The sequence below is a fragment of the Caulobacter sp. 05T431 genome (assembly GCF_056665975.1).
Genome location: NZ_JBFTKU010000007.1, coordinates 115,343 through 209,823, shown reverse-complemented (window position 1 = coordinate 209,823; position 94,481 = coordinate 115,343). Strand labels below are relative to the sequence as shown.

At 69.6% G+C, this 94,481-nt stretch carries 79 protein-coding genes, 1 tRNA gene and 3 pseudogenes (1 of these 83 cut by a window edge); 49 read left to right on the top strand and 34 right to left on the bottom strand.

The window, feature by feature from the left end:
• From AC1U89_RS09185 to AC1U89_RS09170, 4 genes and pseudogenes are all read left to right on the top strand, one after another.
• Window positions 1–759, top strand: a pseudogene (locus tag AC1U89_RS09185) (hypothetical protein); the annotation flags it as partial.
• Window positions 760–829: 70 nt separating this feature from the next.
• A complete protein-coding gene (locus AC1U89_RS09180; RefSeq protein ID WP_479899406.1) occupies window positions 830–2,077 on the top strand; it encodes a hypothetical protein in 1,248 nt (415 codons plus the stop codon).
• A gap of 608 nt (window positions 2,078–2,685) precedes the next feature.
• Window positions 2,686–4,290, top strand: coding sequence for a GH35 family beta-galactosidase (locus AC1U89_RS09175; protein WP_479899405.1), 1,605 nt, complete (start codon window positions 2,686–2,688; stop codon window positions 4,288–4,290).
• Between the two features lie 67 nt (window positions 4,291–4,357).
• Window positions 4,358–7,264, top strand: coding sequence for a TonB-dependent receptor (locus AC1U89_RS09170; protein WP_479899404.1), 2,907 nt, complete (start codon window positions 4,358–4,360; stop codon window positions 7,262–7,264).
• Window positions 7,265–7,482: 218 nt separating this feature from the next.
• On the opposite strand, the gene AC1U89_RS09165 is transcribed toward AC1U89_RS09170, so the two are convergent.
• Together AC1U89_RS09165 and AC1U89_RS09160 are read right to left on the bottom strand one after the other, a co-directional pair.
• Window positions 7,483–8,181: a peptidylprolyl isomerase gene (locus AC1U89_RS09165; RefSeq protein WP_479899403.1), complete on the bottom strand. Its 699-nt coding sequence runs from the start codon at window positions 8,179–8,181 to the stop codon at window positions 7,483–7,485.
• Between the two features lie 54 nt (window positions 8,182–8,235).
• Entirely contained in the window at window positions 8,236–8,472 is a 237-nt protein-coding gene (locus AC1U89_RS09160) for a hypothetical protein (RefSeq protein ID WP_479899402.1), read from the bottom strand.
• A 259-nt stretch (window positions 8,473–8,731) separates the two neighbouring features.
• Between AC1U89_RS09160 and AC1U89_RS09155 the strand changes: the two genes are divergently transcribed.
• The gene (locus AC1U89_RS09155) at window positions 8,732–9,730 is read left to right on the top strand and encodes an AraC family transcriptional regulator (RefSeq protein WP_479899401.1); all 999 of its coding nucleotides are present in this window, start codon (window positions 8,732–8,734) and stop codon (window positions 9,728–9,730) included.
• A 121-nt stretch (window positions 9,731–9,851) separates the two neighbouring features.
• Window positions 9,852–11,009 (top strand): VWA domain-containing protein, encoded by a 1,158-nt coding sequence (locus tag AC1U89_RS09150; protein ID WP_479899400.1) that lies wholly within the window; start codon window positions 9,852–9,854, stop codon window positions 11,007–11,009.
• A gap of 13 nt (window positions 11,010–11,022) precedes the next feature.
• On the opposite strand, the gene AC1U89_RS09145 is transcribed toward AC1U89_RS09150, so the two are convergent.
• Both AC1U89_RS09145 and AC1U89_RS09140 read right to left on the bottom strand, forming a co-directional pair.
• Window positions 11,023–11,493, bottom strand: a complete 471-nt coding sequence (locus tag AC1U89_RS09145; RefSeq protein ID WP_479899399.1) for a DUF4345 family protein — start codon at window positions 11,491–11,493, stop codon at window positions 11,023–11,025.
• A gap of 21 nt (window positions 11,494–11,514) precedes the next feature.
• On the bottom strand, window positions 11,515–11,898 hold the full coding sequence (locus AC1U89_RS09140; protein WP_479899398.1) for a VOC family protein: 384 nt from the start codon (window positions 11,896–11,898) through the stop codon (window positions 11,515–11,517).
• Window positions 11,899–12,402: 504 nt separating this feature from the next.
• On the opposite strand from AC1U89_RS09140, the gene AC1U89_RS09135 reads away from it, so the two are divergent.
• On the top strand, window positions 12,403–15,447 hold the full coding sequence (locus tag AC1U89_RS09135; RefSeq protein ID WP_479899397.1) for a TonB-dependent receptor plug domain-containing protein: 3,045 nt from the start codon (window positions 12,403–12,405) through the stop codon (window positions 15,445–15,447).
• Window positions 15,448–15,530: 83 nt separating this feature from the next.
• Here AC1U89_RS09135 and AC1U89_RS09130 read toward each other — a convergent pair whose 3' ends face one another.
• On the bottom strand, window positions 15,531–15,944 hold the full coding sequence (locus AC1U89_RS09130) for a protease inhibitor I42 family protein (protein ID WP_479899396.1): 414 nt from the start codon (window positions 15,942–15,944) through the stop codon (window positions 15,531–15,533).
• Window positions 15,945–16,180: 236 nt separating this feature from the next.
• On the opposite strand from AC1U89_RS09130, the gene groES reads away from it, so the two are divergent.
• Both groES and groL read left to right on the top strand, forming a co-directional pair.
• Window positions 16,181–16,471: a co-chaperone GroES gene (gene groES / locus AC1U89_RS09125; protein WP_028037871.1), complete on the top strand. Its 291-nt coding sequence runs from the start codon at window positions 16,181–16,183 to the stop codon at window positions 16,469–16,471.
• Between the two features lie 59 nt (window positions 16,472–16,530).
• Window positions 16,531–18,174: a chaperonin GroEL gene (gene groL, locus AC1U89_RS09120; RefSeq protein WP_479899395.1), complete on the top strand. Its 1,644-nt coding sequence runs from the start codon at window positions 16,531–16,533 to the stop codon at window positions 18,172–18,174.
• A gap of 221 nt (window positions 18,175–18,395) precedes the next feature.
• Here groL and AC1U89_RS09115 read toward each other — a convergent pair whose 3' ends face one another.
• A complete protein-coding gene (locus AC1U89_RS09115) occupies window positions 18,396–19,421 on the bottom strand; it encodes a LacI family DNA-binding transcriptional regulator (RefSeq protein WP_479899394.1) in 1,026 nt (341 codons plus the stop codon).
• Between the two features lie 119 nt (window positions 19,422–19,540).
• Between AC1U89_RS09115 and AC1U89_RS09110 the strand changes: the two genes are divergently transcribed.
• The 4 genes from AC1U89_RS09110 to AC1U89_RS09095 all read left to right on the top strand — a co-directional run bounded on the left by AC1U89_RS09110 (window position 19,541) and on the right by AC1U89_RS09095 (window position 22,151).
• A complete protein-coding gene (locus AC1U89_RS09110) occupies window positions 19,541–20,746 on the top strand; it encodes an acyltransferase family protein (RefSeq protein WP_479899393.1) in 1,206 nt (401 codons plus the stop codon).
• Between the two features lie 73 nt (window positions 20,747–20,819).
• Complete coding sequence (locus AC1U89_RS09105) at window positions 20,820–20,948, top strand: hypothetical protein (protein WP_231499398.1); 129 nt, start codon at window positions 20,820–20,822, stop codon at window positions 20,946–20,948.
• Between the two features lie 103 nt (window positions 20,949–21,051).
• Window positions 21,052–21,198, top strand: coding sequence for a hypothetical protein (locus AC1U89_RS09100; protein WP_479899392.1), 147 nt, complete (start codon window positions 21,052–21,054; stop codon window positions 21,196–21,198).
• 95 nt (window positions 21,199–21,293) lie between these two features.
• On the top strand, window positions 21,294–22,151 hold the full coding sequence (locus tag AC1U89_RS09095; protein ID WP_479899391.1) for a TonB family protein: 858 nt from the start codon (window positions 21,294–21,296) through the stop codon (window positions 22,149–22,151).
• Here AC1U89_RS09095 and AC1U89_RS09090 read toward each other — a convergent pair.
• Window positions 22,148–22,693 (bottom strand): hypothetical protein, encoded by a 546-nt coding sequence (locus AC1U89_RS09090; protein ID WP_479899390.1) that lies wholly within the window; start codon window positions 22,691–22,693, stop codon window positions 22,148–22,150. The genes AC1U89_RS09095 and AC1U89_RS09090 overlap by 4 nt on opposite strands.
• 121 nt (window positions 22,694–22,814) lie before the next feature.
• Between AC1U89_RS09090 and AC1U89_RS09085 the strand changes: the two genes are divergently transcribed.
• From AC1U89_RS09085 to AC1U89_RS09075, 3 genes are all read left to right on the top strand, one after another.
• Window positions 22,815–23,129 carry a hypothetical protein gene (locus AC1U89_RS09085; protein WP_479899389.1) on the top strand — a complete coding sequence of 105 codons (315 nt, stop codon included), beginning with the start codon at window positions 22,815–22,817 and terminating at the stop codon, window positions 23,127–23,129.
• 153 nt (window positions 23,130–23,282) lie between these two features.
• Complete coding sequence (locus AC1U89_RS09080; protein WP_479899388.1) at window positions 23,283–24,161, top strand: dioxygenase family protein; 879 nt, start codon at window positions 23,283–23,285, stop codon at window positions 24,159–24,161.
• A gap of 217 nt (window positions 24,162–24,378) precedes the next feature.
• Entirely contained in the window at window positions 24,379–25,545 is a 1,167-nt protein-coding gene (locus AC1U89_RS09075) for a DUF3089 domain-containing protein (RefSeq protein WP_479899387.1), read from the top strand.
• Window positions 25,546–25,703: 158 nt separating this feature from the next.
• Here the strand turns inward: AC1U89_RS09075 and AC1U89_RS09070 are convergent, their stop codons facing one another.
• On the bottom strand, window positions 25,704–25,883 hold the full coding sequence (locus tag AC1U89_RS09070; RefSeq protein ID WP_029908246.1) for a DUF1328 domain-containing protein: 180 nt from the start codon (window positions 25,881–25,883) through the stop codon (window positions 25,704–25,706).
• Between the two features lie 148 nt (window positions 25,884–26,031).
• Here AC1U89_RS09070 and cobT point away from each other — a divergent pair, with 148 nt between their 5' ends.
• From cobT to AC1U89_RS09055, 3 genes and pseudogenes are all read left to right on the top strand, one after another.
• Window positions 26,032–27,960, top strand: a complete 1,929-nt coding sequence (gene cobT, locus AC1U89_RS09065; protein ID WP_479899386.1) for a cobaltochelatase subunit CobT — start codon at window positions 26,032–26,034, stop codon at window positions 27,958–27,960.
• Window positions 27,957–29,015, top strand: coding sequence for an esterase-like activity of phytase family protein (locus tag AC1U89_RS09060; protein WP_479899385.1), 1,059 nt, complete (start codon window positions 27,957–27,959; stop codon window positions 29,013–29,015). The genes cobT and AC1U89_RS09060 overlap by 4 nt, the downstream gene beginning before the upstream one ends.
• A 108-nt stretch (window positions 29,016–29,123) precedes the next feature.
• Window positions 29,124–29,246, top strand: a pseudogene (locus AC1U89_RS09055) (hypothetical protein); the annotation flags it as partial.
• An 8-nt stretch (window positions 29,247–29,254) separates the two neighbouring features.
• Here AC1U89_RS09055 and AC1U89_RS09050 read toward each other — a convergent pair.
• Window positions 29,255–30,742, bottom strand: a complete 1,488-nt coding sequence (locus AC1U89_RS09050) for a DUF1254 domain-containing protein (protein ID WP_479899384.1) — start codon at window positions 30,740–30,742, stop codon at window positions 29,255–29,257.
• Between the two features lie 335 nt (window positions 30,743–31,077).
• Between AC1U89_RS09050 and AC1U89_RS09045 the strand changes: the two genes are divergently transcribed.
• Both AC1U89_RS09045 and AC1U89_RS09040 read left to right on the top strand, forming a co-directional pair.
• On the top strand, window positions 31,078–31,377 hold the full coding sequence (locus tag AC1U89_RS09045) for a hypothetical protein (protein ID WP_479899383.1): 300 nt from the start codon (window positions 31,078–31,080) through the stop codon (window positions 31,375–31,377).
• Window positions 31,378–31,621: 244 nt separating this feature from the next.
• Window positions 31,622–31,912: a hypothetical protein gene (locus AC1U89_RS09040; protein ID WP_029908234.1), complete on the top strand. Its 291-nt coding sequence runs from the start codon at window positions 31,622–31,624 to the stop codon at window positions 31,910–31,912.
• Window positions 31,913–32,023: 111 nt separating this feature from the next.
• Here AC1U89_RS09040 and AC1U89_RS09035 read toward each other — a convergent pair whose 3' ends face one another.
• The 3 genes from AC1U89_RS09035 to rpmB all read right to left on the bottom strand — a co-directional run bounded on the left by AC1U89_RS09035 (window position 32,024) and on the right by rpmB (window position 33,914).
• Window positions 32,024–32,773 carry a DUF4328 domain-containing protein gene (locus AC1U89_RS09035; RefSeq protein WP_479899382.1) on the bottom strand — a complete coding sequence of 250 codons (750 nt, stop codon included), beginning with the start codon at window positions 32,771–32,773 and terminating at the stop codon, window positions 32,024–32,026.
• A 108-nt stretch (window positions 32,774–32,881) separates the two neighbouring features.
• Window positions 32,882–33,418 carry a hypothetical protein gene (locus AC1U89_RS09030; RefSeq protein ID WP_479899381.1) on the bottom strand — a complete coding sequence of 179 codons (537 nt, stop codon included), beginning with the start codon at window positions 33,416–33,418 and terminating at the stop codon, window positions 32,882–32,884.
• 196 nt (window positions 33,419–33,614) lie between these two features.
• Window positions 33,615–33,914 (bottom strand): 50S ribosomal protein L28, encoded by a 300-nt coding sequence (gene rpmB, locus AC1U89_RS09025; RefSeq protein WP_029908231.1) that lies wholly within the window; start codon window positions 33,912–33,914, stop codon window positions 33,615–33,617.
• Between the two features lie 242 nt (window positions 33,915–34,156).
• On the opposite strand from rpmB, the gene AC1U89_RS09020 reads away from it, so the two are divergent.
• The 3 genes from AC1U89_RS09020 to AC1U89_RS09010 all read left to right on the top strand — a co-directional run bounded on the left by AC1U89_RS09020 (window position 34,157) and on the right by AC1U89_RS09010 (window position 35,499).
• The gene (locus tag AC1U89_RS09020) at window positions 34,157–34,600 is read left to right on the top strand and encodes a DUF3617 domain-containing protein (protein WP_479899380.1); all 444 of its coding nucleotides are present in this window, start codon (window positions 34,157–34,159) and stop codon (window positions 34,598–34,600) included.
• Between the two features lie 109 nt (window positions 34,601–34,709).
• Window positions 34,710–35,186 carry a RebB family R body protein gene (locus AC1U89_RS09015; RefSeq protein ID WP_479899379.1) on the top strand — a complete coding sequence of 159 codons (477 nt, stop codon included), beginning with the start codon at window positions 34,710–34,712 and terminating at the stop codon, window positions 35,184–35,186.
• A 1-nt stretch (window position 35,187) separates the two neighbouring features.
• Window positions 35,188–35,499 (top strand): hypothetical protein, encoded by a 312-nt coding sequence (locus AC1U89_RS09010; protein WP_479899378.1) that lies wholly within the window; start codon window positions 35,188–35,190, stop codon window positions 35,497–35,499.
• A gap of 212 nt (window positions 35,500–35,711) precedes the next feature.
• Here the strand turns inward: AC1U89_RS09010 and AC1U89_RS09005 are convergent, their stop codons facing one another.
• Window positions 35,712–36,101, bottom strand: coding sequence for a nuclear transport factor 2 family protein (locus tag AC1U89_RS09005; RefSeq protein ID WP_479899377.1), 390 nt, complete (start codon window positions 36,099–36,101; stop codon window positions 35,712–35,714).
• Window positions 36,102–36,234: 133 nt separating this feature from the next.
• Here AC1U89_RS09005 and AC1U89_RS09000 point away from each other — a divergent pair, with 133 nt between their 5' ends.
• A complete protein-coding gene (locus tag AC1U89_RS09000; protein WP_479899376.1) occupies window positions 36,235–37,137 on the top strand; it encodes a LysR family transcriptional regulator in 903 nt (300 codons plus the stop codon).
• A 194-nt stretch (window positions 37,138–37,331) separates the two neighbouring features.
• Here AC1U89_RS09000 and AC1U89_RS08995 read toward each other — a convergent pair whose 3' ends face one another.
• On the bottom strand, window positions 37,332–37,919 hold the full coding sequence (locus tag AC1U89_RS08995) for a methylated-DNA--[protein]-cysteine S-methyltransferase (RefSeq protein WP_479899375.1): 588 nt from the start codon (window positions 37,917–37,919) through the stop codon (window positions 37,332–37,334).
• Between the two features lie 77 nt (window positions 37,920–37,996).
• Entirely contained in the window at window positions 37,997–38,287 is a 291-nt protein-coding gene (locus AC1U89_RS08990) for a DUF1330 domain-containing protein (RefSeq protein WP_479899374.1), read from the bottom strand.
• A gap of 131 nt (window positions 38,288–38,418) precedes the next feature.
• Here AC1U89_RS08990 and AC1U89_RS08985 point away from each other — a divergent pair, with 131 nt between their 5' ends.
• Complete coding sequence (locus AC1U89_RS08985) at window positions 38,419–40,056, top strand: amidohydrolase (protein ID WP_479899373.1); 1,638 nt, start codon at window positions 38,419–38,421, stop codon at window positions 40,054–40,056.
• Window positions 40,057–40,247: 191 nt separating this feature from the next.
• Here the strand turns inward: AC1U89_RS08985 and AC1U89_RS08980 are convergent, their stop codons facing one another.
• Window positions 40,248–40,676, bottom strand: a complete 429-nt coding sequence (locus tag AC1U89_RS08980) for a nuclear transport factor 2 family protein (protein ID WP_479899372.1) — start codon at window positions 40,674–40,676, stop codon at window positions 40,248–40,250.
• A gap of 78 nt (window positions 40,677–40,754) precedes the next feature.
• Window positions 40,755–41,360: a hypothetical protein gene (locus AC1U89_RS08975; protein WP_479899371.1), complete on the bottom strand. Its 606-nt coding sequence runs from the start codon at window positions 41,358–41,360 to the stop codon at window positions 40,755–40,757.
• Between the two features lie 170 nt (window positions 41,361–41,530).
• On the opposite strand from AC1U89_RS08975, the gene AC1U89_RS08970 reads away from it, so the two are divergent.
• Entirely contained in the window at window positions 41,531–44,083 is a 2,553-nt protein-coding gene (locus AC1U89_RS08970; RefSeq protein WP_479899370.1) for a helicase-related protein, read from the top strand.
• Window positions 44,080–44,370: an RNA-binding S4 domain-containing protein gene (locus AC1U89_RS08965; protein ID WP_479899369.1), complete on the top strand. Its 291-nt coding sequence runs from the start codon at window positions 44,080–44,082 to the stop codon at window positions 44,368–44,370. The genes AC1U89_RS08970 and AC1U89_RS08965 overlap by 4 nt, the downstream gene beginning before the upstream one ends.
• On the opposite strand, the pseudogene AC1U89_RS08960 reads toward AC1U89_RS08965, so the two are convergent.
• Window positions 44,362–44,516 (bottom strand): annotated as a pseudogene (locus AC1U89_RS08960) (hypothetical protein). The gene AC1U89_RS08965 and the pseudogene AC1U89_RS08960 sit on opposite strands and share 9 nt — an antisense overlap.
• Before the next feature lie 79 nt (window positions 44,517–44,595).
• On the opposite strand from AC1U89_RS08960, the gene AC1U89_RS08955 reads away from it, so the two are divergent.
• Window positions 44,596–45,387, top strand: a complete 792-nt coding sequence (locus tag AC1U89_RS08955; RefSeq protein ID WP_479899368.1) for a hypothetical protein — start codon at window positions 44,596–44,598, stop codon at window positions 45,385–45,387.
• Between the two features lie 70 nt (window positions 45,388–45,457).
• A complete protein-coding gene (locus AC1U89_RS08950; RefSeq protein ID WP_479899367.1) occupies window positions 45,458–46,069 on the top strand; it encodes a hypothetical protein in 612 nt (203 codons plus the stop codon).
• Window positions 46,070–46,087: 18 nt separating this feature from the next.
• Here AC1U89_RS08950 and AC1U89_RS08945 read toward each other — a convergent pair whose 3' ends face one another.
• Window positions 46,088–48,181, bottom strand: a complete 2,094-nt coding sequence (locus AC1U89_RS08945) for a putative bifunctional diguanylate cyclase/phosphodiesterase (protein ID WP_479899366.1) — start codon at window positions 48,179–48,181, stop codon at window positions 46,088–46,090.
• A gap of 244 nt (window positions 48,182–48,425) precedes the next feature.
• Between AC1U89_RS08945 and fdxA the strand changes: the two genes are divergently transcribed.
• The 3 genes from fdxA to AC1U89_RS08930 all read left to right on the top strand — a co-directional run bounded on the left by fdxA (window position 48,426) and on the right by AC1U89_RS08930 (window position 50,686).
• Window positions 48,426–48,767 (top strand): ferredoxin FdxA, encoded by a 342-nt coding sequence (gene fdxA, locus AC1U89_RS08940; RefSeq protein WP_018062341.1) that lies wholly within the window; start codon window positions 48,426–48,428, stop codon window positions 48,765–48,767.
• A gap of 458 nt (window positions 48,768–49,225) precedes the next feature.
• Window positions 49,226–49,732 (top strand): CarD family transcriptional regulator, encoded by a 507-nt coding sequence (locus AC1U89_RS08935; protein ID WP_029908206.1) that lies wholly within the window; start codon window positions 49,226–49,228, stop codon window positions 49,730–49,732.
• Between the two features lie 147 nt (window positions 49,733–49,879).
• Window positions 49,880–50,686, top strand: coding sequence for a hypothetical protein (locus tag AC1U89_RS08930; protein WP_479899365.1), 807 nt, complete (start codon window positions 49,880–49,882; stop codon window positions 50,684–50,686).
• Window positions 50,687–50,812: 126 nt separating this feature from the next.
• On the opposite strand, the gene AC1U89_RS08925 is transcribed toward AC1U89_RS08930, so the two are convergent.
• The 6 genes from AC1U89_RS08925 to AC1U89_RS08900 form a co-directional block, all read right to left on the bottom strand.
• Window positions 50,813–51,985 (bottom strand): hybrid sensor histidine kinase/response regulator, encoded by a 1,173-nt coding sequence (locus AC1U89_RS08925; RefSeq protein ID WP_479899364.1) that lies wholly within the window; start codon window positions 51,983–51,985, stop codon window positions 50,813–50,815.
• A complete protein-coding gene (locus AC1U89_RS08920) occupies window positions 51,982–52,560 on the bottom strand; it encodes a chemotaxis protein CheB (RefSeq protein ID WP_479899363.1) in 579 nt (192 codons plus the stop codon). The genes AC1U89_RS08925 and AC1U89_RS08920 overlap by 4 nt, the downstream gene beginning before the upstream one ends.
• A complete protein-coding gene (locus AC1U89_RS08915) occupies window positions 52,557–53,381 on the bottom strand; it encodes a CheR family methyltransferase (protein ID WP_479899362.1) in 825 nt (274 codons plus the stop codon). The genes AC1U89_RS08920 and AC1U89_RS08915 overlap by 4 nt, the downstream gene beginning before the upstream one ends.
• 4 nt (window positions 53,382–53,385) lie before the next feature.
• A complete protein-coding gene (locus AC1U89_RS08910; protein ID WP_479899361.1) occupies window positions 53,386–56,706 on the bottom strand; it encodes a response regulator in 3,321 nt (1,106 codons plus the stop codon).
• Window positions 56,707–57,323: 617 nt separating this feature from the next.
• Window positions 57,324–57,716 (bottom strand): response regulator, encoded by a 393-nt coding sequence (locus tag AC1U89_RS08905; RefSeq protein ID WP_479899360.1) that lies wholly within the window; start codon window positions 57,714–57,716, stop codon window positions 57,324–57,326.
• 83 nt (window positions 57,717–57,799) lie between these two features.
• Entirely contained in the window at window positions 57,800–60,265 is a 2,466-nt protein-coding gene (locus AC1U89_RS08900; protein WP_479899359.1) for an ATP-binding protein, read from the bottom strand.
• Between the two features lie 191 nt (window positions 60,266–60,456).
• Here AC1U89_RS08900 and AC1U89_RS08895 point away from each other — a divergent pair, with 191 nt between their 5' ends.
• Together AC1U89_RS08895 and AC1U89_RS08890 are read left to right on the top strand one after the other, a co-directional pair.
• Complete coding sequence (locus AC1U89_RS08895; protein ID WP_479899358.1) at window positions 60,457–60,831, top strand: GFA family protein; 375 nt, start codon at window positions 60,457–60,459, stop codon at window positions 60,829–60,831.
• Between the two features lie 87 nt (window positions 60,832–60,918).
• Complete coding sequence (locus AC1U89_RS08890) at window positions 60,919–63,897, top strand: VIT domain-containing protein (protein WP_479899357.1); 2,979 nt, start codon at window positions 60,919–60,921, stop codon at window positions 63,895–63,897.
• A 152-nt stretch (window positions 63,898–64,049) separates the two neighbouring features.
• Here AC1U89_RS08890 and AC1U89_RS08885 read toward each other — a convergent pair whose 3' ends face one another.
• The 5 genes from AC1U89_RS08885 to AC1U89_RS08865 all read right to left on the bottom strand — a co-directional run bounded on the left by AC1U89_RS08885 (window position 64,050) and on the right by AC1U89_RS08865 (window position 70,946).
• Window positions 64,050–65,489: an esterase-like activity of phytase family protein gene (locus AC1U89_RS08885; RefSeq protein WP_479899356.1), complete on the bottom strand. Its 1,440-nt coding sequence runs from the start codon at window positions 65,487–65,489 to the stop codon at window positions 64,050–64,052.
• A 4-nt stretch (window positions 65,490–65,493) separates the two neighbouring features.
• Window positions 65,494–67,860: a TonB-dependent receptor gene (locus AC1U89_RS08880; protein ID WP_479899355.1), complete on the bottom strand. Its 2,367-nt coding sequence runs from the start codon at window positions 67,858–67,860 to the stop codon at window positions 65,494–65,496.
• Between the two features lie 134 nt (window positions 67,861–67,994).
• On the bottom strand, window positions 67,995–68,369 hold the full coding sequence (locus AC1U89_RS08875; protein WP_479899354.1) for a response regulator: 375 nt from the start codon (window positions 68,367–68,369) through the stop codon (window positions 67,995–67,997).
• Entirely contained in the window at window positions 68,366–69,529 is a 1,164-nt protein-coding gene (locus AC1U89_RS08870; RefSeq protein ID WP_479899353.1) for a sensor histidine kinase, read from the bottom strand. The genes AC1U89_RS08875 and AC1U89_RS08870 overlap by 4 nt, the downstream gene beginning before the upstream one ends.
• 130 nt (window positions 69,530–69,659) lie before the next feature.
• On the bottom strand, window positions 69,660–70,946 hold the full coding sequence (locus AC1U89_RS08865; protein ID WP_479899407.1) for a dicarboxylate/amino acid:cation symporter: 1,287 nt from the start codon (window positions 70,944–70,946) through the stop codon (window positions 69,660–69,662).
• A gap of 125 nt (window positions 70,947–71,071) precedes the next feature.
• On the opposite strand from AC1U89_RS08865, the gene AC1U89_RS08860 reads away from it, so the two are divergent.
• From AC1U89_RS08860 to AC1U89_RS08815, 10 genes are all read left to right on the top strand, one after another.
• Window positions 71,072–71,148: transfer RNA gene (locus AC1U89_RS08860), tRNA-Arg, on the top strand.
• A gap of 324 nt (window positions 71,149–71,472) precedes the next feature.
• Window positions 71,473–71,793, top strand: a complete 321-nt coding sequence (locus tag AC1U89_RS08855) for an STAS domain-containing protein (protein WP_479899352.1) — start codon at window positions 71,473–71,475, stop codon at window positions 71,791–71,793.
• Window positions 71,790–72,155 (top strand): response regulator, encoded by a 366-nt coding sequence (locus AC1U89_RS08850; protein ID WP_029908153.1) that lies wholly within the window; start codon window positions 71,790–71,792, stop codon window positions 72,153–72,155. Before AC1U89_RS08855 ends, AC1U89_RS08850 begins: the two co-directional genes overlap by 4 nt.
• A complete protein-coding gene (locus tag AC1U89_RS08845; RefSeq protein WP_479899351.1) occupies window positions 72,152–74,128 on the top strand; it encodes a chemotaxis protein CheA in 1,977 nt (658 codons plus the stop codon). The genes AC1U89_RS08850 and AC1U89_RS08845 overlap by 4 nt, the downstream gene beginning before the upstream one ends.
• Before the next feature lie 14 nt (window positions 74,129–74,142).
• A complete protein-coding gene (locus tag AC1U89_RS08840) occupies window positions 74,143–74,643 on the top strand; it encodes a chemotaxis protein CheW (RefSeq protein ID WP_479899350.1) in 501 nt (166 codons plus the stop codon).
• 14 nt (window positions 74,644–74,657) lie between these two features.
• Window positions 74,658–76,472 (top strand): methyl-accepting chemotaxis protein, encoded by a 1,815-nt coding sequence (locus tag AC1U89_RS08835; protein WP_479899349.1) that lies wholly within the window; start codon window positions 74,658–74,660, stop codon window positions 76,470–76,472.
• A gap of 47 nt (window positions 76,473–76,519) precedes the next feature.
• On the top strand, window positions 76,520–78,214 hold the full coding sequence (locus AC1U89_RS08830; protein ID WP_479899348.1) for a methyl-accepting chemotaxis protein: 1,695 nt from the start codon (window positions 76,520–76,522) through the stop codon (window positions 78,212–78,214).
• Window positions 78,214–78,696: a chemotaxis protein CheW gene (locus AC1U89_RS08825; RefSeq protein WP_479899347.1), complete on the top strand. Its 483-nt coding sequence runs from the start codon at window positions 78,214–78,216 to the stop codon at window positions 78,694–78,696. Before AC1U89_RS08830 ends, AC1U89_RS08825 begins: the two co-directional genes overlap by 1 nt.
• Before the next feature lie 78 nt (window positions 78,697–78,774).
• The gene (locus tag AC1U89_RS08820; RefSeq protein WP_479899346.1) at window positions 78,775–79,629 is read left to right on the top strand and encodes a CheR family methyltransferase; all 855 of its coding nucleotides are present in this window, start codon (window positions 78,775–78,777) and stop codon (window positions 79,627–79,629) included.
• A 4-nt stretch (window positions 79,630–79,633) separates the two neighbouring features.
• Window positions 79,634–80,737, top strand: coding sequence for a protein-glutamate methylesterase/protein-glutamine glutaminase (locus AC1U89_RS08815; protein WP_479899345.1), 1,104 nt, complete (start codon window positions 79,634–79,636; stop codon window positions 80,735–80,737).
• 34 nt (window positions 80,738–80,771) lie between these two features.
• On the opposite strand, the gene AC1U89_RS08810 is transcribed toward AC1U89_RS08815, so the two are convergent.
• Both AC1U89_RS08810 and AC1U89_RS08805 read right to left on the bottom strand, forming a co-directional pair.
• A complete protein-coding gene (locus AC1U89_RS08810; protein WP_479899344.1) occupies window positions 80,772–82,547 on the bottom strand; it encodes a hypothetical protein in 1,776 nt (591 codons plus the stop codon).
• A gap of 95 nt (window positions 82,548–82,642) precedes the next feature.
• A complete protein-coding gene (locus tag AC1U89_RS08805; RefSeq protein WP_479899343.1) occupies window positions 82,643–84,568 on the bottom strand; it encodes an ATP-binding protein in 1,926 nt (641 codons plus the stop codon).
• Window positions 84,569–84,837: 269 nt separating this feature from the next.
• On the opposite strand from AC1U89_RS08805, the gene AC1U89_RS08800 reads away from it, so the two are divergent.
• From AC1U89_RS08800 to AC1U89_RS08785, 4 genes are all read left to right on the top strand, one after another.
• Entirely contained in the window at window positions 84,838–87,099 is a 2,262-nt protein-coding gene (locus AC1U89_RS08800; protein ID WP_479899342.1) for a TonB-dependent receptor, read from the top strand.
• Window positions 87,100–87,242: 143 nt separating this feature from the next.
• Window positions 87,243–87,959, top strand: coding sequence for a TetR/AcrR family transcriptional regulator (locus AC1U89_RS08795; protein WP_479899341.1), 717 nt, complete (start codon window positions 87,243–87,245; stop codon window positions 87,957–87,959).
• Window positions 87,960–87,987: 28 nt separating this feature from the next.
• Complete coding sequence (locus AC1U89_RS08790; RefSeq protein WP_479899340.1) at window positions 87,988–88,782, top strand: SDR family oxidoreductase; 795 nt, start codon at window positions 87,988–87,990, stop codon at window positions 88,780–88,782.
• A 24-nt stretch (window positions 88,783–88,806) separates the two neighbouring features.
• Window positions 88,807–90,537: an acyl-CoA dehydrogenase family protein gene (locus tag AC1U89_RS08785; protein WP_479899339.1), complete on the top strand. Its 1,731-nt coding sequence runs from the start codon at window positions 88,807–88,809 to the stop codon at window positions 90,535–90,537.
• Here the strand turns inward: AC1U89_RS08785 and AC1U89_RS08780 are convergent.
• Both AC1U89_RS08780 and AC1U89_RS08775 read right to left on the bottom strand, forming a co-directional pair.
• On the bottom strand, window positions 90,534–91,868 hold the full coding sequence (locus AC1U89_RS08780) for a glycoside hydrolase family 1 protein (protein WP_479899338.1): 1,335 nt from the start codon (window positions 91,866–91,868) through the stop codon (window positions 90,534–90,536). The genes AC1U89_RS08785 and AC1U89_RS08780 overlap by 4 nt on opposite strands.
• A gap of 89 nt (window positions 91,869–91,957) precedes the next feature.
• On the bottom strand, window positions 91,958–94,481 hold the 3' portion of the coding sequence (locus AC1U89_RS08775; protein WP_479899337.1) for a TonB-dependent receptor domain-containing protein. Its footprint extends 524 nt past the window's final position; the window shows 2,524 of its 3,048 coding nt (coding positions 525–3,048); its start codon lies beyond the right edge, outside the window; the stop codon is at window positions 91,958–91,960.

Sequence of the window (94,481 nt, the reverse complement as noted above, 5' to 3'; positions counted from 1 at the left end):
CGCCCGGACTGCCCGCCCKACGCGGCCCTGCGCGACGGCGTCTGCTTCGCCGCCGGCATCGGCGTCCTGGCCGCCCAGCCGGCCCTGAAGGAGCTGGACGTGATCGGCGCCAAGCGCCTGACCGCGCCGGGCCAGGTGCTGACCAGCAAGGAGACCGAGCAATATGTGCTCAAGCGCAAGGGCAAGACGGGCTTCAAGGCCGACAAGCGTTGGTTCGACAAGTCGCAGCTGTCCGCTCCGGCCGGCTGCGGCCTGACCACGCCGGTCGACTTCGAGGTCGAGCCCGGCGACCGGGTGCACGAGCGGGCCGTGGCCGGCTGCGGCGCGCCCGCCGCCCCGCCGCCGACCGCGACCTACGAGGCCTACGGCGCGACCCTGCCGGTGGTGTTCGGCAACCGCCAGGGCTGCGCGGAGCGCGGCGAGCAGCTGCTGGGCGACGCCTGCTTCTCCGAGGTGATCCGCTTCATGAAGGCGCGCGGGATTCCCAAGGGCGAGGTGCTGATCCTGGACCGCCCGTACGGCCTGGGCACGCGGATCAACGGCGCCAGCGGCGTCCGCTACTCGTTCGCCGACGTCTGGGCCAATCCGGACGGGACCTACAAGGCCGACCGCAAGCACGACGCCGCGCGCCGCATCGACACCGGCGGCTGCGCCACGGTCAGCGACGCGGGCTCGGACGCCAGCGGCCTGGTGCTGGTCCGCGCCGATGGCGGGGTGATGGCCCGGGCCTATCAGTGGGTGGCCTGCCCGGTGCGGTAGGGCCGGCGCGGACTTGCGATGGCCGCAATCTTGAGCTGAGTTTACCCCGGTCGAGCAAGAGGGGTGGACGATGGACCTGACGCGCAGGAGCATGGCGGCCGGGTTGGCGGCGATGGGCGCGCCGCCTGGCTTGGTCTGGGCGCAGGCGGCGTCGCAGGCCACGGGACTCACGCCTCAGACCCGCCTGTTCATGGAAAGCCGCTACCTGCCGATCCGGAAAGCCATCCGGGAGAGGCCGGACGATCCGGGCCTGCAGCAGATGGCCTCATTCATCGGCGACGAGGCGTTCGCTTTGAAGTCCGCTGCCCAGGGGCCGTCGGACGACCTGCCCCTGGCCGCCGACGCGACCGCCCAGGACGCCATAACCGCCATCGTCGAGGCGGCTCGCGACCGGCGCGTGGTCATGCTGAACGAGGCCCACGTCGCCTCGCGCCACCGCTGGTTCCTGGCCCGCCTGCTGCGCGCCCTGCGGCCGCTGGGTTTCGAGATCCTGGCCGCCGAGGACTTCCTCAACAGCCGCAGCCCCGGCGCGCCCGACGTGCGGACCTTCAAGGCCGGGGCGGCCCTGAACCCGGCCTTCGGCTACTACCTGCACGATCCGGTCTATGGCGAGGCGGTGCGCGAGGCGGCCGACTTGGGCTATCGGCTGGCGGCCTACGAGCAGCGCCAGGACCAGCGTCAGGCGAGCGAAACCAACGCGATCGCCATCATGCGCCGCGAGCTGGCCCAGGCCGAGAACTTCATCGCCGACGTGCTGACGCCGAACCCGGACGCGCGGGTCCTGGTCCATTGCGGCTACGCCCACCTGCGCAAGACGCCCGACCATCGCGGCCTGTCGTGGTTCGCCGCCCTGCTGCGCGAGAAGGCGGGCGTCGATCCGCTGTGCGTCTCCCAGGCCTATACCGGCTCGTTCGGGCCGCACGCGCCTGACGCGCCGATGACGACGGCGGTGCTGGAGCGCTTCAAGCCGGCGGACTCGATCGTGGTGCGCGGGCCGGACGGCTGGATCGGCGCGTTTCGGGCGGGAGCGGACCTGGCGGTGTTCCATCCGCCCGTGGCCGACGTCGCCGGGCGGCCCGGCTGGCTGGCCGCCGATCCCACGCGCCGTCGGCTGGAGGTCGCCGTTCCCGGACCCCGCGGGACGACGGTGATCGTCCAGGCCGTCCACACGGCCGAGCCCGAACTGGCCATCCCGGCCGACCAGCAGGTGGTGGCGCCCCAAGCGATGTCGGCCGTGCTGTTCCTGCGGCCGGGCGATTATCACCTGCGGCTGGAGACCGACGCGGGTTTCTTCGCGCTGAAGACCGTGACGGTCTGAAGCCGCGCGCTGCGGCAAAGGTCTGACCACTCCGCCGCGCAAGCTTCACCGAAGAGCGTTCTCCGGAACAAGGCGCAAATGTGGTCAGACAAATACGCGCCGGAAACGAAGCTGAAACGACCCGAGACTAAGGCGACGCTGCGTGATCCCGCGCGGCGACGGCCGAGCCGCGACCGTGGCCGGGCGGGCGGCCGAACGCGCCCCAGCGGCGATTTCGGACGGTAATCCTTGTGGAATGTTCAATAAGATATTGACGTAACGACGGAATATCAAAGCTTGGAGGGTGTCGCCCAGGCTGTTGGGCGGCTTGATGCAAGCGTCGGTTTCCGCTGCGGAACGCCGTGGGCGGCGGTTTTTCACCTCGGCGTCAGCAAGGGCGCCACAGTCAAGATATTGGCCTGACAATTGCCGATTATCGAGATTGACAGGTCAGACCTTATGTCAGATGTGTTAGCGGTATCATCGGTCACGGCGCGTCAGTACGCCGAACCGGAGCGGGGAAGCGAATGGACCAGGGACCCCTCCAGCATCGAGCTCGCCGGTCACGCCCGAGCCGCGCCCCGCGTCTCGCCGGCGGCCTGGCGTGCGCGCTGGCGGCCTCGCTGCTCGTGTCCCACGCCGCCCTGGCCGACATGCCCCGCCTGGAGACGCAAGGCTCGGCCCAGCGCCTGACGGTCGACGGCAAGCCGCTGCTGGTCCTGGGCGGCGAGCTGGGCAACTCCAGCGCCTCCAGCCAGGCCTACATGGCCAAGTATTGGCCCAAGCTGAAGGCCATGAACCTCAACACCGTGCTCGCGCCCGTCTCGTGGGAGCTGATCGAGCCGAAGGAAGGCGCCTACGACTTCTCCAGCGTCGACGGTCTGATCAAGGACGCCCGCGCCCAGGACATGCATCTGGTGATCCTGTGGTTCGGGGCGTGGAAGAACAGCATGTCCACCTACGTGCCGTCGTGGGTGAAGCGCGACCAGGACCGGTTCCCGCGCGCCAAGGCCGCCAACGGCGTCAGCCAGGAGATCCTGTCGGCCTTCTCGACCAACACCCAGGGCGCCGACGCCAAGGCCTACGCCGCCCTGCTGGCCCACCTGAAGGCGGTGGACGCCAAGGGCACGGTGCTGATGGTCCAGGTCGAGAACGAGATCGGCATGCTGCCCACGGCCCGCGAGTGGGGCCCCGAGGCCGACGCCGCCTGGGCCGGTCCCGTGCCGGCCGAGCTGCTCAAGCGCCTGGCCGACGGCGGCGAAGCCATCGAGCCCGAACTGCGCGCCCTGTGGAAGGCGCACGGCTCCAGGACCAGCGGGACCTGGGCCCAGGTGTTCGGCGACGCCGAGGCCGGCCAGGAGGTGTTCACCGCCTGGTCCTACGCCCGCTACACCGACGCGGTGACCCGCGCGGGCAAGGCGGCCTATCCGCTGCCGATGTACGTGAACGTGGCCCTGAACCGCACGGGCAAGGCGCCGGGCGAATATCCCAGCGGTGGGCCGCTGCCGCACCTGATCGACGTCTGGAAGACCGGCGCGCCCAGCCTCGACCTGATCTCGCCGGACATCTACTTCCCGAACTTCAACGACCTGGCCGGCCGCTACAAGCGCCGCGACAATTCGCTGTTCATCCCGGAAGCCAACAATGTCGGCGCGCCCGAGACGCCGGCCAACGCCTTCTACGCGATCGGCAAGCTGGACGCGTTCGGCTTCTCGCCCTTCCAGGTCGAGACGGCCGAGGGCAAGGACCAGGAGGCCGTCACCCAGGCCTACGACGTCCTGCGCCAGCTGACCCCGGCGATCCTGGCGGCCCAGGGCCAGGGCAGGATGTCGGGCTTCAAGCCGCGCGTGCTGGAGGACGGCACGGTGCTGGACCAGCCCGTCACCCAGACGATCGGCGACTACAAATTCACCGTCGGCTTCGTCGATCCCTGGACCCCCAAGGCCGACCAGAAGACCGCCGCCCACGGCGGGATCATCGTCCAGATCGGACCCGAGGAGTACCTGATGGCCGGACGCGGCCTGGTGGTGACCTTCGCGGGAGCCGGCGACGGAGCCGATAAGACTGGGGCGATCGCCGGCATCGACAGCGCCGTCGAGGGCGTGTTCGACGCCCAGGGCCGCTGGGTCCCGGGCCGCACCCTGAACGGCGACCAGACCCACCAGGGACGGCACATCCGCTTGCCGCCCGACCAGTTCCAGATCCAGCGGGTGAAGCTCTACCGCTACCGCTGATCCAACCCGAACAAGCCCAATCATTAGGAAGGCCCGCCGCTCCCCCCAGGCGGGTCAGGAGTGAAGCATGACCCGATTCAACCCGCGCGCGGCCCTGCTGGCCGCCACCGCCCTGGCGGGCCTGGCCGCGACCGCCGCCCACGCCCAGACCGCTCCGGCCGACGCCCCCGTGGCCGCTCAACCGGCCGCCGCGGCGCCCGCCGACGACGCCAGCACCGCCGTCGACGAAGTCATCGTCACCGGCATCCGCCGCAGCCTGCAGCAGGCCACCATGGCCAAGCGCGACTCGGTGGCCTTCGGCGACTCCATCTTCGCCGAGGACATCGGCAAGCTGCCAGCCACCAACCTGGCCGAGACCCTGAACCGCATCCCGGGCGTCAAGATCAACCGCGACATCAACGGCGAGGGCGTGCAGGTCTCGATCCGCGGCCTGGGCCCCAGCTTCTCCAAGGTGATGCTGAACAACACCCAGATCGCGGTGGCCTCGGACGGCGGCACCAACGGCGGCAGCGCCAACCGCGAAGTCGACCTGGACTTCTTCCCGTCGGAACTGTTCACCCGCCTGGACGTGGCCAAGAGCCCGCAGGCCGACCAGCTGGAAGGCGGCATCGCCGGCACGATCAACCTGCACAGCGCCCGTCCGTTCGACAAGGAAGGCGAGCACCTGACCGTGATCGCCCAGGGCCAGTACACCGACAGCAACAAGGACCTCAGCCCGCGCGGCGCCGTCGTCGCCAGCAAGACCTGGGACAAGTTCGGCGTGCTCTTCGGGGTCTCGGGCGTGAAGACCAAGACCCGCGTCGACGGCTTCGAGTCGGTGGGCTGGACCGACGGCAACTTCTCGTGCGGCACGGGCTGCACCGATCCGGGCGGCAACGGCTTCGTCTACGCCAGCGTCGCGCCCAACAATGTCGGCCACGGCCTGACGCCCGGCCAGACGCTGGACCTGACGGCCACCTCGGGCCTGACCCAGGCCCAGCTGAGCCGCGCCCTGATCCCGCGCCTGGGCCGCAACAGCTACACCGAGGGCACCCGCTCGCGCGTCTCGGCCCTGCTGTCGCTGGAATACCGCCCGACCGACACGCTGCAGTTCGCCATCGACGGCATGTACGCCGAATCCAAGCGCGACTATCAGCGCCTGAACATGAACTGGTACGTTCGCAACTCGGGCCCGGGCACGTCGTCGACCTCGACGGGCGGCATGGTGCCGATCGACCTGACGGTGGACGGCAACAACGTCGTCACCTCGGGCACGTTCGCCAATTCGAGCTTCTTCCTCGAGAACGACATCTTCAAGCAGACGACCAAGTTCTACAACGTCAACCCGACCATGCGCTGGCAGCCGAAGGACAACTTCGTCGTCGACGCCCAGGTCAATTACGGCCACTCGACCTTCTTCCGCGAGCAGCCGCAGTTCGACTTCCAGACCCCGGCCCAGTCGGGCCTGGACGTCTATTATTCGACCGGCTCGGACGGCCAGCCGATCATCACCACCAACAAGGACCTGGGCGACCCGAACCTGGGCTGGCAGTGGTACCGCGTGAACGTCCAGAACGTGAAGCGCGAGACCACCACCAAGGGCGCGCACGTCGACGCGCGCTGGGGCGACGACGCCGTGAACCTGAAGTTCGGCGCGGCCTATGACGAGGCCAGCCGCTCGATCCGCGCCTACGACAACTCGACCGCCTTCCAGAACGCCACCTGCGGCACCGGCTGCGCCGGCACCTCGGGCGTGATCACCAACAGCCAGTTGTCGCAGTACCTGCAGCGCTGGGACGTCGGCGACTTCGGCCACCTGGCCAGCGGCGGCGTCGGCTACACCAGCATGATCATGCCGAACGTCGAAGCGCTGATGAAGGCCAGCAACTACGCCTACTACCGCGACAACGCCCCGCAATCGACGGGCGCGGTGACCGGCGGCGCGGTCGGCGACATCGAGGAGAAGACCTGGGGCGCCTATGCCGAGGCCAACGCCAAGGGCCAGGTGCTGGACCGCGACCTGACCGTCAACTTCGGTCTGCGCTACTTCCACACCGACCAGAGCGTCACCAGCCCGATCACGGTCAGCACCGGCATCGTCGACCAGACGCTGAGCTCGAAGTACGACGACATCCTGCCGTCGACCAACATCGTCTACGACGTCAGCGACAACATCAAACTGCGGGTGGCCGCCTCGCGCAGCATGACCCGGGCCGACGCCGGCAGCCTGCTGCCCGGCACCACCTTCTCGGACATCTCGGCCCAGGTCGCGACGGCCGGCAACCCGAACCTGAAGCCTTACACGTCCAACAACATCGACATCGGCGGCGAGTACTACACCGGCGGCATCGGCTATGTGGGCGTGGCCTTCTTCCGCAAGKACGTCGACGGCTTCACGATCAACACCCAGAGCACCGTGCCGTTCACGTCGCTGGGCATCAACTACGCCGACCTCAGCGTCTCGCAGCAGCAGGCCCTGGACCTGCGCGGCGGGCCGAACGTGGCCACGGTGACCCTGACCAAGCCGGTCAACCTCAACAAGCTGCTGATCCAGGGCGTGGAAGTCACCTGGGTCCAGCCGCTGGACTTCGTGGTCCACGGCCTGGGCTTCTCGGCCAACGCCACGCGCCTGGAGCAGAGCTCGGAGTCGGGCCTCGTCGCCACCGGCGTCGCGCCCTGGAGCTACAACCTGCAGGGCTTCTACGAGGACCACGGCGTGTCGGTCAGCGTGAACTACGTGTGGAACGACGAGTCGATCGCCGCCAACGCCCCGCAGAACAACATCAACGTGCCGCTCAAGGCCGAGGCCCGCGGCCAGCTGGACGTCTCGGCCGGCTACCAGCTGCCGTTCATGGACAAGGCCTTCCGCCTGACCCTGGACGCCCTGAACATCACCAACGAGCCCCTGCGGACCACGTTCGGCTACGACAACGCGCCGTACAGCGTCTACTACCCCGGCCGCCAGGTGCTGCTGGGCCTGCGGGCCACGTTCTAACGAGATCCTCCTCCCCGGAGGCATTGCCTGGGCGGCGCCGGCGACGGCGCCGCCCTTTTTCTTTGATCCTCGATCCGCTCATCCCGGCGAATGCCGGGACCCAGATGGACTGGCTTTGGGGCTTACGCCAAGAGCGCGGCGCTCATCCAATCATCCACACCGCTATGGGATCTGGGTCCCGGCATTCGCCGGACGAGCGGGGAATAGGGTTTGGGCGACTACAGCTTCGGCGGCGGGGTCACGTCCGGTCCCGTCGGGGCGGGGATGCGGCGGGCCGAGGTGATCGGCACGGGCGGGTCGAGGATCTGGCCCTTCATCACCGGGTTGATCGCCTTGCCGGGCGTGGGCAGGGCCAGGATCTTCTTGGCCACGTCCATGCCCTGGACCACGCGGCCGAACGCGGCGAAGCCCAGGTTGTCGCCGGCGCCCGTCGGATTGGCGTCCAGATAGGGCGCGTCGCCGATGCAGATGAAGAAGTCCGACGTGGCCGTGCCGGGCGCGGTGCGGGCGATCGAGACCGTCCCGTCCACGTGCTTGAGGCCCGTCTGGGTGGTGGGCTCGTGGGCGACCGGCGGCAGGGCGCCGATGCCCTGCAGCCCGCCCTGGATCAGGCCGTAGTCCACCGCGCCGGGCGCGCGCGAGGCGCGGAAGAAGGTGGCCTTGTCGTAGAGCTTGCGGTCCACATAGCGCAGGAAGTTGGCCGTGGTGATCGGGGCCTGGGCCACGGCCAGCTCGATGACGATCCGGCCCTGCGGCGTGTCGAGGGCGACATAGACCGGCGGCTTGGGCGCGGGGGGCGGCGCGGGCGTCGACGCGGGGGCGGMCGGCGCGGTCTGGGCCAGGGCGGCGGCGGGCAGGGCGGCCAGCAGGCCGGCGCCGATCAGGACGTTCCGGCGGTCGAGGGGGCGTTGGGTCATGGCGCGAGACTAGCGCCCGGCGGGGCGCGCGCAAGATTCCAGGCGGGCTGTTCGTCAGGCGGCCAGGTCGGGTTCTTCGGTCCGCGCCGCCGCGACCAGCTCGGCCACCAGTCGCGCGACCAGCCGGCCGGTGCTCTCGGCGACCTGCTCGGCTTGGCGGCGCTCGCCGTCCAGCTCGACCTTCAGGGCCCGCTGGGCGGGCGTCCAGTGGGCGAAGGACGCCCAGTCGGCGGTGATCTCGACGTCCGGCGCGCCGAAGTCCGCCACCCCATCCCAAGCCCGCGATCCCATCGTCGCCTCCTTACGCCCACGTCTCGACGGTGACTGTCCGGCCTGCGGCAAGCCTTCGCTATGCATATCTCGCCAAATTAACTTTGATGTCGAATTGTTATTCCGTTCCAATTCGTGAKATATTTTTCCACGCCCTGAGACGTTCGAGGTCCAGTTATACCACTGTCCCTGGTCAATCTTTTCCTAGATTGCCGATGTCGGCGAAAATTAGGGTAAAACCCTGATTTACGGCCGCCCGGGATGACGACAGCATTGTCGTATGAATGGTTCATCCCTTGGGCGCGGCGATGAAGACCCGGGCCGCCCGGTCCGCTTCACGGGGCGCGAGGTCGCCGGCGTCGAGGACCTGCGCGAGACGGTCCCCGGGGCCGACCTGGCGGTCACCCAGCTGAGCGCCGCCCCCTGCCGGGGCGCCCTGGCCCACGCGGCGTTCGGCGACCTGACCCTGACCCTGGGCCGGATCGTCGGCKACCTGCGCCTGCGCGGGGTGATGGCCGCCGGCGCCGTCACCCTGCTGCTGGTCCTGGAGCAGACGCCGGACCCCGACGAAGGGGGCGCGACCGAGTGGGGCCACGACATCCGGGCCGGCGACCTGCTGATCCTGTCGGAAGGCGGCGAACGCGAGGCCCGCCAGCACGGGGTGACGGCCTTCGCCGCCCTGACGGCGCCGCTGGCCTGGCTGCGCGACCGCGCGGCCGCCTTCGACGGCCTGACCGAGGACCCGCCCTGGAGCGCCTGCGCCCGGCTGCGGCCCGAACTGGCGGCGGGCCTCCACTACGAGCTCAAGGCGCGGCTGGAGGTCCTGGCCTGGGAGGGCGGCCTGCTGACGCCCCAGGCCCAGGCCGCCCTGCGCGACGGCGTCGTCGACGGCTTCCTGACGGCGCTGGCGGACGGCGTCCGGCGCGCGCCCCGGCGGACGGGCTGGATCAACAGCGCCCGCATCCTGCGCCAGGTCGAGGACCATCTGGACCAGCGTCCGGGCCGGGCCGTGGCGATCCCCGAACTCTGCCAGGCCCTGTCCGTGTCGCGCCGCACCCTGAACCGGGCGTTCGAGGAGGGGCTGGGCGTGGGGCCGCGGACCTATCTGCGGCTGCGGGCCCTGTCGGCGGCCCGCAAGGCGCTGGTCGCCGGGCGCGAGGCCGGGGCCTCGGTCACCCAGGTGGCCCTGGAGCACGGCTTCTGGGAACTGGGCCGGTTCTCGGTGACCTACCGGGCGATGTTCGGCGAAAGCCCGTCCCAGACGCTGCGGGGGCGGTGAGGGGCGGCGATGCGCCCAGCGGTGGTCCGGAACCCAATGTTTCGCGGCCCGTTCGCATCCTCGACAGACCATCGCGGGCGCGTGATCCGGCGCCTCGGTCCGCCTGAGAGGCGACGCGGAAATGACGGCCGTTCCAGTTCGTAGTCTTGTGGCCTGTGGGCTCGCCCTTGCGCTGATCGGCTGCGGCGGCCCCCGGGACGACCAGAACGCCGCGGCGGATCGCGGCCAGGTCGACGCCGGCGCGAAAGCCCCGGGCGGTTCGGCGGAGGCCCGAGCCTATGTCGCCAGGTTCACGACGAAGGATCCGGAAGCGTGCTTCAAGAAGGAGGTGGCGCTCAAGCAGCCGGCGTTGAAGGCGCCCGCCGGCGACATCGGCCCACGGGTTCCGCCGACGCGCGTGATCGTGATGATCGACGGGTCCGGTTCGATGGCCGGACGCATGGGCGGCCGGACCAAGCTGGAACTGGCGCGGGAGGCGGCGCTGGGCTTTGTCGACGGACTGCCCGCCTCGGTCCAGACGTCMCTGCTGGTCTTCGGCCAACAGGGCGACAACAGCCAGGCCGGCAAGGCGAAATCCTGTTCCGCCGTCGACGTGCTGGCGCCGATGTCGGCGGACCGGGGGCGGCTCCGCTCGGCGCTGGGGGAGGTCCGCGCGGTCGGCTGGACGCCGCTGGCCGCCGGGCTCGATCGCGCCGAGGCGCTGCTGGCCGCCTCGGCCACGCCCGGGGAGCAGGTCATCTATGTCGTGTCGGACGGGGAGGAGACGTGCGGCGGCGATCCCGTGGCCGTCGCCCGTCGGATCAACAGCGGCCGCACGCGGGCGATCGTCAACGTCATCGGCTTCAACCTGCCGTCGGGCGAGGCGGCGAAGCTGACCGCGGTCGCGCGGGCGGGCGGCGGCGGGTTCGTCAACCTGTCCAACGAGGCGGAGCTCGCGAGAGAGACGGCGAAATTGCAGGAATGGATGCGACGGTCGGACAACCACGTCGCGACCAGCATGGCCACAAGCGACAATCACGTCGCGACCAGCATGGCCATCTCCGACGCCCACGTCTGCATCGGCGGCCTCATCTCCGACGAGCATGTGGCCATGTCCAGCGACCTCTCGGATCGCCGAGTGGCCGGCCGCCCCGTATCCTTCGAGGAGGAAGCCAGAACCTTGTTGAAGGCGCGCCACGACGCGCTGCGGGCGAGGGACGAGGCCTATCGGGCCAGGCTCACCGACGCGGAGGCCGGGGCGAAACGAAGCATCGATTCAGCGGCGAACGGGGCCCGCTGAGCGTGCGGGGGCGCTAGACCAGCATCCCGTGCCCGCGCAGCACCACCAGCCGGCCGGCGTTGAAGAACGGCAGCGACAGGGTGACGGCGATCATCACCTCGAAGGCCAGGCTGGCCAGGTTGAGACGCTCCCGGGCCTTGTCGACCAGGGCCGAGACGGCCCGGCCCAGGGCCGCGCCCGCCCAGGCCATGGCCAGGGCGAAGGCCATGGCCGCGCCCACATTGGACTGGTAGCCCAGGAACAGGGCCGCCGTGGCGTGCGACAGGATCAGCAGGCCGCCCAGGGCCCGGCCCTCGGTCGGCGAGGCGGCAGGCGGGGCGTCGGCGTCCCCATCGCCATTCCCGTCGGGGGGCGGGTCGCCGCCCAGGGCGGTCAGTCCCAGCACCGAACCGGGTCGGACCAGGGTCAGGCCGCCCAGGGCGCCGCCGATCACGCAGGCGATGATCGCCAGGATCAGCGAAAGGCCGTAGCTCGAGATGCTCACGCTTGTCGGTTCTCCAGCCGCTCAGACCGCCGCCCGGCAAACGGCTTCCACGTTGAAGCCGTCCGGGTCCAGGACGAAAGCTCCATAGTAGTTGGGGTCATAGTGAGGCCGAACGCCAGGGGCGCCGTTGTCGATTCCGCCGGCGGCCAGGGCGGCGGCGTGGAAGGCGTCGACCTGGTCGCGGGTCCTGGCCGAGAAGGCGACATGGAACTTGCCCTTCAAGGCGTCCTGTTCGGCGATCCAGAACCAGGGGCGGCTGTCGCCGTAGCCCATCACGTCGACCCCGTTGGTGAATTCCTTGGGCACGACATAGAGCGGCTTGACGCCCAGCGGGGCCAGGGCCGCGTCGTAGAAGGCGGTCGAGCGGGCGAAGTTCGAAACGCCGATGGTGATGTGGTCGATCATGGGCGCGCTCCTCCGGTCAGCCTGCGACTTGAAGTCCATGGGACGCGACGCGCCTCGTCGTCTGGTCGGCCGGCCGAACGGTCGTCGCGCGCCCATCAAAACCAGTTTTGCCGCCACGCCAAGACCGAGCCGACCGATCGTCGCGCGCGAGGCGCCGCCGTCGCGGAGGTTTAGGGAAATAATATTTCTCGTTCCGATGTGGCGCGTCCCCGCCGGCCCGCGAAACCGGGCTCGCAACCTTTTCGGGATTTTTCCGTGAAACAACGCAAGGGCCATATTCCCGCCACGGGGGAAGAATCGTTCGCATTACGATGTTCTTCCGAAATGTGATGTCGCATTGGGCAGGAAGGTGTGGCGAATGTGCCATTCTTCCGATCTTCGAGACATGTTTTCGTCACAAAGCTTGAGCCGTGAAACAAAACTGCTACGCATGCCGGTCCGCGACCAGGGAGTGTGTCACGGGTTCATCGAAGTGCGGGACTACCGCGGGGGAACCATCCTTAAATGTTGCTGAATAAGAAAATTCTGTTCGCCACGACCGTCATGGCCGGTGTCGTGGCCCTCGGCTTCGCGGCGTCGCCCGCGCTGGCCCAGACGACCACCACCACGACCGCCGCCGCGTCGAGCGACGAAGTCGAGGCCGTCGTGGTCACCGGCTCGCGCATCAAGCGCTCGGAATACAACAGCGMCTCGCCGGTTTCGGTGATCAGCTCGGAAAGCGCCGAACTGCAAGGCCTGGTGGACACCGCCTCGATCCTGCAGGGCTCGATCCTCGGCGCCACGTCGCAGCAGATCAACAACAACTTCACCGGCTTCGTGACCACGGGCGGCGGCGGCGCCAACACCCTGTCGCTGCGCGGCCTGGGCGCCCAGCGCAGCCTGACCCTGATCAACGGCCGTCGCGCCGGTCCGGCCGGCGTCGGCGGCACCGTCGGTCCGTTCGACCTGAACGTCATCCCCAGCTCGATCGTCGACCGCACCGAAATCCTGACGGGCGGCGCCTCGTCGGTCTACGGCTCGGACGCCATCGCCGGCGTGGTGAATATCATCACCAAGCCCGCCAATGACGAAGGCCAGATCTCGGTCTACGCCAACGTGCCGTTCCAATCGGGCGGCGAGGTCTATCGCTTCAACGCCTCGAAGGGCTGGAAATTCGACCGCGGCTACGTGAACGTCGCCGGCGACTACTACGAGTCCAAGGGCCTGCGCTTCAAGGACCGCGACTACCTGGAATGCCCGCAGGACTACACGTTCGACCCGGTCACCGGCGAACGCCTGGACCTGAAGATGGGCGACGGCAGCTACAAGTGCCTGAACACCCTGACCGGCATCTACATCCGCGGCAGCAACCGCTACATCCCTGACGCCACCGCCGTCTCGAACGGCTGGGACCTGAACGGCTTCCGCCGCGTCAACGGCACGACGGCCACCGTCACCGCCGACGTGCGTCCGGACCTGCCCGGCGTCCAGTCCGCCTACTCGATCTATTGCGGCACCAGCACGACCGGCAACTGCGCCTCGCCGCTGGCCTTCGCCCGCTCGACCCAGGCGGCCCAGACGACCGACTCGCCGCTGCAGGGCTATCGCCACGCCGTGTCGCCGGTCACCCGCAAGTCGATCTTCACCACCGGCGGCTTCGACCTGACCGACCACACCCAGGTCTACGGCGAACTGCTGCTGAACCGCCGGACGTCCGAGCAGCGCTCGATCCGTCAGATCGGCCCGACGATCAACGTCAACAACCCGACCAACCCCTTCAACTTCGCCAACAACCCCAGCTACGTCGGTCCGACCGGCGCGCCGCTGACGGCCGCGGCCTTCCAGCCGATCTTCGTGCTGCCGGTCACCCGCAGCCAGAAGGTCGACTACTCGCGCGTCGTGCTGGGCGCCAAGGGCGACCTGCCGTTCCTGAGCGGCTGGGACTGGGACCTGTACGGCCAGTACTCGAAGTCGTCGGGCACCTACGGCCAGGACTTCTTCTATAACGACCGCGTCCTGGCGGTTTCGGGCGCCGCCCGCTGCAACCAGGCCCTGGTCACCATCTCGRCCAACGCCCCGAACGCGACCTGCCCGGCCAACATCAACCTGGGCAAGGTCTCGACCGTCGGCGCCAGCTATCTGACGCCCGAGGAATACGCCTTCCTCAACGGCTACGAAGAAGGCCACACCAAGTACGTCTACCAGTACGTCGAAGGTTCGGTCAGCGGCGACCTGTTCTCGCTGCCGGCCGGCCCGGTGGGCGCCGCCTTCGGCTTCCAGCTGCGCAAGGAGTCGCTGGACGACACCCCCGGCTACAACAGCCGCAACAGCAACTACAACGGTTCGGCCGCCTCGGCCGAGACCCACGGTTCGGACGAAGTGCACGAGCTCTTCGGCGAACTGGAAATCCCGGTCCTGAAGGACAAGCCGCTGGCCGAAAGCCTGACGCTGAACCTCTCGGGCCGTTATTCGGACTACAAGAGCTACGGCGACAGCAAGACCTACAAGGCCGGCCTGAGCTGGCACCTGACGCCTTCGCTGGCCCTGCGCGCCACCAAGGGCACCTCGTTCCGCGCCCCGGCGCTGTATGAGCTGTACCTGGGCTCGTCGACCAGCTTCCTGGCCCAGTCGACCGACCCCTGCTACCAGTACGGCACGACGGCCGGCACCACCGACCGTCAACGCGCCAACTGCGCCTCGCTCGGCATCGCGCCGAACTCGACCTTCGGCGGCGCCGGTTCGTACACGATCTTCGCCAAGGGCGGCCTGGGCTACCTGAAGGCCGAGACGTCCGACACCAAGTCGATCGGCGTGATCTGGACCCCCAGCTTCGCCGACCTGCACGTGGCCCTGGACTACTCCGAGCTGACGATCAACAACCAGGTCCAACGCTACGGCGCGGCCAACATCCTGGACTCGTGCCTGGACTCGCCGGACTTCCCGACCAGCCCGTACTGCAGCCTGATCACCCGCAACACCGACACCGCCTCGCCGACCTTCGGCGCGGTGCTGACGGTGGCGGACGCCTACCTGAACGTGGCCAAGCAGTGGAACAACGCCCTGGACCTGAGCGCGACCTATCGTCGTGACGCGGGCCCCGGCCAGCTGACCATCACCGGCCAGTTCACCTGGACCCTCGACTGGTACACCCAGCTGAGCGGCGGTTCGGCTCCGGTCAAGAACCAGGGCTTCACCGGCTATCCGGACTTCGCGGGCCGCACCGGCGTCACCTACCAGCAAGGCGACTGGACCGTGACCTGGGCCACCCAGCTGACCGGCAAGACCTCGGACGTGGACGACAGCTACAGCGGCTACGGCACGGACATCATCACGTATCGCGAGCAATCGGCTTACGTGAAGCGTCACATCGAGTTCGTCGCCACCCACGACCTGTCGGTCCGCAAGGTGTTCAACGACATCGCCGTGACCGTCGGCATGAACAACGTGTTCGACGAGCAGCCGCCGTTCTACTCGACCAGCAGCGCCAGCCGTTTCGCCAACATGCGTCTGGCCTCGTCGTACGACATCTACGGTCGTCGTGCGTTCGTGAACGTGACCAAGAAGTGGTAACAGGCCTCACGGCTTGAGACCGGAGGGCGGCGGGAGCGACCCCGCCGCCCTTTTCTTTTTCCGGTCAGCGCACGCGCCGGGCTTCAGCGCACGCGGATATGGAACACCACCCGGCGGTCGCCGGGGGCGTCGGGCTCCCACGGGCGCTTGAGCGTGAAGGATAGGTCGCCCCGGCCCCGCGCCGCGGCGGTGTAGCGATAGACCGTCCGCACCGGCGCGCCCGGCGCCTTGGCCTGGGTCTCGAAGCTGGAGCCGCCCGCCAGCAGGGGCGAGGGGTCCTGGTCCGGCCGCCAGCCATAGCCCGTGCCGGCCGTCAGGGGCAGGGCGATCTCCAGGTCCTGGCCGCTGACCAGCTCGACCGTCCCGGCGTCGGCGTCGACGTCGGTCACGGTGCGCACGGGCAGGGTGACGTCGCTGGCGCAGGCGCCCAGGGCGAGCAGGGCGGCGAGGGCCGGGCCGGCCAGGAGGGAGGCGGTCAGGAGGGGGATGCTCTTCATGCGCCGTCCTCGTGTTGATCGTCCTGACCCAACGCTTCTGAGCCGGCTTTCCGTCCGCCGTCCGGGCTTGGACGGCTTTCGCCCACAGCAAATCGACGTCCGGCGTCCTTGACTCCCCCGGGGGGCGGTCCTAACTCCTGCCCGGCGTTGGCACTCGATGGGAGCGACTGCTAACAGCGACGCTCCCCGCTGGCCTGACGAACCATAATTTAAAACCGTCCCGACGGAGAAGACTCATGAAATTTCGCCCTCTCGGCGACCGCGTCCTGGTGAAGCGCGTCGAAGAAGAAACCAAGACCAAGGGCGGGATCATCATCCCCGACACCGCCAAGGAAAAGCCGCAGGAAGGCGAAGTCGTCGCCGTCGGCCCCGGCGCCCGCAACGACAAGGGCGACATCGTCGCCCTGGACGTGAAGGCCGGCGACCGCATCCTGTTCGGCAAGTGGTCCGGCACCGAAGTGAAGGTGGACGGCCAGGACCTGCTGATCATGAAGGAAAGCGACGTCCTGGGCATCGTCGAGGCCTAAGGCCCGGCTGAACGCTCGACCGCTTCCTCTCCAAGTTTCTCTTTTAGAAGGGCTCTCAAATGGCCGCTAAAGACGTTTATTTCTCCTCGGACGCGCGCGACAAGATGCTGCGCGGCGTCAACATCCTCGCCAACGCGGTGAAGGTGACCCTGGGCCCCAAGGGCCGCAACGTCGTGATCGAAAAGTCCTTCGGCGCCCCGCGCTCGACCAAGGACGGCGTCTCGGTCGCCAAGGAAATCGAACTGGCTGACAAGTTCGAGAACCTCGGCGCGCAGATGATCCGCGAAGTCGCCAGCAAGACCAACGACAAGGCCGGCGACGGCACCACCACCGCCACCGTGCTGGCGCAAGCCATCGTCCAGGAAGGCCTCAAGTCGGTCGCCGCCGGCATGAACCCGATGGACCTGAAGCGCGGCATCGACAAGGCCGTGGCCGTCGTCGTCGACGAGATCAAGAAGTCCTCGAAGAAGGTCACGACCAACGCTGAAATCGCCCAGGTCGGCACCATCTCGGCCAACGGCGACAAGGAAGTGGGCGACATGATCGCTCGCGCCATGGACAAGGTCGGCAACGAAGGCGTCATCACCGTCGAGGAAGCCAAGACCGCCGAGACCGAACTCGACGTCGTCGAAGGCATGCAGTTCGACCGCGGCTACCTGTCGCCGTACTTCATCACCAACGCCGACAAGATGGAAGTTCAGCTCGAAGAGCCGCTCATCCTGCTGTTCGAAAAGAAGCTGTCCTCGCTGCAGCCGCTGCTGCCGGTGCTGGAAGCCGTCGTCCAGTCGGGCCGTCCGCTGSTGATCATCGCCGARGACGTCGAGGGCGAAGCCCTGGCMACSCTGGTGGTCAACAAGCTGCGCGGCGGTCTCCGCGTCGCCGCCGTCAAGGCCCCGGGCTTCGGCGATCGCCGCAAGGCCATGCTGGAAGACATCGCCATCCTGACCGGCGCTCAAGTCGTCAGCGAAGACCTGGGCATCAAGCTCGAGAACGTCTCGCTCGACATGCTGGGCAAGGCCAAGAAGGTCTCGATCACCAAGGACGACACCACCATCGTGGACGGCGTCGGTGAGAAGTCGGCCATCGAGGCCCGCATCTCGCAGATCAAGAAGCAGATCGAGGACACCACCTCGGACTACGACAAGGAAAAGCTGCAAGAGCGTCTGGCCAAGCTGGCCGGCGGCGTCGCGGTCATCCGCGTCGGCGGCTCGACCGAAGTCGAGGTGAAGGAAAAGAAGGACCGCGTCGACGACGCCCTGAACGCGACCCGCGCGGCCGCCGATGAAGGCATCGTTCCCGGCGGCGGCACCGCCCTGCTGAAGGCCTCGAAGGCGCTGGCGACCCTCACGGGCGACAACGACGACCAGACCGCCGGCATCGCCATCGTCCGTCGCGCCCTGCAGGCCCCGATCCGTCAGATCGCCGAGAACGCCGGCGTCGAAGGCTCGATCGTGGTCGGCAAGATCCTCGAGAAGGACGACGCCACCTTCGGCTTCAACGCCCAGACCGAGCAGTATGTCGACCTGGTCGCCGACGGCGTCATCGACCCGGCCAAGGTTGTCCGCACGGCTCTGCAAGACGCCGCTTCGGTCGCCGGCCTGCTGATCACCACCGAAGCCGCCATCGTCGAAGCGCCCAAGAAGAGCGCTCCGGCCGGCGGCCCTCCCGGCGGCATGGGCGGCATGGGCGACATGGACTTCTAAGTCCAAGTCAGCTCAGCTGATGAATGAGGGCGGGACCGAAAGGTCCCGCCCTTTTTCTTTGGGTTCCGTATCCCTCTCCCCTTGTGGGAGAGGGTGGCCCCACGAAGTGGGGTCGGGTGAGGGGTCTCTCAGAATTTTCCGGATAGGGCTTTCGACCCCTCATCCGTCGGCTTCGCCGACACCTTCTCCCGCAAGGGGAGAAGGACTTTGGAAAGCTGGACCTACGTCGACGCCCGCTCCACCAGCACATGCGGCTCCAGCACGTCCACCGGCGGCGCCTCCGGCCCCTGGCGCAGGGCGTCCAGCAGCAGGTCCAGGGCCCGGGCGGTCATGCGGTCGATCGGCTGGCGCACCGTGGTCAGGGACGGCCAGACGCGGGTGGCCAGCAGGGTGTCGTCGAACCCCGTCACGGCCAGGTCGCGGGGCAGGACCAGGCCGCGCCGGTGGGCGATCCACAGCACGGCCGCGGCCATGTCGTCATTGGCCGCGACGATCGCGTCGGGCGGCTCGGCCAGGTCCAGCAGCCGCTCGGCGGCCTCCAGTCCGGACTCGAAGGTGAAGCGGCCCTCGACCACCAACGCGTCCCGCAGGGGCAGGCCGGCCGCCGCCAGGGCCTCGCGACAGCCCAGCAGGCGCTCGGCGCTGTCGGAGTGGTCGTGCGGCCCCGCGATGACCGCGATCCGCCGGCGGCCCTTGGCGATCAGCAGGTCCGTCACCGCGCGCGAGGCGGCGCGGTTGTCGATGCGGACCGTCGACAGGCCGGGCAGGGGCGCGGCCGTGGCGATCGCGGCGGCGGCCAGGCCCAGGGCCTGGAAGCGGACCGAGCCGGCCATCGCGGTGTCGAAGGGCGGCAGCAGCAGCAGGGCGTCGGCGCCGGCCTCCTGCAGGGCGCGGGCGACGGCCAGGGCGTGCTCCGGCGAGTCGGCCTTGCGGGCCATCAGCTGCAGGCCGCGCTCGGCGCTGGCCACGGCCGTGGCCGCCAGCACGCCGTCGATGAACAGGCTGTCGACCCCGGCGTACAGCAGGCCGACCCGGGCGGGCGTCGCCCCCACCAGCCGCCGCGCGGCCGAGTTGGGCACGTAGCCCAGCTCGGCGATGGCGGCCAGCACCCGCTCGCGGGTCTCGCGGCCGAACTTGCCGGTGTCGTTGAAGACGTTCGACACCGTCATGGCCGACACCCCGGCGCGGGCGGCCACCGCCTTGATCGTCACCCGTCCGGCCTGGCCGGTCCGGCGTCCCCGGCTCATCGCTTCGGCCTCCCCGTCAAAGCGCTCAAAAACTGTCTTGCGGTTTAACGATAAACCCAAGAAGCCTTCCGGGCGACCCGCAAACGGGAGCCGCCAACGAAGTCCGGGGGAAACACCAAATGACCGCCTCACCCGCCGTTCCGTCCCCTGGGGCGACCGCGACCGACGCGACCGCGCCGGCCAAGAGCCACTACGTCATCCTGGACGGGCTGCGCGGCGTGGCCTCGCTGATGGTGGTCGTCTTCCACCTGTTCGAGGCCTACAGCGGCGGCGATCCGCAGAAGCAGATCGTCAACCACGGCTACCTGGCGGTGGACTTCTTCTTCCTGCTGTCGGGCTTCGTGATCGCCTATGCCTATGACGACCGCTGGGCGGGCATGGGCCAGTGGGACTTCTACAAGCGCCGACTGGTCCGGCTGCAGCCGATGATCATCGTCGGCGGCCTGATCGGCGCGGCGCTGCTGGGCTTCCAGCACTTCTCGCTGTTCCCCAAGCTGGAGACCGTCACCGCCTGGCAGGTGGTCGGGGTGCTGCTGCTGAGCTTCGTGATGATCCCGCTGCGGCCATCGGCCGAGATCCGCGGCTGGGGCGAGATCTATCCGCTGAACGGCCCGCAGTGGTCGCTGTTCTACGAGTACATCGCCAACATCCTCTACGCCGTGGGCCTGCGGAAGCTGTCCAACCGCGCCCTGGGCGTGCTGGTGGGCCTGGCGGGACTGGCGACGGTACACCTGCTGGTCACCGGCCCTCGGGGCGACCTGATCGGCGGCTGGGCGCTGGACGCCAACGGCGTCCGCATCGGCCTGACCCGCGTGGTCTTCCCGTTCTTCGCGGGCGTCCTGCTGATGCGGCTGGGCAAGCGGATCAAGGTCGGGAACGCCTTCGCGGTCTGCAGCCTGCTGCTGATCGTCGCCCTGGCCCTGCCGCGCTTCGGCGGCAAGGCGCTGTGGGTCAACGGCCTGTACGAGGCCGCCTGCGTGATCCTGCTGTTCCCGCTGATCGTGGCGATCGGGGCCGGCGAGAAGGACGCCGACGGGCCGTCGGTGCGGATCGCCCGCTTCTTCGGCGACCTGTCGTACCCGCTCTACATCACCCACTATCCGCTGATCTACATCTACACCGGCTGGGTCATCGACAAGAAGGTCCCGCCCGCCCAGGGCGCCCTGCTGGGGACCGGGGTGTTCGTCGTCGCCGTCGCGATCGCCTGGGCCTGCCTCAAGCTCTATGACGAGCCCGTGCGCCGCTGGCTGGCGGGCAAGCTCCTGGCCGGCGGGTTCCGTAAGCGGACGGCCGCGCTTGTGGATAACCGATCACGCTCGCGTTAACACATGCAGCGAAATTATGGCCAAGCCCGTTCCTGACTCCGCGAACGCATGCGGCGTTCCTGGAGGGCAGGACATGGCGCGTCACGAGATTCACGGGTTCCGCGACCGGCGCTCGCCGCGTCCGGTCTTCATCGTCCTGGGGCTGGGCTTGTGGCTGATCCTGGGCGTGGTCAGCCAGGCGGCGTTCCAGGTGCTGGGCTGATCGACACTCTCTTTGCGAGAGTATTTATCTGTATGAATTCAAGGGTTGCAGGCGTACAGTTCCCCTGAGGCGCGCGTTCGACGCGTCCGCAGGGAGAAACGCGATGGGTTACCCGCTTCCCCGCCGTGCGCCCAGGACCCGTCGCCCGCCCGAACCCCGCCTGCCGGCGATCAACCTGGTCATGGGCGGCGTGGCCCTGTGGCTGATCCTGGGCATCGCCGCCCAGGTCGCGATCCGCCTGGTCCGCTGAGCGTCGCCTCGCCGTCCGCGTCCAGGCCATTGTTGAAGACGTCCGATCCGCATACCTAAGCTTGAGTTGCAGCGGGCGTGTTCGGGGGCGGAATCTTGACGATCTGGATCGTGGCGGCGATGGCCGTCGCCGTGAGCACGTCGGCGACCAAGGCCGAAGAGGTCAATTGCCCGATCGGCGGCGATCCGAAGGTGGCCGCTACGCGCCCCGACTGGCTGCGGCCGCCGACGGGGGACGAGATGCAGTGGGCCTATCCGCCCAAGGCCGCCGCCCAGAACATCGCCGGCAGGGCGATCATCAGCTGCCAGGTCCAGCTGGACGGCACGCTGGCCGACTGCGTGGTCAAGGACGAGACGCCCAAGGCCATGGGCTTCGGCGAGGCCGCGCTCAGCCTGGCGCCGGTGATGCGGTTCAAGCCGGCCACCCGCTGCGGGGCGCCGGTCGTCGCGCCGGTGACCGTCCCGCTGGTGTTCAGCGTGCCGCAGGACCCGAAGCCGGCGGAGGGGCCGCCCCCGCCGCCCGAGGCGGTCGCCTTGGCGCGCCGGCTGCTGACGGCGATGGGCATGGAGGATGACTACGGCCACGTGGTCGTGAACGGCCTCGAGGCCCAGGTCTACGACGCCACCGACGAGGCCACCACCCTGACCGCCGACCAGCGACGGGCCGTCCATGACGCGGCGACCGACGCCTGGGCCGGCCTGCGCGAGGAGACGTTCAACGCGATAAGCGTCTCGGTCGCGCGGCAGCTGGACCCGGCCGACCTCAAGGCCATCCTGGCCTTCTATGAGAGTCCGGTCGGGCAACGGATGGTCCAGCGCCAGCCGCTGATCAACACCGCGATCCTGGGCGAGCTGAGCGTGATCGCCCCCAAGATCCAGGATCAGTTCGACGCGATCTACTGCCGCAAGGTCGGCAACTGCGATGTGAAGAAGGCGCTGGACGCCCTGCACTAGGGGCGCGCGGGCGGGCCCGGATATCGCCGTCCCGGTCGCGCGCCGTCCGCCCCGATGGGCGGGGCGTTTCCGCCCCAGGCGTCCCAGCAGGCGTCCTTCTCCTCCGGCGTCATGTTCTCGTCCGACTGGCCCAGGCACGCGCGCTTGTAGCGGCGGTCCTCGGCCGCCTCCCAGGCGCGTCGGGCCCGGCGGGCCGTCTTGGGATCCAGATACTCGCCGCCGCCCACCCGCCAGCGCGGCTCGACGCTTGAGGACAGGTCGGCGTCCGGTGGCGCGGCGKGCAGGACCAGCGGGGCGATGTCGGACGGCGGCGCTTCAAGGCGGGAAGGGGCCGGGGCGGGGGCGCCGGCACGGCGGGCCGGTGCTGGCCGTCGGCGCTCCAGCGGGACGGCGCGAGGCTCCAGGGCGACCACCACGGTGGGTGGCTCGGCCATCGGCGGCGTCCGGCGCTCCAGGGTCAGCAGGGCCAGCAGGCCGACATTGATCGCCAGGCCCGCTCCGCCCGCCGCCAGCCGCGTCCGCCAGGGTCTCCGCGCGGCCATCGGTCGCCTCCGCCCGCCTTGCGCCCGAAGGTTGCGTCGCGCGGCCCGGCCGATTTACGGCGACGCTTGGACCAATTGCGGCGGCGCTTGAGCCGCCGCGCGAAATCGCTAAACCGGACGCATGTTCCGCCAGCGCCCCGACGCCGATCTGATCGTTCAAGGCTGGGTCGTCGGCGTGATGGTCGAGATGGCCGGCGAGCGCCTGCCCGTCCGCCACTACTTCGCCGTCGGCAAGCCCGACCGCGCCCAGGCCGAATGGGCCGCCGTCGACCTGGCCATGCAGGCCGGCCCCGTCGCCTCCAGCCCGTCGGGCGGCCGCGAACCGGTCGAGGCCCTGCGCGAGGTGGTCGCCTACCGGATGCGCGAACTGGGCCTGAAACCCGGCGAAGCCCGGGCCCTGGGCGACAAGTTCCCGAGGCGCTGGTTGCCGGCGTGACGGCCGGGGACATGCCCTTGGGCGTGTCCCCAGACCTTGGCTCGGCGCGTTTGTTGGGGACACGCACGAGCGCATGTCCCCGGCCACAGGTGTATCGTCGGTCGAAACATCCGCGACACACGGCCGTAGCGCCTTCGTTCCAGAACGTCCGCCATGACTGAACCCACCAACCCCGCCCGCCGCCGCCTGCTGACCCTGGCCGGCGCCGCGCCCCTGGTGCTGGGCGCGACCTCCGCCTGCAGCGAGCCCGCCTCGGCGCCCGTCGCCGGCAAGGTCTGTCGCCTGACGCCCCAGGTCACCCAAGGACCSTACTGGTTCGATCCCAAGCTCGACCGGTCGGACGTCACCGAGGGCAAGCCCGGGGTCCCCGTGCGGGTGGCGGTCACCGTGGTCGACGGCGGCTGCCGGCCGATCCGGGGCGCGCGGGTGGACCTCTGGCACTGCGACGCGGCGGGGATCTATTCCGGCTACGAGGGCCAGGGCGACGATCACCGGACCGGCGCGAAGGGCAAGACCTTCCTGCGTGGGGCGCAAATCACCGACGCCGAGGGCCGCGCGGCGTTCCGCAGCATCTGGCCCGGTTGGTACGAGGGCCGCACCCCGCACATGCACCTGAAGGTGTTCCTGGACGCCCGCACGGTGCTGACCAGCCAGCTGTTCGTGCCCGACGCGCTGTCGGAGTGGCTGTACGAGAACGTCCCGGCCTATCGCCGGCCCCGCCGGCGCGACACCTTCAACCGCCAGGACGGCATCGCCCTGCAGGGCGGCGAGGCCATGGTCGCGGCGGTCCGCGAGTTGAAGGAGGGCTATGAACTGGCCCTGACCCTGGGCGTCGATCCGGCCGCCGACTGGAAGGACCAGGGCTTTGGGCCCGGTGGGCCCATGGGCGGACCGCCGCCCGGTGGTTTCCCGGACGGTCCTCCGCCCGGACCTCCGCCGGGTGGCGGTCCTCCCGAAGGCGGCTTCGGTCCGCCGCGACGCGAGGCGCTGACGGGCGAGGCTCGGCTGAAGGCGATCGTGCCGGGGAGCTGATCTTCCCTCGGATTCAAAAACGGTTGTCATCCCGGAAGCCCCGCAGGGGCTGTCCGGGACCCAGGGGACTGGGCGAAGGCGGTGCGGTTCACCTGGGTCCCGGACAAGCGCTGCGCGCTTTCCGGGATGACAACATTTATGCGACGCGAAAGGCGCCTTCCCTTATCCCGCTACCCAAGCCATCCTCCGCGCCAAACAAACGTTGGAGGGGTAGGGGATGTCACGCAAGCTGTGGGCCGCGCTGGGCCTGATCACGACCTTGGGCCTGAGCACGGCCGCCTGCGCCCAGCCGGCGCCCGCCGGTCCGGCCACGCCGAACGACTACACCAAGGACGAGGCCTGGCTGTGCCGCCCCGGCCGCGCCGACGCCTGCACCGGCGACCAGAGCGCCACGGTGGTCCAGGCCGACGGGAAGACCAGCGTCGAGACCTTCAAGGCCGATCCCAACGCCCCCATCGACTGCTTCTACGTCTATCCGACGGTGTCCAGCGACCCGGGCGGCAACAGCGACATGACGCCGGACCTGCCGGAAAAGGCCGTGGCCGACCAGCAGTTCGCCCGCTTCGGTTCGGTCTGCAAGCTGTACGCCCCCAGCTACCGCCAGGTGACCATCGCGGCCCTGCGTAAGCTGATGATGGGCCAGGCCTMGACCGGCGACGGCGAGCTGGCCTATGCCGATGTGCGCGACGCCTGGAAGGACTACCTGGCCCGCGACAACCACGGCCGCGGCGTGGTCCTGATCGGCCACAGCCAGGGCTCGCGCATCCTGCTGCGGCTGATCAAGGAGGAGATCGACGGCAAGCCGGTGCAGAAGCAGGTGGTCTCGGCCCTGATCCTGGGCATGAACACGCCGGTCGACCCGGCCAAGGACGCCTATGGCTCGCTGCCCCTGTGCCGCAAGGCCGGCCAGACCGGCTGCGTGATCAGCTACGTCTCGTTCCGCGCCGACGTGCCGCCGCCGGCGACCAGCAAGTTCTTCGGCAAGGTGGCCGAACCGGGCATGAAGGCCGCCTGCGTCAACCCGGCGGCCCTGGCCGGCGGCTCGGCCACGGTCCACAGCTACTTCAGCGACCGCACGATCATGGGCACGGCCATGCGCCCGGCCACGGTCTGGGCCAAGGACGTGACGGTCTCGACGCCGTTCGTGGAACTGCCGGGCCTGGTCTCGGCCGAATGCGTCAGCCAGGGCGGTTTCGACTACCTGGCCGTGACGGTGCATCCCGACAAGGCCGATCCCCGCGCCGACAACATCCCCGGCGACCTGCTGGTGATGGGCCAGCCCCTGAAGGACTGGGGCCTGCACCTGGTGGACGTGAACCTGACGATGGGGGACCTGGTGTCGGTCGTGGGCGAGCAGTCGAAGGCCTATACGGCGGCCAAGTAGGTCAGCAGCTCACCCACTTGCCCCCTACGGATCGCTTCGCGATCGTCTTCCCCCATAGGGGGAAGAGGTCACGCGCTTTCGGCCTCCGCCCCCTATGGGGGCGGACAGACCGCGAAGCGGTCAGGTGGGGGTAAGTACGGGTCAGCTGATGCTGTGGATCACTCCCTGGTCACGCTCTTGAACACCGTCACGCCCAGCACGGCGAAGATGATGAAGCCGATCAGGAACAGGAAGAACAGGATCTTGGCGATGCCCGCGGCCGCGCCGGCGATGCCGGTGAAGCCCAGGGCGCCGGCGATCAGGGCGATGACCGCCAGGATGATGGCCCACTTCAACATGGTCGTTTCCTCAACACGTTCGGCCCGCCCGTCGCGAGCTTCGCCAAGGCAAACGCGGCCTGCACTTTCAATGTTCCTTTGTTGCAGTTCCCCTTGGTCCGCCCCAGCCGGCCTTGTGTTCGCCGCCCCGGGTGGGTAACCCATTTCCATGGCCTCCAAGCCCGAAAGCCCGACGGAACCCTTCAAGCGCGCCCTGGCCCACGCGGCGCGGTCGCTCGCCGAGACGCCCGACCTGGAGGTGGTGTTCTCGGGCGAGGGACCCAGCCTGGTCGGCAACCGGGCGGTGCTGCCGCATCCGCCGCGCGACCTCAATTCCAAGGAAGCCGCCCGCATCCGCGGCCTGGCCGACCAGATGGCCCTGCGGCTGGCCCATCACGACCCGGTCTCGCACGCCCGCGCCCGCCCCGGCTCGCCCGACGGCCAGGCGGCCTTCGAGGCCATCGAGCAGGCGCGGATCGAGGCGATCGGCTCCAACAACCTGGGCGGCGTGCGCGCCAACCTGACGGCCGCGCTGGAGGCCCGCCTCGAGAAACAGGGCCTGACCCGCGCCGTCGCCACCGACCGCCAGTCCGCCCCCATGGCCGAGATCTTGTCGCTGATGGTGCGCGAGCGCCTGACCGGCGACGCCCCGCCCGACGGCGCCAAGGCCCTGGTCGACATCCTGCGCGCCGACATCGAGTCCAAGGCCGGCAAGGACCTGGACCGCCTGGCCGCCGCCATCGACGACCAGGCCGCCTTCGCCAAGGTCACCCGCGAGATCCTGCGCGACCTGGACCTGGGCGAGGACATGTCCGACGCCACCGAACAGTCCGACGAGGACGAAGGCGACGAGGACCAGAACACCGAGGCCTCCGAGGACGACAGCGGCGAAGGCGAGGGCGAGCAGTCCGACGGCGCCCAGCCCGAACAGGCCGAGACCTCGGACCGCGAGTCCGAGGCCGGCGACGAGGAGATGGTCCAGTCCGAGCAGGACGGCGACCCCGAGGACACCGAGGAAGCGCCCGAGATGGGCGACGGCGCCAAGCCCGCCCGTCCCGATCCCGGCCAGGGCGGGGCCGGCGAGCCGCCGTACAAGGTGTTCACCACGGCCTATGACGAGGTGGTGCCGGCCGAGGACCTGTGCGACGCCGACGAGCTGACCCGCCTGCGCGCCTATCTGGACCAGCAGCTGGCGGCCTTCTCCAGCGTGGTCTCGCGCCTGGCCAACAAGCTGCAGCGCCGCCTGCTGGCCCAGCAGAACCGCGCCTGGACCTTCGACCTGGAGGAGGGGATGCTGGACGTCGCCCGCCTGACCCGGGTGATCGTCGACCCCACCGCGCCGCTCTCCTTCAAGCAGGAGGAGGACGTCGAGTTCCGCGACACGGTCGTGACCCTGCTGATCGACAATTCCGGCTCGATGCGCGGCCGGCCGATCATGGTGGCGGCGGTCTGCGCCGACATCCTGGCCCGCACGCTGGAGCGCTGCGCGGTCAAGGTCGAGGTGCTGGGTTTCACCACCCGCGCCTGGAAGGGCGGCAGCGCCCGCGACGAGTGGATCAAGGCCGGCAAGCCGCCCGCGCCGGGCCGCCTGAACGACCTGCGCCATATCATCTACAAGAGCGCCKACGCGCCCTGGCGCCGGGCCCGCAAGAACCTGGGCCTGATGATGCGCGAGGGTCTCCTCAAGGAGAACATCGACGGCGAGGCCCTGATGTGGGCCCACCAGCGCCTGGTCGGCCGGCCCGAAGCCCGCCGCATTCTGATGGTGATCTCGGACGGAGCGCCGGTGGACGACTCCACTCTCAGCGTCAATTCGGGCCACTATCTGGAGCGCCACTTGCGGCAGGTGATCGCCGAGATCGAGACCAAGAGCCCGGTCGAGCTGATCGCCGTCGGCATCGGCCACGACGTGACGCGCTATTACCGCCGGGCGGTGACCATCGTCGATGTCGAGCAGCTGGGCGGCGCCCTGGTCGATCAGCTGGCCGGGCTGTTCGACGAGGAGCCCAAAGCCGTCAAGCGCGCCCGGGGGCTGCTGGCCGCTCCGCCAACCGTTCAGCCTTCGCAGCCCAAGGCGGCGCGCAAGGTCCCCGCGTGATCGGACTGCGCGGCTTCCTCGTCCTGGGCCTGGTGTCGGTGGCGCTGGGCCAGTGCGCCAAGGCCCCGCCGCAGCCGGCCGTGCTGCCGGTCGCCCCGGTCAAGGTCGGGCCCGAGATCAACCTGACGACCACGCCCGTGCCGCTGAGTTCGGCCAATCCGCCGCCCGTCTCCATCGGCCGCTTCGTCTACGCCGGCGGCATCGCCATCAGCAGCCCCGACACCCAGCGGCTGCACGGCCTGTCGGACCTGAAGTTCGGCCCCGACGGCGGGCTGGTGGCGATCAGCGACGACGGCGACCTGTTCGAGGCCAGGCTGAAGCTGGACGAGACCGGCCGCCTGGTCGGCCTGACGGACGGCAAGCTGCAACCGCTCAAGGGCCTGGACGGCCAGCCGCTGCAGGGCAAGGCCCAGTCCGACGCCGAGGGCCTGGCGATCCTGCCCAACGGCGACCGCCTGGTCAGCTTCGAGCGCGAGCACCGCATCTGGCTGTATCCGCGCCTGGCCGACGGGACCTACGGAACGCCCCGCGCGGTCAACAAGCCGGCCACCACCTTCCCCGACAACGAGGGGATGGAGGCCCTGACCGCCTATCCGATCGCCGGCCCCGACGCCTATCTGGTGGGCGGCGAGGAGGGCGAGGTGTGGCTGTGCCGGCTGTCGGTCCCGTGCGCGACCCTGGCCCCGCAGTCGCCGCCGGATTTCACTTGGGGCCTGACCAGCTTCGCGGCCTTCCAGGGCCAGGCGGTCGCCGCCCTCTACCGCGCCTACGACCCGATCCGGGGCTGGCGCGGCCAGGTGCGGTTCGTGGTCGATCCCCGCGCGCCCGCCGCCAAGCAGGTCCTGGCCGCGTCCCTGACCCTGGACGGCGCGACCACCCGCGACAATTTCGAGGGGATCGCCCTGAGCACCGGCCCGTCCGGCGCGACGCGGGTCTACATCCTGTCGGACGACAACGACGCCCCGCAGGAGCGCACCCTGCTGATGGCCTTCGACTGGACCGCCGCGCCGCCGCCTCCGCCGGCGCCGCCCAAGCCGGTGAAGAAGCGGCGGTAGAGGCGCCCACCAGAACCGTCTCTCTTGGAGAGAGGGAGGGGCCCATGGCGAAGCCATGGGAGGGTGAGTGGTTACGCTCTTTCAGGATGAGACTCTGACAGTGACGGCATGTGCGTCGATCGCGGAGGCGGCGGCTCAACAGCCCTGGATTTTCCGGTGAGCGGTGGAACCACTCACCCTCCCACCGCTTCGCGGCGGGCCCCTCCCTCTCTCAAAGAGAGAGGGGTTCCGAGGGCCTCTCACCCCACGCGCGTCACCTCGGGCAGCACATAGGTCCCGTCCAGGATCGCCTCGGTCGGCACATAGGTTCGGACCAGCAGGGCGAACTGTCCGGCCGGCGCGGGCAGCCAGTTGGCGCGCGCCGTCGCGTCGGCGGGCTCGCGGTTCGACAGGGTCAGGGTCAGGGAGCCGTCGGGGTTGAAGACCAGCTCGTCGGCGTCGAGGTTGACCGTGCCCAGGTTGTTGCGGCCGTTGGGGCTGGGCGTCAGGAAGTAGTAGTCCTGGTCGTACATCGACAGCGACCAGAAGCCGCCGCGCGCGCGGTCCACCGGCGGCAGGCCGCCCTTGGGGAAGGTGACGGCGTAGGTGTAGCGGCCCTGGAGCAGGGCGCCCTTCGCGTCGGTGCCGCGCACGAAATAGACCGCCTCGTGGAAGTCGTTCACATAGATGTAGATCACGGCCGCCTGGGCGCGGCCGAACCAGTCGGTCCCCCAGGCGCCGCCGTTCTCCTGCCGTTGCCAGCCGCCGCCCGCCCCGACGCCGACCTGGTGGTACTTGGCGGACTCGAACAGTTCGCTCTCGGCGACCAGGGCGACGCGGTCGATCAGCGCCTTCCAGGCCGGATCGGAGGCGCGCAGGGCCAGTAGGGTGCGGGCCTGGTCGACCATGGGGGCGTCGTTGGGCGCGACCTTGGGATTGGCGTCCAGGGCCTTTTCCAGGTCGTCCCAGAAGCGCGCGGCGTGGACGGGGCGGATGCGCAGGATGTCGGGATCGGCGGCGATGAGCTCGGGCGTGATCGGCGGGGGATAGACCTTGTTGCGGGCGCTGGCCTCGCAGTCGAAGGCGCGCAAGCCCGGCGTGTCCTGGCTGAACGGGTAGACGCCGATCTGGTTGAGCACCGCCCGCGCCTGGGCCTTGGACTCCGCCGAGCGGGCCATGAAGCTGCGCCCCATCGCCAAGGCGATATTTGTGGGCGAGCGCAGCACCTCGACGAAGCCTTCGGGCGTCTCGCCTCGCCAGTCCGGGCCCACCAGCAGGAACTTGCCGCCCGGCGGGCCCGAGGCTGAACCGAGCTGGCGGATCACCGTGGTGAAGAGGTCGGCGATCTGGATCGTCCAGTAGTGCCCGGGGGGAGCGTCGGTCGGCGTCTGGATCACCACGCCGTCGGCCGCCAGATCGAGGACGGAAACGCCATAGATGGTGTCGCTGTTGGGCGTGACGACCTTGCGCTGGGCCGGCGACATGTAGTCGTCCAGATAGCCCATCACGTTMTTGGGCGACCCGGGGAAGAGGCCCATGGTCGCGCCGGGGCCGTCCTTCATGACCTCCCACGCGTCGGTCCGCCCGAAGGTGTCGACCGCCGGATAGCCCCAGTAGAAGACGACCTTGGCCAGGGCCTCGACATAGGCCTGGTTGGCCAGCTGGGCGGCCACGCCGCCGGAATTGGCCAGGTCGGGATGGGCGGCGTTGAACTGGCGCGCGACGTAGGGGGCGGCGGTGTCCGGCATGGCGGCTCTCCTTGACGGCCGGCAGCCTAGGGCGCGGGGGGCGGGTCCAAAATCGAGAGATGCCCGATCCTGGAGGGCGGGTTTGCCCTAGTGGCCAACCGGGTCCGGCGAGGTGAGGCGGCTTCATGTCCAAAGTTCGGGCGCTCGCGCCGCCAAGCTAGGCGGATGAGTGTTCCTGGAGATAGTTTCCTTTGAAACTCAATATTTTACTTCAAACGACAGCGTTGTCATGTTACCGCTACCTTCGATGGTTTGAGCGGGCGAGATCCCAACGGCCGTCAGAGGAACGCACCGGGAGGTGGTTGAACCCCAACCCCCTTTCGGAAGTAAGCATCATGAAGACTCTGTTTGTCCTGGCCGCTTCGGCCCTGGCCCTGTGCACCGCCTCGTCGGCCTTCGCCAACGAGCAGCACGTCAAGGTTCGCGGCCGCACCGACGCCGCCATCCACGCCGACATCGTCGCCGCCGCCTCGTCGATCTGCCGCGAGGACGTGGGCAACCACGCCGACGACCTCTACACCTACTGCGTCCGGGAAGTGACCCGCACCGCCGTCCTGAAGGTGGGCAGCCCCACCCTGAAGGCCTATGACCGCCAGGCCTTCCGCAGCAACGGCATCCTGAAGGTCAGCTACTAAGCCGCCGCGTTCCGGCCCGGTCCCGCGCGGCTTCGGCGGCGCGGGACCGGGTTACGGCCGCGCTTCCCCGCGACAATTCGTGTCAACCGGTTTTGCGTCCGCACTGCAATATAACCGTTGATAAGTGACGAGCGACAAGTTACAGCTTGAGCAAGGGCGGCAGAGCGGGCGAGATCCTGGACCAGCCGCCAGGGGAAACGTGTTTCGGACGGGTTGAAATCAACGCTGTCCTGGAATCCGTCCCATGATCCGCACCATCGTCCTGGCCGCCTCGGCCGTCGCCCTGTTCGCCGCCGCTCCCGCCGGCGCCGCCGAAGTCCGCATCAAGACCGCCGGCAAGGCCCCGGCCGAGCTGCGCGCCGAGATCGTCAAGGCCGCCTCGACCGTCTGCTGGCAGAACGTCCGCGGCGAGAGCCTGGCCACCTACCTGTATCCCTCGTGCGTGCGCGCCTCGGTCAACGACGCCGTGAGCAAGCTGAACAACCCGGAACTGGCCTCGTACAACGACGCCAACCCGGCCATCCGCGCCCGCTAAGGCCAGTTGCCCAACAGTACGGGGGAGACCGCGTAGCGTATCGGTCCTCCGCCTTTGGCGATTGCAAGGAGCCCTCCCCGGTCCCCGGGGAGGGCTTTTTCTTTGGGGCGTTCAGGACGGCTTGCGCGGCGCGTAGATGACGCCCGGCGCCGCTGTCGCGCGCGGCTCCACCACGCGCACCGTGCGCGGCGCCGGCTCCAGGACTTCCGGTTCGGGGAGCGCGTTCGGCGAAAGGGTGTCGCCCAGCGCCCCTTCGTCCTCGTCGGCCGGGCCGAACTCGGCCGCCACCTCCACTACGGTCGCCTGCAACCGCGTGATGCGGCGGGCCAAGGCCAGGGAGGTCAGGCTGGACGCGGCGATGATCGCTTGTCCCAGCAGGTTGGGAGCGCCCCCGAACACCCACATCCAGGACATCATGAGGCCTAGCGCATACGCCCCGAACCAGAACAGGACCATCCGGCTTTTGCCGGCGTCGCCCCCGCTGCCCCTCCATAGGTCGTAGGCGACCGACAGCGGCATGAAGAGGTTGATCAGCGGAATCAGAAACCAGCCGACGCCGTTCCAGGGCGAGTGCTTCATCCTGGCGCCGAGCGCGTGAGCCCTTGTGCTGGCGGCGTGCAGCCAGACCAGCCCCGCGACGCCGCAGACCGCGGACGAGGCGATCACGGCGATCTCCAGGATCAGGCCGACATCGAGCCCGGGCGGAAAAACGCCCGGCAGGCGCGGTATGCGGTCTTCGGCGTACTCGTGCGTGACCCAGGCGAACAGGCCGGCCCGCAGGACGTGCAGGACCAGGCTCAGCGCGGTGACCACGCTCAGCCAGAAGAGCGGCGTGGATGCCTGTCGGTCCTGTCGATTCATGCGCCCCCCGGCGGCAACCCTCTCAAGCGTGAGTTGAGCTGCGGCCGACGGCCAAGTCAACCGACGCGGGCCAGGCGCGAGACGCGAAAGGATCCGCCAAGCCGGCCGCTATTTCGCCGGCGTCTGGGTCTGCAGGATCGGCAGCATCGAGGCCAGCTTCAGGTCGATGGCCATGCTGAGTCGGCGGTCGATCTGGAAGAAGGTGGCCGCCTTCACGCCCGGCAGGGTTTTGCCCACGATCGGCACGTACTTGGACCGCAGGGCGGCCAGGCGGGTGTCCTGGTCCAGCCAGCGGCCGATGAAGTCCATCGCGCCCTTGTCGTCGTACTGGCCGTACTTGTTCACATAGTCGGCGATCAGGGCGTACTGGTCGTCCTTGATCTTGGTCCGCTCGGCGGCGTAGCGGTCGTAGACCGGCCAGAAGCGGGTGGCTTCCGCGTCGCTCAGGGTCAGGGTCGCCGCGATGATCTGCTTGCGGGACGAACGCAGCTCCTCGCGCATGCCTTCCAGGTCGGCGGCGGTCAGGGGCTTGTCCGGCGCGGGCATGGCCTCGGCGGCGGGCGCCGCCTGGGCGTGGGCCAGGACCGGGGCCTGGGCGAGGCTCGCGCCCAGCAGCAGCGAGACGGCGAGGATTCTGAGGGTCATGGCGGTGCTCCTGTCGGCGGGCTCGGATGGAGCGTGGCCGCGGGGCAGCATCCGCAAGGGGCGGGGGCGTCGCAATCGGGGCTAACCCGGCCGCGCTCCCAGGGTTTTGCCGGGTAGGGGGCGTCAGGCTCCAGACGCGAAAAGGCCCGCGAGGCGAACCTCGCGGGCCTTTCGTCCGGCGTAAGCCGAGAAAGTCTTAGGCGGCGACCGCGGCGGCCTTGGCCTTGGCCTTGACCTGGGCCTTGATCTTCAGGGCGCGCGGCGACAGCTGCTCGTCCTTGGCGCCCAGCAGGAACACGTCCAGGCCGCCCTTGAAGTCCAGGGTGCGCAGCGCGGCGTTGCTGATGCGCAGCTTGAAGGTCTGACCCAGCGATTCCGACTGCAGCGAGGCGGGAGCCAGCGCCGGCAGGAAGCGGCGCTTGGTCTTGATGTTCGAGTGGCTCACATTGTGGCCGACCATCGGACCGACCCCAGTGAGTTCGCAACGGCGCGACATGTGGATACCTTGGGCTTAGGCGAAGCCGAAGGCTCCGCAACATGAATTTCGGCGCGCGATGGGCGGACCGCCGCGCGAGAGCGGGCGATATAGGCGAAGGGGCCTTCCCGAGTCAAGCCGCGCCTGACGGTCAATGGGCGTCTTGGGGGCGAGGCGGGCCTGGACGCGGCCCCAACATCGCCTTCAAACGCGGTTCATGTGCCGCTCTATATATAGAGCCGTCCCTGAAGGAGATCGACCGCATGCGCCTGCTCGCCCCAGCCCTGATCGCCGGAACGCTGATTCTGGGCGCCGTGGCGGCCGTCGCGGCCCCCCAGATCGCCGGCGCCGCCGGCGCGCGCACGACGATTCTGCCCGGGCAATGGGAATACAGCTACCGGGTCGGCCCGATCCCGGCCGGCAGCGAGGACCGCTGCCTCAAGCAGGCCGATGTCGAGCAGTTCGCCAAGGGCATCTGCACCCGCAAATACACCTGCGACTACGACACCCGGGTGGTGCAGGACGGCAAGGTGTCGCTGAAGGGCACCTGGACCGACAAGAAGGGCCGCGTGGCGCCCGTGGACGCCAAGGGGACCTACACCCCCGAGAGCTTCCGCCTGAACGTCCATATGAAGACCATCAACGGCATCCCTCTGGCCGGGGTGATGGAGGCCAAGCGCGTCAGCGCCGAGTGCAAGCCGGACTAGAGGCGGGGCGGGCGTTTCGGATAACGCCGATTGCCAAGCTGGGAGTCGCGCGCGAAGAATGCCGCCGCACGACCGGAGGCTGATCTCCGGGCAGTCCGGAGAAGACGCCATGGCGCTCGACACCCCCGTCAATTCCCAGATCACCGACGCCGTCACCCAGACCAACGTCAAGGTGCTGGGCGACGCCCCGGCCATGGCCCTGGGCGCGATCTACCAGAGCCTGGCCCATTCGACGGGCATCCTTTACGAGAACGCCACGGCCGCCCAGCAGAACCAGGCGATCCTGGCCCAGGCCGCGACCACCCAGGGCGTGATGCAGCTCTACAGCGTGGGCGCCGGCGTCGACGCGGCGACCGTGGCGAAGCTGACCCAGTCCGATGTTCCGGACAATCTGCTGTCCCTGCTGACCGCCCTGCGCGCCTTTGGCGGGGGCGACGTCCAGGCCCAGGCCAAGGCGGTCGAGGCCGCCCTGGCCGCCATCAAGGGCCTGACGCCCGCGTCCGCCCAGCCGGCGGCTTCGACCAAGCCTGCGTCCGCCACCAAGCCCGCGACCTCCCGGCGTCCGGCCGCCAAGCCGAAGGCCTGACATGGCTGCTTCGGGAGGGGCCGCCGCCTCGGGGGAGGCTCCGGACCCGGCGGCGGTCGTCCTGCGCGCGGCCGCCGTCCAGTCCGCCGCCCTGGTCCTGGTCAGCGCCGCCCAGCACCTGCAGCGCACAACCGTGCTGGTCGAGGCGGCGACGGCGGCGGGCCTGACCCGCGCCCTCGCGTCCGGAGCGGGCCCCGGCGAAGCCTCGGCCGAGGTTCTGGAGGCCTCGCGCCTGGCGATGGACGAAGCCATGGAGACCTATCGCCAGGCCCTGGACACGGCGATCGCGCTGGGGGCGACGCTCTCGCCCTGACGACCCGCCGCTGTTCCAGCCCCGGCGCGCGCGAAAACGTCGCCATGCCGATTGTGGTTAATCCGAATTAAGCTACAATAGCTTGTAGGGAACAAACACTGAATCGGGCGAAGTCGCTGATTCGGTCATGATTCGTTTCGCTCGTGTTCGACGAACGGTGAACCGGCGTTAACCGCCAAGCTTCCCCGCTTATCCGGTCGGCGCCCCTTCTTTCAGGCGGCTCCCCGTTCGGGCGCCTCCAGGGCCTCGGCGACCAGCTGGGTGTCCATATATTCGGTCAGGGACCGGATCTTTCCGTCCGCCAGCCGGCAGACCCAGCAATAGGTGTTGTCGTACCGCTTGCCGGTCTTGGTCGTGACCTTGCCCCGGCACTCGACCACCACGGTGTCGCCCTCGGCGATGATCGCGTCGGCCGTGTTCAGGTACTGGTCGGCGAACTGGGCGAACAGCGGGCCCAGCAGGTCGCGGCGGATGGCGGCCTTGCCGGTGTAGACGCCCGACCAGGGCGTGGTCCCGATCATCCGCCAGACCGTGGTCCCGTCCAGGCTGTCGAGGAACAGCCGGGCGTCGCCACGCGCCAGGCCGTCGAAGATGGCCCGCATCAGTCGTTTGTTGTCGTCTGTCTTATCGTTCTCAGGCGCGCTCATGGCGGTTCTCCGGTCTCGAGGGAGCCCCATCATCCGGTGGCGAACATCATTCATCCAATCGATGCTGATGATGATCTATATTCACCGAATGAACCTCGCCAAGCTGGACCTGAACCTGCTGGTGGCGCTGGACGCGCTGCTGGCCGAAGCGAGCGTCGGGCGCGCGGCCCTGCGCCTGAACCTGTCGCAGCCGGCGGTCAGCCAMGCCCTGCGCCGCCTGCGCGAGGCGACTGGCGATCCGCTGCTGGTGCGGGTGGGGCCGCGCATGGCGCTGACGCCGCGCGCCGAGGCCCTGCGCGCGCCCCTGGCCCAGACCCTGGATCAGGTGCGCGGTCTGTTCCAGGACCAGGGCTTCGACCCGGCGACCAGCGCGCGCGGCTTCCGGCTGATGATGCCCGACCTGTGCGTCGACCTGCTGATGCCCGCCGTGCTGGACCAGGTGGCCGCCGCCGCGCCCGGCGTGCGGCTGGACGTCGTGCCCTGGCGCGGCCCGGCGGTGCTGACCCCCGACTTCGCCCGCACGGTCGACCTGGTGATCGCCTGGACCGGCGAGGCCTATCCCGGCTTCCACCGCCAGTCGCTCTACACCGACCGCGACGCCCTGGCCGTGCGGCGCGGGCATCCGGACGCGGGGCGGCTGTCGGACCTGTCGGTGTTCAACGCCGCCCGCCACGTGGCGGTGGTGGGGGCGGGCGAGCGTGACGACGCCATCGAGCCCTTCCTGCGCCAGAACGGCATAGAGCGGCGCATCGCCCTGGCCGTGCCCAGCTACCTGCAGGCCCTGCGCATGACCGCCCGCTCGGACCTGGTGGCCTTCGTCCCCGGCCGGCTGATCACCGCCCTGGCCGGGCCGCTGGACCTGCTGCGGGTCGAGCCGCCGATCGATCCGGGCGAGGACCAGCAGTACCTGTTCTATCCGGTGGAGGCGCGGATGGACCCGGGCTCGATCTGGCTGCGCGAGCTGGTGCTGCGGGTGGGGCGGGGGCTGTAGGTCGGAGAGGTTGGCCKCCATCGGTTCGGCCGATAGAAATCGCGCCCCAAAACCGTTGTCATCCCGGAAGCCTCGCAGAGGCTGTCCGGGACCCAGGGGACGGGGCTGGCGCGTTACGGTTCACCTGGGTCCCGGACAAGCGCTCCGCGCTTTCCGGGATGACACCAAAATTTAGGGTGCAGGCGGGTTCGACCCTACCGCCCCCGCTTCGGCGCCACCGAGAACTCCAGGTCGAACAGGGTCGGCACGTCGTTGGTCCGGGCCCGCTCGATGGTCAGCATCCGCGCCTTGGTCTGCAGGCCGCCCGGCGAGGAGAAGCCGCCCGGCTTGCCGTCGGCGCCCAGCACGCGGTGGCAGGGGACGATGATCGGCCAGGGGTTCTCGCCCATGGCCTTGCCGATGACCCGGGCCGCGCCCGGTTCGCCGACGGCCTTGGCGATCTGGCCGTAGGTGATGGTCTCGCCCGGCGGCACGGCGCGGGCGATCTCGTAGACCCGGCGGTTGAAGGGGGCGACCACGTCGTAGTCCAGCTCGACGTCGGTCAGGTCGTCGCGCCCGCCCGACAGCAGGTCGTTGATCCGCTCGATCACCAGCTGGACCTCCGGCGGCGGCGCGGCCTCGACGGCGTCCGGATAGCGGCGGCGCAGGCGGTCCCACGAGGCCCCCGGCGTCGGGTCCGGCAGCTGCGCCCCGGTCAGTCCCCGTTGGCCCCAGGCCAGGCCGCAAAGCCCGATCGGCGTGTCGAAAAGCGCGAAGCCCTGGGTCGGGGACGAGGAAGTCATGGGGGCAATATAACAGCGCGACGCGACGGTTGGAGAGGGGGCGGGATGTCGGAGTCCGATATCCGCTATCGTCCCGCTCAGTCGCAGCCGTCGACCAGCACCAGCCTGCTGTCGGTGGTGGCGTGGCGCACGGCGAACAGCGGCTGGGCGTCGGGATCGTCGAGGAACGCCCGCGCGTCCTGGCGCGAGGGGAACTCCAGGATCACCATCCGCTGCGGCGCCCAGTCGCCCTCCATGACCGTCGGCTCGGTTCCCTGGACGACATACTTGCCGCCGTGCTTGGCGATGAAGGCCGGGATCTGGGCCACATAGGGCATGAAGCCGCGCAGGTCGCGGATGGCGAAGTCGAGCACGAGGTAGGCTTTCATCGTCTTTCCCGGCGCTACTGAGGTCAGGGTGAGTTTCGCGACCGGGCGGCCGACGGCAAGTCCAAAGGTCAAGGTTCCAACCCCGCCGTTCCTGACCTAGATTTCCCGGTTCTTGCTGTCGGGAGATCGTCGTGCGCCGCATCCTCACCCTCGCCGCCCTGCTGGCCTCAACCAGCGTCCCGGCGTTCGCCGGCGACATCTTGATCCACGGCGGGCCGATCCACACCGGCGTCGCCGCCACGCCGAGCGCCGAGGCGGTGCTGATCCGCGACGACCGCATCGCCTTCGTCGGCGACCTGGCCGCCGCCAAGGCCAAGGCCAAGGCCGCCAAGGACGCCCGCGACATCGACCTGAAGGGCGCGGCGGCCTTCCCCGGCTTCGTCGACGCCCACGCCCACCTGACCGGCATCGGCCTGCGCGAGCTGACCCTGAACCTGGACCAGACCACCTCGGTCGAGAGCCTGGTGGCGGCGGTGAAGGCCTATGCCGACGCCCATCCCGACGGCCCGATCTACGGCCGGGGCTGGATCGAGACTCACTGGCCCGAGAAGCGCTTCCCCAACCGCGCCGACCTCGACCGCGCCGCCCCGCGCCGGGTCGTGGTGCTGGAGCGGGCCGACGGCCACGCGGTGGTCGCCTCGACCGCGGCCCTGGCGGCGGCCGGCGTGACCAAGGACACCGTCGCCCCGGCCGGGGGCCAAATCCTGAAGGGTCCMGCCGGCGAGCCCGACGGCATGCTGATCGACCACGCCCAGGGCCTGGTGGCCGGGGTGATCCCGCCGCCGTCCGACGCCCTCAAGCGCCAGGCCCTGGAGAAGGCCGGCGCCCTCTACGCGTCGCGCGGCTGGACGGGCCTGGCCAATATGAGCGTCGACAAGGGCGATCTGGTGATCCTGCAGGGGCTGGCGCGGGAGAAGCGGTTCAGCCTGCGCGTCGACAACTACATGGACCCGGCCAGCGCCGACGTGGTGCTGCCCGTGGGGCCTTCCCAGGACGGCACGGGGCTGATCCGGGTGCGCGGGATCAAGCTCTACATGGACGGCGCCCTGGGCTCGCGCGGCGCGGCCTTGCTCGAGCCCTACAGCGACGCCGAAGGGCTCGGATTGCAGCTGACCCCGCGCGACAAGGGCCTCGACATGATGAAGCGGGCCAAGGCCGTCGGCGCCCAGGTGGCCATGCACGCCATCGGCGACCGCGGCAACCGCATGACCCTGGACTGGTTCGAGGAGGCCCTGGCGGGCGACACCCAGGCCCGCTGGCGCATCGAGCACTCCCAGATCGTCACCGACACCGACGTGCCGCGCTTCGCCAAGCTGGGGGTGATCGCCTCGATGCAACCCAGCCACGCCATCGGCGACCTCTATTTCGCCCCCGCCCGCCTGGGCAAGGCGCGGCTGCACGAGGGCTATCGCTGGAAGGACTTCCTGGACAGCGGGGCGGTGATCGCCGCCGGCTCGGACGCCCCCGTCGAGGTCGGCGACCCGCGCATCGAGTTCTACGCCGCCGTCTACCGCCACAGCCTGGACGGCTTCGCCAACGCCGACTGGAGCCCGAACGAGGCCGTCACCCGCGACCAGGCCCTGCGCATGCTGACCTGGGCCCCGGCCTACGCCGCCTTCGCCGAGCAGGACCGCGGCACGCTGGAGGCGGGCAAGAAGGCGGACGTGACGGTGTTCTCGAAGGACCTGATGACCGTGGCCCCGCCGGAAATCCTGAAGGCCGACGCGGTGCTGACCATCGTCGACGGCAAGGTGGTGTTCGAGAAGTAGGGCCCTCCCCGGTCCTTATCGGCCGTCATCCCGGGCCTTGTGCCCGGGACCCCTCTGTCCGCCGCAGGTGCAGTGGGGGCGGTTCGCTGGCGAACCGCTTGCATGTCACAGCTCAGTTGAACCAGGGGTCCCGGGCACAAGGCTCGGGATGACGGCGTGTAGGGGAAGGGGAAACTTGACCTGCGCGGCCCCTACCGCACCACCGTCGCCTGCCGGGCCGTCAGCAGCCACTTCTCGCCTTCGGGGCGCCACAGCTCGGTGAAGCGGCGGTGGACGGTCTGGCCGGCCAAGGGATTGGGCGGCTTGGGCACCACGGTCTCCTCGCCCATCAGCAGCACCATCTCGCCCCGCAGCGAGGCGTGCTCGAGCAGGCGCTCGTACTGGCTGTAGGCGATCTTGCCGTCGGCGTTCAGCTGGCGGACCACGGCGCTGGCGGCGACGATGTTGCCGGGGTTGTTGACCACCAGCTCGGGCGCCAGGGCGGCGGCGAACACCGCGTACTCGTCGGCGATCAGGGCCGCGTCCACCTTCTCGACGGCGTGCATCACCGCCGCGATCTTGGCGTCGCGCAGGGCTTCGTGCACCTCGGCGCTGGCGGCTTTCCATCGGGAGTTCTGCACGGCTGGATCCTCCTCGTCGGACAGGATCAGAACGCTCTCGACCGTGGCTGCGTTGCCGGGCGGCGGGGCTCCGCCCCGTCAGGCGAGGATCGCCGCCCGCCTCCTGTCCCCCTCAAGGACGCCGAGGTGGTCGTGCAGGGTCTGGACCTCCTCGCGCAGGAGCCGTCTCACCTTGGCCTCCACCTTGGCGGGGTTGGTGACCATCATCTCGCCCCGGAGAAGGTCGTCGAGCTCCCAATAGAGGCCATAGATGTACTCCAGGCCCAGTTCCTGCTGGGCGAAGGTTTCGTCCGGACGGTCGGTCAGCCGCGCCGGATGGACCACCAGCCGGCGCTCGCTGGCGTTGGCGAAGCGGGCGATCGCCAGGTCCATGGCTTGCATGAACCGTGCGTCGGGCTGGGCCAGGGCGACGGCCAGGTGCAGGCGCAGGGCGACCAGCAGAGCTTGGTCGTGTGTGAAGGTCGCGCCGACCAGGGCGGCCAGGGCGCGCTCGAAGCCCGGGCGCAGGTCGTCGAGGCGGGGATCGATCTCGCCGGCCAGGACGGCGACGTCCGGCGACGCCTCGTCGAGGTCCTGTTCCAGCCAGGCCTGGCAGACCTGGACCACGTCCCGCGCCGTCAGCAGGTCGAGGCGCCAGAGGGCGGCCAGTTCGACGGGGGAGGCGGCGGCGACGACGGCGGACATGCGCTATCGTTGGCCGATCGCCGCCGCGGCGTCCACTTCCGGGTTCGTCATCCTCGGAACAAGTCCGAGGATGACGGGCGTTAGGGGAGGGTGGAGCGCGCCCCTTGGCCCCACGTCCTACCGAAAGCCCCCCGCTTGCCCCGCCGCGATTCCCATCCCACCTTTGGACCATGAGTGACCGTTCGACAGGCCTGGCCCCTTCCAAGCTGACGGCGGTGCTCGGCCCCACCAATACCGGCAAGACCCACCTGGCCGTCGAGCGGATGCTGGGCCACGCCTCGGGCATGATCGGCCTGCCGCTGCGCCTGCTGGCCCGCGAGATCTACGACCGCATCGTCAAGCTGCGCGGCAAGGCCAGCGTGGCCCTGATCACTGGCGAGGAGAAGATCGTCCCGCCGCGCGCGGCCTATTTCGTCTGCACGGTCGAGGCCATGCCGCTGGGCCGCGAGGTCGAGTTCGTGGCCATCGACGAGATCCAGTTGTGCGCCGACCCCGAGCGCGGCCACATCTTCACCCACCGGCTGCTGCACGCTCGGGGGCGGTTCGAGACCATGCTGCTGGGGGCGGGGACCATGGCACCCCTGGTGCGCCGCCTGCTGCCCGACGCCGAGATCGTCACCCGCGAGCGGTTCTCGACCCTCACCTACACCGGCTCCAAGAAGCTGACCCGCCTGCAGCGGCGCACGGCGGTGGTCGCCTTCTCGACCGACGCCGTCTACGCCATCGCCGAACTGATCCGCCGGCAGCGGGGCGGGGCGGCGGTGGTCATGGGGTCGCTCAGCCCGCGCACCCGCAACGCCCAGGTCGCGCTCTACCAGTCCGGCGAGGTCGATTTCCTGGTGGCCACCGACGCCATCGGCATGGGCCTGAACATGGACGTCGACCACGTGGCCTTCGCCGGCCTGCGCAAGTTCGACGGCAAGCGCACCCGCTGGCTGCACCCGCAGGAGGTGGGCCAGATCGCCGGCCGGGCCGGACGCTTCACCCGCGACGGCAGCTTCGGCGTCACCGGCGACTGCGAGGAGATGGACGAGGACCTGGTCGAGGCCGTCGAGCACCACCGGTTCGAGCCGGTGATGGGCGCGGAATGGCGCAACGCCCGGCTGGACTTCGGCAGCCTGCAGGGCCTGCTGCGCTCCCTGGCCGAGCCGCCGCCGCGCGGCGGGCTGAAGCTGGCCGAGGAGGCGCTGGACGAGCGCACCCTGCGCAAGCTGGCCCAGCAGGACGACGTCATCGCCCGCTGCAAGGCCGACCGCTCGGCCCTGATCCGGCTGTGGGACGTCTGCCAGACGCCCGACTTCCGCAAGACCACCGACGATGATCACCAGCGCATGGTCCGCACCCTGTTCGACGACCTGACGACGGGCAGGAAGCGCCTGCCCGAGGACTGGATCGCCGGCCAGTTCAAGGCGCTGGACCGCACCGACGGCGAGATCGACAGCCTGGCCGCCCGCCTGTCGGGCGTGCGCACCCTCAGCTACATCGCCAACCGCGGCGACTGGCTGCACAACCCGGCCCACTGGCAGGGCGTGACGCGGCAGCTTGAGGACCGGCTGTCCGACACCCTGCACGAGAAGCTGATGGCCCGGTTCATCGACCGGCGCACCAGCGTCTTGATGCGCCAGCTGGGCGACCGCGAGACCATGCTGGCCGGGGTCGGCGCCGACGGGGCCGTGACGGTCGAGGGCCACATCGTGGGCCGGCTGAGCGGCGTCACCTTCGTCCAGGAGAAGGGCGCCAGCGCCCTCGAGGAGAAGGCCCTGCGCAACGCCGCCCAGCGGGCGGTCACCCCCGAGGTCGCCCGGCGCCTGGGCCAGCTGGCGGCCGAGGCCGACACCGCCTTCACCCTGACCCCGGACGGGGCGGTGCTGTGGAAGGGCGAGACGGCCGGCGCGGTGCGCGCGGGCGGCAACCTGATGCAGCCGCGCGCGCGGCTGCTGGGCGAGCTGGGCGAGGCCAGCGTCCGCGAGCGCGCCGAGCGGCGGTTGGACGCCTTCCTGGCCGGCGAGGTCGACCGCAAGCTGCACGGCCTGCGCAAGCTGGAGCGGGCCCTCTCCGGCGGCGAGCTGAAGGGCCTGCCGCGCGGCCTGGCCCACCGGCTTCTTGAAGCCGGCGGCGTGCTGGACAAGCGCGCGGTCGACACCGACCTGAAGGCCATGAGCCAGGCCGAGCGGCGGACGCTGAAGAGYCTGGGCGTGCGGATCGGGGCGTTCAGCCTGTTCCTGCCCTCGGTGCTGCGGCCCGAGGCCCTGGCCACGGCCCGGGCCCTGACGCCGGGMGGCTGGCGTGGCGAGAGCGAGCGCCTGGCCGCCGCGCCCAGCCCGACGCCGGACGCCCGCGCCCTGGCCGCCAACGGCCTGCGCCTGGTGGGCAAGCATGTGGTCCCGGTCGAGATGCTGGAGCGGCTGGACGCCCTGCTGCGCGAGGGCCAGCGGCCCGGCGGGGTGGTGCTGACCGACGCCGCCCGCGACGCCCTGGGCTGGACCCCGGCCGAGGCCGCCGCCGTGCTGCGGGCGCTCGACTACACGCCCGCCATCCGGCCCAAGGAGGGCGACCCGATCGTCTGGAAGCGGCGCGGGGCGGCCCTGCCCGAGCCGCGCGTCAAGGCGCGTCCCGACTCGCCCTTCGCGGCTCTCGCCAAGCTGACCGAGCCGCCGCCGCGCCGGAAGAAGCCGCGCCGCCGCAAGCCGGCCGCCGGCGCCGCCGCCAAGGCTTCCGCATGACCGACGCCGATCCCGGCCATTGCCGCGCCGACGTCTGGCTGTGGCGCGCGCGGTTCTTCAAGACCCGCTCCCTGGCCGGCCGCTTCGTCGAGGAGGGGCGCATCCGGTTGACCCGGACGGGCGTGGAGAGCCGCGTCGACAAGCCCTCGCGCGGCCTGCGCATCGGCGATGGCCTGGTGTTCGCCATCGGCGGCCGCGTGGTGTCGGTGCGGGTGCTGGGCTTCGGCGAGCGGCGCGGCCCGGCGACCGAGGCGCGTGAGTTGTACGAGGCGGTGGACTCAGAATGATCCCTCTCCCCTTGCGGGAGAGGGTGGCCCGCGTAGCGGGTCGGGTGAGGGGTTGATGGCCAGGTCAGCTGCGCACGGCGGAAGGTTCTGAGAGACCCCTCATCCGTCGGCTTCGCCGACACCTTCTCTCGCAAGGGGAGAAGGATTTCACCACCTTCGCGAGCATTCTCGATGGACCTTCCTCGTGAACGCTCTAGCTTGGCGCTTCTGAGTGGGGAGCTTCGCATGATCCGTCGTTTCGTCCTGGCCGCGAGCCTGGCCCTGGCCATGGTCCATCCCGCCCTGGCCGCCGACAAGCCGCCGCCGATCCGCGCCTTCGACATCCCGACGATCGAGCGCCTGGGTGCGGCGATCTATCGGCAGGACCGGGCCGCCTGGCTGGCCACCGACGCGCTGCAGGAGAAGGTCCAGGACCTGGAGGGCGTCGGGCTCAAGGGTTGGATCGTCGAAGGCGAGGGCGACGCCGAGAAGGTGCGGTTCCTGCGCGACGTCGGCGGCGGGCTGGAGGCCGGCTATGATATCGTGGTCGACGCCAAGGGCGCCGGGGCGGTGGTCGAGCCGGCCGACCKGTCGCTGACCGCCGACGAGCGCGCGGCCTTCGCTGCCCGCCAGACGGCGATCCAGAACCTGCCGGGCGCCTGCCGACAGGGCTACAACAGCGTCGTCATCCATGACGTCGAGGGCGACGGCTGGCTGGTCTGGCTGCTGGCCCCCAGCCCGGCGCGGGACGCGATCCCGTTCGGCGGCCACTACCGCTTCTCGATCAGCGCCGACGGCCAGATCGTCAAGCGGGTCGACGCCCTGTCGGCCAGCTGCCTCACGCTGAGCGCCAAGCCGGACCTGCCGCCCGGCGCCAAGGCGGCGATGCTCTACGTCACCCACATCGTCTCGCCGACCCCGGTCGAGACCCATGTCTTCCTGCAGCTGATGTACCACGTGCCGATCGCGGTCGGGACCGGCAAGGACAAGGCCTGGATCGTCGACAACGGCAAAATCTCGCCGCTGAAGATGAAGTAGGCCGGCCGCGACTTCCCGAGAAGCTGTGCCATAGTCTCCCGGTGAGGCTTTCGCGCTCGGGGGAGACGCCATGAAACATCGAGCCGCGCCGGGAGCGATCCTGGCCCTGTCGGCCTTGGCCTGCGTCGTGTTTGGCGGGGCGGGCGTCGCCGCGAAGCCGAAACGCCTCTCGGGCTTGGCGCCGCCGACGACGGGCGGAGTCTATGTCGACCATGGCGGTTGTCCCGGCGAGGGTTGTTCCATGCACGGCAAGATCCAGGCCGCGGCGATGGTCACGCTCTATGACAGGCCTGGCCCTTCGGCCGCGGCGGTCGGCCGCCTGGAGGCCGGCGAATGGGTGGAGGCGGTCGACACCGAGGTGCGCCTGGTCCCGGTTCGCGGCGTCGTGCGCGAGAGCGGCAAGCTGCCGCGACCGCTGGCCAGGGGCGATGTCGTCTATGGCCTCACCCCTACGGGCGAGGGCTGCCTGGACCTGTGGCGCAAGGGCGCTGTCCTGGACTGGTGCGACCCCGAGAGCATCGGGCCCGACTACGCCCGCATCGACTTCGATCCGCCGCCCGCCGGCGCGCCGCCGATGGTCTTCTGGGTGCGGGTCAAGCGCCTGACGGGGCCGGGCGGCTGGATCCGCGATGTGGCCGACATCCGCTGCGGCGGACAAATGGATCGCGAGGGTTGCCCATAGTCCGAGGCGTCAGGCCGCCTAGACCCCGAACCGCTCCAGGAATCCCGGCACCATCCCCGCCGGCATCGGCCGCGAGAAGTGATACCCCTGGATCTGGTCGCAGCCGTAGTCGGCCAGGGCGTCCAGCTGGGCCTGGTCCTCGACGCCCTCGGCGACCACCTTCATGCCCATGGACGAGCCCAGGGTGATCACCGCCTTCACGATGGCGGCGTCCTCGGCGTTCTGGACGAAGGACTTGTCGATCTTCAGCCGGTCGATGGGGAACTGGCGCAGGTTGGCGAGGCTGGCGTAGCCGGTGCCGAAGTCGTCCAGGGCGATCATCACCCCGGCGGCGTGCAGCCGGCGGACGGTGTCGCTGACCATCTCCGAGCCCCAGCCCATATAGACGTTCTCGGTGACCTCGATGGTCAGGCGCTCGCAGGGCACGTTCCAGCGCTGGAGCCGGTCCTGGACCTCTTCGGCCAGGCGCCCGCTGCGGAACTGGGCGGCCGAGATGTTGACCGCCACGCGGCCGAACTCCACGCCCTGGTCCAGCCAGTCGCGCATCTGCTTCAGCGCGGTCTCGAAGGCCATGTCGCCCAGCTTCAGCGACAGGTCCTGGTCCTCGAAGGCGGCCAGGAAACGGTCGGGGGTCAGCACGCCCTGCTCGGGGTGGTCCCAGCGCATCAGGGCCTMGAAGCCGCTGACGCTGTGCGAGGCGATGTCGACGATCGGCTGGTAGTAGAGCACGAACTCCTTGGCCGCGATCGCCGCGCGTACGTCGCGCAGCAGCTCGACCCGCTGCTCCAGGGCCGAGCGCATCGAGGGATCGAAGACGACGCTGCGGTTGCGGCCCTCGTCCTTGGCCCGGTAGAGCGCGATGTCGGCGTTMTTGATCATGTGGCTGGGATCGGCGTCGAGGTCGCCGTGCAGGGCCGCCCCGATGCTGGCGCTGACCGAGAAGCTGCGGCCGCCGTGCTCGATGGGCCGGCGCAGCAGGTCCTGCAGGGCGTTCACGGGCCGCATCATGTCGGCCTCGGAATGCAGGCCGCGCAGGATCACCGCGAACTCGTCGCCGCCCAGGCGCGCCACGGTGTCGCCGGCCCGGAAGGCCGCGTGCAGCATCTCGGCCAGGCGCTTGAGCAGGGCGTCGCCGGCGTCGTGGCCCAGGGTGTCGTTGATGTCCTTGAAGTGGTCGACGTCGATCATGATCAGGCCGAACAGCTCGCCCATCATCTCCGAGGCGTCGACGGCCTCCTGGAACTTGCGATTGAAATAGGCGCGGTTGGGCAGGCCGGTCAGGCTGTCGCGGAAGGCCAGGTTCTCGACGGCCTCGGTGTGGCGGCGGCGGTCGGTGATGTCCTTGAACAGGTTGACCAGACGTTCCGGTTTCCCATCCGCGCCCAGGAACTTCTTCCCTACAGAGCGCACCCAGGTCTCGACCCCGTCGTCGCGGTTGAGGCGGAACTCGAAAACCTGGGCCTCGCCGTCCTTCCGGTTGCGCACCAGCTCGGCCATCTTCTCGCGGTCGTCGGGATGGACGATCTCCAGCGGGTCGGTCTTGAACAGGCACCACTTCTCCAGCTCCGGCGAGGTGCCCGAGCAGTAGATCTCGCCGGTCCGCAGGTCGTATTCGCGGACCATCAGGTCGTCGAGCTCCAGGGCCATCTTCAGGCGCTGCTGGTCGCGCTCGGCCTTCAGGGCGGTCTCGGCGTAGCCGCTGACGTCGCGGGCGGTGACGATCACCGCCAGGGTGCGGCCGCTGTCCGCCAGGGTGGCGGCGAATTCGGTGCGCCAGATGCGCGGCGCGGCGCCGTCGCCATTCTTGTCGGGCAGCGAGATGGCCCGATAGCGCGAGAACGGCTCGCCGAACGCCACGCAGCGCTCCAGGCTGTCGACGTCCTCGGGGCTGACCAGGGCGCGGCGGAAGTCGTCGCCCAGCGCCAGGTCGGGGCTCAGGCCGTGGCTTGCCCAGTCGGGACTGACGGCCGTGAGGCGGAAGGCGTTGTCGACCAGGGCCGCCGCGAAGGGCGCATGACGCACGAACGTCTCGAAGGCGTCCATCTGGGCGCCCGGCGTCTTGGTCTCGTGGTCGGTGATCGAGACGTCGGGGCGCACGGCGGTTCTCGTCATGGGTCGGGTTGTCGACTTCTTGTTTGTTTTCCTCGGCTTGGTTGTGACCGAGCTTCGATAAGAAAGGGTAACGTAACGACGGTATATGGAGATCCGAGCCTATTTAAGGTGGCTCCGGACGCCCTTCTCGGGGCAGGTGTCAGAAATCCTGCGCCCCCGCGCAGCCAAGCCGCATTGACATTCGGCCGCCCGGCTTCGAAAACGCGGCCCTCTCGCGCTAGTCCCGGAACCGACTGAGCCCTCGATGACCTACATCGTTACCGACGCCTGCATCAAATGTAAGTTCATGGACTGCGTCGAGGTGTGTCCGGTCGACTGCTTCTATGAGGGCGAGAACTTCCTGGCCATCAATCCGGACGAATGCATCGACTGCGGCGTCTGCGAGCCGGAATGCCCGATCGACGCCATCAAGCCCGACACCGAGGACGAGCCGGACGGCAAGTGGCTGCGGATCAATTCCGAATACGCCAAGATCTGGCCGAACATCACGGTGAAGGGCACGCCGCCGGCCGATCGCGAGGCGTTCGAGCGCGAGACCGGCAAGTTCGAGAAGTACTTCAGCGAAAAGCCCGGCAAGGGCAGCTGAGCCGGTCGGGCGCCGCGACGCCCGACCCCTGACGGCGTCCCGATCCGGGGCGTCGCGACTCGCCCGGCGGGCCTCCCGCTCCCGCTTCGCGCGCGAACGCCAAAACCGAGCGTTTCGGCGAAAAATTCGGCGAAAAACCTCGGGAAGCTTGCCCGAACCGGCCGGATCGGGCGGCTAAACAGGTCGCAAGCCTTTCATCAAGCTGAATTTTATGATATTGTCGGTTCCGACGTAACGGTCGCGATGTGTCGCGCCTGCCCGTCATGTGGACGATGTCAGCCGGGAAACCGGCGCGCCCGATCGAAGGCGAAGGGTGACTTAAGAACTATCCCAATCCCGACCGGTCTTGGCCCCGCAAGCATTTCGCGGACGGGTCCCTGTCGCCGTTTGGGACGCCCTTTGGATGTTTTCGAGACGCGGTGTTTTGGGCTCTGCCCGAACTTATTGAGGACGAACGAATGAGCAAGAGCGGTCTGGAATTCTCGGTCGGCGATCACGTCGTTTACCCCGCGCACGGCGTGGGCAGCATCCAGGGCGTCGAGACCCAGGAAGTGGCCGGGATGTCGCTCGAGGTCTACATCATCACCTTCGACCACGAAAAGATGACCCTTCGCGTGCCGACCAAGAAGGCCAAGACCGCGGGCCTGCGCCCGCTGGCCGAAGGCAATGTCGTGTCGCAAGCCCTGACCACCCTGAAGGGCCGCGCCCGCGTGAAGCGCACCATGTGGTCGCGTCGCGCCCAGGAATACGAAGCCAAGATCAACTCGGGCGACCTGATCTCGATCGCCGAAGTGGTCCGCGACCTGCACCGCGCCGAGAACCAGCCGGAACAGTCCTATTCCGAGCGTCAGCTCTATGAATCGGCCCTGGACCGCATGGCCCGCGAAGTCGCCGCCATCGAGCGCATCGACCGCGAAGCCGCCATCGGCATCCTGACCAAGTCGCTGCTGAAGAACGCCGCCTAAGCGTTTCTCGCCATCGATCTCGAAGCGCCCCCGGACCCCGGTCCGGGGGCGTTTTGCGTTTGGGGCGTGCGGCGGGGTCGCCTGACCGCAACATTGGCTGCAACATTGGCCTGCCAGACTGGGCGACCTGTCGAAGGAGGAAGACCGATGCTCCCGCTGCTCCTCGCCGCCCTGGCGCTCCAGGCCGCGCCCGCGCCCGCGCCCCCGGCCGACGCGCCGGCGCGCAAGGCGCAGACGCTCCGCCGCTACGCCGGCGACGCCACCCAGGGCGCGGCGGTCGGACCGGCCGACGTCTATTCGGTCAGCAATTCCAGGCTGGTCCGCTTCGACAAGAAGACCGGCGAGAAACGCGCGGAATGGACGGGCGACAAGGCCCGCTTCCCGCACATCAACGCCTGCGCCGTGGTCGCCAAGGACCTGGTCTGCGCCAGCTCCAACTTCCCCGCCACGCCCCAGGTCAGCACCATCGAGGTGTTCGACCCTATGACCCTGGCGCACCGGCGCAGCACCGCCCTGGGCCTGGGCACGGGCTCGGCCACCTGGGTCGACCGCCACGACGGCTTCTGGTGGGTGATGTTCGCCAACTACGACGGCCGGGGCGGCGAGCCCCCGCGCGACCATCGCCACACCACCCTGGTGAAGTTCGACGACCAGTGGCGCCGGCTCGAGGCCTGGGCCCTGCCGGCCACGGTGCTGGACCGCATCGCCCCGATGAGCATCTCGGGCGGCGGCTGGGGCCCGGACGGCAAGCTCTATCTCAGCGGCCACGACCGGCCGGAGCTGTACGTCATGCAGCTGCCGATGGGCGGCGGCGTGCTCGACCACCTCGACACCATCGGCATGGAGGCCGAGGGCCAGTCCATCGACTGGGACGAAAGCCAGCCGGGGGTGCTGTACGGGATCACGCGGCAGACGCGGGAGATCCTGGCGATGCGGGTTCTGGTGGGGCGGTAGGGGGTGACCAGGAAGACGAACTTGCGTGCGTTGCCCAGCAGCGGCTAGGGCGCACGTAAGGGCACCGTGAACGGCGAGATTTAGCGCTAGCTGGGCAACCGGCATGCCATGTTTGGAAACCGCACCCTAAGCGCTGATTGGCCCGTCCGGTGGGCCGGCGGCGATGGGAAGGGTGACGATGAAGGTGCTGCCCGCGCCCTGACCCGCGCTCTGGACGTCGATCCCGCCGCCGTGAAGCGCGACCAGCTGCTTGACCAGGGCCAGGCCGATCCCCAGCCCGCCCTGGGCCTTGGTCAGGTGGTCCTCGACCTGGGCGAAGATCTCGAAGATGCCCGCCTGCATCTCGGGGGGAATCCCCACGCCCGTGTCGGACACCCTGATCTCGGCGACGCCGTCCTGGACCGTGGCGGACAGGGACACGGCGCCGCCCGGGGGCGTGTATTTGGCCGCGTTATTGAGCAGGTTGGCCACCACCTGGGCCAACCGCGTGTGATCGGCGTCCAGCCAGATCGGTTCCTCGGGGAACTCGGTCGTGAACCGGTGGGCCCCGGCGTCGATGTTGTGCTGGCTGGCTTCGATCGCCGATCGAAGGATTTCGCGCAGGTCGAGCCGTTCTTTCTTCAGCGAGATCTTGCCCTGGTTGACCCGCGAAACGTCGAGGAGATCGTCGACCAGGTGCGATAGGTGGGTGAGCATCCGGTCCATGCGGATTCGGATGTCCCGCGCGCGTTCGGGCGGGTTGTCCTTGCCCAGCAGGTGAAGGCCGCCGGTCAGGGCCGCGACCGGATTGCGCAGTTCGTGCGCCAGGACCGCCAGGAAACTGTCCTTGTGGCGATCGGCCCGCCGCAGGGCCTGGGCCGCGGCTTCCAGTTCGTCGCGCTGCATTTCGATCTGTTGGCGCTGCCGATGGAGATCGAAGAACACATTGGCCTTGCTGCGCAGCACATGAGCCTCGATCGGCTTCTGGATGAAGTCCACAGCGCCGGCCTCGTAGCCCCGGAAGCGGCGCAACGCGTCGACGTTGCCCGCTGTGCCGGCGGTCACGAAGATGATCGGGATGTGACGCGCTCGCTCGTTGCCGCGCATGAATTCGGCCAGCTGGAAGCCGTCCATGCCGGGCATCTGCACGTCGAGCAGGGCCAGGGCGATATCATGCACGAGCAGCAGCTCGAGCGCCTCTTCGCCCGAACGCGCCTTCAGGCAGGTCAGGCCCTCGCGCTGCAGCAGCGCCTCCAGCGCCAGCAGGTTCTCGTCGAGGTCATCGACCAGCAGGAAGTTGATCGGCTTTTCCGCGATCATCGCGTAGTCCCCAGACTCGACAGATAGGATGCGATCGCATCCAGGGTCATGACCTTCGCGGTCGAAACGGCGTCCAGCGCCGCGGCGGGCATGGCCGATGCATAGGCCTGGGCGGGGTCCTCGACGATCGCCACGCCGCCGGCGTCGGTCACGGCCTTCAGGCCTGCGGCGCCGTCATTGTTCGCGCCGGTGAGGATGACGCCGACGAGCGCCGGGCCATAGGCGTCGGCGGCGCTTTCGAACAGCACGTCGATGGAGGGGCGCGAATAGTTCACCGGTTCGTCGTTCGACAGCGCCAGGGCGCCGTCGGCCTCGACGAGCAGGTGGTAGTCGGACGGCGCGAAATAGATCACGCCCCCGACCATGGGCTCCTTGTCCTCGGCTTCCTTGACCGGGATTCGGCATTTGGCTTGGAACAGCGGCAGCAGGACGTTGGACCGGTCCGGCGGCACGTGCACGATCACCAGGACGGGCAGGGGGTAGCCGACAGGCAGCCGGGGTAGGATGGCCTGCAGGGCCTGGACGGCGCCGGCCGAGGCGCCGATCGCGATCGCCTTGATCGTTGTCCGGGTCACGGCTCGCGCCTCTGATAGATCTTTTCCTCGGGCACGAAGTCGGCGAATCCGGCGGCGTGCTTGGAAAAGCGCAGGCTCTCCTTCGACCCCAAACCCAGGAAGCCCTTGCGGATCAGGGAGTCGCGGAACAGGCCGATGGCCCGGTCCTGCAGCGCGCGATCGAAGTAGATCATCACGTTGCGGCACGAGATGAGGTGCATCTCGGCGAAGACCGCGTCGGTTACCAGGCTGTGGTCGGAGAACACCACGCGATCGCGCAGCGACTTGTCGAAGACCGCGCGTCCGTAGGCGGCGGTGTAGTAGTCGGACAGCGACGACTTGCCGCCCGATTTCTGATGGTTCTCGGTGAACCGGCGGATCCGGTCCAGCGGATAGAGGCCCGCCTCCGCGGCGCTCAGCGCGTCCGGATTGATGTCGGTGGCGTAGAAGAGCGTCCGCTCGTAGAGGCCCTCCTCGCGCAGGAGGATGGCCAGCGAATAGAGCTCCTCGCCGGCGCTGCAGCCGGCGATCCAGACCTTCAGCGACGGATAGGTCCGCAGGTGCGGCAGCACCTTCTCGCGCAGCGCCCGGAAGTAGGACGGGTCGCGGAACATCTCGCTGACCTGCACGGTGAGATAGCCGAGCAGGCGCGGCAGCATGTCGGGGTCGTGCAGGACGCGGTCCTGCAGCGCCGAGATGCTGGCGAAGCCGAGCTGATCGCGCGCCTGCACCAGACGCCGCTTGATCGACGCCCGCGCATAGTGGCGGAAGTCGTAGTGGTAGTGCTGGAAGAGCGCCTCCAGCAGCAGCTGGATCTCTAGGTCTTCGATCTTGTCGGGCACGGCTCTACCTAGGCATCCACACGCGCACGAGCKAAAGCAGTTTGTCGACGTCGATGGGCTTGGCCATGTAGTCGTTGGCCCCGGCGGCGATGCAGCGCTCCTGGTCGTCGGGCATGGCCTTGGCGGTCAGCATCAGGATCGGCAGCTTGGACCATCGCGCATCCTCGCGGATCTGGCGCGTCGCGGTCAGGCCGTCCATCACGGGCATCATCACGTCCATCAGCACCAGGTCGACGGCGCGGGAAGGATCCTCGGCGGACCGCCCCAGGGCCTCGATCGCCTCCTGGCCGTTGCGGGCGATCTCGACGACGGCGCCGCGTGGTTCGAGCACGTTGGTCAGGGAGTAGACGTTGCGGATGTCGTCCTCGACGATCAGCACGCGGCGGCCCTCCAGGACGGCGTCGCGGTTGCGGGCCTTCTGGATCATCTTCTGCTGCTCGGGCGGCAGCTCGGACACCACCTGGTGCAGGAACAGCGAGACCTCGTCGAGCAGGCGTTCGGGCGACTTGGCGCCCTTGATGATGATCGAGCTGGAATAGCGACGGAGGCGTTGCTCGTCGTCCGCCGACAGGTCATGGCCGGTATAGACGATGACCGGCGGGAACGCGTGGTCGCCGTCCTGGCTCAGCGTCTCCAGCAGCGAGTAGCCCGAGGCGTCGGGCAGGGACAGGTCCAGCACCATGCAGTCGAAGGTCTGCTGCTTGAGCTGTTCCAGGCACTCGGCGGCCGTGCCGACGCCGACGGTCTCGACGTCGCCGGACGACAGCAGCTTGCCGACGGCGTCGCGCTGCACCGGATCGTCTTCGACGATCAGCACCCGTCGCACCGTGCTGGTCAGCTTGGACTGCAGGGTCCGCAGCACCTCGGCCAGCTCGTCGCGCTTGACCGGCTTGACCATGTAGCCGATCGCGCCCAGCGACAGGGCGGTCTGGCTGTGGTCGGCGGCCGAGATCACATGGATCGGGATGTGCCGGGTCGTGTCGTCGCGCTTGAGGCGATCCAGGACCATCAGGCCCGACTCGTCCGGAAGTCCCACGTCCAGGACCACCGCGCTGGGCTTGAACTGCCGGGCCAGCTTCAGGGCGTCCTCGGCCGTGCCGGCCACGAGGCAGTCGAAGCCGAGCTCCTTGGCTAGGTCGCGCACGATGCCGGCGAACTTGTCGTCGTCCTCGATGACCAGCAGCACCCGGCGGCCCTTGGTCAGCTGTTCGCGGTCGTCTTCGACCGTCTTGGCCAGGCGTTTGGCGCGCGGCGGGCGCGGCGCGGGGGAGGGGATCGCCTCGACGGGCGCGGCCTGCTCGCGTGGCGCCACGAAGGTCGGATCGTAGGTGCGCGGGATAGTGACGGTGAAGGTGCTGCCTTCGCCGGCCGTGCTCTTGAGCGTGATCGCTCCGCCCAGCAGGCGCGACAGTTCGCGCGAGATCGACAGGCCCAGGCCCGTGCCGCCGTACCGGCGGCTGATCGTGCCGTCGGCCTGCCGGAAGGCCTCGAAGATGCTCTCCTGCTGTTCGCGCGGAACGCCGATGCCGGTGTCCGTCACCGCGAAGGCCAGGCTGTCGGCGCCGGCCGGCGAGACGGTCAGGCGGACCTGACCCTCTTCGGTGAACTTGAAGGCGTTCGACAGCAGGTTCTTGAGGATTTGCTCCAGGCGCTGGCGGTCGGTCTCGACCAGGGCGGGGCAGTCCTTCGCCACGACGATCTCGAAGCCCAGGCCGCGCTCGTCCGCGACGGGCTGGAACAGTTGGCGCAGGTCCCCCGTCAACCGCTGCAGCGGGAGGCTTTCGGGGCGCACCTCGATATGGCCGGCCTCGATCTTCGACAGGTCGAGGATGTCGTTGATCAGGGTCAGCAGGTCGTTGCCCGACGACTGGATGGTCTGGGCGAACTTCACCTGCTCGCCCGAGAGGTTGCCGTTTGGGTTGTCGCTGAGCAGCTTGGACAGGATCAGCAGCGAGTTGAGCGGCGTGCGCAGCTCGTGGGACATGTTGGCCAGGAAGTCGGACTTGTACTGGCTGGCCTGTTCCAGTTCGCGCGCCTTCAGCGCCACGGCGGCGCCGGTGCGTTCCAGTTCGTCGCGCTGGGTCTCCAGCGTCTGGGCCTGCTCCTCGAGCTGGCTGTTGGTCTGCTCCAGTTCGACCTGCTGCTGCTCCAGCCGCGTCTGCGACTCCTTGAGCGCTCGACCCTGTTCCTCCAGCTCCTCGTTGGAGACCCGCAGCTCCTCGCTCTGGACCTGCAGTTCTTCGGCCTGGCGCTGGGTTTCCTCCAGCACGCTCTGCAGCTCGGAACGATAGCGCGCCGAGCGCAGGGCGATGCCGATGGACGGCGAAACCTGGTCCAGGAATTCGAGCATCAGCTCGTCGGCTGGATGCAGGAAGCCCAGTTCGATCACGGCGTTGACGACGTCGTCGGCATGGGCCGGCACGATGACCAGATGACGGGGCTTGTCGCGCCCCAGGGCCGAGCTGATGGTCAGGTAGCCCTCGGGCACGTCGCGAACGATGGTCGGGCGGCCGTCGGCGGCGGCCTTGCCCAGCAGGCCTTCCTTGACCCCGAAGCGAAGCGTCACGTCGGCGTCGGCGGGAATCCCCAGGGCCGCGGCGCGATAGAACTGGCCCTTCTCGCCCTTGAACAGGGCGCCGGCCTGGAAGCCGAGATATTGCGACAGGAAGGTCAGGATGCTGTCGCCCAGCTCCTCGACCGACTTGTCGCCCATCATCGCTTCGGCGAGGCCGACCTGGCCCGACTGCAGCCATTCCTCCCGGGCCCGGGCGCGAGCGCTGCGGCGGATCAGGGCGAATACGGCGATCGTCAGCGCGGCCCCCAGCAGACACGTCAGCACGCCGCTGGTCAGGGCGGTCTTGTGGGCGGAGTCCATCTCGGCCAGGCGAATGTCGCGCAGGCGGTTTTCCTCGGTGCGCATAACGTCCAGCTGGGCGCGGACGGCGTCCATCTCGATCTTGCCGCGGTCGGTGGCGACAACAGCGAGCGCGGCCTGGGTTTCCCCGCGACGGCGCAGGTCCACAGTCTTCGCGAGTTCATCGAGCTTGGCGGCGATGTGGCGCTTKAGCGGGATGAGGTTGGCTTGCTGCGCCGGGTTGTCCTTGGTGAGCGCGGCCACCTCGTCGGCGCGCTGGCCGACGGCGCTGACCGCGTTCTGGTAGGGCTCGAGATACCGGTCGTTGCCCGTCAGCAGGTAGCCGCGCTGGCMGGTCTCCGCATCCTGGGCCGTGGAGAGCAGCTCGTCCAGCGCCATCAGCACATTGTGGGTGTGCCAAATCTTCTCGTTGTTGGTCCTGAGAACCTCGATGTTGCGGAAGGCGATCATGCCGCTGAGAACGAAGAACGCCAGAACGAGCGCGAGCCCGATTGTCGCCCATAGTTCCACTTTCGTCCCGGAGGAGGACGGGCGACGAGGTTCGATTGACGACATGGAGTACTCGGAGTCGGAGTTGTCGATCCTGCCCCCTCAGGCGATACCGGGGGCAAATGGCGGTTGGCTTGGCGAGCGGTCAGGACACGAGCGGCGGACGGGAACGGCGCGAAAGCGGTCCGGGCTTGGCGAGAGACCGCGCTTGAGCTGGGAGCAAGGAATCCTTGGCGCCCGGTCGACGGCTTTTAGCCACGACGCGTCTAAACTCAAAATAGGCCGGAACACCAAGCACCCCCATAGCGCACCCGATCGCGCGGAGCCACTAACGCTAAGCCGCCGTTGCGGTTCCACGCGAAAACGGCGGGGTCGACCAGCATGGCGATGCGGGCTGCTCGAAATGGAGGTCCCGGGCCCGCACGACGGTTGTGATGCCCGGTTCATTTCAGGTCAGCTCAGGGCTGAAGGTCGTGTTCCTGGAACGGCCCTGATGTCAGCTCGTGGGGCCTCTCGGCCCATCTATCCCCGAAACAAACTCCACCCACCAGCACCCGCCAGCCCGCCGATCCCGCCCCCTACCCCAGCACCAGCCCCGCATCCCCCCGTCGGGCGATCAGGTCGCCGATGGTGGTGAACAGGGTCGAGAGGTCGACGGGCTTGCGGATGACGTCGTCGGCGCCGGCGGCCTGGCAGTCGGCTTCCAGGGTGGCGCCGCTGTCGGCGGTGATGACGATCACCGGCAGCTGGGCCTTGGCGTCGGGGCGGGTGCGGATCTCGCGGATGGCGGTCAGGCCGTCCATGCCCGGCATGCGCAGGTCCATCAGCACCAGGTCGTAGGCGTTGGCGTCGATCATCGCCAGGCCGGAGGGGCCGTCCTCGGCCTCGTCCATGTCGACCCCGCCGGCCCGCAGCATCTCGGCGACGACCCGGCGGTTCATCTGGTTGTCCTCGACGAACAGCACCCGCATCGCGGAGGATCCCCGGCTTTCCAAAGTCGGCGGTCCGACGCGACGGCGGCAGACCCCAAATCAAACAAGAGTTTAGAGCGGGTTCAGGCGGTGGCAACCGTCCTGGCGTCGCGATCGTCGGCCGCCCGCTTTTCGAGCAGGCCGCCCAGGGCCTCGACCAGGGCCGCGGCGGTGACCGGCTTGCGCACGACCAGGGCGGCGCCGTCCGACAGCAGGGCGGCTTCCGCCTCGTCGTCCGAGCCGTCGGCGGCCTGGGCCAGCAGCACCGCGACCGGGGCCGGCGCCAGGGCCTCGCGCAGCGCGGCCAGGGCGGCGCGGCGGGCTTCGGCGCCGTCGCCCAGCTCGGCCGCCTCGACCAGGGCCAGGTCGAAGCGCCGGCCCTGGGCCGTGTCCAGGGCGTCAGCCAGGCCGGCCGTCGCGGCCAGTTCGCGGACCTTGGGGCGCAGCACCCCGGCGAGGATCGACCGGGTCAGCGGGTTCGGATCGCAGAACAGCACGGCGCGGTCGCCCAGCGCGCCCTGCATACCGGGCGCGGCCGCGACCGCGTCCGCTCGTTGCAGCGGCAGGACGACGGTGGCGGTCGAGCCCTGGCCCACGACGCTGTCCAGGCGGATCTCGCCGCCCATGGCGTCCGCCAGCCGGCGGCAGATGGCCAGGCCCAGGCCCGCTCCGCCGTGGGCCCGGGTGCGGCTGGAATCGACCTGGCCGAACGGCTCGAACACCTCGGCCAGCTTGTCGGGCGGGACGCCGGGGCCGGTGTCGGCCACCTGGAGGACCAGCCGCTCGCCGGCGGGGTCCTGGCGGACGCTGGCCGATAGCGACACCGACCCCCGGTCGGTGAACTTCACGGCGTTGGACAGCAGGGCGAACAGGATCTGGCGCAGGCGGCCCTGGTCCTCGACGATCCGCCCGGGGGCGGCGGCGAAGTCGCAGGTCAGGGCCAGGCCCTTGGCGGCGGCCTCGTCCGACCACAGCCGCGCGGCTTGGCGGCCCAGCGCGGGCAGGTCGAAGGCGGCGCGGTTCAGGGTGACGCCGTCGGTCTCGAGGCGCGCCAGGTCCAGGATGTCGTCGACCAGGGCCCGCATGGTCTCGGCGCCGGCGCTGACGACCGCGACCCGGTCGCGCAGCGCGGGGTCCAGCTCGGGCTGGGCCAGCACCACCTCGGTCATGCCCAGGATGCTGTTCAGCGGGGTGCGCATCTCGTGGCTGGTGGCGGCCAGGAACTCGGTGCGGGCCCGTACGGCCTTGGCCAGGTCGTGGTTGGCCTGGCGCAGCCGCTCGTTGGCGGCGCGGGCCAGGTTGCGGCTGTGGCGCACGCCCACGACGGCCGCCACCAGGGCTGCGACGGCCAGGGCCGCGGCGGCCAGCAGCACGGCGGCGATCATGTTGCGGGCCCGGGCCAGCTTGACGTCGCGCTCCAGCTGGCCGGCCTTCAGGGCGGCGATGCGCGAGGCCTGGTTGGCGGAGTCGAACTGGGCGGCCATCAGGGCGGCGTTGGTCGAGGCGGCCAGGGTCTGGGCCTGGTCGTCCAGGCGCTTGAACGCCTCCAGGTGCGCCAGGGACAGCTCGGTCTGGCCCAGTTTTTTGTAGGTCTTGTAGGCGGCCGCGTGCAGGTCGACGTATTCGGGCCCGGTGGTCGTCAGGTCCACGCCGGCGAACAGCGGGGCCAGCAGGGCGGCGGCGGCCTTGGGATGGCCGCGCGCCAGCTCGACCTGGACCGTGGCCTTCATCACCGACCGGCGGGCGTCCGGCGCGTCGGGCAGGGGACGCAGCAGGGCGTTGGCCGCATCGATCAGGCGCATGGCGGCGTCGGGATGTCCGCCGTGGACCTCGGCGATGGCCTGGTTGGCGGTGATCCGCGCCTCCAGCTGGGGACTGCCCATCGCGTGGGCGATCTTGCGGCCCCGTTCGAACTCGGCCACCGCCCGGTCGTACTGCTCGCCGTCCATCAGGGCGTTGCCGATGTTGTTGGCCGCGCTCAGCTGCAGCAGCTGGTCGGCCGGATAGGCCTCGGCCGACTGGGCGTAGTAGTGCAGCACCTTCTCGTAGTCGTGGGCGTCCTGATAGATCGAGCCGATGTTCTGCAGGGCCACGGCCTGGCCGCGCGGATGGCCGGCCTTGCCGAAGATGCGATAGGCGGCCTGGAAGTCGCGCAGGGCCAGCTGCACCTGGCCGCGGGCGGCCTCCAGCGCGGCCTGGGTCATGACCAGGTCGCCGTGCAGCTTGCTGTCGGGCGCCTTGGCGGCGGCCACGGCCAGGCCGGCGGCGATCACCGGCGCGGCCTCGTCGGGACGGTCCAGCCGCAGCAGCGCCTCGCCCTGCAGCCACTGGGCGGCGGCGATCTCCTGGTCGCGGCGCGGGCCGGTATCGGCCTTGGCCAAGGCCAGGGCCTGGGTCGAGAGGGTGAGGGCGGCGGCGGGGTCGCCCATCATGGCGGCCTTGGCGGCGTCCAGGCGCGCGTCGACCGGACCGGCGGCCGCCGCCACGGGCCCGGCGACCAGCAGGACGGCGAGCGCCGCCGCCGATCCGATCCGTTTCCTGTCGATCATGCCCCGCCCGTTCGTCGCCGACGTCCGGCGAACCTCCGGGAGGATGTTCGCGAGCGCGTGATGAATTCGTAAACCGGGACGATAGCAGGCCGGGGCGCGACCCCAGGCCGCGACCGGACGTCGCATGCTGACCCGGCTGTCAGCAGGAGCCGCCTAGGGTGGCGGGCGTTGTTCCCGCCAGGAGAGACGCCATGACCGACCTGCCCCTCAAGGCCCGCTGCCACTGCGGCGCCACCCAGTTCGAGGTGACGGAGGCGCCGACCGAGCTGACCGACTGCAACTGTTCGTTCTGTTCGCGGCGGGGCGCGCTCTACGCCTACTACAGGCCCGCCCAGTTCAAGCTGACCACGGCCCGCGACCGGGTCTCGACCTATCAGTGGGGCCACTATCTGGGCCAGCACCACCACTGCGCCATCTGCGGCTGCCCGACCTATTCGGAGTTCCCCAGCTTCGACAGCGGCCAGCCCGACTTCGACGACCCGCGCATCAGCATCAACGCCCGCCTGTTCGTCGACTTCGACTGGGCCGCCCTGCCGGTGCGCAAAAACAACGGCAAGGCTTATTGAGGCGCACGGCTCCGAACCTCTCTTGTCTACAGATGTAATCTGCGCCTAGGCTCCTCGTCATAAGGAAGAACGGGGAGACGTCACGTCATGAAGGTTGTCCTGGTCGCGGCGATGCTGGCCCTGTCCAGCGTCGGCGCATGGGCGGCGGAGACCGCCAATCCGCTGCTGGTCGCCCGCCCGCGCGGCGTGGAGACCGGACAGCCGAGCCAGGCCCTGAAGATCGCCAATCTCGACGTCGAGGTCACCCTGGTGGGCGGCCTGGCCCAGACCACGATCACGGCGCGCTTCGACAATCCGACGGCCCAGATCATGGAAGGCGACTTCACCCTGGCCCTGCCGGCCGGTGCGGTGGTCAACGGCTACGCCCTGGACGTCGACGGCCGCATGGTCGACGGGGTGCTGACCGGCAAGCGCCAGGCCAAGCTGGTCTATGAGGAGCGCGTGCGGGCCGGGGTCGACCCCGGCCTAGCCGAGGTGACCGCCGACAACAGCTTCCACACCCGGGTGTTCCCGATCATGCCGGGACGGGGCCGCACCATCCGCCTCAGCTATGTCAGCCCCCTGGCCGCCGACGGGAGCTTCGAGCTGCCGCTGTCGTCGCAGGCGGTGGTGGGCGCGATGAAGATCGCGGTGGCCGCGCCGAGCGCCGTCACCGCGCCGTCGCTGGTCGCGCCCGGCGGCCTGAAGCCGGACTGGACCAAGGCCGCCGCCGGCGGCTGGAGCGCCTTGGCCGTGGCCAAGGACGTCACCCTGTCCGGMGCCCTGCGGGTGGGCGCGTGGAGCGCGGCGGGTCCGCTGGAGCTGAGCCGCCACGCCAACGGCGAGCGGTTCTTCGAGCTGCGCCTGCCGTTCGACGCCCAGGCCGCCACGGTGCGCCGCCTGCGCGTCTACTGGGACCGTTCGCGCTCGCGCACCGGCGACGACCTGGCGACCGAGATCGCCGTGCTGCGCCGCTATGTCGAGGCCGCGCGCCCGGGGGCGGTGGACCTGGTGACCTTCGCCGACGACGCGCCGCGCGTGGTCGCCCTGTCGGCCCCGACCGGCGAAGCCCTGGAGGCGGCGCTGAAGGCGGTGACCTACGGCGGGGCCAGCTCGCTGAAGGGCGTGTTCGCGGCCGGCGCCGGCCAGGCCGACACCTGCATCCTGGTCTCGGACGGCCGCATGACCCTGGACGGCTGGAACGCGACGCCGCCGCCCTGCCGGACCTTCGCCCTGTCCAGCGCCAAGGGCGCGGACCGCAACTTCCTGGCCGCCCTTGCCGAGCGCGGGGGCGGGCGGCATGTCGACCTGTCGTCGGTGACCCCCGACGCCGCCCTGGCCCGCCTGACCGCGGCCGGGACGCCGGGCTTCACCCTGAAGGCCGACGACGGCCAGTCGGTCGACCATCGCCTGGTGTCCGGTCCCGCCGGCCGCTGGTGGATCATCGGCAAGGCCCCGGCCGCCGGCGCCCTGGTGTTCACCGGCCCCGGGGGCGCGCGCACCTTCCGCCTGGACGGACCGGTGCGGGCCTTCGATGGCGTGGGCGTGCTGTGGGGCCGCGACGCCGTGGCGGGCCTCCTGGCCACCGACCGCCCCGACCGCGACGAGGCCCTGGCCCTGGCGCGGCGCTACAACGTGGCTACCGAGGAGGCGAGCTTCGTGGTGCTGGAGAACATCCAGGACTATGTCGACGCCGGCGTCGCCCCGCCGTCCTCGGCCAGCGAGGGCCTGATCGACGGCTACCGCGCCGCCATGGTGCGCAAGAAGACGATGGACGCCCAGGTCCAGGCCGCGCGCCTGGATAAGATCGTCGAGGCCTGGACCGCGCAGAAGGCCTGGTGGGACAAGACGTACAAGGCGCCGACGCCCCCAGCGCGCGCCGTCGTCCAGCCTCGTCCGGCCGTCGCCCCGCCGGCGGTCATGGCCGCGCCGATGGACGAGGCGCCGTCGCTCCCGCCGCCGATGCCCGCACCGCCGCCTCCGCCACCTCCGCCCCCGCCGGCCTATTCCGGCAACAGCGTCGACGAGGTCGCCGTCACGGCCGCCCGGCGCGAGCAGTCCCAGTCGATGGCCCTGGCCCGCGCCGCGCCCTCCGCCGGAGCCGAGGCGGCGGAACCCGAGTCGGCGGAAAGCCGCATCGTCGTGGCCGCCGCCGCGTGGAATCCCKATCGACCCTATCTGAAGGCCCTGGCCGCCACCTCGGGCGAGGCCTGGCGTCCGCGCTACGCCGAGCTGGAGACGTCGTACGGCGACGCCCCGGCCTTCTATTTCGACGTCGCCGAATGGCTGTTCCGCTCGGGCCGCAAGGCCGAGGCGGCCGCCGTGGTGGTCAGCGCCCTGGACGTGCCGGGCGCCGACAGCAAGACCCTGATCATCGTCGCCGACCGCCTGCAGGCCTATGGCGACCTGGACCGGGCGATCTGGCTGCGCGAGCGGATGCTGTTCCTGGAGCCCGACCGTCCGCAGCCCCGCCGCGACCTGGCCCTGGCCCTGATCGCGCGTGGCGACCGCACCACCGGCAAGGCCCGCGAGGCCGACTACCGCCGGGCGCTGGACCTGTTGAACGCCGTCGTCGTCCGCCCCTGGAACCGCGACTATGACGGGGTCGAGGTCATCGCCCTGATGGAGGCCAATCGCCTGATCGCCCGCATGAAGGCGCTGGGCCTGACCCAGGACGTGCTGGACCCGCGCCTGGTCGCCCTGCTCGACGTCGACATCCGCGCGGTGCTGGAGTGGAACACCGACAAGACCGACATGGACCTGTGGGTGGACGAGCCGACCGGCKAGCGGGCGATCTACAACAACCCCAACACCGCCATCGGCGGCCGCCTGTCCAACGACATGACCCGCGGCTTCGGCCCGGAGGAGTACCTGTTGCACCGCGCCCCGGACGGGACCTATGTGCTGAAGGTCAATGTCTACGCGGCCGACGTGCTCGACCCGAACGGCCCGAGCACGGTGCGGGTGCGCCTGTTCCGTGACTGGGGCCGCCCCAGCGAGAAGCAGGAGACCTTCACCATCGAACTGAAGAAGGGCGACAACGGCGCCATGACCATCGGCCGGTTCGAGATCGGCAAGAAGAAGTAGTCCGGAGAATCCCTCTCCCCTTGCGGGAGAGGGTGGCCCCGCGAAGCGGGGTCGGGTGAGGGGTTTCCCGGACCTTGCCGGACAGGGCTTTCAACCCCTCATCCGACCTGCTTCGCAGGCCACCTTCTCCCGCAAGGGGAGAAGGGGTCCCCCTACGGCAGGGTCAGGCGGTAGACCAGGATCCGGCTGTCGTTGTCGATGTCCGAACCGCAGGCCTGGCCGGACATCCGGCAGTCGCGGGCGATGAAGTCGTTGTCGTTGCCGACCAGCAGGAAGTAGTCGGCCGGCCGGCCCGGCTCCAGCGTCGGGACCAGGTCCATCGCCTCCCACTTCTCCGACAGCGCCTCGACGCTGAGCCCGACGCGGGCGAGCTGGGCGGGATTGAGCAGGTTCACCAGCTCGACCGCCTGGACCGGGACGATCCCCGGCGCCAGCGTCGTGTCTGCGGGGTCCTTGAGCACCGACGTCGTGGTGGTCTCGTACGCGCCGCCGGCCAGGTTAGTGGCGCCCGCGACGTCGACCAGCAGGATGCTCTTGAAGACGATCGGCGCCTTGCCCGCCGCGCCCACGCCGGCGGCGTCGCGCGACAGCATCAGGAACCGGTGGCCGTCCAGCGCACGGATCTCGCTCTGGGCGGCGGTGCGGTCAGGCGCGCCGCCGTCGGCCTTGGCGGTGTAGGCCGGCAGCCGCATCACATAGTGGGCGACGGGCCTGGCCGGCGCCGGGTCGCGGCTGACGTCGTAGGCCAGCACGCGGGTGTTGACGCGGCCGGCGGCCTCGCCGGCGGCGCTGTCCTGGATCAGGGCGCTCTGCAGGGCCACGAACAGGGTGCGGCCGTCGGGCGACAGCGACACGCCTTCCGGCCCCTGGTTGTTGCGCCGGCCAGTCTTGGGCGGCTTCAGCGAGCCGAAGTCGGGCTTGCCGTCGCTCCGGGGCGCGATCGCCGCCGGAGGCGTGATGACCCCCGTCAGCCGGCCGTTCTTGTCGAAGAAATAGACATTGGCCGAGTACTCGTCGCCGACATAGAAGCCGCCGTCGCGCGTGAACTGCAGGGCCTCGGCGTCGAGCGACACCTTGCCGGCGCCGACGCCGGCGGCCGGAGCCGGCAGGGTCACGCCGCGTTCGACCAGCGTCCCCGCGCCCGGATCGGCGCCCGTGAACGGCTTGCCGTCGAAGTCGCGCAGCTCCAGCCCGCCGTCGGGGACCAGCTCGACCTTGCGGTCGCCGGGCGTGAACCTCAGGCGCAGGCGTTCCAGCCGCGCCGGATAGTCGAAGAACAGGTTGGCGGTGGGGTCGTTGCGGCCCCGGTCCGGCAGCGTCCAGACCACGCACTCATAGTGGTCGCCCACCCGCTTCCAGCTGCCCGGCGCGACCTGCAGCGACGAGAACGAGCCCAGGGTGTCGCCCAGGAAGTCGACGGTGCCCGCCGGCAGCCGGCCGGCGCCGACCAGGCCCTGGTCGACGAAGGCCTGGCCGCCCAGCGTGACGGTCCGCGGGCCTTGTGTGGCGTCCAGGTGCGGCCGGACGATCGGCTCCTCCGCCGCCGCCAGGACGGGGAGGAGCCAGGTCAGCAGGATGAGGGCGGTGCGCATCCGCCTAGAAGTCGACGCCGATCGTGGCGAAGAACTGGCGCGGCGCCGACGAGTGGAACACCAGGATGCTGCCCGCCGCGTCGTCCGGCGCGAACACGCTGCTGTCGAAGTTCGAGGCGTGACGCTCGTCGGTCAGGTTGGTGACGTTCAGCGTCGCCTTCACGCCCTTCGTCGGACCCACGGCGCCGAAGTCATAGCCCAGGCCCAGGTCGAAGGTGGCGTAGCCGCCGAAGCTCTGGTCGTTGGTGTAGGTGTAGTAGCGGCGGCCGGTGTACTTGCCCTGCAGCGAGGCGAAGAAGCCGTCACGCTTCACGGTCACCACGCTGGCCAGCATCGTCTTGGGCGTGTCGACCTGCTGCTTGCCGGCCGTGGCCTTGATCACGCAGGTGGTGGTGCACCAGTTCAGGTTCTCGTCATAGGTCGACTTGTTGTACGAGGCCGAGTTGTACCAGGTCAGCCACGACAGCGGCTTCCACAGCGCGCCCAGCTCCACGCCCTTGCTCGTCACGCCGCCGGCGTTGTGGAAGGAGTTGCCGCAGCCGGGGTTCTGCTGCTGGTTGGTGGGGCAGGGGTTGTACTGCAGCAGGCGGTTGTCGAACTTGACGTGATAGGCCGCCACCGAGACCTGCAGCGGGCCGCTGACGAAGCGATAGCCGGCGTCGAAGCTCTTGGAGGTCTCGGGCTTCAGGTACTTGCCCTGGGCGTCCCAGACGGCCTGCGAGACCGACTGCGGGCCCAGTTTGAAGCCGCCCTGGAACATGGCCATGTTCTCGGCGTAGCTGGCGTACAGCTCGTGGCCCGGCGCGACCTGCCAGTGCGCGCCCACCTCCGGCAGGAAGTTGTCCTTGGCGTGCAGCACGCCGCTGGCGAACTGGCTGGAGGCCGGCGGGGCCGCCAGGGCGACGCCGCGGATGGCCTGGGCGTCCGACTTGGCGTCGGTGCTCTTGAAGCCGAAATCGATGCTCAGGGCGTCGTCCAGCAGGGTCACCGTGTCCTGCAGATAGAACTGCTGGGTGGTCCAGTCGGTCTGCTGCACCCACTGGGCGGTGTTGGGCGTGCCGTCGTCGTCCAGGAACTGGGCCAGGCTGAAGGGGCCGGTGACGTTGGTCCAGATGTAGCGCGCGGCGCTGCTCGTGTTGTCCTCCAGCCAGAGGCCGCCCTGGATGTGGTGGGCGCCGACGGTCCAGCCCAGGCTGGCGACCACGCCGGTGCGGTCGATGGTGTAGCGCGTGTCGCGGATCTGGACCGGGACGTCGTCGGCGGTGGACGTCGTGCCCTGGGTGGACCAGCCGGCGATCCAGTTGTTGCCCGCCCCCTTGTCGGCGTGGTGGTAGACCTGCACGTGCGCCAGCAACGACGGCGTCATGTTGAAGTCGCCGGCCAGGTAGTAGAGCTCGTCGTTGCGCAGGATCTGGCCGTTGGTGAAGGTGACGTCGGCGTTCTTCTGCGGCGACGACGCGGGCACGCACTTGGTCGGCGCGGTCGGGGCGGTCACCGAGYAGTAGGCGACGCCCAGATAGGACTGCCAGTCCGGCGCATAGCCGGCCCAGTCCCAGCCCAGGCGCCCCAGCATGTCCTTGGACAGGTAGGCGTCGTCGGCCTGGTTGGTGCGCGAGACGTCGGCGAAGGCCGTGATCTTGGCGACCTCGCCCATCCGGTAGACCAGCTTGCCGTTCAGCTGCTTGCCGGTCGACTTGTTCCAGGCGCCCTGGTTCACGAAGAGGTCCTGCTGGCTGTACTGGCCCGACAGATAGGCCGACAGGCCGCCGTGCTCGCCGCTGTCGATGCGCAGGAAGGTGCGCGCGGAGTCCTCGCTGCCCAGGGTGCCGTTGGCCGAGACCCCGAAGTCCTTGTGCGGATCGCTGGAGGTGTAGATCAGCGCGCCGCCCAGGTTGCTGGTCGAGGCGATGCCCAGTCCGGCGATGCCGGTGGCCAGGTCGGCGCGGCCCAGGTTCTCGGAGATCAGGGCCCGGCTGATGGTCAGGCCGTTGTAGTTGTTGTAGGCGCCGTCGCCCAGCGGCATGCCGTCCAGGGTGTAGCCCAGGTGGGTGGTGTTGAAGCCGCGCACCTGCAGCGACAGCGACTGCTCGTTGACGCCCAGGGCGTCGATCGACTGGGCGCTGACGCCCGGCAGGAAGTTCAGGGCCTTCTGGATGCTGGAGCCGGGCGGCAGGACTTCCAGGCTTTCCGGCAGCAGGGTCGAGACCGAGCGGGTCTGGCCGCTGCCGATGACGACGATCTGGTCGACCTCGTTGCTGTCCGCCGGTGCGGCCGGAGCGTCCGCCGGCGGGGTGTCGGCCGCCTGGACCTGGCTGGCGAACATCAGACAGGCGGCGATCGCCAGCAGGCTGGCGGCGGACTTCTGCAACATTACGGATCCCCTGATTTTCAGCGCCGCCGCTAGGACTCGCGTCCGCAGCGCCGCTTGTTTTCAGGTGACGCGTCTATTCAGGTTCAATGACGGTTTTTCAACATCGCGGGCGGGCCCAGACCAGGCGGGCCCCGCTAGGCGGCCTTGCCGAACGCCTCGACCGCGTCCTTCAGCAGGACGGGATTGATCGGCTTGTTCAGCACGACCACGTCCTCGAAGCCCTGGCGCGGCAGGGCGCCGTAGCCGGTGGCGAAGACGAACGGGATGCCGGCGGCGCGCAGGCGCTCGGCGACCGGGAAGACCATGGTCCCGCCGATGTTGACGTCCAGCACGGCCCCGTCCAGGGCCGGCGGCGGCGCGACCGCGTCCTTCAGGTAGGCCAGGGCGTCGTCGACCGCGCCGAACGAGCCGGAAATCTGGCAACCGAAGTCGGTCAGCAGGTCCTCGACCATCAGGGCCACCAGGGCCTCGTCCTCGACGATCATGATGCGCGGAGGCTGGTGGGTCATTCGGGCGTCCTCGTGCTGGGGCCCGCCACGATCCGGTCGGACAGCGGCGCGCGCAGCCAGTAGGTCAGGCCCTTGGGCTGGTAGGTCAGGCTGGCTTCGCCGCCCAGGTCGCGGGCCACGCCGCGCTCCAGCAGCTTGGTCCCGAAGCCCTGGCGCTTGGGCACGAACACCGGCGGGCCGCCGCGCTCGACCCATTCCAGCACCAGGCTGGGGACGCCGTCCACGTCCTCGATGCGCCAGACCACGGTGACCTGGCCGCTGGCCGCGGTCAGCGCCCCGTGCTTGGCCGCGTTGACCATCAGCTCGTGCAGGGTCATGTGCAGCGCCACCGCCGTTTCCGGGGACAGCGAGAGGGCGGGGCCGCGCGCCGAGAAGCGCGGATCGTCCAGGCCGCCGAACGGCTGCAGCGCCGCCTCCGCCACGTCGCGCAGGTCGGTGCGGCCCCAGGCGCGGCGGGTCAGCAGCTCGTGGGCCCGCGACAGGCCCATCAGCCGCGACTCGAAGCTCTCGGCGAAGTCGGCCGGCGAGGGGGCGGTGCGCAGGGTCTGGCGGGCGATCGACTGCACCGAGGCCAGGGTGTTCTTCACCCGGTGGTCCAGCTCGCGCAGCAAGAAGGTGCGCCGCTCCAGCGCCTCGGTCAGCGAGGCGTAGAGGTTGGCGTTCTCGATGGCCGCCGCCGTGGCCCGGGCCATGGCTTCCAGCTTCATCACCGTGTCGACCGACGGCGTCTGGCCCACGGCCCAGTAGGCGCCGATCGCGGCGATCGGGTCCTTGGCGCGCACCGGCGTCATCACCAGGCTTTTGACGAAGGTCGGGCGATAGGCGTCGTGCGGGATGCGGTCGTCGAGATAGATGTCGGGGATCACCACCGTCTGGCCGTGGATCATGGCCCAGCCGGAGATGCAGGCGGTCATCGGGAAGCGCTGGCCCTTCCACATCGGGCCGATGGCGTCCTCGTCCAGGTACCAGCACAGGTCGCCGTCGCGCAGCACGAAGCAGACGCCGTCGGCGCCGGAGATGCGCCGGGCGGCCGAGCGGACGACCGCGGCGACATCCTCGATCGTGCGCGTGGCCGACAGCGCCTCGATCGTTTCGACCAGGGTGATGAGGGCGGCGTGGTCGGCCTGTTCCGAACGCTCGGCGTTCGCGACGTTTAGCACTCTTGGGCGTCCCAGATACGCGTGTCCCCGAGCCGCCAGCCTAGCATCGGTCGATGTCGCGGCAAGGTGGAGTCTATCCTTAACGCTCGTCGAACGCGGTCATCCGCGACCCGTCGGGAGGGCCGTCCGTTCAGCCGGCGGGCAGTTCCTCAACGACTTCAAGGCGCGAGGCGTTGGGGCCTTGGGACAGCTCCCGCGACAATCGGTCGCGATCCAGCGCGCCCTCCCAACGAGCCACCACAAGCGTGGCCACGCCGTTGCCGACGAAGTTGGTCAGGGCCCGGCACTCGCTCATGAACCGGTCCACCCCGACCAGCACCGCCAGGGCGGCGATGGGGATGTCGGGCACCACCGCCAGGGTGGCGGCCAGGGTGATGAAGCCCGCGCCCGTCACCCCGCTGGCCCCCTTGGAGGTCAGCATGGCCACGCCCAGCAGGCTGGCCATCTGCAGGAAGCTCAGGTGGGTGTTGGTGGCCTGGGCCAGGAACAGGGTGGCCAGGGTCATGTAGATGTTGGTGCCGTCGAGATTGAAGCTGTAGCCCGTGGGCACCACCAGCCCGACGACGGACTTCTTCGCGCCCAACCGCTCCAGTTTCTCGATCAGCTGGGGCAGGGCGCTTTCCGACGAGCTGGTGCCCAGCACGATCAGCAGCTCCTCGCGGATGTAGTTCAGGAACTTCAGGATCGAGAAGCCGCAGGCCCAGGCGATGGCGCCCAGCACCACCAGCACGAAGATCAGGGCGGTGACGTAGAAGGTGGCCACCAGGGCGCCCAGCTGAATCAGGCTGTGCACGCCGTACTTGCCGATGGTGAAGCCCATGGCCCCGAACGCGCCCAGCGGGGCCAGCTTGACCACCACGTGGATGATCCCGAAGAACAGCCGGGCCAAGTCGCTCATGCCGACGGCCATCCGGTCGCCGAACTCGCCCATGCGGGTGCAGGCGAAGCCCGTCAGGACGGCGATCACCAGCACCTGCAGCAGGTTGCCCTCGGCGAAGGCGCCGAAGAAGGTCTCGGGGATCAGGTGCAGCAGGTAGGGGACCAGCCCCTCGCCGTGATGGGCCTTCTCCAGGTAGCCGGCGGMGATCTTGGGATCGAGGTGGGCCGGGTCGATGTTGAAGCCGTGGCCCRGCTGCAGGATGTGACCGACCAGCAGGCCCACGAACAGGGCCAGGGTCGAGACCACCTCGAAATAGACCAGGGCCTTCACGCCCACCCGGCCGAACGCCTTGATGTCGCCCATGTGGGCGATGCCGCCCGCGACGGTCAGGAAGATCACCGGAGCGATCACCAGCTTGACCAGCTTGATGAACGCGTCGCCCAGCGGCTTCAGCTGCACCCCGACGTCCGGCCACAGGGCCCCGACCAGCACGCCCAGGGCGATGCCGATCAGCACCTGGACATAGAGCGTCTTCAGCGGCCGCAGCAGACCCATGGCGTATCCCCCTTTTTGAACGACGCCGTGGCGACCCGTGAAGCTTTTCCGCCCCGGGGTTCGCACGCCCGGAAACTTGCGCTATGCACCCTGACCCGCGCAAGCGCGGCCCGGTAGCTCAGCAGGATAGAGCAGCGCTTTCCTAAAGCGAAGGTCAGGGGTTCGAGTCCCTTCCGGGCCGCCAGGGGGCTGTCGGCGTCCAGCGACAATAATTCCCAGACTGTCTGTACCTCGCCGCCGGCTTCGGTCCCTGGCTCGACGGCGAAGCCCTGGTCGCGACCTCGCGCGGTCAATGCGCGGCGCCCGCAAGCTCCGATATTTCCTGGGGTTTCGGCGCTGGGACGCGTTAGGCGCGAGGTCGTGTCGACGCCTCGCGCGAGCAGGGACAAATTGTCGCTCCCCCGCAGGTTGTCCTGTTTACCTTAATTTAATCGCGCCCTCACAAGCTTCCACATAGATAAATATCTCGGATAACGGCGGTATTTATTTATTCCGGGGGCTGAATTTATTGTCGGGCGACGAACACAACCTGGTGTCATTTGCCGGTGACCTGACGGTCGCCAGTATTTCGCAAGCTCACGCGGAGCTTGCAGCCGTCTTTGGACAGGACGGCCCCGTTGTCGTGGACATCGAGGGCGTCAGCGAAATCGACCTCACCTTCGTCCAGTTGCTCGAATCCGCGCGCCGCAAGGCCGCCGAGACTGGACGTGACCTTACGCTGCGTCAGCCCGCCGGCGGCGCAGTACTGGAAGTGCTGCGACGCGGCGGCTTCCTCGACGATCAAACCTCCGAGCGCACGCGGTTCTGGCTGCAAGGGAACGCCCAATGACTTCGATCCTCACCGTGGACGACTCCGCCAGCATCCGTCAGGCGATCAAGATCGCCTTGAGCGGCGAAGGCTACGCCGTCACCGAGGCGGTGAACGGCCAGGACGGCCTGGACAAGGGCTCGGCCGGCGGCTTCGACCTGATCGTCACCGACCTGAACATGCCGGTCATGGACGGCCTGCAGATGATCCGCGAACTGCGCCAGCGCCCGGCCGGCGCCGGCGTGCCGATCCTGTTCCTGACCACCGAATCCGACGCCGAGATCAAGGCGCAGGCCAAGGCCGCCGGCGCGACCGGCTGGCTGACCAAGCCCTTCGACCCCGAACAGCTGGTCCGGGTCGTCAAGAAGGTCCTGGCCAAGTGAGCGGCCTCGATCCCATCGAGACCTTCCGCCAGGAAGCCCAGGACCTGCTGGAGGAGATCGAGCAGGGCCTGCTCGACCTGGCGCATCGTCCCGGGGATCGAGACCTGGTCGACGCCGTCTTCCGCGGCCTCCACACCCTGAAGGGGTCGGGGGCCATGTTCGGTTTCGACGCCCTGGCCGCCTTCACCCACCACTGCGAAACCGCCTTCGACCGCGTCCGCAAGGGCGAGGTCGCCGCCACGCCCGAGCTGGTCGGCGCGGTCCTGGCCGCCCAGGACCACATGCGCGCCCTGGCCGAGGGCCGTCCCGCCTCGGCCGAGGCCGGCGAGGCCCTGCTGGCCGACCTGCGCCGCGTGGTCGAGGCCGCGGGCGCCCCCGCCGCCGCCGCGCCCGCGCCGTCGGAGCCCGGCCTGAACCGCTGGCGCGTCCGTTTCAGCCTGCCCGCCGACGCCCTGGTCAACGGCACCCGCCCCCTGCCGCTGCTGGACGAGCTGCGCGAGCTGGGCGAGTGCGCGGTGGTCGCCGTCACCGACGCCGTCCCCGACTTCGACGCCCTGGTCCCCACCGAGTGCCACCTGGCCTGGGACGTGACCCTGGTCACCAAGCACGGCCGCGACGCCATCGAGGACGTCTTCATCTTCGTCATCGACGACATGACCCTGGACATCCAGGACCTGAACGCCGCGGCGCAGGCCGAGGCCGTCGTCGAGACCGTCGAGATCGCCGCCGCCGCCCAGGACGCCGCGACCCCGGTCGAGGCCGCCGCCAACGAGGGCCGCAAGGCCGGCGGCGACACCGTGCGCGTCCCGGCCGAGCGCCTGGACGAGATGATGGACCGCGTGGGCGAGCTGGTCATCGCCCAGTCCCGCCTCAAGCAGCTGGCCGCCTCCAGCAGCGACATCGCCCTGCGCGCCGTCGCCGAGGAGATCGAGCGCCTGGCCTCGGAGATGCGCGACACCATGATGGTGGTCCGCATGGTGCCGATCGCCCAACTGTTCGGCCGCTTCCGCCGCCTGATCCACGACCTGGCCCGCGACACGGGCAAGACCATAGAGCTGTCGACCGAGGGCGAGACCACCGAGCTGGACAAGACGGTGATCGAGCGCCTGGCCGACCCGCTGATCCACCTGATCCGCAACTCGGCCGACCACGGGCTGGAGACGCCCGAGCAGCGCCTGGCCGCCGGCAAGCCCGAGACCGGCCACATCGTGCTGGCCGCCCGCCAGTCCGGCGCCGAGGTGGTGATCACCATCACCGACGACGGCCGCGGCGTCGACCGCGCCCGCGTCCGCGCCAAGGCCGAGGAGAATGGCCTGATCCAGCCCGGCCAGGTGCTGAGCGACAACGAACTGCTGCAGCTGATCTTCGCCCCCGGCTTCTCGACCGCGGCGGCGATCACCAACCTGTCGGGCCGCGGCGTCGGCATGGACGTGGTCAAGCGAACCATTGAAGGGTTGCGCGGCTCGATCGAGATCACCAGCGCCCCCGGCGCCGGCTCGGTCGTCTCGCTGCGCATCCCGCTGACCCTGGCGATCATCGACGGCCTGCTGGTGCGGGTCGGCACGGGCCGCTACGTGATCCCGCTGGCCTCGGTCGAGGAATGCGTGGAGCTGTCGGTCGAGCAGGACGTCCGCTCGACGGGCCGCAGCCTGATCACCCTGCGCGACCAGCTGGTGCCGTTCATCCGCTTGCGCCAGATGTTCGCCACGGGCCTGGAGCCCGATCCCCACCAGAAGATCGTGGTGGTCTCCACCGGCCAGGCCGGGGGGCAGGACCGCGTGGGCCTGGTCGTCGACCAGATCCTGGGCGACCACCAGACCGTCATCAAGGCGCTGTCGCCGTTCCATGCCGATGTCGGCGCCTTCTCGGGCGCGACGATCCTCGGCGACGGCGGCGTGGCCCTGATCCTCGACATCGCCCACCTGGTGGCCGCCGGCCAACGCCAGGACGCGCAACTGCGCGCCGCCAGCTGATGAAGGGCCCGGACATGACCGCCGAAACCCCCACTGAAGCCATCGAGGCCCTGACCTTCGACCTGCGCGGCGAGACCTTCGCCCTCGAGGCGGGGCTGGTGCGCGAGGTGCTGGACCTGCTGCCCGAGACCGGCGTGCCCGGCGCGCCGCCGTTCGTCGGCGCCGTGATCAATTTCCGCGGCCGGGTGATCCCCCTGGTCGACCTGCGCGTCGCCTTCGACATGGAGACCGCGGAACCCACCATCGATAGCCGCATCGTGGTCATCGAATACGACCTGGACGGCGAGGCCACCCTGATCGGCCTGCGCGCGGACAAGGTCCATGAAGTTACCGCCATCGACCGGTCCGTCACCGAGGAAGCCCCTCGGGTCGGGCTGAAGTGGCGGTCGGACTTCATCCGCCTGCTGGCGCGGCGGGACGGCGACGTGATCGTCATCCCCGACCTCGACCAGATCTTCGCCGCGCGCGGTCAGTCGACCGCCAACGTCACCCCCATCAACGCGCTCCAAGCCTGAGCGGGAAACCCACCATGCGCTTCACGATCAAACTCAAGCTCGGCCTGGCCTTCGGTCTGCTCATCGTCCTGATGACGGCCTCGACCCTGTTGGGCATCAACAGCCTCAACAAGATCAACTCGGCCCAGACCGCGATGATCGTGGGCCCGATGGCGCAGCTGCAACGCGCCCAGGCGGCCAACATCTCGCTGCTGCAGATCACCCGCGCCCAGAAGAACATGGCGCTGGCGACCGACAACGAGGAGCTGACCGGCCAGAACACCAAGGCCGACAAGGCCCGCAAGCAGACCCAGTCGCTGATTGCCGAGGGCATCGCCAAGGCCACGAGCGACGAGGCCAAGGTCAAGTGGAACGCGCTGCAGCAGGACTGGGAAGCCTATGCCGCGGTCGACCTGAAGATGCGCGACGCCATCATGTCCGGCCGCCGCGCCGAGGGCGTGGGCATGATGTCGACCGTCCAGCGTCCGCTGACCAACGCCGTCACCCAGCGCGTCGACGACCTGGTCGCCTACAACACCACGGCGCTGAAGGCGGCCGACGAAGAGGGCAACCAGACCTTCGCCGGCGCCCGCAACTTCCTGATCGGCGTGGTGATCGGTTCGCTGATCCTGGCCGGCGCCGCCGCCTTCTGGATCTCGATGACCATCAGCAAGGGCCTGTCCAAGATCTCGGACCTGGCCAACGCCGTCGCCCTGGGCGACCTGGACCAGACCGTCAACGTCACGACCAACGACGAGATCAAGGACCTGGTCGACACGGTCAACCGCATGACCGAGAACCTGCGCGCCACCGCGGCCATCGCCGACAAGGTGGCCGACGGCGACCTGACGGTCGAGACCAAGCCGTTGTCGGACCGCGACACCCTGGGCATCGCCCTCCAGCGCATGGTCGAGCGCCTGCGCGGCGTGGTCGGCGACGCGATCTCGGCCTCGGAAAACGTCTCGGCCGGTTCGCAGGAACTGTCGGCCGCTTCGGAACAGGTGTCGCAAGGCGCCACCGAGCAGGCCTCGTCCGCTGAAGAGGCCTCGGCCTCGATGGAGGAGATGGCCTCCAACATCAAGCAGAACGCCGACAACGCCGCCCAGACCGAGAAGATCGCCCGCCAGTCGGCCAAGGACGCCGAGGTGTCGGGTGAAGCGGTCAACCGCGCCGTCGAGGCCATGCGCACCATCGCCGAGAAGATCGCCATCGTGCAGGAGATCGCCCGCCAGACCGACCTGCTGGCCCTGAACGCCGCCGTGGAAGCCGCCCGGGCCGGCGAGCACGGCCGCGGCTTCGCCGTGGTCGCCTCGGAAGTCCGCAAGCTGGCCGAGCGGTCGCAGACCGCCGCCACCGAGATCGGCGCGGTCTCCAGCGACACGGTCAAGGCCGCCCAGTCGGCCGGCGAGATGCTGACCGCCCTGGTGCCCAACATCCGCAAGACCGCCGAGCTGGTCTCCGAGATCAGCGCCGCCTGCCGCGAACAGGACATCGGCTCCTCGCAGATCAACGAGGCCATCCAGCAGCTGGACAAGGTGACCCAGCAGAACGCCTCGGCGTCGGAACAGATGTCGGCCACCTCCGAGGAACTGGCCGCCCAGGCCGAGGAGCTGCAGGCCTCGATCGCCTACTTCCGCCTGTCGAACGGCGGCTCGGCGTCGCGCAAGCCGACGGCCCCGGTGGTGCGCCTGCCGGCCAAGGCGGCCAAGCCGGTCGCCGCGGCCAAGGCTCCGGCCCGCAAGACCGCGCCGCGCGCCGTCGCCGTCCAGCAGGCCCGGGCCCAGGGCTTCGCCCTGGACCTGAGCCAGGGCGGCCCGGACGCCGACGACCGCGAATTCACCGAATACTGAGGACCGCCGACCGGCGATCCACCTGATCACGTCGAGGGGACAAGATCATGCGCTTCACGATCAAACTGCAGCTGGGCCTGGCCTTCGGGGTGATCATCGCCTTGCTGTTGGCGGCGACCCTGTTCGGCATCAACAGCCTGTCGTCGACCAACCGCGACATGAACGCGCTAGTCGACGGCCCGGCCACGCGCCTGCGCGCCGCCCAGCAGTTGAACATCCACATGCTCAACGTGGTGCGGGCCGAGAAGAACATGGTCCTGGTCGACACCCCCGAGGAGGTGAAGACGCTGGAGGCCTCGATCGCCAAGGAAAAGCAGGGCTTCACCGCCCTGCTGGCCAAGGCCGAAGGCCTGGCCACCGCCGAGGGCAAGCCCAAGTGGCAGGCCCTGGGCGACGCCTGGGAGCGCATGATCGCCGCGCATGAGCAGGTCTACGCCCTGGCCATCGCCAACAAGGACGCCGAGGCCGCCGCGGTCTCGATGGGCGAGGGTCGCAAGGCGGTGCTCGAAGCCTCGGCCCAGGTGCAGGAACTGGTCGAGCTGTCGCAGGCCCAGATGGACACGGCCACCAACAACGCCGACGCCGACTTCGCCCAGGTCCGCACCAGCCTGATCGTCCTGGCGGCGATCTCGCTGCTGATCGCGACCGGCGCGGCGATCTACATCTCGATGGCGGTCAGCAAGGGCCTGAACCGGGCTTCGGACGCGGTGCGTTCGGTGGCCGAGGGCGACCTGACCAAGACCGTCGAGATCACCACCAAGGACGAGATCGCCGACCTGCTGGGCCATGTGAACGTGATGATCGAGCGCCTGCGCGGCGTGGTCGGCGACGCGATCTCGGCCTCGGAAAACGTCTCGGCCGGTTCGCAGGAACTGTCGGCCGCCTCGGAGCAGGTGTCGCAAGGCGCCACCGAGCAGGCCTCGTCCGCTGAAGAGGCCTCGGCCTCGATGGAGGAGATGGCCTCCAACATCAAGCAGAACGCCGACAACGCCGCCCAGACCGAGAAGATCGCCCGCCAGTCGGCCAAGGACGCGGAACTCAGCGGCGAGGCGGTCAACCGCGCCGTCGAGGCGATGCGCACCATCGCCGAGAAGATCACCATCGTGCAGGAGATCGCCCGTCAGACCGACCTGCTGGCCCTGAACGCCGCCGTCGAGGCCGCCCGGGCCGGCGAGCACGGCCGCGGCTTCGCCGTGGTCGCCTCGGAGGTCCGCAAGCTGGCCGAGCGCAGCCAGACCGCCGCCACCGAGATCGGCGCGGTCTCCAGCGACACCGTCAAGGCCGCCCAGTCGGCCGGCGAGATGCTGACCAGCCTGGTGCCCAACATCCGCAAGACCGCCGAGCTGGTGGCCGAGATCAGCGCCGCCTGCCGCGAGCAGGACATCGGCGCGGCCCAGATCAACGAAGCCATCCAGCAGCTGGACAAGGTGACCCAGCAGAACGCCAGCGCCTCGGAAGAGATGTCGGCGACCTCCGAGGAGCTGGCCGCCCAGGCCGAGGAGCTGCAGACCTCGATCGCCTACTTCCGCACCAACACCAACACCAACGGCGCCGCCCCGCGTCGCCCGGCGGCCCGCCCGGCCGCCAAGCGTCCGGCCGCCCCCGCGGCGCGCAAGCCGGCCGCCGCGAGCCCGTCTCGCCAGACGGTCGCCGCCCAGCAGGCCCGGGCCGGCGGCTTCGCCCTGGACCTGACCAACGGCGGCCCGGACGCCGACGACGCCGACTTCCGCGAGTACGCCTGATGGCCGTCGATCGTCAGTTCGTCACCCTGGGCCTGGGCGCCGAGGTCTTCGCGGTCTCGGTGGCCCATGTCCGCGAGATCCTCGACTACCAGGCGCCGTTCGCGATCCCGGAAGGGCCCGACTACCTGAAGGGCCTGACCGACGTGCGCGGTCGCGGCACGCCGACCATCGACCTGCGCCTGAAGCTGGGCCTGCCGGCCGTCGAGCCGACCGGCGCCACGCGCATCCTGGTGCTGGACGTGCCGCTTGAGGACCGCCTGCTGTCGCTGGGCCTGATCGCCGACCGGGTGATCGAGGTCGTCTCGTTCTCGGAGGACCAGATCGAGGGCGCGCCCGACATCGGCGTGCCGTGGCGCTCGGAATACATCCAGGGCGTCGTGCGCCGGGACACCGGCGGCGGCAAGAGCGGCTTCGTCGTGATCTTCGACCTGGGCCGCCTGCTCACCAGCCAGGACGCCGCCGCCCTCAGCCAGGCCGCCTAAGCCCAGAACGCGCCCGGCGGCCCCGAGGGCCGCTMGCATGACCTAGTGGCGCGACAGACGCCGCCAACGGAGACGCCCTTGTCGAGACAAGCCGCCCTGGCCGCCCCTGAAGCCGAACAGCTCAGCGCCCGGAATTTCAACCGCCTGGCGACGTTCATCCACGACTACAGCGGMATCAAGATGCCGTCCAACAAGCGCACCATGCTGGAAGGCCGCCTGCGCCGCCGGATGCGGGCGACGCGGATCAACGACGTCAACGCCTACTGCCGCTACCTGTTCGAGGAGAACGGGATGGAGGCCGAGGTCATCCACCTGATCGACGCGGTGACCACCAACAAGACCGAGTTCTTCCGCGAACCGGCCCATTTCGACTTCCTGGTGTCGAAGGGGCTGCCGGCCCTGGCCGGGAAGGGCAAGCGCGAGATCAAGGTCTGGAGCGCGGCCTGCTCGACGGGCGCCGAGCCCTACACCATCGCCATGATCCTGGACGAGTTCTGCGAGAAGCAGCGCGGGCTCGACTATTCGATCCTGTGCACCGACATCTGCACCGAGGTTCTGGGCCAGGCGGTCGCCGGCCGCTTCTCGGAAGCGATGATCGAGCCCGTCTCGATGGCCCGCCGCCAGCGCTACGTGATGCGCTCGCGCGACGCCTCGCGCAACGAGGTGCGGATCACGCCGCACCTGCGGTCCAAGCTGGCCTTCGGCCGCCTGAACCTGATGGACGACGCCTATCCGATCGAGACCGGCCTCGACATCATCTTCTGCCGCAACATCCTGATCTATTTCGACAAGGTCACCCAGGCCAAAGTGTTGACCCGCCTGTGCAACCATTTGGCGCCTGGCGGGTATCTGTTCCTGGGCCACTCGGAGTCGATCGTCGGCATCGACCTGCCCGTCGTCCAGATCGCCAACACGGTCTTCCAGAAGCGATAATACGATGTCCGTGGTCCGCAAGATCCGTGTCCTGATCATCGACGACTCGGCCACGGTGCGTCAGACCCTGGCGTCGATCCTCGAGGCCGATCCGCAGATCGAGGTGCTGGGCGTGGCCTCCGACCCGTTCGTGGCCGCCCGCCGGATCGCCGAGGAGATCCCCGACGTCATCACCCTGGACGTCGAGATGCCGCGCATGGACGGCATCACCTTCCTGCGCAAGCTGATGGCCCAGAAGCCGATCCCGGTTGTGATGTGCTCGTCCCTGACCGAAGCGGGGTCGGAGACCCTGCTGCAGGCGCTGGAGGCGGGAGCCGTCGACATCATCCTGAAGCCGAAGATGGGCGTGGCCGACGCCCTGCTGGAATCCAAGATCCGCATCTGCGACGCGGTGAAGGCCGCCGCCGGCGCCAAGCTGGCGGGGTCCAAGCGGCCGGTCCCGCAGTTCACCCGCCCGCACCACCACGAGCCGGAGAAGAAGCTGACGGCCGACGCCATGCTGCCGCCGCCGGTGGCCACCAGAGCGATGGCCCGCACCACCGAGAGCGTGGTCTGCATCGGCGCCTCGACCGGCGGCACCGAGGCGCTGCGCGTGCTGCTGGAGGCCTTGCCGCCGGACTCGCCGGGCATGGTCATCGTCCAGCACATGCCCGAGAAGTTCACCGCCTCGTTCGCCAAGCGGCTGGACAGCCTGTGCGCGGTCGAGGTCAAGGAGGCCGAGGACGGCGACACCGTGCGGCGCGGCCGGGTACTGATCGCCCCGGGCAACAAGCACACCCTGCTGGAGCGCAGCGGCGCCCGGTACTACGTCTCGGTCAAGGACGGCCCGTTGGTCTCGCGGCACCGACCGTCCGTGGACGTCCTGTTCCGCTCGGCCACGCGGTCGGCGGGCTCGAACGCGGTGGGCGTGATCATGACCGGCATGGGCGACGACGGGGCGCGCGGCATGTCCGAGATGAAGCAGGCCGGCGCCTACACCCTGGCCCAGGACGAGGCCACCTCGGTGGTGTTCGGCATGCCCAAGGAAGCCATCGCCCTGGGCTGCGTGGACCGCGTGGTCCCGCTGCAGGCCCTGGCGGGCGAAGTGCTGCGGGCGGCGAGCCGGTAGAAGTCACCCTCTCCCAAAGGGAGAGGGGGCAAGGTCAGAACAGGACGTCGTCCTCGTCGTCGGCCGGAGCCGCGACCGCGATCTCGGTCGCCGCTTCCGCGGCGGCCAGCCCCTCGGTCATGGCCCGGTGGACCTCGCGTTCCTGGGCCATGGTGTACGACTTGGCCAGCTTGGCCAGCAGCGGGTGCAGGGCCGGGGCGATGTCGTCGGTGAAGATCTCGTCGTCGCCGGCCATGCTCAGCAGCTGGTTGGCGGCGGTGTCCAGCACCGAGCCGATCTGCTTGTGCAGGTCGCTGCGCTGGGCGGCGCGGCGCAGCAGGTCGACGACATCGGCGCCCTGGCGGGCCACGGCGTCCAGGGCGGTGTCGACCCCGTCGCCGGCCTTGCCGATCCGGGCCACGGCGCCGCTCAGCACCGAGGCGGCGGCCGCGGCCTGGCCGTCCTCCGCGCGCCCGGTCTCGCGGCGGCCCAGGGCCTCGGCGGCGTCGAACAGGCCTTCCAGCGAGCTGGTGGTCTGGGCGGCCGACTTCTCCAGGTGGATGGCGTGGGCGCGCAGCTCGACKGCGATGACGCCCAGCGGCTTGCCGGTCTCGCCGATGCGGGCGCATTTCAGCGTGGTGTTCAGCGCCATCATCTGGACGTCGGCGCGGATGTCCTGGATGCCGGCGATGCGCGCGGTCAGCTCGCGGGCCGAGACGGCGGCCGAGCGGCTGACCTTTTCGGCCGCCTGTTCGCCGGCGGTCATGTCGCCGACCAGCCCCAGGGCCTGGCCGACATTGCCTTCCAGGTTGCGCAGGAAGTTGGTTTCGGAACCGTCGCCCTGGCCCGAGGCCAGGTCGCGCAGGCGCAGCAGCTCCACTGCGTCGGCGGCCATGCCGACCACGCTCTGGTTGATGCGGGCGACCTCGCGCTCGAAGTCCTCGGCCATGGCGCTGAGCTGGGCGCCCAGCAGGCGATGCACGAAGGCGTGGGCGCGGGCGCGCGGCTCGGCGTCCAGGGCCGAGATCTCGTCCATCTCGTCGAGATACTTGAGGCCGGCCTGGACGTGCTCGATCCGCTGACGGGTGATGTCGCCGATCTGCAGGGCGGCTAGGCCGCCGCCGACCTTCTTCTGGACGTCGCGGGCCAGGGTGGCGACGCTGACGGCGACGCTGGCGATGCGGGCGTGGTGGTCGGCGATGGCGGCGGCGCTGGCCGTCAGGGCGTCGGGCACCGCCGGCAGCAGCTCGGCGCAGTGGCGGGCCAGGTCCTGCTCGTGGGCCAGGGCGCCGCGCAGGGTGTTGTCCAGGCCCATCAGGTCGGTGTTCAGCGCGTCCAGCTGGGCGCCGCCCATCTCGATGCAGTCGTAGATCTCCTGGGCGAAGATCGCGAATTCCGGACCGGCGGCGGCGATGCCGCCCGAGGTGATCTTGATGTTGATCGCGAAGACCCGGAGGTAGGCCAGGTGCTGGCGCATCTCGGCGATGCGGCCGGCCAGGCCGTCGCTGAACTTGACCAGCTCGCCGACCCGGTCGCGGCGGGCGCTGAGATTGTCGGGCAGCGACTTCAGGGTCTGGGCCGCCTGGGCCAGTTCGCCGGTGGTCGTCGTCACCGTCTCGGCGTCGAGATTGGCGCGGATGGCGTCCAGGCCGGCGATCAGCGAGCCGACGCCCTCGACCGCCCGCGACAATACGTCGCCAGCCTCGAGGAAGCGGGTTTCCACCACCTGGCGGGCGGACTCGAGCCGCGCGCCGATCTGCGCCCCGCCCGGGGCGTGGGAGGGGGCCTGGAAAGGCGTTGCGAAAGCCGCGGAGGAAGAGGCCAAGCCCATGAAATCGCCGGTTTATTTACGCTGTCCGGAGTATGCGCCGGGATTAGCGAAGGGCGGGTAAAGATCGGGCGCTTTTTCCGGCCCGGCGGCGCGGATCAGGCGGTTTCCGCGACCGCTTCCGGCGCGGCCTGGACCGCCTCGAAGGCCTGGCCGATGGCGGCGAACAGCATGGCGCTGGTGATCGGCTTTTCCAGGTGCAGGTCGGCGCCCGCCGCGCGGCTGGCGGCCATGTGTTCGGGTCGGGCGTTGGCGGTCAGCATGATGATCGGCGTGCGGGCCGCGCCGGTCGCCGCCTCGCGCGCCCGGATCGCCCGGACCGCGTCCAGCCCGTCCATGACCGGCATCTGCATGTCCATCAGGATCAGATCCGGCGTCACGGTGGCGCAGACCTCGACGGCCTCGGCGCCGTTCTCGGCGGTGTAGATCTCGGCCACCTCGGCCAGGATCAGCTCGACGATCTTGCGGTTGGTCGGATGGTCGTCGGCCACCAGGATGCGCGGCATGTCCAGCGGTTCGAGGTCGGCGTCGGCGGTCGCCTCGACGGCCGGCTCATGATGGGCGGTCAGCGGCAGGGTGAACCAGAAGGTCGAGCCCTGGCCCGGCGCGCTGTCGCACTCCAGGGCGCCGCCCATCAGCTCGACCAGCTCGCGCGAGATCGCCAGGCCCAGGCCGGCGCCGCCGAACCGGCGGGTGAACGAGGTGTCGGCCTGCTGGAAGCGGTCGAAGATGCGCGCCTTCTGGGCGGCGTCGAAGCCGATCCCGGTATCGGACACCGAGAATCGGGCCCGGCCGTCGGCGTCCATTCCGGCGACCAGGGTGACCCGGCCGGCGTCGGTGAACTTCACGGCGTTGCTGAGCAGGTTGGTCAGCACCTGGCGCAGGCGGTTGCTGTCGCCGACCACGGTCAGGTCGGCCTCGGCGGCGACCTCGACCGCCAGGACCACGCCCTTCTCCTCGGCGCGCAGGGCGCAGAGCGCGCCGACCGAACGCGCCAGGTCGCCCAGGTGGAACGGGCCGTCTTCGACGATCACCTGGCCCGCCTCGATGCGCACCAGGTCCAGGATGTCGGACAGCAGGCGCTCCAGCCCGCGCCCGGACTTCAGGATGATGTCGACCAGTTCGCGGGCCCGCGGGTCCAGCGCGCCCTTGGCCAGCAGGTCGGCGCCGGCGACGATGCCGTTCAACGGGGTGCGGATCTCGTGGCTCATGTTTGCCAGGAAGGCGGTCTTGGCCTGGCTGGCCTGCTCGGCCTGGTCCAGGGCGGCGCGCAGCGAGGCGGCGGCCGACCGGCGGGCGGTGACGTCCTCGGCCAGGGTGATCAGGTGGCGCGCCCCGACGTCGTCGTAGGTGGCCAGGGTCTTGGTGGTGAAGTAGCGCGGCGCGCCGTCGGCGGTCTCGCCGTGGACCTCCTCGGAGAGCTGCATCTCGCCGGTCGCCAGGACCTTGGCCTCGATCTCGGCGGCGTGGGCGGCGATCGCGGGGACCAGGACCTCGGACCCCCGCTTGCCCACCGCCTCGTCGGCGACCACGCCCAAGGCGTCCTCGGCGGCGCGGTTGATCAGCACGTAACGGCCGTCCTCGACGTTCTTCACCGTCAGGGGCGAGGGCAGAAGCTGGATGACCGTGCGCAGGAAGCCCTGGGTCTCGACGGTCTGGGTGACGTCGCGGGCCGTGGCCAGCAGGCGGATCACCTGGCCGTCCGGACCGAGGATCGGCGAGATGGTGGTGTCGCAATAGGTCCGGGCGTGCTGGGCCTCGCCCAGGAAGGCGCGGAAGCGGGCGACCTGGCCGGTCGCCGCGACGTTGAACGACCGGTCCAGCGAGAAGCGGCTCTCCTCGGGCCAGATCGTCCGCCAGGAGGCCGAAGAGGGGCCGGGATCGGCGGGGAACATCGTCTGGGCGCGGCGATTGGCGTGCTCGATCGAGCCGTCCAGGCGCAGGATCCAGGCGCAGTCCTGGCTGGCGTCCAGCACGTCGAGCGCGCCGTAGCCGCTCTGGTCGCTGGAGGTCTGGCCGTGCACGCGCGCGAGTTCCTTCGGATGACGTCCGGTCGCGATTTCACCGAGGGCGGCCAGGGCGATCATAAGGCCATGCTTGGTTGAAAAGACTCTTAAGCGGCGGAAATCGGCGGTGGGACGGGCCCGGTCCGGCGCGGGGAGGAGAACCTGCGGCCTATAATATTGACTTACTCGTTAGTCAGTATTGACTCCGGCGAAGCTGCGGTGCGATGGTCCCGTCGTTCGTCGAACAGCGTCACCAAGGGCGCGGCGGCGACAGGGGAGGGACATCAATGAGTCGTTTTGCCTATACGGCGTCGCTGATCGCCTTGATGGCGGCCGCCACGCCCGCGATCGCGCAGACCACCACCGAGGCGCCGCGCGAAACCGCCGCCGTCAGCACCGTCGAGGAGGTCGTGGTCACCGCGACCCGCCGCAAGGAACGCCTGCAGGACGTTCCGCTCAGCATCACCGCCTTCTCGCAGGCCGAACTGACCCAGAAGGGCGTGGTCGGCTTCGAGGGCATCGCGCGTGAAACGCCCGGCGTCGTCCTCAACCAGGCCAGCAGCAACAACGCCCGCTTCACCGTCCGCGGCATCTCCACCAACGGCTGGGGCGCGGGGCTGCAGACGACCACCACCATCTATCTGGACGAGCTGCCGCTCAGCACGATCGGCAACACCGTGACGCTGGACCCGGCCATGTACGACGTCGAGCGCGTCGAGTTCCTGCGCGGTCCGCAGGGCACGCTGTTCGGCTCGGGTTCGCTGTCGGGCGCGCTGCGCGTCCTGACCAAGAGCCCGGACCTGACGGGCTACGCCGCCTCGGTCCAGGCCGACATCGGCTACACCCCCGACGGCGACGGCGTCCGCCAGCGCTACAACGGCATGGTCAACCTGCCGCTGGTCAAGGACCAGCTGGCCCTGCGCATGGTCGGCTTCTATCGCGACGAAGACGGCTTCATCGACAACCTCGGCACGGGCGTGAAGAACGCCAACGCCCTGAAGGACGTGGGCGGCCGCGCGGTGCTGCTGTGGGCGCCGAACGACCGGCTCAGCGTCAAGCTCTTGGCCTCCTACGAGGACAGCGACCCCAAGGACGCGGCGATGACCACGCCCTCGCTGGGCGACCGCAAGCGCTACAGCACCATCCCGGACCAGTACACGACCAAGACCCAGGTCTATAACGGCACGCTGGAGTACCAGTTCGACGGCGCCCGCCTGACCAGCTCGTCGACCTATTCGATCGGCAAGGGCCTGTTCAACGTCGACCTGGCCGGCACCTTCAACCTGGCGATCCCGTTCTATCTGTACGACAGCTACACGGCGAAGACCTTCGTCCAGGAGACGCGGCTGGCCTCGGACAGCGGCGGCAAGTTCGACTGGGTGGCGGGCGGCTTCTACCTGCGCCGCGACACCGACCTGAACGGCGAGGACCGCTCCAGCGCGGCATACCTGGCCAGCCACCACATCACCGGCCTGCCGGGCACGACCTTCGCCAAGTTCGGCAGCGACACGCGCACCTACGAACTGGCCGGCTTCGGCGAGCTGACCTACCACCTGACCGACAAGCTGCAGGCCACCGGCGGCCTGCGCTACGGCAAGTACGGCGGCGAGGTCGACGTCTATCCGGGCTTCAACACGGCCTACTTCACCTACGCCCTGTTCGGCATCTCCGGGCCGCTGGCGGTGGTGCCGACCCCGGCGTCCTACGCCAAGTATCCGTCGGCCAAGAAGGCGTCCTGGAAGGCCAGCCTGACCTACAAGCCGTCGCACGACCTGACGACCTACGCCACGGTGTCCACGGGCTACCGCACGCCGGTCTACAACTCGCGGGCCGGCAGCGTCAGCACGGTCGACCCGACCGACCTGGTCATCCCAGCCGGGGCGGGCTCCGACAACCTGGTCAACTACGAGATCGGGGCCAAGGGCCGCTGGCTGGACGGGCGGCTGACCGCCAACCTGGCCGCCTACTACATCGACTGGAAGAACATCCAGGTCCAGGCCAACCGGCAGTCGGACTCGGTCCAGTTCGCCACCAATGTCGGCCGCGCCGCCAGCCGGGGCATCGAGGCCGAGACCGCCTTCTCGCCGGCCGAGGGCTGGGTGTTCGGCGTGAACGGGTCGATCAACAAGGCCAACGTCACCGAGCTGACCCAGCAGGAGGCCACCATCTCGGGGGCCGTGGACGGCGCGCGCCTGGCCTCGCCGCGCCTGCAGGGGACGCTCTACGGCACCTACAGCTACAGCCTGGGCGGGACGGCCACCGGCTTCACCAGCGTCCAGATCCAGCACGTGGGCTCGTTCCCGAACGGCTTCCCCAACACGCCGGGCAAGGCCGGGGTCGTCAGCCCGCTGTACGACCACACCGACAGCTACACGTACGCCAACCTCCAGACCGGAATCCGGTACGGCAAGGTCAACGCGATGCTCTACGCCGAGAACATCGGCAACAGCCGCGCGGTGACCTACATCCACCCCGAAGCCTTCGTCTACAGCCGCTACTCGATCGTCCGTCCGCGCACCTTCGGGGTGCGGATCGGCTACGACTTCTGAGCGACGGCCTGATCCCCGGGGCGATCCCCCTCCCTGTCTCCCGTCGCCGTCCCGGCGGCGGGAGACGCCTTCTCGGGAGTGGCGCGGCCCGCATCGCCGGGGCACGTTGACGCGCCCGCCGCAAAGTCGATACCCGAAGACAAATGACCAGCACCGATCCCGTCGAACCTCAGACCGCTCCGGCTCCGGCCCGCGCCCGCAAGCACAAGGCCCGGGTGCGCGAGGAGTCGATCGAGCGTATCCTGGACGCCGCCGAGCAGCTGTTCGCCGAGTTCGGCTATCACGGCGTCACCCTCAAGGACGTGGCCGCGCGGGTGGGGGTCAGCTCGACGCTGATCCACTACCACTTCAACGGCAAGGAAAGCCTGTACGAGGCGGTGTGGGCGCGGCGCGCGCCGATCTCGGCCCGCAACCGCCTGGAGGCCATGCGCCGCTACGCCGACGCGGTGGGCGACAAGGTCACGGTCGAGGGGGCGCTGCATGCCTGGATCGACACCGACCTGAACGTCCAGATCCACGACACCGAGCAATGGATCGCCTTCGGCAAGATCAGCGCCCAGGCCAACAGCGCGGCCGGCTGGGGCGCCGAGAAGATGACCAAGTACTTCAACCCGGTCGTCCTGGCCCTGATCGACCTGCTCAAGAAGGCCATGCCCGACTGCGACGAGGCGACGATCTTCTGGGGCTACCACTTCGTGTCGGGCGCCATGACCCACAACATGGCCCGCACGGGGCGCCTGGACGAGCTGTCGCACGGCCTGTGCTCGTCCGACGACTTCATCTCGATCCGCCGGCACATGGCGCGGTTCATGGCGGCGGGCTTCGAGGCGATCTGCCGGGGCGCGCCGGTCGACGCGTGAGCGCGTCCGGAAGACAAGGAAGCGAGCGATGAGTGAGCGTGGCGCCGGCGTCCTGGCCGGCCTGTTCGACCTGCGCGGCCGGGTGGCGATCGTCACCGGCGGCTCGCGCGGCCTGGGGCTGCAGATCGCCAGCGCCCTGGGCGAGTTCGGCGCGACCGTCGTGCTGGTCGCGCGCAAGCCGGACGAGCTGCTGGCCGCCCAGGCGGAACTGGAAGCKCGAGGCGTGACGGCGACCACCCTGGCGGCCGACCTCGGCGCGCCGGACGCGGCGGAGGCGCTCGTCACCCGGGCCCTGCAGCTGTGCGGCCGGATCGACATCCTGGTCAACAACGCCGGCACGGTCTGGGGCGCGCCCGCCGAGGACTATCCGGCCGAGGGCTGGAACAAGGTCATCGACCTGAACGTGACCGGCCTGTTCCAACTGACCCAGGCCGTGGCCAAGAAGGCGTTCATCCCGCAGGGCAAGGGGACGGTGGTCAATGTCGCCTCGATCGAGGGGCTGCAGGGCCACCATCACGATCGGCCGGGCACCATCGCCTACAACACCGCCAAGGGCGCGGTGATCAATATGACCCGGGCCCTGGCCGCCGAGTGGGGCCCGCGCAACATCCGCGTCAACGCCCTGGCGCCCGGCTACTTCCCGTCCAAGATGACGGCGGCCACGGTCGAGGCGCATGGTGACGAGATGCTGCGCTGGACGCCGCTGGGCAAGCTGGGCGGTCCCACCGACCTGATGGGCGCGGCGCTGCTGCTGGCGTCCGACGCCGGCGGCCACATCACGGGCCAGACGCTCGTGATCGACGGCGGCGCGACGATCATCTGAGGGCCCCATCTTGAAGAACAAGCCATGACCACTCCGCTGCTCGATCGTCGCGACGTCGATTTCATGCTTCACGACTGGCTGAAGGCCGACGCGCTGGTCGACCGCGAGACGGTCGATGCGGTGCTGGACCTGTCCCAGACCCTGGCCGCCGAAGCCTTCCTGCCGCACTTCAAGCGCAACGACGTCGAGGAGCCGGCGCTGGTGGACGGGCAGGTGCGCATCTGTCCGGCGATCGGCGAGGCCCTGGCCCAGTACGCGGAGCTGGGCCTGTTCTCGGCGGGGTTCCCCGAAGCGCAGGGCGGCCTCGGCCTGCCCTATCTGGTCTGCGCCGCCTCGTTCGCCTTCTTCGCCGCGGCGAACGTCTCGACGGCGGCCTATCCGATGCTGACGGTCGCCAACGCGCGGCTGATCGCGACCTTCGGCTCGCCGGCCCAGGTCGAGGCCTTCGCGCGGCCGCAGATCGAGGGGCGGTGGTTCGGCACCATGTGCCTGTCCGAACCCCAGGCCGGCTCCAGCCTGGCCGACGTGCGCACCAAGGCCACGCCCGACGGTCAGGACGCCCTGGGCGAACGCTACCGCCTGTCCGGCAACAAGATGTGGATCTCGGGCGGCGACCAGGACGTCAGCGGCAACATCGTCCACCTGGTGCTGGCCAAGGTCCCCGACGCCGACGGGACCCTGCCGGAGGGGACGGCGGGCATCTCGCTGTTCATCGTGCCCAAGGTCCTGCCGGACGGGACGCGCAACGACGTCGCCGTGGCCGGGCTGAACCACAAGATGGGCTATCGCGGCACGGCCAACTGCCTGCTGAACTTCGGCGAGCGGGACGGGGCCGTGGGCTGGATCGTCGGGGCGCCGGGCGAGGGCCTGCGCCAGATGTTCCAGATGATGAACGAGGCCCGGATCGGGGTCGGGGTGGGCGCGGCGGCCCTGGGCTATCGCGGCCACCGCCTGGCGGTCGACTACGCCCGCGAGCGGCTGCAGGGCCGTCCGCCCGGCCGGCGCACGGGACCGCCCGTCGCGATCATCGAGCACCCCGACGTGCGCCGGATGCTGCTGCAGCAGAAGACCTATGTGGAGGGCGCCCTGGCCCTGTGCCTCTACTGCGCCCGCCTGGTCGATACGGCCGAGGGCTCCGAAGCCGACGCCGCCCTGCTGGGCCTGCTGACCCCGGTCGCCAAGACCTGGCCCTCGGAATACGGCCTGGCGGCCAACGACATCGCCATCCAGGTGCACGGCGGCTACGGCTACACCCGCGACTTCGACGTCGAGCAGCTGTGGCGCGACAACCGGCTGAACCCGATCCACGAGGGCACGACGGGCGTCCAGGGCATGGACCTGGTGGGGCGCAAGATCCTGTCGGACGGGGGCGGCCTGCCGGTGCTGGCGGCGAGGATCGCCAGGACGGCCAAGGCCGCCGAAGGGGTTCCCGGCCTGGCCGTCCACGCCCGCGCCCTGTCGGAGGCCTGGCGGTCAGTGGTGGCCACGATCGAAATGCTGCAGGGCGAGGACCGCCGGTCGGCCCAGGACAACGCCACGGCGTTCCTGTGGGCGTTCGGCCACGTGGTGGTGGCCTGGCAGTGGCTGGACCAGGCGGTCGCCGCCGCCGACCTGACCGACCGCGACCTGGCCGACGGCAAGGCCTGGGCGTGCCGCTTCTTCTTCGAGTGCGAACTGCCCAAGATCGACGCCTGGCTGGCCCTGGTGGCGGCCCGAAGCGACGTGGCCTCGGGCGCGCCGGAGCGGATTTTCTAGATCAAATTCGCCCGCGCGATCCGGCCCAGGTGCACGGCGCTGGGGCGAGGCGTGCGCTGGAAGGTCTTGCGGTCGACGGCCACCAGGCCGAACGGCACGCCGTAGCCGGACGTCCATTCGAAATTGTCCAGCAGCGACCAGTAGAGATAGCCGTGCACGGGGATGCCCTCGTCCAGGCATTGGCGCACGCCGTCCAGCGCCTGGTCGATGAAGGCGATCCGGCGGGCGTCGTCGTTGGTGGCGATGCCGTTCTCGGTCACATAGACCGGCTTGCCGATCGCCCGATGGGCCCAGCGGATCGTGTTGGCCAGGGCCTGCGGATAGAACTCGTAGCCCGACAGGGTCAGCTCGGCGTCCTTGGGCGGGGGCCGCACGCCGTTCTCGTCGACGACGAAGCGGGTGTAGGTCTGCACCCCGAAGAAGTCGGCGTGGGTGCGGGCGACCTCGACCCAGTCGCCGTAGAGCCGGCGCTGATAGACCTCGACCAGGGCCGGATCGGTCGCCGACTGGATGTCCTGGGTGGTCAGGGTCACGCCGACGGGCAGCGAGGGCCGCGCCTGCTTGATGGCGTCGTAGGCGCGCTTGTGGGCCTCGATCATGATCGGCGTCACCACCTGAGGATCGGCGTAGGCCAGGCGCGAGAAGCGCGGCGAGTCCGTGGCCTTGGCCGCCGCGGCGATAGCCGCCTTGACGAAGGGGATGGCCGACTGGATGCCCGGCATCAGGTCGACCAGCAGGCGGATGTTGGCCTCGTTGAACGTGGTGACCTTGTCCATCAGCGGACCTAGGCGTTCGACCACCTTCTTGCAGTAGCGGGCGAACAGCTCGGGCGCGTCGGCGACCTCGAAGCCGCCCCGCTTGGCGAACCACAGGGGCGTGGTGAAATGGTTCAGGGTGACCATCGGCTTGAGGCCGCGCGCGCGGCAGGCCTCCAGCATGCGGGCGTAGTGGTCCAGCTCGGCCTCGGAGAAATGGCCCTCGCTGGGCTCGATCCGCGCCCACTCCACGCCCATGCGGTAGCAGTTCAGGCCCAGGCCGCCGGCGATGGCGAAGTCCTCGGCGTAGCGGTGATAGCTGTCGCAGGCGTCGCCCGAGCGTTCCTTGAACATGCTGGGCTGGATGTTCTCCATCAGCCAGGCGTCGCTGTTGGTGTTGCCGCCCTCGCTTTGATAGGCCGAGATCGCCGTGCCCCACAGGAAGCCCGCGGGCGCCGGGCGCTTGGTCTTGGCGGCCGCGTCGGCGGCGGCCGGCGCCAGGGTCGGGGCGAGGGCCAGGGCCGCGCCGGCCAGGATGTCCCGGCGACCGACGCCGGTGGGCTTGTGGATGCTCATGGTCGTCTCCCCCGCTTTGGTCTGGATCGTACTCTGGAAAAGAAAAAAGGGGCGGGCGCCGTGACGCCCGCCCCCGAGGGAGGAAGGAACTAGAAGGACTTCTTGAGCCCGATCTCGAAGGTCCGGCCCAGCGGGTTGCCGGTCCACGGGTCGTAGCCGAACTCTTCCTGGGCGGGCGGAGGATCGCGGTCGAAGATGTTGGCCGCCGTCAGGGTCAACGCCATGTCGCCGGCCAGCTCCACGCGGTAGGTGAAGTCGGTGGTGATCCAGTTCTCGCCGTCCTCGCCGTACTGCACGCCGGCCCGCTCGTCCTTGACGGCCGAGACGAAGTTGACCCCCAGACGGAAGTTCTGGCGGCCCAGGCCGTAGTTGACGCCGAGGTTGGCGCGCCACTTCGGCGCGGCCTGGGCGAAGGTGGCGAAGTTCAGCGTGCCCAGCCGGTCGTCGCCGGTCGAGATCGTCACGCCGTCCAGGGTGGTCGCGCCGGTCCGCAGCTCGGTCACCCGGGTGGCGGTCAGGTTGACGTCCAGGTCGCCCTTGCCCAGCGGCAGGCCGTAATTGGCCTGGATGTCGAAGCCCTTGGTCGTCTGGCCGGGGCCGTTGCCGTAGCGGGTGGACACCGCCGAGAAGGTCCCGACGCCGCTCATCCCGACCACGCAGCCGGTGTTGAAGGTGATGCGGCGCAGCAGCGGCTGGACCGACGGGTCGCAGGTGGTGATCGTGCCGCCCGCGCCGTTGAACACCAGGCTGGCGATCTGGTTCGGATCGGCGACCTGGCCGATCTGGTCCTTCGTCTTGATGTCGAAATAGTCGACGATCAGGCGGAAGTTATGGTCATCCGCGAAGCCGCGGCTCTGCCAGATCGCGCCCAGGTTCGAGGTCTTGGCGGTCTCGGGCTTGAGGTCGGCGTCGGTGATGAACTGGGCGGCCAGCCAGTTGCTGGCGGCGACCGTGTAGGTCCGCGCGGCCACCGTGATGGCGCCCGGCGTCACGCCCAGCGGCGGGGTCTGGTAGTTGGTGCCGTACGAGCCGCGCAGGGTCAGCGGGCCCCAGACGTTCCACTTGCCCGACACCTTGTAGACGGTCGCGCCCAGGTCGTTGGAGAACTTCTCCTTACGCGCGGCCAGCTGGATGTCGACGTTCGAGAACAGCGGCACCTGCAGCTCGCCGAACAGCGAGTACTGGGACTGCTCGGCCTGCGACGGCAGGGTCGGGGCGAACAGCACGAACGGGCCCGGCGCGTCGGGCGTGCAGCCGCGGAAGTTCGGGTCGGTCGTCGGCGTCGGCGTGGGGCTGAGATTGCCCGAGCCCGCGCCGTTGGCGCTGGTGGTGCTGGTCGGCCACTCGCACTGGACGGAGCCGTTGTTGAACGCGCTGGGCACGTTCACGCGGTTGGCCAGCGACCGGTACTGGGCGCCGAGGGCCCAGCCGATCTCGCCGCCGGGCAGCTTCAGGCCCGACTGGCCGTTGAACACCAGGTCGGCCGTGAAATTGTGGCTGAGGGTCTCGACGGCGCGCGGATCGAACATCCACAGGGCCAGGTCCTTGGGGTTCTCCTGGCCGGCGACGTAGTTGGGGTTGGACAGGCCCAGCACCGGCTGGCCCTTGAACGAGGTCGAGAAGGGGTTCCAATACATACAGCCGTTCTTGCCGGCGGCGGCCGCGTTCTGGGTGCCGAAGCGGGCGGGGTCCAGGTCGGTGGCGTGGCAGTTGGGGCCGCCGAAGCCGTTCAGGGCTTCCTGCAGGCGGAAGCCGATGGTGTCGGCGTGGGTGTTGTAGTTGTAGGCGTCGTTATAGGTCAGGGCGAAGTCGTAGCCGACCTTCTTGGCGAACGGGGCCAGGTCGCCCAGGTCGCCGTTGATCCCGCCCGAGATGCGCCAGGCCTTGTTGTCGATGCGGTCGGCCACGCCGAAGCCGTCGCCGCCCGAATAGTACGGATTGCCGCCGTGACCGAAGAGGCGATAGGTCACCGGCGTGAAGCCTTGGGCGCCGACGATGCCGTTTCGGGCGGCGAAAGCAGCCGCGAACGGATTGGTGATCGGCACGTAGAACTGGTTGACGGCGCCGGTCGCCAGGGCCGGGCCGCGCGACACCGGCTGGGCCGGCGACCCCATGACCTGGGGTAGCGTGACGCGACCGTAGGAGGCGTCCATGTGGAACTTCATGGAGTCGCTGATGTCGGCCTTCAGCTGGGCGTAGAGCCGATAGGTGTCCTGGTTCTCCACCAGCCGATAGTAGGGGATGTAGTTGTAGGCGCAGGTGAAGTTGTTGTCGTAGCGGCCGCCGACCGCCGCGCAGCTGGCGGCGGTGAAGTCCGAGACGATGCCGCCCACCGCCGGACCCCATTCGCCGGTGTCGGTGGCGCTGGGAACGGCGGGCAGGGCGCCGCGCGGGATCCAGCCGGTCAGGTTGGTCAGGGTCGACCACGGCGCGGGATTGTAGCCGGGTCCCGGCTTCAGCGAGGCCTTGGTGAAGTCGCGCTCCATGGTGTTCAGGCGCGAGCGGTGCTCGTACTCGGCCGAGACCAGCAGGTTGACCTTGTCCTCGCCGATCCCGCCCAGCACGCCGACCGAATAGTCGCCCTTGGAGCCGTCGATGTACTTGTACTGGCCT

Coding starts and splice junctions, on each gene's coding strand:
- AC1U89_RS09015 (WP_479899379.1), top strand. CDS start 34,710: ATGGCGCTCGACACCCCCGTCAATTCCCAGATCACCGACGCCGTCACC.
- AC1U89_RS09115 (WP_479899394.1), bottom strand. CDS start 19,421: ATGAGCCGGGGACGCCGGACCGGCCAGGCCGGACGGGTGACGATCAAG.
- AC1U89_RS09180 (WP_479899406.1), top strand. CDS start 830: ATGGACCTGACGCGCAGGAGCATGGCGGCCGGGTTGGCGGCGATGGGC.
- AC1U89_RS08935 (WP_029908206.1), top strand. CDS start 49,226: ATGAGCAAGAGCGGTCTGGAATTCTCGGTCGGCGATCACGTCGTTTAC.
- AC1U89_RS08895 (WP_479899358.1), top strand. CDS start 60,457: ATGACCGACCTGCCCCTCAAGGCCCGCTGCCACTGCGGCGCCACCCAG.
- AC1U89_RS08990 (WP_479899374.1), bottom strand. CDS start 38,287: ATGAAAGCCTACCTCGTGCTCGACTTCGCCATCCGCGACCTGCGCGGC.
- AC1U89_RS08840 (WP_479899350.1), top strand. CDS start 74,143: ATGACCGCCGAAACCCCCACTGAAGCCATCGAGGCCCTGACCTTCGAC.
- AC1U89_RS08995 (WP_479899375.1), bottom strand. CDS start 37,919: ATGACTTCCTCGTCCCCGACCCAGGGCTTCGCGCTTTTCGACACGCCG.
- AC1U89_RS09045 (WP_479899383.1), top strand. CDS start 31,078: ATGAAGACTCTGTTTGTCCTGGCCGCTTCGGCCCTGGCCCTGTGCACC.
- groES (WP_028037871.1), top strand. CDS start 16,181: ATGAAATTTCGCCCTCTCGGCGACCGCGTCCTGGTGAAGCGCGTCGAA.
- AC1U89_RS08965 (WP_479899369.1), top strand. CDS start 44,080: ATGACCGACGCCGATCCCGGCCATTGCCGCGCCGACGTCTGGCTGTGG.
- AC1U89_RS08825 (WP_479899347.1), top strand. CDS start 78,214: ATGGCCGTCGATCGTCAGTTCGTCACCCTGGGCCTGGGCGCCGAGGTC.
- AC1U89_RS09010 (WP_479899378.1), top strand. CDS start 35,188: ATGGCTGCTTCGGGAGGGGCCGCCGCCTCGGGGGAGGCTCCGGACCCG.
- AC1U89_RS08875 (WP_479899354.1), bottom strand. CDS start 68,369: ATGACCCACCAGCCTCCGCGCATCATGATCGTCGAGGACGAGGCCCTG.
- AC1U89_RS08815 (WP_479899345.1), top strand. CDS start 79,634: ATGTCCGTGGTCCGCAAGATCCGTGTCCTGATCATCGACGACTCGGCC.
- AC1U89_RS09160 (WP_479899402.1), bottom strand. CDS start 8,472: ATGGGATCGCGGGCTTGGGATGGGGTGGCGGACTTCGGCGCGCCGGAC.
- AC1U89_RS09105 (WP_231499398.1), top strand. CDS start 20,820: ATGGCGCGTCACGAGATTCACGGGTTCCGCGACCGGCGCTCGCCGCGT.
- AC1U89_RS09040 (WP_029908234.1), top strand. CDS start 31,622: ATGATCCGCACCATCGTCCTGGCCGCCTCGGCCGTCGCCCTGTTCGCC.
- AC1U89_RS09100 (WP_479899392.1), top strand. CDS start 21,052: ATGGGTTACCCGCTTCCCCGCCGTGCGCCCAGGACCCGTCGCCCGCCC.
- AC1U89_RS08885 (WP_479899356.1), bottom strand. CDS start 65,489: ATGCGCACCGCCCTCATCCTGCTGACCTGGCTCCTCCCCGTCCTGGCG.
- AC1U89_RS08950 (WP_479899367.1), top strand. CDS start 45,458: ATGAAACATCGAGCCGCGCCGGGAGCGATCCTGGCCCTGTCGGCCTTG.
- AC1U89_RS08975 (WP_479899371.1), bottom strand. CDS start 41,360: ATGTCCGCCGTCGTCGCCGCCGCCTCCCCCGTCGAACTGGCCGCCCTC.
- AC1U89_RS09110 (WP_479899393.1), top strand. CDS start 19,541: ATGACCGCCTCACCCGCCGTTCCGTCCCCTGGGGCGACCGCGACCGAC.
- AC1U89_RS08900 (WP_479899359.1), bottom strand. CDS start 60,265: ATGATCGACAGGAAACGGATCGGATCGGCGGCGGCGCTCGCCGTCCTG.
- AC1U89_RS09085 (WP_479899389.1), top strand. CDS start 22,815: ATGTTCCGCCAGCGCCCCGACGCCGATCTGATCGTTCAAGGCTGGGTC.
- AC1U89_RS09130 (WP_479899396.1), bottom strand. CDS start 15,944: ATGAAGAGCATCCCCCTCCTGACCGCCTCCCTCCTGGCCGGCCCGGCC.
- AC1U89_RS08850 (WP_029908153.1), top strand. CDS start 71,790: ATGACTTCGATCCTCACCGTGGACGACTCCGCCAGCATCCGTCAGGCG.
- AC1U89_RS08780 (WP_479899338.1), bottom strand. CDS start 91,868: ATGAGCATCCACAAGCCCACCGGCGTCGGTCGCCGGGACATCCTGGCC.
- AC1U89_RS08930 (WP_479899365.1), top strand. CDS start 49,880: ATGCTCCCGCTGCTCCTCGCCGCCCTGGCGCTCCAGGCCGCGCCCGCG.
- rpmB (WP_029908231.1), bottom strand. CDS start 33,914: ATGTCGCGCCGTTGCGAACTCACTGGGGTCGGTCCGATGGTCGGCCAC.
- AC1U89_RS09020 (WP_479899380.1), top strand. CDS start 34,157: ATGCGCCTGCTCGCCCCAGCCCTGATCGCCGGAACGCTGATTCTGGGC.
- AC1U89_RS09140 (WP_479899398.1), bottom strand. CDS start 11,898: ATGATCGACCACATCACCATCGGCGTTTCGAACTTCGCCCGCTCGACC.
- AC1U89_RS09070 (WP_029908246.1), bottom strand. CDS start 25,883: ATGTTGAAGTGGGCCATCATCCTGGCGGTCATCGCCCTGATCGCCGGC.
- fdxA (WP_018062341.1), top strand. CDS start 48,426: ATGACCTACATCGTTACCGACGCCTGCATCAAATGTAAGTTCATGGAC.
- AC1U89_RS08800 (WP_479899342.1), top strand. CDS start 84,838: ATGAGTCGTTTTGCCTATACGGCGTCGCTGATCGCCTTGATGGCGGCC.
- AC1U89_RS09005 (WP_479899377.1), bottom strand. CDS start 36,101: ATGCGGGCCATCTTCGACGGCCTGGCGCGTGGCGACGCCCGGCTGTTC.
- AC1U89_RS09035 (WP_479899382.1), bottom strand. CDS start 32,773: ATGAATCGACAGGACCGACAGGCATCCACGCCGCTCTTCTGGCTGAGC.
- AC1U89_RS08830 (WP_479899348.1), top strand. CDS start 76,520: ATGCGCTTCACGATCAAACTGCAGCTGGGCCTGGCCTTCGGGGTGATC.
- AC1U89_RS08785 (WP_479899339.1), top strand. CDS start 88,807: ATGACCACTCCGCTGCTCGATCGTCGCGACGTCGATTTCATGCTTCAC.
- AC1U89_RS09030 (WP_479899381.1), bottom strand. CDS start 33,418: ATGACCCTCAGAATCCTCGCCGTCTCGCTGCTGCTGGGCGCGAGCCTC.
- AC1U89_RS08925 (WP_479899364.1), bottom strand. CDS start 51,985: ATGATCGCGGAAAAGCCGATCAACTTCCTGCTGGTCGATGACCTCGAC.
- AC1U89_RS08835 (WP_479899349.1), top strand. CDS start 74,658: ATGCGCTTCACGATCAAACTCAAGCTCGGCCTGGCCTTCGGTCTGCTC.
- AC1U89_RS08905 (WP_479899360.1), bottom strand. CDS start 57,716: ATGCGGGTGCTGTTCGTCGAGGACAACCAGATGAACCGCCGGGTCGTC.
- AC1U89_RS08795 (WP_479899341.1), top strand. CDS start 87,243: ATGACCAGCACCGATCCCGTCGAACCTCAGACCGCTCCGGCTCCGGCC.